This is a genomic window from Colwellia sp. NW0002-52-1 (genome assembly GCF_057550865.1).
This window is the reverse complement of record NZ_BAAJLU010000007.1, coordinates 115,343-208,133: the sequence shown is the minus strand read 5'-3', so window position 1 is coordinate 208,133 and position 92,791 is coordinate 115,343. Positions and strand designations below refer to the sequence as shown.

Here is a 92,791-nt window from a genome sequence, read left to right as displayed (position 1 = left end):
CGTGTTAGCGCCGATGGTAGTGTGGGAGTTCCCATGTGAGAGTAGGACATTGCTAGGCTTCTTTTCAGAATACCCAGCTTATGCTGGGTTTTCGACCCTGTGGAGGGGTTCCCGAGTGGCCAAAGGGATCAGACTGTAAATCTGACGGCTCAGCCTTCGGTGGTTCGAATCCACCTCCCTCCACCATCATTCTTAAAACCCGTAACGAAAGTTACGGGTTTTTTCGTTTATATCTATTAATCGAAAATAATTGATATTAAATCTACTGCCTACAAGCACTTTCATTGCACTAAAGTCTCCTATAATGTATTCTCCACCGCTGTTTGACATTGGCTCAAACCATCAGCGAGAAGAGTACATTCTATGAGTTTTACCGATTTAGGTTTATCTGCACCAATACAAAAAGCTATTGCTGAGAAAGGCTATGATACACCGTCACCTATTCAAGCTCAGGCAATACCAGCAGTGCTTTCTGGTAAAGATGTTATGGCGGCAGCCCAAACGGGTACAGGTAAAACGGCTGGCTTTACTTTACCGATTCTTGAATTGCTATCTCGTGGAGATAAAGTTCGTGCAAACCAGGCTCGAACATTAATTATTACCCCAACGCGTGAGCTTGCAGCACAGATAGCTGAGAATGTAGAAATGTATGGTAAACACTTACCATTAAAATCAGCTGTAGTTTTTGGTGGCGTTAAGATCAACCCTCAGATGCAAAAGCTACGTGAAGGTGTCGATATATTAGTTGCCACGCCAGGTAGATTGCTAGATTTATATAATCAAAATGCTATACGCTTTAATCAACTTGAAATACTAGTACTCGATGAAGCTGACAGAATGTTAGATATGGGTTTTCTTCGAGATATTAAGAAAATCTTGTCATTGTTACCTAAAGTTCGTCAAACCTTGCTTTTCTCTGCGACATTCTCACCAGATATTCGTGAACTTGCTAAACGTATGGTTAATGACCCTGTAGAGATTTCAATTAGCCCAGAAACTACCACGGCCGAACGAGTTGAGCAATCGATCTACTCAGTTGATAAAAACAGAAAATCAGCGTTGTTAACACATTTAATTTTAGAAAATGACTGGCAACAAGTTATCGTGTTTATGAAAACTAAGCATGGCGCAAACAAACTCACTAAACAATTAGACGCTGCAGGTATTCCAGCTGCTGCTATTCATGGTAATAAAAGCCAAGGTGCAAGAACCAAAGCATTAGCACAATTTAAAGAAGGTAAGATCAGTGTGCTAGTTGCTACTGATATCGCCGCACGTGGTATTGATATTGACCAACTACCGCAAGTAGTTAACTATGAATTACCTAATGTTCCTGAAGATTATGTTCATAGAATTGGTAGAACGGGCCGAGCAGGCTCAAGTGGTCATGCTGTATCCTTAGTGTGTGCGGATGAAATAGATTTACTTAATGACGTTGAACACGTGATACAAGCGCATATTCCAAGAGAGATTGTTGCTGGTTTTGAACCCGTACATGCACTACCAGAGTCACGTAAATTAAGAGCATTAAAGCCTAAAAAGCCAAGAAAATTTAAATCTGAAAGCTTGGATCATAAAGATGGACAACGCTCAGGTGGAAATGCTCGAGGCAATAAACCTACTGGAAAAAATAGACGTCATATAGGAAATAGCTCTGCAAGTAACCCTTACGGTAATAGCGAGCAAAAAAGTGGCGGTAGAAGAAGAATAAATCCTAACCCAAGCAAGTAGAACTCTTTAATACCAATTGACTTAATGAATCGTTCAATTTTAAACCGCTTTAGAATGATCGATTGTTTATATCAATTGGTATAACTATGGCTAAATAAAATTTAGCCATAGCGCTAATCAATAATTATTTCTGAGCTAATAATTTATCTAAGTTGTTAGCAAAAGCTTGTCGATCACTTTGACTGATCGGCGGTGCACCACCTGTTTCAATACCACTAGAACGTAATGTATCCATAAAATCACGCATGTTAAGGCGTTGGCGAATATTACTTTCAGTGTATAGTTCACCTCTAGGATTTAAAGCTAAACAGCCTTTCTCAACCACTTCTGCTGCTAATGGAATATCAGCGGTTATCACTAAATCATTGGCTTGAGCGCGTTTTACAATTTCATCGTCAGCAATATCAAAACCCGCGGTAACCTGAACAAAGCTAATAACCTTTGATGGTGGGACTTTTAAGTAATGATTTGCTAATAAAGTCGTGGTTGTTTGTGTTCGTTCTGCAGCCCTAAATAGTATCTCTTTAATAACAACAGGACAGGCATCAGCATCAACCCATATTTTCATGGTTTACCTTTAAATTATAAATGATTTAACTAGTGGTAATGTAACGCTAAATGTCGTGTAATGTAAGTACTGCTAGCGTAATCAACCAAACTCAATTTACTTTATTAGGAATAGTCATGAACCAACCACAACGCGATATTACCTTAAGATTTTTAGCTGAACCGCAAGATGTTAACTTTGGTGGTAAAGTTCATGGTGGTGCGGTAATGAAATGGATAGATTTAGCTGCATACGCCTGTGCCGCAGGATGGAGTGGTCGATATTGTGTTACCGCGTACGCTGGTGGTATTCGATTCATAGCACCTATTCATGTTGGTAGTTTAGTTGAAGTAGAAGCTAAGGTAATTTACACCGGAAACTCTTCTATGCATATCGCATTAGAAGTTAATGCTTGCGATCCTAAATCATTAAATCGTCGCTTAACAACCCACTGTATTGTGATCATGGTTGCTGTAGATCAAAACGGTCAGTCTGAACAGATTCCTAAATGGATACCAAAAACAGATGAAGATAAAAAGCAGCATGAAAGTGCGAAAAAATTAATGGAAATGCGTAAACAAATCGGCGAAGAGATGCAAATTTTTGTAGAATAGCGCTATTCATAAAGTTGGGCAGGATTACTCGTGTTAGAAGCAGAAAAAATTAAACAAATATTGCAAATGGATGATGCACAGCGTGCAGCTTATTTCATCAATGAAACTGTCAGTCAAAATACTCTTTGGATATTAACCGATGAGCATGGCTGTGTAATGCTAAACACCGAAGATGAAGACTGCGTGCCTGTATGGCCGAACCAAGAGTTTGCAAAAGCTTGGGCAACTGATGAATGGCAAGCCTGTCAACCTGAAGCTATTTCTTTAAATAAATGGTTTAGTCGTTGGACGCATGGCTTAGCTGATGATGAGTTAGCAATAGTGGTATTTCCAAGCCAAGACGAGCAAGGTTTAGTTTTTTATCCCGATGAACTAGAACATGAACTTAAACAAAAGCAACAAGCGATTAAGAAGCGATAGATAGGCATGAGTTTTTCATCACTAGCATTAGATAAATCATTAACTGACGCTGTAAAAGCCTTAGGTTATGAGCAGCCAACTCCAATACAGCAACAAGCTATTCCCGCTATTTTAGCCAATAAAGATATTATGGCAGGTGCGCAAACGGGTACAGGTAAAACGGCTGCTTTTGCATTACCTATTCTTCAACGTTTGGGCGAAAATATTCCAGCTCAAAGGCCGATAAGAGCATTAGTGTTAACGCCAACACGTGAACTTGCTCAGCAAGTGTATAAAAGCTTTGTCAGTTATGCTGAAAATACTGATCTTAATATTGCTGTAGCTTATGGCGGAGTTAGTATTAAACCGCAAATTGAAGCAATAGAAAAAGGTGCAGACGTTTTAATCGCCACACCGGGTCGATTGTTAGACCATATTATTAATGGCAGTGTGTTATTAATTCACCTTGAAACCATCGTATTTGATGAAGCTGATCGCATGTTAGACATGGGCTTTAAAGATGAAATTGATCGAATTTTAAATCGCTTACCACCAAAGCGCCAAACATTGCTTTTTTCGGCCACCTTTGATGATGCAATTTTTAAACTCAGTAAAACATTGCTCAATGATCCAGAGCTCATTGAAGTTAGCGAACGTAATACTGCAGCAAGCCAAGTAGAGCAAATTGTTTATACCGTTGATAGTGATCGCAAACGTGAACTGACATCGTTTTTAATTGGTTCGAAAAATTGGCAGCAAGTGCTTATTTTTACTCGTACTAAGCAAGGCGCAGATGATCTAGCAAAAGAAATGTCGAAAGACGGTATTAAAACTCAATCTATACACGGTGATAAGTCTCAAGGCGCAAGAGACAAAGCATTAGCTGAATTTAAAGCGGGTAAAACGAGAGCATTAGTAGCAACTGATGTCGCTGCTCGTGGCATCGATATTCACGATTTACGTTACGTGATTAACTACGAGTTGCCTTATATCGCCGAAGACTACATTCATCGAATTGGGCGCACAGGACGTGCAGGTAATGACGGCTTAGCTATTTCTTTAATGAGTCCATCAGAAGAATGGTTGCTAGAAGCGGTAGAGAAAGTATTAGATTCGCGTTTAATGCAACAGTGGTTACCAGGTTATGAGCCCGATCTAACCAAGAAAGACTTACCAGCTCGTAAAAACACACTAGGGCAGCAAAAAAAGCATGGTCGACAAAAAGCTTTTGGTGACAAGAGTAAAGCCAAAGCAAATGCTAAACAGAACAAACAACGTCGTCGATAAGCTGGTTTGTTACGTTTGATATCAAAAAGCCGAATTGAATAACAATTCGGCTTTTTATTGTAATTTATAGTTAGATATAAAAACGACTGCATTAAACGCAGAAACACGTTACTCAACAAAGCTAACACAGTCGCTATAAGTTATGGAGTTAAGCTAGCCTAAGTTAATCGCCAAACTTGCGCTGATTTACTTTGTCTATTTCGAGTGCTGTCTTCGTAAGGTACGCCATCAATACTTTGTCTGATATCTTCATTAACGGTGGCCCATAAGTAATAGCTATGCTCAGTAATACCACCAACAATTTTAGAACAGTTTACTTGGCTGACTTTGTTGTGTAATTGCGAGGGTCTAGCCGTGCCGTTGTGACCAAGCCTATCAGTATTACCTTTAGTATAATCAGAAATATACATCGCTAAATCACCATTGTTATAATAAACCGTTACTTGCTTTGCTAGTCGGTGTAAGTTAACCATAGGGCGATCTTCTTCAAAAATGTTATCGTCTACATCAGGTGCACACATAAATATATGCTGAAATAATTGAGGGAAACGTTTTTGATTATTGAGTTTATCTAATGAAACTAGTGCATGTTGTAAAACATAATTCCCCATAGAATGACAAAGCAAATGTAATTGTTGTCCACATTCTTTTATGGAAGGATCTTTATGCGTAGGTCTAAGTGTCATCAGAAAATCGCGTAATTTAAGAAACCCTCGCGCGACTGCAATACTGGAATCTCTGGCATCGTTACGGTCAGACAAGTAGGCTTTGTTTTTCATCATTGCACCGTCCGAAGGCCAAGAAAATAAGAACACACAAGTGTCTTTTTGTTCTTCATTATTGAGCGAATGTCGGTTTAGCATTAACTCTAGAGCCAAAGCGGAAGCAACCGCTTCAAACCAATCAACATTAAAGCCATGAATGAAGATAACGAGATCTTGTTTCGTTTCCATTTGTTTTTTCAGTGCTTGAAAAACCTTAACTGAAGGCAGTTGAGTTGTTGTGGCATCGGCTAGATTTGTAGGTTCTTCAAAAGCCGTGATTAAATGTTTTTTACGAAGTTTTTTCTCGATATAGCCAGCTAAACTTTCACCATCGCCTGAGCGTTTATCAACGGTACTGTTAAGGTATTCCTTAACTTTATTAGCGCTTACTTCTACGCAAACTTGGCCAAAGCGTAAATTGTTAGCGCGATCAGAACTAAAGTCTTGTCCGTAGCTGTCAGGTGACCAACGTTCACCTATGTGGTTTCTGTTTGTGGCATAATACAAGGTTAAAGTGAGCATATAGTCATCCCGTTACTATGAACTTAACTACTATAATTGTAGCTAAGTTATGGTTGCTAACAAGTGAACGTTAAGCTATTTCGATTTAAGCTTGTGGATGATTCTTGAAAGTAGGTTTGCTCGGCCCATCTCTAAAGAAACCTCGTCATAATTACTGTTTAAAATTTTAATACGCATAGAATACGTACCGCCATGGCCCCAAGGCCACCAAATAACAGCAATAGCAGGAAAGTCTTCAGTAGCAGGCTTAGTAAAGATGAATTGATCTTTACTCAGTTGAGTTAACTCTCCTAACTCAGCCTTTAATGACGCTGGCGATTTTTTAATATTTTTTTTATGCCACTCCTCACTAAATATTCGGCGCAAAACCGTTAACATCCGCTCTTTTTTTTCCCATGAAAACTCTGTAAGTAACACAGATTGTTTTTCTTCCCAACGCCAGGTAAGTTCATCGCCTAATGGTGTGGTTATAGCGTTGAATATAGTGTCTTGTTGTTTTTTATTATATGACACAAAAATTCCTTGTTATTGAATGGATTAAGAAAATTGCATGAGAAATATTAACACGTTATTACTAACGTTTACGTCTTATCGACAATGTTATTGAAGTTAAACTTATCAATACACTTTTTACAAATACACGACTTTAGAGATAGCGCCTGTGGTACTTTTTGCAGTAATTCAGGTTTTACTTCACTTGTTGTGCACCAGCAGGGCGTTTCAGCATTAATTTCACAGAAATTATTTTGTTGGCACAAAGGACATTGATTGGTATCAATGGTAGGCATTAGTATTCGCTTAATATTGTAATTGTTCATCAGGAAAGTAGCACAATTTACCTCGCAGTAAAATATTTAGCTAGAATCTCAAGAGTAATACTCGGTAACTGTATAAATAAACAGGTTTAAGTGTTAGGCTGTTATAAAATTCATTCGACGTTACGCTAGAAAAGTTTACATTGTGAAATTATACATCGCAGAAAAACCAAGCTTAGGGCGAGCCATAGCAGCAGCTTTGCCTAAACCTCAAAAAAATAATCAAGGTTATATCACACTTGCTAACGGTGATGTGGTGAGCTGGTGTATTGGACATATTCTTGAGCAAGCTGATCCTGAAAACTATGACCCAGCGTTTAAAAAGTGGCAAATGGCCCATCTACCGATTATTCCAGAGCAATGGCAGTTAAAACCCAAAGCACAAACGCGTGCCCAACTTACCGTGTTGCGTAAACTCGTTAAACAAGCGGATGAAATTGTCCATGCAGGCGACCCTGACAGAGAAGGGCAGTTGCTAGTGGATGAAGTGATCGAATTTTTAAAAGTCCCGGCGAAGAAAAAGCAAAATATTCAACGTTTACTGATCAGCGATTTAAATTTGTCAGCAGTACAAAGATCGCTAAAAAACATGCAAAGCAATCAACTGTTTATGCCGTTATCTATTTCAGCGTTAGCGCGCTCTCGAGCAGACTGGTTGTACGGCATTAACCTCACTCGTGCTTATACTTTACAAGGGCAAAAGGCAGGCTTTAACAGTGTGTTGTCAGTAGGGCGAGTGCAAACCCCTATTTTAGGTTTAGTGGTTCGACGCCAACAAGAAATCGACAACTTTGTTGCGAAAGATTTTTATGAAGTACACGCGCATTTGCTTACTAATAAGCAAGAGGCATTTATTGCCAAGTGGCAGCCAAGCGAGGCATGCCAACCCCATATGGATGAAGAAGGGCGTGTACTTAATCGTGCGTTAGCGGAAAATGTTGTTGGTCGAATTGAAAATAAAACCGCTGAGGTCAGCAAGGTTGATGAGCAACAAAAAAAACAAGCGGCGCCTTTACCTTATAATTTATCGTCATTACAAATTGACGCAGCCAAAATATATGCTTTGAATGCCAAGCTAGTGCTAGATGTATGTCAGGCGCTCTATGAAAAGCATAAATTGATAACCTATCCTCGCTCAGATTGTCGGTATTTACCGAAAGAACATCATGCGCAAGCGAAAGGTATTATTGCCATGTTGGCCAGTGCCGATGAAAACTATGGTAAATTTGCTCAAGGTGCTAATAGCGCATTAAAAAGTAAAGCTTGGAACAGCGCTAAAGTTACCGCGCATCATGCCATTATCCCAACAGAAAAATCAGCCAATAACCTGAACTTAAACCCTTTTGAAAAGAAAATTTATTTTCTGATTGTGCGACAGTATTTAGCGCAGTTTTATCCGGTTTATCAATTCAACCAATGTCGGGTGGAGATTTTAATTGCTGGCGGAAAGTTTTTAGCCAATGCTAAAACACCTATCGCGCAAGGTTGGAAAGTATTATTTCAGCGCGCTAAAACTAAGCAGGCTGACGCCAACACAGAAAATTTGGCTCAAGATAATGACGATAAACTCAGCAATCAACTATTACCAAAATTAGTAGCGGGTGAAAAAATACATTGTACTCATGGTGAATTAATTAGCCGCATGACCCAAGCACCCAAACCCTTTACCGATGCTAGTTTATTAAGCGCCATGACCGGAATTGCTCGATTTGTTAGTGATAACGAAATAAAGAAATTGTTAAGAGATACCGATGGCTTAGGCACTGAAGCAACCCGAGCCGGTATTATTGACTTACTATTTAAGCGTGGTTATTTAGAACGCAAAGCTAAAAATATTCATGCAACTTTAGTGGGCACATCACTAATTAATGCTTTACCTATTGCTGCTACCATGCCAGATATGACCGCGCATTGGGAAGCAACGCTGACTAATATTAGTGAGAAAAAAAGTCGTTACGAACATTTAATTACTCCCTTAACATCGACAATCACCGAGATGATCCGCCAATCAGAGCAACAATCTTTTGCTCATCTACCAAAAGTAGCTTTTAAGCGAAAATCGAAAACAAAAAAGAAAACAGCTTGGAAAAAAGCAGCGACTAAGTAAAGTTATTTTTATGTTTAAAGCTAAGCTGAAGATAAGTGCATAGCAATCGGCAATCAGCAATCAATAAACAGCGATTTCATAAAGTCATAAAACACGTCAGTTTTACGGGTGGTTAAGCTGTTTTGTGGTCGCAAAAACCATACGGGTGCATCACTTTTGGCCATTACCTTAGGCATTACTTCAACTAATGTGCCATCAGCGAGTTCATCATTAATCGCTATTCGCGACTTAATCGCGATACCATGTCCGGCGATAGCGGCTTGTGTCATATTGTCTGAATTTGAAATAGTAAAACGGGTTTTTGCGTTAAAGTTTTGTATTTCGCCTTTTTCATCAAACAACTTTAATTGCCTTTGCCAGGGTAAACATACCCAGTTATGTTCGGCAAGTTCAGCTAAATTGGCTGGCATGCCATGTTTTTCGATATAACTTGGTGCAGCACACAGTACACGGCTGTTATTTACTAATTTTCGAGATAATAAACCTGAGTCATTTAATTGCCCAACTCTTATCGCCACATCTTGCGCATCATCAACAACATTAACAAAGTGGTCGTTAATAAGAAAATCGAGCTTTAGTTCAGGGTAAGTATCTTCAAATTGGGTGAGCTTAGGCATTACATATTTAGAAAATACCCAAGGCGGCATAGTAACTCTGAGTAAGCCACTTACCGATGAACTACGGGCACCAATACTGTGCTCTGCATCGTGTAAAGCCTCTATAATAGCGCCAACTCGCGTATAAAAAACTTCTCCAGCTGGAGATAAACGTATTCTACGACTATCTCTAAATACTAAAACAGTTGAAAGTTCTCGTTCAAGTTTACTTAATCTATGACTCACGGTGGCAGGCGATAATCGCTGTTCGCGCGCAGCAGCTAAAACGCCTTTATTTTCCACCACAGCAATAAAGGTTTCTAAATCGCTTAAGTTATACATCACAACACCAACATCTGTTTTCAATGTTTAATATTTTCGAATGATGCTTTCACTTTTGCAATGTTTATTTAAATAAGTAAAACACTATAATGAAGTATAGTTTTATTAACGAGGTTTTTATTATGAGTTTAAAAGCACAAATTGACGCATATAACGTTCAAAAAGAAGCTAATTTACCGGCTGACGTTTTAGCATTAATGAACACAACTAACGAAGAGCTTATTGCCCAACATGTTAGAGATAATGCCTTACAAGTAGGTCAAAAGGTTGCAAATTTTAGCCTAGCAAATCATTGTGGCGATACCGTAGCGTTAACTGATTTACTGGTAAAGGGACCAGTAATTATCAGCTTTTATCGTGGCGGTTGGTGTCCATATTGTAATTTAGAGCTAAAAGCACTGAATGACTATTTACCAAAATTTAAAGCACATAATGCGCAGTTAGTTGCCGTATCACCGCAGTTACCTGACGAGTCACTATCAACAGCACAAAAAAATGAGCTTGAGTTTGACGTACTTTCAGACGTGAGCAATATCGTGGCAAATCAATTTGGTTTGTTATTTACTTTAGATGAACGAATTCAAAGCTTATACACAGGTTTTGGTATCGACTTTGAAAGTTACTACGGCGATAAGAGTTTCAAACTACCTTTGCCTGCAACTTATGTTATTAATCAAGATGGTATTATTACTTACGCATTTATCAGCGAAGACTATACTTTACGTGCAGAGCCTGAAGCTGTACTCAATGCCCTGCAAACGGAAAAAAATTAATGTCAGTTTTACAATCACTTAAAAAAATTACATTCGTACTTTTAGTGGGTACGAGTCTTTTATCTGGAGTTGTTATGGCGAATGAAGCACCAAGCAAACCGAAAGTACTTATTTTTGATGTTAACGAAACCTTACTTGATCTCACGTCAATGCGAACGTCTATTGGCCAAGCTTTAGGTGGCCGTGAAGATTTACTACCACTTTGGTTTTCTACCATGTTGCATCATTCGCTAGTTTCTACTGTGATGAACGATTATCACGATTTTGGCCAAATTGGCGTGGCTTCATTATTAATGGTGGCACAAAACAATGGTATCGAAATAACTCCTGAGCAAGCAAAAACAGCTATTGTAACGCCATTGCTAACGTTACCACCGCATAGCGATGTAAAAGCAGGCTTAGCGCAACTTAAAGCGCAAGGTTACAAGTTGGTTAGCTTAACTAACTCTTCAAATAAAGGCGTTAAAGCACAGTTTGAAAATGCAGGGTTAACCTCTTACTTTGATGAGCGTTACAGTATTGAAGATATAAAAATTTATAAGCCTGACTTACGCGCTTACGAATGGGTACTTAAAAAACTTAATATTAAAGCGAATGAAGCTATGATGGTAGCCGCTCATGGTTGGGATGTTGCTGGCGCCAAAGAAGCAGGCCTACAAACCACCTTTATTGCTCGCCCGGGCAAAGCACTCTATCCGTTAGCGAAAAAGCCTGATCATGTGGTGAAAGACTTAGCCGAATTGGTTACTTTGCTTAAGTAAGCTCTATAGATGAACTAGCGTGCTAGCGGTTAATTACAATGTAATTAACCGCTTTATTATTTCAAACCTCCCATTTCCTTTCCTCGCATTACATATTTTTGCATTGTCATTAATGGCTTATATTAATATGAAACAGCATGACTAATTTTTTTTATGCCGTTTGATAAGTGAAAAATTAATGAATTTTAACTTTATATCAATGATTTATGATTATTTAGACCTAATACTCTAATTGCATCTCAACTATTATTAAAATAAATGCCGAGCTAACTTACTGTTAGTAATATAAAAGTTATATATTTTTTTACTTACCAAGTGGTCAGTGATTAAAAAACCTTCATTTTGTTGTAACAATAATTTAACATTAATAAGGCAAAATAAGGTCAGGTGATTTTGAATAATAATAATATTAGGAGATGTGTGGTGGCTATTTTTTTACCGAGAAAACTCAACAGCGTTAGGTCAGGCTTCGCTAGTTCGATAGTTTTTACTATTTTTACCGGGAGTGTATTAGCATCAACTTTGGTTAACGCAGAGGAAATATGGAGTGAAAACTTCGACGCTGCAGCCATTGATGGTAAAGGAGCAGTTTTCAACCAAATTGATTTAACGAATGTAACCAAATGGTCAATTGATGTAAGTTCAGCAGGACTTACCGCGACTTCAGATTGGTTTAAAGTTAATAATGGCAAGTTTGAAGGTAGAGATCTTGATGGCGCAGCGATGTGGTTGTCTGAAGCTATCGATATTAGTAACTTTTCTGATGTTAACTTATCGGTAAATGCCGCAGAAAATGGTAACCATGAAGGAACAGATTTTTTAGATGTTGCTTATGCTATCGACGGTGGTGCATTTGTTACTGTAGAGAATTGGCAAGGTAAGGGCAGTGCTTCAAATACCTTAATTGATGATTTTACCAGTGAAACAGTGACAGCAGCAATTGCCGCAGGCAATTCATTAGTTATTCGTATTAGCATGAAAAACAATGCCGGTTCTGAGTATATTTCTTTTGATAACGTAATGGTTTCGGGTAACAGCGGTAACGTTGAACCGCCAATTGACCCACCCATTGATCCACCTGTTGAGCCACCAGTTACAGATACTATTACAAACGCATGTTTTAATTGCCCTGATTTAAGTAAAGTGGCATCAGCAAGTGATTTTGATGACGCTATTTACTATGCCGATGTACACGCATTGCAAGCTAACCAAGCATCAGCAACAGATTTTCGCAATGCAATTAATGGTGCCATTACCATAAATCATAACGTACTGAGTTACTCAGAAGTTTGGACTGCACTAACGAAAACAGATGAAGATCCGCTGAACAGCGATAATGTTATTTTATTATATCGAGGTCTTTCATTAGCTAAATTCTCAAACGGTAGTGGTTCACAATCTTCTAATCCAGATAACTGGAATCGCGAGCATGTTTGGGCAAAAAGTCATGGCTTCCCAAGTTCAAGTGCTTCAGCGTATACCGATATTCATCATTTAAGACCTACCGATATTTCAGTTAATTCATCGCGTGGTAATTTAGATTTTGATTACAGCGACAATGCCTTATCAGAAGCACCACAAAATCGCGTTGATGGTAACTCATTTGAGCCACGTGATGTGGTAAAAGGTGATGTTGCCCGTATGACCTTTTATATGGATGTACGCTATGAAGGTGCTGATCCACAAACACCAGATTTAACCTTAGTTGATATGCTAACCAGCACAGGCCAGCCTCGTTTAGGTAAGTTATGTGCTTTACTTGCTTGGCATGTTGACGATCCGGTTGATAGCTACGAGCAAGAACGTAATAACCGTATTTATGAATTCCAAGGGAACCGTAACCCGTTTATTGATCACCCTGAATGGGTAACACAAGTATTTACTAATGCCTGTGATGGAACAACACCGGTAGATCCGATTGACCCTACGCCTGTAGACCCAGTAGACCCAGTTGACCCGGTTGATCCAGACCCTGTTGATCCGGTAGACCCTACACCACCATCAAGCAGCTCAGCTTTGTTTATTTCTGAGTATGTTGAAGGCAGTAGCTACAACAAAGCGGTTGAAATTTTTAACCCAACCGATACCAGTGTTTCATTAACCGGCTACCAATTAAAACTTTATGCTAACGGCAATACTGAACCAACAGTGACAACAGATCTATCGGGTGTAGTATTAGCGAATGACGTTGTCGTGCTTGGTTCAACACAAGTAACAGCAGACAGCGCCTTAAAACCTTTAATAGATATAGCGGTTAGCGCCGTTAACTTTAATGGCGATGACTATTTCGAACTAGTAAAAGATGGTGAACTCGTTGACTCTTTTGGCGTTAAAGGCGAAAGAACAAGTTGGGCGTCTAATACTACCTTGGTTAGAAAATCGTCGATTGCCAGCGGTGATAAAAATGTTAGCGATGCATTCGTTGTTGCCAATGAATGGGACAGCTATCCGTCAAACACTTTTAGCTTTTTAGGCTCACACAGCTTTGATGGCACAGTGGTTGATCCAGGTCCTGATCCAGAACCTGAAGAACCGTCGCTAATCGGTATGTGTGGCGACAGTGCTGAGCTTATCAGTGCAATTCAAGGTAAAGGCGATGCTTCTCCTATGGTAGAGCAAAACAAAGTTGTGGAAGGTGTTGTAACTTCAGTTGTTGATAGTTTATCTGGCTTTTTTGTTCAAGAAGAAGCGCAAGATAACGATGCAGACCCTGAAACTTCAGAAGCACTTTTTGTTTATTTAAATGGTCAAGGCGAAGCGCCAACTTTAGGTTCGCAAGTACGTGTTAAAGGTGACGTTAAAGAGTTTTATAATCGTACACAGTTAACGCTTAGCGAAAATGTTGTTGAGTGTGGAGTAGGCGATACTATCGCAGCAACGAATGTAATTATGCCGGTTGATAGTTTAAATACTTGGGAATCATTAGAAGGGATGAAAGTTACTTTTGAGCAAAAGTTACATGTAACCGATACCTTTAGTTTAGCAAGATATGGTCAACTGAGCTTATCAAAGGGTCGCTTACTGATCCCAACTAATATTTATCAACCTAACTCAAGTCAAGCGCTAGCATTAGCTGAGAGAAATACGCGAAATGTTATTGTGCTAGATGATCAAAACAATAGCCAAAACCCAGAGTTTATACCATTTCCAAGCTCGGGACTAAGCTACAATAATGGCGTTCGCTTAGGCGATGCGGTTGATAATATTACCGGTATTTTAGATTACAGTTTCAATGAATATCGTGTTCTACCAACGCAAGAGCCAACTTTCCTTGGCAATAACCAGCGTTTAGCATCTCCAACTATTGGTTCTACAAGTGAAGTTAAAGTCGCAAGCTTTAACGTGCTGAATTACTTTAATGGTGACGGCCAAGGTGGCGGATTTCCAACCGCACGTGGCGCTGACAACCTTGAAGAGTTTACACGCCAAAGTGACAAAATAGTTGCGGCTCTAGCTGAAATTGATGCTGATGTTGTTGGCTTAATGGAAATAGAAAACGATGGCTTTGATGAGTTATCTGCTATTGCCGACTTAACCGATAACCTCAATAGCGTTGTCGGTGCAAATACTTATCAATATATAAGTATTGATGCCACAGAGCTAGGTACTGATGCGATTACCGTTGGTTTACTTTACAAGCCTGGTACGGTAACTCTTGCTGGTAATGCAGTAACAACAAACGAAGCACCATTTGATTTTGGTAATCGTCAGCCTTTAGTACAATCGTTTACCTCTAACACTAGCGGTGAAGCATTTACTGTTGCTGTAAATCATTTTAAATCAAAAGGTAGTTGTGGCAGTGCTTCAGGCGCAAATGCTGATCAAAATGACGGACAAGCATGTTGGAATGAGCTACGTACTCAAGCGGCCAATAAACTTGTATCTTGGTTAGCTTCAAAGCCAACGCAATCAGATACCGATAATATGCTCATAATTGGAGACCTTAATGCGTATGGCATGGAAGACCCAATTCGCGCTATTACCGCTAGTGGCTATCATAACCTTATTGCTGAAAAGGTAGGCCTAAGTGCTTATTCTTATACTTTTGGTGGTGAAAGTGGTTACTTAGATCATGCCCTAGCCTCAAGCAGCTTAGCGGCTTTTGTTGATTCAGTTGACGAGTGGCATATTAACGCCGATGAACCTGTCGTTTTTGATTACAATATTGAAAATAAATCAGCAACTCAGTTAGTGTCGTATTACGGCAGTGACGCTTATCGTGCCTCAGATCATGACCCAGTTATTGTCTCACTAACCTTTAACACACCTGAAGTGTTAATTGGCGACTTTGACAACGATGCCGATATTGATATCGCTGATGTTAGAGCGTTTATCAGCATGCTAAGAGCGGGCGAAAACTTTGATTTAAGTTACGACTTTAATAACGACGGCCAAGTAAATACGCTTGATGCACGTACGCTTATGCAAAACTGTACTCGCAATCGCTGTGCGATGTAGTAACAGTTGAAATAACAATAATAAATTTAAAATAGGAATAAACATGAAAAAATTACTGATACTACTAAGCTTTTGGTGTGCTGCTATAACCGCCAACGCTTCACTTATTACCATCGATGTAGAAGACAAAAGCTATGGTATAAACGACACATTAACCGCGAATATTTATATCTCTGAACTAGAAGATGACTTCGGGTTTCAAACTTTTGTGACGGAATTTACCTTTGATTTTATTTTCGCAGAAGGTTTGCTAGATTTTGAACAAGTTACCTTTGGTGACAAACTTGATATAGATGCTTTTTTTCCTAGCGATAGAGTTGATAGCTACACCATGGGCCAACCATTTACCATCAGCGAAACAACTTATGCATTTGATATTGACACCGTACAATTTGGCTTAAGTAGCTTCTTACTTGCGTCAATTGACTTTACGGTTGTTGGCAGTGGTTTAGCGGAATTTTCATTAGCAAATGTCGATGTACTAGACTTAGGTTTTTCACATGATGATTTATCATCACGAGGAATATCATCACGAGGAACTAGTGCTCAATTAGGTAATCAAGTTGCCGTGCCAGAGCCAAGCACAGTAGCTATATTAGTATTAGCTTTATTAATGCTTATCAGCATGAAAAGAAAAGCAAAACACTAATTAAATAGCATAAATCATACCTACTAGCCGAAGCTAACTCTAAGCGTTCACTAGTAGGTATACCTTTCTAAAAACTTCAAACATTATTCCAGAAAAACAATACTTTAGTTATTTTCAAAAACTAGGTAAGCTAGCAGTATAAAATTCAACCTGTTAAGCACTTAACCGGTATTTAGAATAAGGAAATCAGCATGCTGTTTCGCGGTATTATTACAACCATTATTAGCTTCATATTTTTGGCTTTACCCGCTTTTTCACAAACGGCCAGTATTGGTCCGTCTGTAGAAGAGCTACTTGAAAAAAGAACGTTAGCGACTAAACAATTTAGCAGTAGCGCGGTGATACTAAGTCGCCGAGGCGATGTTATTGTTGATGATAAAGGTTTCGAAAAAAGCCACTTTTATAATGCCATTTATATTGCGGATGAAAGTGCGGTAAAAGACTATTCAAAAATGATTAGTCAATTTAATTCGCATTACCAAGAAAAACAAATCGACTTTGCTCGGGTTATTACCCCAGAAGGTAAAGTAATAGAAATGCAAGCAGACGCTATTACCTTAGTAACCAGTAATAATGGTGACTACTTTGACGAAGGTAAACAATATGAGTTTGCGCTTCCTCAACTGCGCGCTGGCAGTATTATTGAGTATCAAGCCACTACACAGCAAATAAAACCTTTTATTGAAAACGAATGGTTTTCAAGTATTAGCTTTCACTTTGTAAAATTTCTCCCTAGCATTAATTGGCTAAGAATCGATCCAGTATTAGAAACTAAAAACACTTTAACATTACCCAAAACTACTGAAATTTCTATTGTTAACCACAATATTGAAATAACACCCAAGTTGACAGAAACAGCAAAAACTAAAACTTATAGCTGGCAAACCAGCAACCAAACCGGTATTGAGTTGGAAATGGAAATGCCGAGTTTAGATGATATTTTACCGTCTATTCACCTTTCCACCATCAAAGAATGGCGTACCGTTAATCAGTGGTTTAATACCTTATATTTACCAACACAAAACGCTGATCAAGCCATTGTTGAGTTAGCTCAGTCTCTATTTAAAGATGGTATGAATGAGCGTGAAAAAATTAAAGCCGTTTTTGACTATATGCAGAAAAACGTGCGTTATATAGGTGCTCATGTAAATCGAGGTGGTTATAAGCCTCATTTAGCCAGTGAAGTGCTAAGCCAAGCCTACGGTGATTGTAAAGATCAAACCGTACTTATTATTGCCTTATTAAAACAAGCCGATATAGCGGCATATCCTGCATTAATTAACTCCTACCCAGGCGCAAAATTTAACGACGATTTACCGATGTTAAATTTTGACCATATGATCACCTACATTGAAACAAAAACTGCAAAATATTGGCTTGATACCAGTGGGCAAACGGGGACATTCCCAGGTATTAACCTTAATTTAGAAGATAAAAAAGCTTTAGTGGTAAATGAACAAGAGGGCAGAATATTAACACTACCGGCCACAACAAGTGCTGACAATATAGCCACCGTGAATATCGACTTTTCAGTTAATAAAGCGAAAATTAACGCGCGTGTATCGTTAGATTTAGCAGGCCATGTTGAAACCAACCTAAGAAGTTTTATGCAGTTTTCGCCAAACGCTTTATCAGCCGCAGAGCAAATACTGTCGCCATTATTGTTTAGCCGACGCATTAGCGATTTTGAAAACTCAGATCCCATTGATATTACAACGCCTTTTACCTTATCAGCCAACTTCAATGACATAGCAGAGCTAACCGCAGAAATTGATAACTTTAGATACAGTTATGATTACAGCGCACTTTTAAATGTTTTTACTACGCTGAGTAATCTTGCGCCCGTAGCGACGCGAAAATTCGATTTTGTTATCTTGCAACCTATAACGGTTGTTATTAACTCCTTTTACCCGCACCCGTGGTCAGGCTCAACATTAGGTTATAGCCAACCGGCGAAAAATGTAGAAAACGACTTTTTTGAAATAACCCACCAAGTGCAAGAAAAAAGTGACGGCATGTATATAAGCTCAACCTTTGTTTTGCCTAAGCAAGTTATTAAGGTTGGCGACTATGCGCGCTTTTATCAGCAGGTAAGTGAATTGCCAACACATTCACAAAGCTTATTTGTTTTTCTAAAACCGTCGAAATCAACACCTAAGGTTGATATTAATGACGCGACAACAACCAATAAAATAGCACTAGCAAAGCACTTGTTAGAGCAATCAGAATTTGCACAAGCACTTGAGGTTATTGGTGAGGTAGTTGCGTTAGACGAAACTAATGGTGAAGCACAGTACTTATTAGGCATATCATTGGGCTTTGCCGGTAACAATGAGCAATCTGAAAAAGCTTTTGAGCGTGCAGAACAACTTGGCTATCAGGATTAGGAGCACAGAGATGAAAATTATTTTACCTGTTTTAATGACTTCAATTCTTTTGCTTAGTGCCTGTGCAAGTACGAAAAAAGAACCTAGCAGAGCAACAGCTAATCAATCGTCATTAGATAATTCGTTAGCAGCAACAGCTGCCAAATACCCAAAAGACACCGTAGCGTTAACCCAATTAGCCTTGCAGAAATTACAAGAATATGAGGCCAATAAGAACTTATATACCTTAAACCAAGTTATTGCCTCTTATGATGAACTATATAAACGCCAGCCATATAATCACGATGTGTTATTAAACTATTATCGTTTGAATTTGATCAAAAGCTTTGGCACTAACAGTTATGATGTAGCCTATTGGCAGAGTTTTTTTCAACAACAGCCTTTTCTAAAAACGATTGATATTGCACCACCGGTATATATGAAGCTTCCGCTCGCGCCACGAGGAAGTTTAAGTATTGAAGAGCGCATTAAAATTTTACAAGAAACAGTGCACGATAATCCAAAATTTATTAACGGAAACATGGCGCTTGCTGCAACATACGTAGAACAAAACAACTTACAATTAGCCTTATTCGTGCTCGAAACTGCAGCCAAACATAATCCTGAAAGCAGCGATATTTTAGGCGCTTTAAATGAATACAGAGTCGATAAAATATTCGATAACCTTTGTCATAAAGATGCTAGTCAGCAATTAACTCAAGTATTTGAAGATTATAAACTATTAGTAAAACAGGCCCCAGAAAACGCTTATTATCATATGCAATTAAGTACGGTATTAAGGTTGATGGGCAAACTTCGCATGTCAAACTTTTCAGCTAAAAAGGCTGCCTCACTTGATGTTGACTTTAAAAGTGCTTTAGCGGAATCTGAGTTTTGGCTTGGCAACAATAAAGCGCTTACCGCCTATTTTTCTGATAAAGACATGCAAAGCCTAAGTACTGACGATTTATACCTCGCTATTTTGTCTAATGTGGTTAACTTTAACTGGCAAACTGCGGCGGACCTAATGCCTGAATATATTACGCGTAACGACAGAAGTTTTTATGGTGTGCTATATGGGGCGCATGCTTTTAAAATGTTAGGTAAACCCGATGTCGCAAAACAAATTACCGAGACAGGTTTAACAAATGTAAACCTTAAACCTTGGCATCAACAGATGTTAAATTATGCTAATCAACAAATTACCTCTGCTGAACTGATGGCCGCTAGTAAGAATAATTGTAACTTGTCAGAAGCTCATTTTATCGAGGGCTTAAGCGATATTAAAGCCGATAATATGACGAACTTTGAGAAAAATATGGTCGCAATTGTAGAGCTAAATATTTATCCATTTTATGAATATGCTGGCGCCAAGCAAATAATAAAGCGTATTAAGCGTAGCAAGCCTTAAACATGAAAAAGTAAAACGTTAATTCATGTGGTTAGCTCAAATGGCTAACTCAAGTGTTCAACGTAGGTAACATGCAAGGGCAGGTCATTAACTTACTAACGCGGCATCTAGCTTATGCTGCATTAGTAAATTAACTTAACATGTTGTGTTTATCGAACACAATGCAACATTTATGCAGTGATGGTATTTGGGCTAGTCATAAACACGTTAAAAGGTAATGGCGCTTCTAAGGCACTGTCATTAATGGCTAAATGGCTGAAGCCAGCCTTTGCAAAAAATGCGCTTAATTGGTCTTGAGTTAAGGCATCATCTGTTAAGTTCATCGCTTGATAATACGCTTTGTTTTCTTCAGTTTCACAATCTTGTGCATCAACAAACAAATTCATCGGCATACTTAATAATGAAATAGATTGCACTTTATTATAATGCTGAGCTATTTCGTTTAATAAAAATGTAGCAACTTTTTGCTGGCGAAATGCCGGTAGTACACTAATCGCTTCAATCAAAATATGATCTTTCGCTTTTGCGTCTACTTTGGCTTGAAATTTTTCGACTAAGTCAGCAGCAATATTCTGTTTTTTAAAGAACAAATTTAAAGGTACTTCCCAATCAGTCGCATCTTGTTGGCTAAGTAATTCATAACTTTCGTCAGCGCCACGGTGCTTGTTTAGGGTAATTATTTCAATCTCTGCTTTAGCAATAACTTGGTTGTCGTCATTTTTAACGTTAACTTCCTGTATTAACTGCCATTCAAAGCTAGTTTTAATTTCTGGTTTATTAAATTCTATTGTTAAATTCATTTTTCTTCAGTGCCTTGCGATGAATTTTCATCGTAATTAGCAACAGCCTTTATTTGTTAGCGCAGTAATTCGATTAAGAAATTTTGGTCACTACTGCAAATATTAATTCTATGGCGCGTTTATACCATTAGAAAGCCTGCCTGGCCAGATTTTGCGGCAATTACCGCATATTAATTGAGCTTTTTTAGGGAATACATAGTATTAATTTGCATAAAAATCTCAAAGTCTTCTAAGCTTAAAAGATGCATTTAAGAAGTGAGCGCGAAATGACAGATTTTTATGGTCTTAATCTAAAAAATTTACTCGAAAAAGCGCATGTAGGGGTTGTTGTTCATCGATGGGATACCTCAATTGTATATGCTAATCCAACAGCGTTGAAATTGTTAGGTGTAAGTTTTGAAGATATGAATAACAAAGCAACTGCCGATTTTCAATGGGACTTTTTAGATTATGCTGGTAATAAATTAGCTGAAGAAAACTTTCCCGTAAACAAGGTAAAGCGTACGAGAAAACCCGTTACCAATGAAATAATAGGCATAATAAACGCTAATAAATCACTTTGGGTTATGATAAATGCTTACCCAGAAGGTAATGAAGAAAGCGATACTCGTGCAATTATTGTTACCTTTAATGACATATCAGACTTTAAACAATTATATTTTTTCTCAGACATTGTTGAAAATACGCAAGATATTGTCATTGTGTGCGAAGCCGATAATATTCAATATCCAACAGGGCCTAAAATTGTTTACGTTAATAAAGCCTTTGAAACACTTACCGGCTATAAAAAAGAAGACGTAATCGGCGAAACACCTCGAATATTACAAGGCGATCTTACCGACCAAACTGCCATGGCGCGTATTAGTGAAGCGCTTAAAAATAAACAAGCTATTACAGAAACTCTTTTAAATTATACCGTTAATGGTAAGACTTATTGGGTTGAAATGAATATTATTCCGTTAAAAAATAAATTTGGAGAAGTAACGCATTTTGGCGCAATAGAGCGTGACGTTTCGGAGCGAAAGTTTCATTTAGAACAGCTACAGTTTAGAAATCAAGAACTAAAGTCTTTAAAAAACGAGCTTGAAAAATTAGTGCGAGAAAGAACAATTGAACTACAAAAAGCCAACGAAAAATTAGAAAAAATTGCATTTTTTGACCCTCTCACTAATATTCCTAATCGCCGTTTTTTTATCGATCAAGTACATCGACTGATTAAGTCTTGCAATAGAAGGAAAGTATCAATTGCTTTTGGCCTAATAGATATTGACGACTTTAAGTTGGTAAACGACACACATGGCCATGATGCAGGTGATTTAATCTTAGTAGAGCTAGCAAGCTATTTAGAAAGATTTTGTCGAGTAGATGAGGTTTTTTGTCGATACGGCGGAGAAGAGTTTGCCTTTGCGGTAGCGATTGAAAAAGAATCTGATCTCGACAGCTTAACAACACGTTTAATTGAAGGAATTCGCGGCTTAAAGCCAACACTTGGTGGTAACGACTTATCGATTACCGCCAGCGCTGGCTTTAAACTATGCCAACCTAGCGACTATCTCGACTTCGAAAAAGCGATGAAACAGGCCGACATCGCGCTTTATCATTCTAAACAAAGCGGAAAAAATAGAGTAACCATTGAAAGTGCCCAAGAAAATGACTGCTGCATTGAAAACAACTTGAACACAGTTGATAAGCTAACACCACATAAGGACGAGTAACGCTTGGGGATGTTATAATGCTTTAAAATGTTAATGAATATATAGGACTTATTATTACTCAATATTAGCTAAACCGCCTGCCCACAAGCAACTCCACTGCTCCACGCGAACTGAAAATTGTAGCCCCCAAGCCATCCTGTTACATCAATAGCTTCACCAATAAAAAATAAGCCTTTCGATTTTTTAGCTTCGAAAGTTTTTGATGACAATTCATCGGTGTCGACACCGCCTAAAGTAACTTCAGCGGTTCTATAGCCTTCGGTGCCATTGGGTTTTATTTGCCAGTTATGTAGATATTGGCTTAGATAAGTAATTTCGTCGTTACTAATTTGGTTGATGGCTTTATCGGTTATATCTTTTTGCTTTACTAATGCTTCAATAAAGCGCTTGGGTAATATGGTTGCGAGCATGTTTTTTAGGGATTTCTGGCCGCTAGTTTCTCGCCATTGTATGAGTAAATTTTCGATCGAAGTTTTTGGCAATAAATTTATAGTTACCGCTTGTCCTGAGCGCCAGAATGACGATATTTGCAGGATGGCGGGGCCAGATAAGCCACGATGGGTAAATAATATATTTTCTTTAAATGAGGTGCCGTTTTCGCTTGTCACTACAGTCGCTAAGCTAATGCCTGATAAACCATCAAACTTTTGTTTGTCGTGGTCGTGTAAAGTAAAGGGCACTAGAGCTGCCATTGTTGGTAAAACGTTTAAACCAAATTGCTCAGCAACTTTATAGCCTATTGGGCTGGCGCCTAATTTCGGCATAGTTAAGCCACCTGAGGCAATAACTAATGATTCACACTGGTAACTTTCACCTGAGGTAACTACCACATAACCGGTTTCATTTTTACTTACTGATATTACTTCGCTGCGCAGGGCAATATTAACTCCGGCCCATTCACATTCGGTCATCAAAATATCGACGATGTCTTGCGCGCTGTTATCACAAAATAATTGCCCTAAGGTTTTATGATGATAATTAAGGCCATGGCGATCAACGAGTTCAATAAAATCTTGCGCGCTATAGCGACTCAATGCTGATTTAGCAAAGTGAGGGTTTTGGCATAAGTAGTTTTCAGCGCTGGCATTTTCGTTGGTGAAATTACAACGCCCACCACCTGAAATGAGTATTTTTCGACCGGGCTTTTTACCCATATCCACAACGGTTACGCTTTTGCCACGATAGCCAGCAGTTGCAGCAGCCATTAAGCCTGCAGCGCCAGCGCCAATAATAATTACATCAGAAAATATCAACGAAATAACCTAGTTTATGCTTTTAATGTCAGCATTATACGTGAGATAACAAAGTAGGGCGATAAGTTAAAATAGTGAATAAAATGTTAACTATAAACTTGCATGAGTCGGCCGCTATGTCAGGAAATGTAGGGTTAAGTAAAGAAGTGCAAAGATACTGTGAATCGTTGAACTTACACATAAAATGCCGCTCTACGTAGTGCTATCTCAGCTGTTTAACAGGTGTAAGCACAAATAAGCTGGCAGTTATATCTGTACAGTCGTGACAATTAACTCTATTGGAAAAATATATGCGCTTTAACTCCAACCTACTTTCAACTATTTCGCCTGCAAAAATACTGTTACTTTCTTCCGCATTTGTACTGGCTGCTTGTGGCGGCGGCAGTGACAGCTCAAATATTGGTTATGTAAAATTTTATAACAGTTCAAAGAATGCACCAGATATTATTCTGACTTTAGATCAAGATCTGGATTCAGACGATGACGACGATGCGGATAACTTTGAAGTTACTTTTAATGGTGTCGCTTATACAGAAGCGCTAAGTGCTTTTGAAATAGACACTGGCAGCTACTTTTATGAAATGGGTTGGCAAGACGAAGACAGTAGCGACCGTGATGATCTTGAGTTAGTTGCAGAAGGGCAAGTTAATGTTACAACCGATACCATTGAACTTGTGGTATTAACTGACGATATTACGGCTGCTCAAGTACAAACCTACAGCATCGAAATGCTTGACGATGAAGAAGACGAAGATGATGATTTATTCAACTTACGGGTATTAAATTTACATCCTGATTCAGCTGGCGTAGATTTTTATATGTCTGAGTCTGACGAAACCTTTAATGAAGCAAAACTTGTTGGTCAATACAACTATAAGCAGTTATCGGATAATCAAAAATTTGATCAAGACGAATATATTTTCTACATCACTAAGTCTGGAACGCAAGAAGTGCTATTTACTTCAGACGATATAGATTACGCATTTCCTGCACAATACGTGATGATAGTTCGAGAAAATACCGGTTCAGGTACCTCGCCTTATGCTATGGATAGAATGTCTAACTCGTCAATTACCGAATATTTAGATACTGACTCTGAAGCGCAATTTCGAGCATACAATGCGATTAGAGAGCACGAATTAATCCCTAATTATACTGGTACGTTAGATATATATATTAATGGTGTTGATGATGAAGCAGAAATATCAGCACTTGAAATTGGAAACTACAGCGAAACTAAAGTTCAAGATAAAGGTGATTACAGTTTAGATTTATTAATTCCGGGTACTACTGAACGCCTTTTAAGTAATCATTTACTCAGTTTGGCTGAAAACACCAATAAAACTGTATTCTTTTACTTAGATGAAGAAGATGTGGATTTAGATGGCGACGGTAATGTTGATGAAAACAATGACGGTATTGTTGATGAGATTGAAATAACGATTAAATCTCTTGTGGTAGCAAACAGCACACGCGAAAGTATATACGATCATCAAATTACGATGATTGATTTAGTCGATAGCGACGATTTTAATTTTGTGAAATTTTATTTTGTGCGCAGTGATGAAACCATTGAAACCGCATTGTATAACCGCAGTGCTGTTTACGCCCAACCCGAATCTATCTTCTTACAAAATAATACTTATCAAGTGTTTGCCGTTGCAGAGGTTGATAGCAGTGAGGTTATTTTATCAAGCTTTCAATTGACACTTGATGAAGACTCCGATGAGCTATTTTTAATTGTAGAGGCTGATAACGACGCGCCAACTGGTTATAGCATTGAGATGATTAAGCAAACTGAAGGCGAGTAATTAATCTTGAGTGATTAAGGCTTTGAGCATAATTAATGCACAGAATAAAGCAGGGAGCCAATGGCTCCCTGCTTTGATAAACAACGGTTAACTACATTGTTTAAAGTCGTTTAAAGTTGTTTGATAATTGTTTCTGCATTACTAACTTCAAACTTCTGTGGCTGTTCAACATTTAATGTTGTTACAACGCCGCTTTCAATAATCAAAGCGTAACGTTGTGAGCGTAAACCACCAAAAGCGGCGGTATCCATTTCAAGGCCTAACGCTTTTGTGTAGCTACCATCGCCATCAGCAAGCATCATTAGGTTTTCAGCATTTTGCGCTTTACCCCAAGATGACATTACAAATGCGTCATTAACTGCCACACAAATAATTGCATCAACGCCTTTGGCTTTGAATTCGTCAGCTAAAACAACATAACCCGGTAAATGAGTTTCTGAACACGTAGGGGTAAATGCACCAGGTACGGCAAACATAACTACCTTTTTGTTCGCGAATAATTCAGCGGTTTTGTGGGTGAGCATTTCACCATTTTTTAATTCTTGTAATTGGCCTTCTGGCATAGCTGCATTTAATGCGATCATAATATTTCCATTATTGTTAAGTGAATAGAGCCCGTAACTTACGGTTTTAGGCTAATGTTTATGGTGTAATCAAAAGCTAAATACTGTTTAAGCTAGTGTAGAATAATGTATAGCACAGCGCACGAATTAGATGGAATTAATTAACCATACTTGCGTTAGCTAGCTTGCTTTAAGGTATCGGAAATACCTGATATATGGCTATTAACATCTTGAGTTATTTTCTCGGCAAGCTTTTGTGATTGATTCACTTCTTGGTCAACATTACTCATAGCGGTTTCAAACGTAATGAACTGTTCTCGCTGTAGGGTAATTTGTTCTAAAGTGTTTTGGGCAACCTCAGCCGAAACTTTCGCTTGGCCTGTAACCTCTATAGCCGTTTGTTGAAGTTCATCGGCAATGTTTTGTTGATTGGCTGATGCGGTTTCTATATCAATAATGGTGGTTTGAATTGAGTTGGTCGCGCTTTGTAATTGCTCAAGCTTCGCTGAAATTTGTTGTAATGACTCTTGTGTTTTACCTGCTAACTGTCTTACTTCATCTGCGACTACCGAAAAACCTCTACCGTGCTCTCCAGCTCTTGCTGCTTCAATAGCGGCATTTAATGCCAGTAAATTAGTTTGGTCGGCAATCGCGGCAATAACGTCAACAATCGAGGTTACACTGTTTACTGATTGAGAAAGTGAGGAAATAGCCGCTTTGCTTTCCTGTGCAGCCATATTGGTTGATTCACTGGCCTTTAATACTTGTCCAACACGGGCTTGGCTCGCTTCCATTGCTTGTTGAGTCGCTTGGGCATTACCAACAACTTGGCCAGATAAGTCGTTAACTGTTTCAGTAGCTTGCCCAAGTGCCGCCATTATTTCACGTGCGCCTTGCACATGGTCACTAGTGCTTGCAGACGATTGATAAATATTTTGTACTTGGCTTTCCATGGCTTTAAGTGCATTAGCGACTAAGTCAAGTTGGTGTGCTTTTTGTCTGTCGTCGTGAGCAAGCTTATTTACCATCTCATTAAAGCTTGACGATATTTCGCCGAGTTCTGTTTTAACAGAAATCCCTTTAATGTTATCTACTTTGCCTTGCTCAACTAAGGCGACAAAGCTATCGCGAAGCTTGCGCAAAGGGTTTAAAATAACCGTACGTTGTAAGACATAATTAGTCACAAGAAAAATAATTAAAAATGCCGTTAAGCCACAAACAATCCACATAAGTTGATTATTTAATGCTTGTTGTTTGCTAGTAATTGTTGATTCGCCAATAAGAATAATTTGTTCTAATGCTTCAACGTCTTCTGTTAGCTGTTGAAGGCCTTTTCGACTGCTTAGCTTAAGTGCTAAGGTATTATTAACCTCATTAAGATAGCGATTGTTGACTGAACGTAGCTCATGTATTGCATCGTTTGCTAAGTCTTCATTGTCTTCTTCATCAGCAAAAAAATCATCTTGATCCACGTCAGCATATATAGCTAAAGCAGGCATTTCTTCTAGCTTTGCTATTAAACTCTGTAGCTCAAGTGTAATAATTTTTATGTGCGCAGCGCTAGTAGTGCCAGCAAGAAATAACTTTTCTCGACTATGTATCAGCTCATTAATGCTTTTAGTAATTAATTGAGTGTTTGTTAAGTAATTGAGGCGCTGTTTAATACTCAGTTTATCACTAACTTGTGCATATTCAGCCAAAGAATAAGAAAGCGAAAGCATGTCTTGTTCTGAGTTTCTTAGTAGAGCAAGAGGGTCTCCACTGAGTTTTCCTAAGGCGCGATATTTTGTGCTTATATCATTATCTAGTTTAGCCGTTTGTTGCTCAATTTTAGCCTTTAAACGAGGAAAGTTAAGTTGTGTACTTTGCTGTCTAATGTATGTTAATTGCTGTTGTGCTTGAGTTAATAAAGTGGCATCGCCAGATCGTAAATATTGTGCAATGGTACGGTAGAAGCTAACGGTGGTTGCGGATTTTAGCGTTTGATAGTTAGCAAGTTCTGCGCGGCTAGATGATAGCGAACTACCAACATGGAACATGGTTGTTAAAAAAACGACGGCAAATAAGCTGACCGCAATAACGGAAATTTTTGAAAAACTTGAAACCCGCACTAACATTCAACCTTGTAAATAACGTTTTTAAAACATGCTAAATTTTTACTTTTTTATATGACAGTTACGTTACGGTTAAGTGACACGAATGTGACAAATTTAAGGTGATGAAGCTAATAGACGACTGATACGTTATTTAGTAGAACTAAGCTACAGTACGTCTGCAAGATGTCGAGCGGCTCAAGGAGTATAAATAAAGTGAGAATATGCTCCAAATGCAAGGAGCATTTTTAGCCAATCTATTTTTAGTTATTCTTAGGAATAGCTAAGTTAACATAAACATCGAAACGGTTTTTCTTCATGTTAATGCTAGTAGACGGTGTTTTACCTGCAAGCGGTGGCGCATAACTTGGGCGTTTAACCACTACGCGATATTTTGCGAGGGCAATCGCTGGCGCGAGTAAATTGTCGGCATCAAGATCTTCACCCACTAATGACTGAAACACACGCATTTCTTTTTTTACGGCCGCCGATTTTTCTCGGTGTGGATACATAGGATCGAGATAAATTACATCGGGTGGTTCGGCTAAGGTCATGTTTTCAATCGATGAAGAGTTAATTAAGCTCATGCGATTGGTAATGTCGTTTATTTCTGTACTTAATTTTGCTCGCTCTAAACCGTCTTCGAGCAAGGCGGCTACAATGGGCATACGCTCCATCATGGTAACGTTGCAACCTAAGGTGGCTAATACAAATGCATCTCGACCTAAACCTGCGGTAGCATCAAGTACATTTGGCGTAAAGCCATGTTTTAAGCCTACGGCTTTGGCAATGTCTTGACCGCGTCCACCACCAAATTTACGACGATGCGCGGTAGCACCATCGACAAAATCAACGCAAATAGCGCCCAATTTTGGTTCATCAAGCTTGCTAAGTTCTAGGCGTTGTAAATTAACTTGTAAGGCAAATAATAGCTCTGGGTGATTTTTTATGGCGGCGATATCGCCGATATAATCTAACTGCCATTTTTTGGCAATTTTTTTGGCTTTATCAACGTCAACTGCATCAACATAGGCAACAGCAATTTTATTCAACATCAGCAACTTCTTCTAAATGAATATGATTATCACCTGTGGCATAAGCAACCAAACGGCTGATTTGCCCTAACGATAAGTCACACTGTTGCTGCCAAGTATTAAAGCTTGCTTGAATGGCATTTAAGCTTGATTTTGTTTGAATACCGCCAGTAATTATATCGTGTGCTCGAAAATAGGCTTCAATGTCTCGGCTAAGCAAAAATGTATCTTTGCCTAAAGCTCTTAAAGCATAAGGGCCTGTGTTGCCACCAAGGCGTTGACCATGCTTTTTCAAATAAGCCCATAAACCGATAATATTGTCGCTTGGCCATTTGGCAATGAACTCAGCAAAGCTATGTCCTTGTTGCTGCTCTTCAAAAATCATTTGTGCGTTGGCTTTAATGGTTTTTACTTTATTAAAGTTTCGAATAATTTTGGGATCTGCGGCTTTTCGCTCCATCATTTCTTCTGGCATCATCAACACTTTTTCGATATTGAAATTAAAGAAGCTTTCTTCAAAGTTTAGCCATTTGTTTTCAACAACGCGCCAAACAAAGCCTGACTGAAAAACCTTTTTACTGAACTCAGATAAAAAGCGATCGTCAGGAATTGCTGTTAATAAGTGGTCTTGTTTACCAGCGCCCAGCAATATATTGAGCTTGGCTGCGCCACCTTTGCGGGCTGCGGCGCGTTGATAAATTTCGTCAATTGTTTCTAATGCCATGGAATTTAACCTGTGATGCCGCTATGACGTAATAATGCGTCAATGTTAGGCTCGCGACCACGAAAGGCTTTAAATAATTCGCTTGGCTCTTTTGAACCGCCCATTTCTAACACATTGGTTAAAAAGTCGTGCCCAACTTTTTGGTTGAAAATGCCTTCTTCTTCAAAACGAGAAAATGCATCTGCCGATAATACTTCAGCCCATTTATAGCTGTAGTAGCCTGCTGCATAACCACCACCAAAAATGTGGCCAAAGCTATGCTGAAAGCGGTTAAAATCAGGTGCTTTGATAATTGCGTAATCTTCACGCACTTGATTTAACACCTGCTGAATTTCATCACCTTTTTCTGGTGAGTATTGCGCATGCATTTTAAAGTCGAACAAGCTGAATTCAAGTTGACGGATCATTTGCATGGCAGATTGAAAGTTTTTCGCTGCTAACATTTTGTCGAGCATATCTTGAGGTAAAGGCTCATTGGTTTGGTAATGACCAGAAATAAAGGCTAATGCCTCTGGTTGCCAACACCAGTTTTCTAAAAATTGACTCGGTAATTCAACAGCATCCCATGGCACACCGTTGATGCCTGAAACTCCTGCGGCATTAATTTGCGTTAACATATGATGGATGCCATGGCCAAATTCGTGGAATAAGGTGACGACTTCATCATGTGTAAAGAGAGCGGGCTTATCGCCAACGGGGCCATTGAAGTTACAGGTAAGGTAGGCAACGGGGTATTGAATATCGCCGTTAGCTAATTCACGACGGCCAACGCAATCATCCATCCAAGCACCGCCACGCTTTTTCGAGCGAGCATATAAATCGAAATAGAAACTACCACGCAGCTGTTGTTTGTTGTCTAAAACATCAAAAAACTTAACGTCTTTGTGCCAAGTATCCACGTCTTTTCGTTCGCTAATTTGTAAGCCAAACAAGCGATGCACAACTTCAAATAAGCCGGCTACCACTTTGCTTTCTGGAAAATATGGGCGCAGTTCTTCGTCAGAAATAGCGTAGCGATCTTGTTTCAATTTCTCGCTGTAATAAGGTAAATCCCAAGCTTGTAAATTACTTTGACCAAAAGTTTTTTCTGCAAAGGCTGTAACTTCTGCAAAATCTTGTTCGCCTTGATATTTTGATTTAACCGCTAAATCTTCTAAAAATCCTAATACTTCGTTAGTGTTTTGCGCCATTTTTGTGGCTAACGATTTATCGGCAAAGCTGTCAAAGCCTAACAAAGTAGAAAGCTCGTGACGTAATGCGAGTAATTCTGCCATAATTGGGCTGTTGTCAAATTCGCCGCCGTTTGGCCCTATTTCTGAAGCGCGTGTTACAAAGGCGCGATACATTTTTTCGCGTAATGCTTGATTGTCACAGTAAGTCATTACCGGTAAGTAACTTGGAATGTCTAGAGTAAATAACCACCCTGACTTTTCTTGTGATTCGGCTAAGGCTTTTGCGGCTTCTTTTGCGCTCTCGGGTAAACCAGTAAGCTCTTTCTCGTCAGTAATATTAACGCTAAAGGCTTGTGTAGCATCAAGAATATTATTTCCAAAGGTTGAGCTAAGTTCAGATAAACGGGTTGAAATTTCACCGTAGCGCTTTTTGTCTTGTTCATTTAACGCAATACCTGAAAGTTTAAAATCGCGTAAAGCGTTGTTAATTACTTTTTGCTGAGCCGTGTTCAGCTCTTTAAACGCTGCACTTTCACTTAATTGCTGATAAGCTGAAAATAAGCCAGCATGTTGCCCAACAAAAGTGCCGTATTCAGATAAAAGTGGCAAGCATGACTCGTAAGCCTCGCGATGCTCATCGCTGCTTACCACTGAGTTCATGTGCGAAATAGGTGACCATAATTTACCTAAAACGTCGTCAACTTCATCAATAGGTGCAACCAAGTTATCCCAGGTAAACTCCGTATTATTAGCCAATATTTCGCCAATAATATTTTTACAATTGGCAATAGACTCTTCAACCGCAGGCTTAATATGTTCAGGTTTGATTTTAGAAAATTGCGGTAACGGTGTGGTTTGTAATAATGGGTTGGTCATAATGGGCACTATTTGTTGTTAGACATTGCTAGTAAAGATAAGGGCAGAATAGATTAATTCAAGGCTTTAGTTGTTGAGTAGTATAAATATGTGCCCCTATGAAATAGTGAAGAGCAACATGCTATTATTACTTGTAATGTAAGTAAATTTTTGTGAAACAGTGCCATACTTAATTTTTATGTAAGTACCATTTATTATTTCATTTTTTATTATCGAGAATTGAGTTTTTGAAAATATGTTAAAAATCAATCAGTTTTTATTTTTGATAGCAGTTTTAATTGTTGTTTTCTTTTGTGGTTTCTCTGATTCAGCCACGGCAAAAATGAATAACGTAATGCTTGAGAGAGTTACGGTAGAAGATGGCTTGTCACAGGCAAGCGCGCAAGCGATAGCACAAGATAAACAAGGGTATATTTGGTTTGGCACAGAAAATGGTATTAACATTTATGATGGCTATAAAGTCAGCACCTTAATGGGCCCTGACAATGATTTTAATAAATTTAGTGTTAACAATATTTATGTGGCAAGCGATGGCTTAGTTTGGATTTCTTTATCGGGTAAAGGCTTATATAGCTATAACCCTTTAACAGAAGAATATCAGTTAATTTTTAGTATTGGCTTTAATAAAAATGATTTAGAAATTTGGCGTATTATTGAGGATAAAAAAAACCACAGTTTATGGTTTTTAACCGAGAATACCGCTATTAATTACGATGCAAAATCTGGCGTAGTTATAAAGAAACTCGATTTTACACTGTATCTATCTGGTGCTGATATGCTATACGGTTTAGCAATTTTAAATGAACGATTAATGTTTTTTAGCCGAGCAGGGACTTTCGTATATAACGTCGAAGCAGAACAGATTATTCAATTACCTCCGGTTTTGCATAGCCCAACGGCGGGCAGTAACTTTAATGAATTAGAGTCTTCAAAATCCTATAGTGCTGTTTTTTTAAACGGTCATTATTACTTGGGCTCAAACGATGGTGTTTTTAGTTTTTCTGAGCAAGATTTAACCGCATTTCTGCAGGCTAAAAGTGAATACCTACCCTACAAAATAGCGATTGAAAATACCTCTGTTTGGCAATTGTTAGCCACAGAAAATATTATTTATGTGGCAACAACTCAAGGGGTTTATCGCATTGATACTGCTACACATAAGAATGAATTTTTATTTAAGTTTAGTGAACATTTCAAGGCAGTTGCAGACCCGAGTGTTATTAGTTTATTGGTGGATAGTAATGGCTTGTTATGGATGGGCTCTAATAGTTCTGGTGCGTATCGTTGGGATCCTAAGTCTGAAATAGTAACCACTTATAACTATGATTATTCTAATCTAAATAGTTTATCTCATGGCAATGTTACTTCTATAGTCAGCACACAAAAAAATAGATTGTGGGTAGGAACCAATAATGGTCTTAATCTTATTAATTTAGTCACCGACAATATTCAACGTTATCTGTTGAATAACAACAATAAAACAACATTTACGCAAAGTAACATTTATGACATTGAAAAAGATTACCTTGGGCGACTTTGGCTATCAACGGCTTCTGGTATTGTTATTTTCGATGTTGATAAAAAAAGCATAATAACGCCCAATTTTCCTGAAGAAACACATAAAGTATTAACGAATGCTAACGACTGGTTAAGCATCGAAAGTATTGATAACTATATTTGGTTAACTTCTAAACAAGGTGTTCAAAAAATTCATGCGCTTACAGGTGAAGTAAGTAATCTTGATAATTTACCTGATTATTTTGATAACAATTATGTTTGGCATATCATGCCTTCATTTTCTGATGACCCTAATAATGTGCTTATTTCAGGTACAGATACGTTATGGGAATATAATCAATCAACTAAAAAGTTAACGCCAGTTTACCGTCCTCAAGGCGTATCAAGAGATGGTTTTAGTTATGTCGATAATTGGAGTCGTGATAGCAACGGCCTTATTTGGCTTTCATATTTGCAAGTTGGGTTAATAGCTATCGACCCTAGCACCTTTGAGGTTAAGCATTTCTTTGATGAACACAATAGCATTTTAGATGTAAACCTTTATGGCGTTCAAGTTGATAGTGAAGATAATGTTTGGGTGTCGAGCCACAGCGGAATATATCGAATACGCTCGACTGATCAGCATATACGTCGTTTTAATAAGTTTGATGGTTTAGCAAGTTCAGAGTTCAATGCTGGGGCTTTTTTGACATTAGCTGATGGGCGATTTGTTTATGGTGGTATTTCAGGTGTCAGTATTTTTGACCCGATAAAACTTAATAGTAAAAATAAAGACGATTTGAACGCTGTTAGTATTGTGAGCGTTGATGCATTATCGCGCACACTTAACACTTCAAGCCGACTTTTTAATGATGAAGAAATATACTTAAATTATGATGATTTTGGTATTCGCATAGATTTTAGTGACTTCACTTTTGGAAAAAATGAGAATCCCATATTTAAATATGGCTTTGTCGGTAGTGTTTCGTTTCCTGAAACCCAACAAAATTATGTTGTATTTCCTTATCTAGATGCAGGTCAGTACACTTTTCAGGTGCAAGTAAAATCAACAATAACAGGGCAATATTCAACCCCGGCGTTTCTTCGTATTCATGTTAATTATGCACCTTGGCTTTCGCCCGTTGCTTATACTTTTTATGCCGTTGTTATCATTGTTGTTATCTCAATCTGGATTAGATTTCGACAATTAAGGCGCAAAAAATTACATGTGATGGCCAATTATGATCACCTAACAAGTTTACCTAATAGAGCGTTATTGTTAATTCGACTAAGGCAAGCTATAGCCTCTTCGCGCAGAAGTCGAACGCCAATCGCGTTATTCTTTATAGACCTCGACCGCTTTAAGCAAGTTAATGATTCTTTAGGGCATGAATTTGGTGATTTGTTATTAAAAGAGGTCTCAACACTTTTTACCACGTCTTTGCGATCAGAAGATACGTTAGCTCGTATTGGTGGCGATGAGTTTGTCGTTCTCCTGGAGCGATTTAATAGCGTTAATGATCTTGCACACATAGCGCAGAAAATTATCGATATAGTGCAGAAACCTTTTACCTTACATAATAATCTAGTCAGTATCGGCGCAAGTATTGGTATTTCGCTATATCCAAATGATGCAGAAGACTCTGAGCAATTGTTTAGAAATGCTGATGTTGCTATGTATCACGCCAAGCAATTAGGTCGTAATAATTATCAATTCTTTACCGAGCAAATGAATAAAGAAGCAAAAGCACGACTAACAAACGAAGCTAATTTGAAAATAGGGTTAAACGAACAAGAATTTTTTAACGTATATCAGCCAATCATCAATACACAAGATAATAACATAGCCGTTGGCGCTGAACTTTTAATGCGATGGCGCCACAATAATGAAGTTATATCGCCAGTAGAGTTTATTGCCCTTGCAGAAGAGTTAGGTATGCTTATACCTATGACTGAACAAGCCATGGAAAGAGGTTTCATACAATTACAGCGTTGGCGTAAATACCGGCCGAATTTTTATCTTTCGGTTAATTTTTCTGTCAAACACTTTAATCATAGTAAGCTTGTTTCATCGATTCGGGCTTTATTAGATAAATTTAATTTGCCTGCCAGCGCATTGAAAATAGAAATTACCGAGAGTGCTTTTATTGTTGAGCCTGAACAAGCCATAGAAACGATGAAAGAGCTAGTGAACATGGGTGTGTTACTTTCACTTGACGATTTTGGTACCGGTTTTTCGTCTTTATCTTATTTGAAACGGTTACCGCTGAGTGTTATTAAAATAGATCAAAGCTTCGTTCATGGTATTGGTTTAGATCGCAAAGACGAAGCCATTATTGAGGCGACACTGGTTTTGGCAAAAAGTCTTGGTATTAAATGTGTGGCAGAAGGCGTTGAAACACAAGAACAGTTAAATTATTTAGTGAATAAGCAATGTTTCTACATTCAAGGCTATTTGTTTTCTAAACCGCTGATAGCGGAAGACTTTATCGAGCACTTAAAATAAAAGTGTGCATGAAATTTAAAACATCAGATTAAGGTCTGATATTACTTATAAGTATTGCTGTAATAAGTTATTGGTTTTCTGTATTTAGTATTCACCAGAACTTAAATTAGTATAACCGCAATCAATACATTGACGAAAATAAGGTAAAAATATGACTCAACATTTTGACTACATTTCAATTGGCGCTGGCAGTGGTGGTATTGCTTCGGCAAACAGAGCTGCTCGTTTAGGTAAAAAAGCTGCCGTTATCGAAGCAAAACACATTGGTGGCACTTGTGTGAATGTAGGTTGTGTACCGAAAAAGGCTATGTGGTATGCCGGTCAAATTGCTGATGCCTTACATTATGCTAATGACTACGGTTTTAAAGCACCGCTGCAAAGTTTTAACTGGGCTAAGCTAGTTGAAAACAGAGAAGCTTATATTGAACGCATACATGCTGCTTATGCGCGTGGATTTGCGAGTAATGATGTTACCGTAATTAATGGCTTTGCTAAATTTGTTGACAAAAATACCGTTGAAGTTGATGGCACTTTATATACGGCCGACCATATTACTATTGCCACAGGCGGGCGCCCAAGTAGACCAAGTATTGAAGGGGCAGAATATGGTATTGATTCAGACGGTTTCTTTGCATTAACCGAGCAACCTGAAAAAGTAGCAGTAGTTGGCGCTGGTTATATTGCGGTAGAGCTTGCGGGTGTTTTGCATGCCTTAGGTAGCGAATCACATTTATTAGTTCGTAAAGAAAAGCCACTTCGTGGCTTTGACGACATGCTAAGCGACACCTTAGTCGAGCAAATGGCTAAACATGGTCCTACATTACACACCATGAGTGTACCAACACGAGTTGAAAAACATAACGATGGTAAATTAACTATTCATTTAGAAAATGGCAAAAGTATTGGACCAGTAGACAGCCTAATTTGGGCCATTGGTCGTGAACCTGCAACCGACAATATTAATATCGAAGCAACGGGTATTACACTTGACGAGCGCGGCTTTATTCCGACAGACAAATTCCAAAACACTGATGTTGATGGCATTTATGCGGTAGGTGATAATACGGGTCGAGCACAATTAACGCCTGTAGCCGTAGCTGCGGGTCGTCGTTTGTGTGAACGTTTATTTAACAACAAACCGAACGAGCACTTAGATTATTCTAATATTGCTACTGTAGTTTTTAGTCACCCTGTTATTGGTACGGTTGGTTTGTCAGAAGCTGAAGCTATTGCTGAGCATGGTGAAGATCAGGTTAAAGTTTACAATTCTCAATTTACTGCGCTGTATCAAGCTATTACAGAAGACTATCGCGACCCAACACGCATGAAATTGGTCTGTGTCGGCAAAGAAGAAAAAATAGTGGGCATTCATAGTATTGGTTTTGGTAGCGATGAATTACTACAAGGTTTTGCTGTTGCAATGAAAATGGGCGCAACCAAAGCTGATTTTGATAACACAGTGGCTATTCACCCAACGTCTGCTGAAGAATTTGTCACTATGTAAGTTTAATTATCGACACTATTTGACGAGATAATTTTAAAAGATAAAACCTGTTAGAAAACCACCGGTTAACTTTTATTCGACATAAGAATAGAAGCTAAAGGTGGTTTTTTTATGCTCGTTACTTCTAAACTCTGTTTGGTGGTGCATTAAATAAAACCTTAAAGGTGGTTTTATCATCATCTGAAGTAACCGTTACTTCGCCACTATTTGCTTCTACCATCGCTTTAACAATGGCAAGGCCTAAGCCAACACCTTCACTGTGGCGTTGTCTGGATTTATCAGGACGATAAAATCGGTCAAATAAATAAGGCAAATGTTCTGCCGGTATTTTATCGCCTGGATTACTGATCGAAATAGCGACTTGCCCTTGCACTGTTATTTCAGTTTTGACTACTATCGACAACCCCTTTGCAGTATATCGAATGGCGTTTGATAACAAGTTAGAGAGTAATTGGCGAAAATGTAGTTTGTCACAATAAAAACTTACATCATCACCTTGGCGAACAAAGGTAATGTTTGCTTCTTCGGCGAGGGCATCAAAGTATTCAAATAAAGCTTTAATTTCTGTTTGGCTATTTAATATTTGTTGTTTTGGCTTAATTAAGCCATTTTGAGTTTTAGCTAACCAAAGCATATCTCGCACCATGTTTGTTAACCTATCAAGTTCTTCTAAATTCGAAAATAGCAGTTCTTGATATTCTTCTGACGCTCTAGGCTTTGACAACCCAACTTGAGTTTGTGTAATTATATTGGTTAAGGGGGTTCTTAATTCATGGGCAATATCGGTAGAGAAATTAGACAAGCGTAAAAACTCACTTTGCAGTCTATCTAACATTAAGTTAAATGATTGCACCATGTTTAATAGCTCAATAGGGACGTTTGTTTCGTCTAACCTGATTTCAAAATTGTTTGTTTGAATATCTCGCATTTTTTTGCTCAGACCGCGCAACGGGTTTAATCCTTGGTGAACAGCAAACCAGCCAGCTAGTAGCACTAAAACAGCAGCGCCAATCATAATCGCCCCTAAACTTTGCCTAAATTGAGTTAAAAAACGAGTATGAAAACTCATATCAATAGCAATAGTTGCTTTGTATGTTGCTTTAGGCGTTTGGTAAGTCGTTGCTAATACACGGTATGAGAATTTTCCAACATTTTGATGTGTTATATTTTCAATATCAAAATCACCTTCAATAGCAGGTGCAGTGGTAAAGTGTTGAAAATTTAATGTTGCGTTAGCATAGATAAAATTACCTTTTTGGTCGCTAACTTGATAATAAACGCCATGATGACCTGAAACCGCTTGCGATAACTCTTCTATAAGCGTTTCGTTACTGTCGGTATTTTTAGACAAAGCTTCATTGATTGAAGAAGATATAACTTTGAGTTCATTAATATCCTGCTGAATAAAATGATGTCTTATCGAGGTATCTATTAGTATGCCGAGAAAGGTTAAACTAAATATTGTGCTAACAGCGACAAATAAAACCACTCTAAAAGTCAGAGATAGAGGTCTTTTGTTAACTTTCATTAACTTGAACCTCCAACTTATAACCCATGCCTCTTACTGTGTGTATGAGTTTAATGTTGAAACCTTCGTCAACTTTTCCACGTAATCTGCGAATGGCAACATCAATAACATTAGTATCACTGTCAAAGTTCATATCCCAAACTTGAGATGCAATTAAAGATCGCGGTAAAACTTCACCTTCGCGACGAACCATTAATTCGAGCAGGCTAAATTCTTTATTACTTAATAATATATTTTTACCGGCTCGCTTTACTTTATGCTTTAAAATATCGACTTCTAAATCGGCAATTTGTAGCGTGTTTTCAATTTTCGGTGTTCCGCCACGGCGAATAAGTGTTCTTACACGGGCTAATACTTCTGAAAATGCAAAGGGCTTAATAAGGTAGTCATCGGCACCAAGTTCGAGGCCTTTTACTCTGTCATCAACGCTATCGCGAGCCGATAAAAATAACACAGGTGTTTGATTACTTGCTTCTCTAAGCGATTGTAAAATCCGCGAACCTGAAACGTCAGGCAGCATTACGTCTAATATTATGACGTCAAATACTTCAGTCATCGCCAAATGATGACCGTCTAAACCATTACGCACTAATGACACCTGAAACCCAGCTTCCGTTAAGCCTTGTTTCAAATAGTCACCTGTTTTTTGCTCATCTTCTACAACCAGTAATCGCATGAAGTTTTCCTAAATCATAAATATTTATACATTATGGCGTAACTGTGTAAACAGCAACATGACATTAAGATTACAACTTTGTCATGTTTGAGTCATGTTATTGACAGGTATCATCTTTATACTGCACTTATATTGTGAATAAGAGGAGTCCGTTAATGGGCGACATTAATAAAATACAGTCATCTTTCATGCCTCGCCGCAGATTTGTTCAAGGACTTGTCGCGGGGGGAGTGCTAGCGGCGTTTCCAAGTATTATTCATGCAGCTTCATCGTTATTTACAGATACAATCACCGGAAATGCACCAGAGCTTAGCGGTAAAGTTATTGAGTTGGTTATCGACGAATCTCCAGTTAACTTTACTGGTGTTGTTCGTATGGCAACGACCATTAATGGCTCAATACCTGCTCCTACTTTACGATTGCGAGAAGGAGATGATGTTACCATTAAAGTAACAAATAAATTATCAGTGCCTAGTTCTATTCATTGGCACGGTATAATTTTGCCATATCAAATGGATGGTGTACCCGGCATTAGTTTTAAAGGCATTATGCCTGGCGAAACTTTTGTTTATAAGTTTAAACTACAGCAAAGTGGTACATATTGGTATCACTCCCACAGTGGTTTTCAAGAAATGACTGGCATGTACGGCGCTCTTATTATTGAGCCAAGAGAAACCGACATTATTAGTTCAGATAACGAACATGTTATTCAATTATCTGATTGGACAGATGATGATCCAATGGCATTGTTCCGAAAATTAAAAGTACAGAGTGATGTATTTAATTTCAGCCAACCTACGGTACCTGAATTTTTTGCTGATGTGTCAAATAGTGGTGTCGCCAATGCCTTGCAGCGTAGAAAAATGTGGCATGAAATGCGAATGAACCCAACAGATCTCGCCGATTTGTCAGCATCAACTATGACCTTTCTAATGAATGGCAGCACGCCCATGGCTAACTGGAGAGGCTTATTTAAAACGGGCGAAAAACTCAGGCTAAGATTTATCAACGGTTCGAGTAATAGTTTTTTTGATGTAAGAATACCGGAATTAAAATTAACGGTCGTACAGGCCGACGGACAAAATGTAGAACCCGTAACCGTTGACGAATTTCGCTTTGGGCCCGGTGAAACATACGATGTAATTGTTGAACCTAAAAACGATGCTTATACTATTTTTGCTCAAAGTATGGACAGATCTGGTTATGCAAAAGGCACTTTGTCGGTAGCCGAAGGTATTGATGCACCAACACCAACCTTAGATCCTGTTGAATGGTTAACGATGACTGACATGATGGGGAATATGGGTAATATTGGGCATGGCAACGATAAAGGCGCTATGACAGGTATGGACCATGGTGCTATGGCTAACATGAAGCAGTCAGGCATGGACCAAGGTTCAATGAAAATGGACCATAGTCAACATGGCGCAATGGCAATGGACCATAGTAAGCATAATATGTCTGATAACCCGCTTAGCGTTGCGAGTTCGAAAGTTCGTCATGCCAAAACAGAATATGGTGCATCAGTTGACATGCGTGTTGACATGCCCAGAACAAATTTAGACGACCCAGGCATTGGCTTGCGTAAAAATGGTCGCCGTGTACTCACATTGGCTGATCTACATTCTTTGGATGGAATTGCTAATCATCAAGAGCCAGAAGCGGAAATTGAACTGCATTTAACCGGTAATATGGAACGCTACAGTTGGTCTTTTGACGGCCTAGAGTTTGGTAAAAGTACACCAGTACATATGCAGCACAATAAACGTATTCGGGTGATTTTACAAAACGATACCATGATGACGCATCCTATGCATTTACATGGTATGTGGAGTGATTTAGAGAATGATCAGGGTGATGTTCAAGTCCGTCGTCATACTATCCCAGTGCAACCGGCACAGCGGATCAGCTTTTTAACCACACCACATGATGTGGGGCGTTGGGCATGGCATTGTCATTTATTATTCCACATGGATGCAGGTATGTTTAGAGAGGTGGTTGTATCATGAAAAATTTAACATTGTTAACCACATCGTTAACCACATTGATGTCCACCGTGTTGCTTTGCTTACCCTTAATAAGTACACCATTATTTGCCCAAAATGACATGTCAGGTATGGCTGGCGCAGATGGTGAAAAACCACAGCCACAAAGCGGAGACGCGCCAAAGGATGCCAGAGATCCACATGCATATTCGGCAGGTACAACGTTAACTGAAGGCCCTTATACCTTAGGTGAAGAGCATAGGTTAACGCTGGCCGATGAACATAGCTTTTATACCCTCTTAGGCAACAGGCTTGAATATAATGAGCAAGCTAATGCTGGCGTATTCGATTTTCAAGCTTGGTATGGCACCACATTTGATCGATTAGTGATTAAAACAGAAGGTGATATTTCAGAGGGTAATTTGGAAGAAAATCAAACCGATATATTATGGGGACATGCCCTGACTGGATATTGGGATACGCAATTAGGTATTCGCGTTGACTACTATAAAGAAGGCAAAAACCGTCAATGGCTAGCATTTGGTGTGCAAGGCCTAGCACCTTACTGGTTTGAAATTGATATGACCGCTTACTTAGGCGAGGGCGGCAATACAGCATTAACCTTTGAAGCAGAATACGAATTACTACTGACACAAAAATTGATTGTACAACCGCGTGCTGAACTGACCCTGTATGGTAAAAGTGATGTTGAAAATGGTTTAGGCAGTGGTTTATCAAGTAGTGCTATTGGTTTTCGAGTGCGTTATGAATTCACCCGTCAATTTGCACCTTATATCGGTGTTGAATGGACAAACAAGTTTGGCACTACAGCAGACTATGCAGAACAAAACAGGCAAAGTAGCAGCGAAACAGAATTTGTTGCTGGCGTAAAATTTTGGTTTTAATTTTTTAATAAATAGAGGTAGTAATGAAATTATTTAATAAAGTAGCGGCATTTTTAAGCCTAGCATTAGCATTTACAGCATCGGCACATGTGTCAATGACACAGTCATCACCTGAGAATGAGGCTATGTTGATGCAAAGCCCTGAAGAACTTGTGTTGACCTTTAGTGGTGAAGGTAGATTAGCTAAAGTTTTACTTACAGATTCAGGTAATAAAGAAGTAGATTTTAACTTTAAGCCAAGTGCACAGGCGAGTAAGCAGTTTAATTACAAATTACCGACCTTAAGCGAGGGACAATACACGGTTAAGTGGATGGTCTTAGGTGGTGATGGCCATAAAATGACCGGCACTTTTACCTTTATGATTGGTGAACATGGTATGCATCAAGATATGAAAAAAGCAATGCCAGCTTCGCACAGCCATAATCACTAGGACGCTAATCAATGGAAATAAGTTACTGGTCAGTGTTATTACTGCTATTAAAATTAGTCATTTATGTTGCTAGCGCAGCGTTGGCCGGTAACTTAGTTTTACGTTTACTAGTTCGAAACAATCAAGCTAGCGCCGAGAACCTTGCGGCTTTTAATGTCTATCTAAAACGTGGGGCTTTGGTTTGTTTAAGCTTAGCGTTAATTGCTTCTATATTACAGGTGCCAATTGAGGCAGGGGCAATGGCTGAATCAGGTTTCTCTGGCATGACTGATGCCTTTATGTTGGAAATAGTTTGGCAGTCAGTTATTGGCGAGCAAGCCTTGGTAAGAATACCTGCTTTTTTACTCGCTATCGTTGCGCTGATTACTTGGGGTAAATATAGCCCCTTATTTAATGCGCTCAATATTTTGGTAACAGTTGGAGTGCTGATAGTCATTACCTATAGCTTTACTTTTACTGGTCACAGTGCTGAAAAAAATTTCTGGATAAAAGCTTTATTAGTACTTCATGTTTTGGCCATTACTTATTGGGTAGGTTCATTATTACCACTTTATAAAAGTTGCCAGTTACTAGCACCGACTGAAGTGAAGCGTTTAATGCATCAATTTGGTCAGCTTGCGATTATTATTATCGTACTACTTTTAGCATCAGGCATTACCCTGATTTTACAATACTTAGATACAGTGGCAGATTTGTTCAGCTCGAGTTATGGGCAATTAATCTTACTTAAATTATTATTGGTTAGTGCAATGCTTATATTGGGGGCGTGGCATAAGTTATCGCTGGTACCTCAGATCACCGAAGCACATCATGTACTCATATTAAAGCGCTCTATTTCAATTGAAATGTTTATCGCACTTACCGTATTAATCATTACAAGTATATTTACTACGCTAGTTGGGCCACCTATGTAGAAAATAAGCTCATAAAGCACATAACCGAAGTCACTTTATGCTACTTAACACGTATGTCTAAAGTGGCTTTTTTATTTGCTGAGTTACATGCCTTACATTTAGTTATTAACGCTCATTGGCGTTACTCACATTCATGAGTAACGGCTGTTTAGTTTTTATTCATCTTGGATTCATTATCAAATAAAAACGATATTTTTATTAAAAATAAATTCATCGAATTCAGCTAGCCCTTGCCAAATATAGCTTATGTTTTTTTGTTATTTCTAGGTGTCATAAAAGGGTAAAAATAGTTTAATAATTGTCTGGTAATGGCGCGGTTTTCTGGTAATCTCTTAGCTCGCTTATTTCTATTGTTCGTTAATTGAACAAGTAAATCTAAGCTTGGACATTTATTTATCCACATAATATAAAAATAATAAAAAATATGTGAAAAGGATTTCTGACTTACCTTTTTCCTTATATAACAATTAATTAAAATATACTTGCCGTAAAGTTCGCCAGATCTTTAGGGGGTTTTCCTGTGCTTTTCAACATACTTATCCACAATTTCGGTTATTTTTGTGACTAAATATAATGAATAGCTAGAGAGAATTTGCCGATTATGGCATGCTTACTCCATCTTTCTTCTAGTTATAAAATTATCATGCCAACTTCTGACCAATCACCGCTTATTTTAGTCGATGGTTCATCTTATTTATTTCGCGCATATCACGTGCCATATTTGCAAGCATTATCAACTTCTGAAGGTCAACCTACAGGCGCTATTACTGGCGTCTTGAATATGATCAGAAGTTTGAAAAAAGATTACCCTAATGGCAATATTATTGCGATATTTGACGCTAAGGGTAAAACATTTCGCAATGACATGTATCCAGATTACAAAGCTAATCGCCCGCCAATGCCAGACGACCTTCGTACACAAATTGCGCCAATTCATGACATTATTACCGCTATGGGTTTGCCACTATTAGTCGTCGATGGCGTTGAAGCAGACGATGTTATTGGCACTTTATCTCATCAAGCAACAGCCCTAGGTATTGAAACGGTAATTTCTACCGGTGATAAAGATATGGCGCAGTTAGTCAATCCCCATGTGCGTTTAATCAATACCATGACTAATGTTGAAATGGATGAAGCAGGCGTAATTGAAAAGTTTGGCGTGCGCCCAGATCAAATAATTGACTACCTTGCCTTAATGGGAGACAAAGTAGACAACATTCCAGGCGTTGAAAAATGTGGCCCTAAAACGGCGGTAAAATGGTTAACGGCTCACCCAAGTTTGCAAGAAGTTATGGATCATGCTGATGAAGTTAAAGGCAAAGTCGGCGAAAACTTACGCACAGCGTTAGAATTTTTACCGTTATCTTATGAACTTGCCACCATTAAGCTTGATGTAGTACTAGAGCAAAACGTTGCTGAACTTAAGCCAAAAACACCAGACACAGAAACATTAAGAACATTATATAAAAAGTACGAACTTAAACGCTTATTAGCCGACTTAGATGCAGGTGATAGCCAAGTTGCTGCGCAAAGTACTCAACAAAGCGCTGAAGTTGCAGAAATTCCAGCAGCCGTTGATAGCGAATACGAGATTATTCTAGACCAAGCTAGTTTTACACTTTGGCTTGAAAAGCTAAACAAAGCTGAGCTTTTTGCTTTTGATACTGAAACCACTAGCGTTGATTACATGAAAGCAGAGTTAGTGGGTCTATCTTTCTGTATAGAAGTAGGTAAGGCTGCTTACGTACCCTTAACGCATGATTATATTGATGCACCTGAGCAGTTATCATTAACGTGGGTGCTTGAGCAGCTTAAGCCATTATTAGAAAGTGATACTGTCTTTAAAGTCGGGCAAAACTTAAAATATGATGCCAATGTATTATCGCATTACAATATTGAAATGCAGGGTATTAAATTTGACACCATGCTTGAGTCTTATTGTTTTAATAGTGTAGCAACGCGTCACAACATGGATGCACTAGCAGAGAAGTATTTAGACTATAAAACAGTACATTTTGAAGAAATAGCAGGCAAAGGCGCTAAGCAACTTACCTTTAATCAAATTGATATTGAAAAGGCTGGGCATTATGCCGCTGAAGATGCCGATATCACTATGCGTTTGCACGAAGCTATTTATCCACAATTAGCCAAGATAACTTCACAGCTATCAGTATTTACTGATATTGAAATGCCGCTATTGCCGGTGCTTGCTCGCATGGAGCAGCATGGTGTGTTAATAGATTGCGATATGCTCGCAGATCAAAGCCAGTCGATAGGTGCACGTTTAGCCGAGCTAGAAATCGAAGCACATAATTTAGCAGGCAAAAGCTTTAACTTAAGTTCTCCTAAGCAATTACAGGTTATTCTATTTGACGAGCTTAAAATTCCGGTTATTAAGAAAACACCTAAAGGTGCGCCTTCGACGGCAGAAGAAGTGCTGCAAGAATTAGCCTTAGATTACCCATTACCAAAAGTAATTTTAGAGAACCGTGGCTTGAGTAAATTAAAGTCTACGTATACGGATAAGCTACCGCTATTGGTTAGCACTAAAACTAATCGAGTGCATACCTCTTACCATCAGGCCGTTACAGCTACGGGTAGACTTTCTTCTACTGATCCAAACTTGCAAAATATTCCTATTCGTAGTGAAGAAGGACGAAAAATTCGCTTAGCCTTTATTGCGCCACCTGAGCATAAAATTGTTGCTATCGATTACTCGCAAATTGAATTACGCATTATGGCGCATTTATCTGACGACCCAGGCTTAGTAAAAGCCTTTTCTGAAGGTAAAGATGTACATAAAGCAACAGCAGCAGAAATTTTTGCTGTACCGCTAGACGAAGTTACCAGCGATCAACGTCGCAGCGCTAAAGCAGTTAACTTTGGTTTAATTTATGGCATGTCAGCCTTTGGCTTAGCAAAACAGTTAAACGTACCTCGCCATACCGCGCAAGCTTATATGGATAAGTACTTTGAACGTTACCCTAATGTATCTCAATACATGGAAGATACCCGTCAAAAAGCGACAGAAACGGGTTATGTTGAAACCTTATTTGGTCGCCGACTTTATTTACCCGATATTAATGCTAAAAATGGTATGCGCAAAAAAGCGGCTGAGCGTGCTGCTATAAATGCGCCAATGCAAGGTACAGCCGCCGATATTATTAAAAAGGCTATGCTAGATGTTGATGCTTGGATTCAAGAGCAAAACGACCCTAGAATTAAAATGACCATGCAAGTGCACGATGAATTAATTTTTGAAATTCATCAGGATATTGTTGAAGCAACCACGGCTACATTGGTAGAGGTAATGAATAATGCTATCACCATGAGTGTACCGCTAATTGCTGAAGCTGGTATTGGTGATAACTGGGAGCAGGCACATTAATGCCAGTATTAATGTGCCTTATTGTTATAATGTTTATGCTATGGTGAAATTATTTCACTAGCCAAACGTTCTTATTAAATAACACTTAATGATCCCTTCAACGAGTGTTACTTTATAGGCCTCTACGCAGAGGCCTTTTTTTTAGTTTTATTCCTTCATTTTATTTATCCTGAACTCTGGATAATCAGTGCTTGATACTCAAGTGAGTCAAAAGCTTAGGTAGTAAAGTCAATGCTTAGCTGGGTGAACATCACGAATAGACACCATCAATGCTTCATTCTATGCCACTTCCAAAGTAAAAACGTTTATCAATAGCGCACTATTTATCGACTTTTGAACACAGATAATGGATTAAAAGGTAATTAAATAACTAAAAATGTAAAAAAATTACAAATGAGCTTTACATGCTTAGAGTTGTTACTCTATAATTGCCTTGTTTCCAAATTTAACACTTGTTGTGAAAGTTTGAATTTAAGCTTCCCCATATAGCTTTTGAGTCGATAACTTAGTTGTCGACTCTTTTTTTTGCTTGAAATATGAGTAAGTAAATTATGATCCGAGAATATACTTAGCACAGATAAAATTTAAAATTGTAATATAATTACACAAAAACTTAAATGGGTGCTGGTAAGTAACGAAAGACTGAGGAAAGTTTACTTTATTTGTTTTTGTATGAAAGCATGGTTAAGCACAAGTTAAGGTGCTCGACTAGCGCAGAACAAAGATCAAAATCTGTACTAGAAATCTCTTTATCATGTTGAAAAACTTGTGCGGTAATTACACCTATCGGTGTTTGAGCCACTTTAATTGGGCAAATTATTACTGAGCCTTTAACCATAAACTCGGCAATTTCACCGGTAATGAATTGATACCATTTAGCTTCTTGGCGATCTTTTACTAAAATGGCTTGGCCATTATCCATAGCGTAGCTAAAAACATTATTAGTTCGTACAAGAGAAAACTTGGTATTAATATCAGATTGTTTACCGGTTATATCGTATGTAAAACGTGATTTTATCGCCTTTTTATCATCAACAACTAAAAATAAACTGCAATGTTCAAATGCAAATATTGTTGACATAGCTTGCAAGGTTAATTGTATAAACTCTGTTAAGTCGGTCGAAGATTTAAGCAAGGTATTGAGCTTACTATAAGTACTAAGCAAATTAATTTCTTTCTCAGGATTAGGCTTTAAAACTTGGTACTTATTACCTTGGAAGTCACCTTCTTTTGGCAAAGGTTTAATATGCTTGGTTAAAGCAGAAGCACCGTAAGATGCTAGTAGTTTGTTAGCCCTTTCACGTAAATGCTCAATTTTCAGTACTAACTGTCGAACATTTAAGCCAGTTAACTTCGCTACATCTGTTAACAGTTGCTGAAACTCTTCTGCGCTACAGCTTGGATTTGCAATTGTGTTACTGAGCTTATCCGCAAAATAAATTATTTGAATTTCAATCGTTCGACTTTTAGGTTTATCTAAAGCTTTTAATAATAAATCGCTTAAGCCCCATGTTTTAACAAGTTCAGTACTAAGCTGTGAAAAGTCGCAGCCAATTTCATTAATGCATTTTTGACGAAAGCTTTCTGTGGCCATATCATTATGCGAGATCAATTCTTCGGCAGACTCTCCACCTACAATCCAAAAGGCAGTTTCGCCTATTCGATAGAGCATTGCTGCTAAATAGAGTTCTTCCTGAGTATCTTCTGCATATTGTGGTGCCATCATTTTGGCTAATAGCCCAGCATAAAAGGAGCTTGCCATTGATTGTGTTAATTGATGGTAAATTTTAGGGTTAAGTTCTTTATTTGATAACAGTCCTTCAACTAATTTAGAGGTAAGGCAAATGTTTTTTACTGACCTAATCCCCAATATCACTGCAGCACGAGAAACAGTATTCACCTTATTAACACTAAAATGTTGCACACTATTAGCAACTTTAAGCAGACAAGAAGAAAGCGCTTGATCGTGCAAAATTGCCTGGCTTAATTTAGGTAAAGACGATTTATCATCATTATTAAATTTGTCCAGCATTTTAGCTGTCGAGGTGATAGCAGGCAGTTCACTTTTAGCAATGATATCAACCCAATGCTCAATAGAAGTCTGCGGTAGGTCTTTCATCTATTTGCTCCGAGTTTTGTTAAGCTCAATTTAGGCTTTTTGATCGAGCGTAACATATTTTCTAATAAAGTAACTGAATATCGATTAAACAGTGGTTTCTAGCGCGCCATCAGTCGCTTACCTATTAGTGCAAAAATATAGGATTTATCGGTAAACTGCGTTACTAAATTTTACAATATTTTTAGCAAAATATAACAAACAAGCTATTGTGCTTGTTGTCTATTTAGTTAGTATTGAGATAACTCAATATAATAGTTGTACCTAAAGGTGAATATTTTGAATAAATGGATGCTACCCTTGTTATGTCTGTGTTTAACGGCATGTGAAAACACTAAACAAGCAGCGACTAAAGAGACAGCAATAACAGTGCCTGGCATAACCTTTGTTGAGCGTGTAGACAGTAAAGCTGGAAAAACGGTCATTCCTTATCAGAAATATGTATTAGATAACGGTTTAACACTGATACTTCATCAAGATAACTCTGACCCACTCGTTCACGTTGATATGACTTACCATGTTGGCTCGGCTCGCGAAGATATTGGCAAGTCTGGCTTTGCACATTTTTTTGAGCATATGATGTTTCAAGGCTCAGAAAATGTTGCAGACGACGAGCATTTTAAAATAGTGACTGAAGCTGGCGGCACCATGAACGGTACAACCAACAGTGACCGAACAAATTATTTTCAAACAGTACCCGCTAACCAACTTGAAAAAATGTTATGGCTTGAAGCTGACCGCATGGGTTTTTTAGTTGATGCAGTCACCCAAGAAAAATTTGAAATACAGCGTGAAACCGTCAAAAACGAACGCGGTCAAAATTACGAAAATCGTCCTTATGGATTATTACGCGAACGTGTAGCGGAAGCTATGTATCCTGTTGGTCATCCATATTCATGGCAAACTATTGGTTATATCGACGATCTAAATCGTGTAAATGTTAATGATTTAAAAGCCTTTTTCTTACGTTGGTATGGCCCTAACAACGCGACTTTAACTTTAGGTGGCGATTTAAATGTGGCTGAAACCTTAGCTATGGTGAACAAATACTTTGGTAGCATTCCTCGTGGTCCTGAAGTTAACATGCCTGAAAAACCGCAATTTACTATAGATGCAGATCGTTATATTTCTATGGAAGATAATGTGCACTTGCCATTAGTGTATATGTCTTACCCAACGGTAAGTGTTAGGCATAAAGATGAAGCGGCATTAGATTTGTTGTCGAGCATTTTAGGTGGTGGAAAAACGTCATTATTGTATAAAAATTTAGTGAAAAATCAGCTAGCGGTGCAAGCCTCAGTAAGTCACCCATGTGCTGAACTCGCTTGTACTTTTAACTTGCTAGCCTTACCTCACCCGGCTTCTGGTAAAACCTTAGCAGATATGGAAAAAGTGATTCGTGATACGTTACTCGAATTTGAAGCACGTGGTGTAGAAGATGACGATTTAATTAAAGCTAAAGCTGAAATGGAAGCAGGTTTTGTGTTTGGTTTGCAAAGTGTTGCCGGTAAAGTAAGTCAGTTAGCGGCGAATGAAACTTTCAAAGGCAACCCAAATTATATTGAACAAGACATCGCGCGCTATGCCAACGTAACTAAAGCAGATGTTATGCGTGTTTACAAAAAATACCTTAAAAATAAACATGGCGTGATCATGAGTATAGTACCAAAAGGGCAGTTGGCATTTGTTGCCGCTCCTGATAATTTCGTTGCACCTAAACGAGTGCTTCCAACACTTGAAAGCGCTACCGCCCAAAATTTACAAGTCCGTAAAGCAAAAGATGACTTTGATCGCAGTGTAACTCCAATTGCTGGCGCGAATAAAGCCGTTGAAGTTCCTAAAATGTGGCGAGAAACTTTTGCTAACGGCATTAAAATACTCGCAACGCAAAGTACTGAAACACCAACAACGTCAATGTTGATAAAAATTCCTGCAGGTCATTACTTTGAGCAGAAAGAAAAGGCAGGCACAGCATCATTGTTAGCGGCGATGTTAAATGAATCTACTACGCAGCGAAGCGCAGAAGACATGAGTAAAGCGCTGCAAAAACTCGGTGCCTCGGTTAACATTTCAGCAGGCACGCAATATTTATCGATCAATATAAACGCCTTAACTAAACACATAGATGCCACACTTGCGTTAGTGTATGAAAAGCTTACCCAACCTGCGTTCTTGCCAAATGAATTTGATCGTAATAAAAACAACGCTATTCAAGGCGCAATTAATGGCAAAAAAGATGCAGGCTATTTAGCGGCAAATGCTTATCGCCAATTACTACATGCAGACAATATTGCTGCGACGTCTAGTAATGGTTCAGAGGCGTCATTATCGAATATTGCACTGGCCGATGTTAAAGCACTTTATCAACAGCAAGTTAAAGCTAAAGGCAGTGAAATAATACTGGTATCAGATTTAGAGAAAACAGCGGTATTAAAGTCTTTAAGTGTATTTAATACTTTAACAGGTGAAGCAAAACCTTTGTTATTAGACTTACCTGAATCTAATGCTAAACGTGGAGTTATTTATTTAGTTAATAAAGATAACGCAGCACAATCGGTAATTCGCATAGGTAAGCGCTCACTTACGCAAGACATCACAGGCGAGTACTATCGTGCTTATTTAATGAATTTCCCGCTAGGTGGTGCTTTCAATAGCCGTATTAACTTAAATTTACGAGAAGATAAGGGCTATACCTACGGTGCAAGTTCGTATTTCTATGGTAATAAATTTTCCGGCACATTTACCGCCAGTGCAGAAGTACGTGCAGACGTTACCGATAAATCGATTGTTGAGTTTGTTAAAGAAATTAAACGTTACGCAGAACAAGGTATAAGTGATGAAGAGCTAGTCTTTATGCGCAATGCCATTAATCAAAAAGATGCATTAAAGTATGAAACTCCGGGTCGTAAGTTAAGCTTTTTAGCACAAATTTTAGAGCACGACTTAAGTGCTGGCTTTGTTAAAGAGCGCAATAATATAGTCGCCAATATTAGCAAGGCAGAGATTAATTCCTTAGCGAAAAAACACTTAAACTTAAGTGAGATGTTAATGGTAGTGGTTGGTGATGCTAACACCCTGAAACCTCAACTAGAAGCGTTAGGTTACCAAGTGATTAATTACGAAATTTAGCTTAGCTATGCATAGCTAAAAAAATATGCATAGCCAAAAAGTTAAAATAAATTAAAAGCATATAACAAAGGCTGTCGTTTGGTGGCCTTTCCTATATGAAGAAAATGAAAAGCTTTACCTATAACGTCATCTGCAGTTTCACGGCTAACCGAACCTAATTTATAACGGTAACGAGATTGAACAACATGAACGTTTAGGTATATCTTTCGGTTTTAATACTTTGAACCATAACAATCTTTAAATGGTTGATTTTTATCGTTTTTAATGGTTAGCGACAAGCGTTTAGGTTATGGCAGCCTAGGTTTTTATCGACGTTTTAGTTTTTACTTGGTTAAGTAATAAAGCGGCGAAAATAATCCCAGCGCCAATACTTAACCTGGGTATGTCAGCCTCTGTATTCCATATCAGCACGTTAACAACAATGCCTGCTGGAATAAGTAAGTTATTCATTGCTGCTAATGTTCCGACATTGACAAGCGTTGCGCCTTTATTCCAGCCAAAATAGCCTAAACCTGAAGCAACGATACCTAAGTATATTAGCACCCCCCACTGAGTTGGTGTGCTGGGTAATTTATCGCTATTGCCAAATAACACATAACAAACAGAAGCCACAATGAATGCACCAATAAAAAACCAGCCGAATACGGTTTTGTGGTCGAGCTTACTGTCGATCATTAAGTGCTTGTATGTTACTTGCCCTGTAGCAAAGCACATGTTGGCGGCTTGCACGAGTAACAAACCCACCAAGAAGTTGCTGTTAATGCTTTCGTAGCGAATAGCTAACGCACCACATACCGCAATAATAGCGATAAGAAAAAACCGAGGATTAAAATGCTGTTTAAGGGCATCATTAAGCAGGGTAATATAAATAGGGGTCATCACGGTAAATAATAAGACTTCGGGCACGGATAAATATAAAAAGGAGTGATAGTAAAAACTATACATTACGCCAAGTTGTATCGCGCCAATAAGCATCAGTTTTAAAGCTAAGGCCTTGGGTGTTTTTTTTAATTTTAAAAACGGTAAAAAAACTAAAGTCGCCAGCGCAATACGCATTAAAACGCTAAACCAGGCATCAACTTGGCCTGCTAAATAAACGCCAATTAAACTGAATGAAAATGCCCACAACAGGGTCACTGCAAGTAAATAGCCCATAAATATCATCGTTAAATCATTAATGGCGACAGTTTATCTCTTATGGAAAATAAAATCTCTTTGTTGGGCTTTAACTAGCATAACTATAGTGGCAACTTTATTGTTAATTAGTATATGAATTCATTTATTGATTTATCATTTAATTATCGTATTCTGAATGAATATTTTTACTTATTTGGTGAAGTTGTTTTGAAAAAAATGGCAGAAGGTCTTTTATTGTTGGGTGTAATTTTTAGTTTGTCAGGCTGTATTGCAGCGACAGTTATTTCTACCGCGGTTGATGTGACTACGACCGTAGTGGGTGGCGCTGTTGATGTTGTGGATACGGTTACGCCAGATATTATTGATGACGAAGAGTAACCAATTAGCGAGCCTAGCAATAAGCAAACTGAATTTGCCTACTGCTGGTTAAATCAAAAGCGCTAGCGTTGTCAGTTTTTACACCGACAACGCTGACTAATAACGCAAATATTTGATATAACGTTATTGTTTATGGCTTACTTTGATATTTCGCAGGGGTAGTTTTATTCGGTAGTGTTGCTTTTAAAAACTCACGAATATCTTGATTCGAAGCTTCTAAATCTTGGTAGCGCAAATACATCATGTGGCCACTTTTATAACCTTTAAAAGACAGTCTGTCTTTCATTTTTCCGCTTGGATCAAGCTGCGATAAGGTATATTTAGCATCGAAATAATTAGTCGCACCATCGTAGTAACCTGATTGGATCATAACGTTTAAATACGGATTTTGCGCCATGGCTAAACGCAGGTTTTTACCTGTGTTGTTGTTACTTCTATCCCATGGGTGAACGTTGCCAAACATATTATATTTAACATCAGTTTTATAATTAAGCTCTTCACGTAAGTAGTAGTTTATAGCCGGTGTAAAGCTGTGTAACCAAGAGGTAAGCTCTGCGTTATAGTCTGGTCTGCTACCGGTAACTTTTTCATCGATGCCTAAATAGCGTGAGTCTAAACGGCCCACGGTTTGTTCGCGCTCACGCAGTATTTCTTTCCAAAAGTAAGAGGCTTCAATATCTAAATTATTGCGTAATACTTCTTGTAACGACAAGCCAGAATATCGGGCTACTTGTTTAGCTATGCGTAGTTTTTCATCGGCGGCAATAAAGCCACCTTTAGCAAGGGCTGGTAGATATTGCTCGACAGTGAACTTTTCAATTTCAGGTAATATTTCTAATAAGTCTTTATTTTGTAAGTCACTGGCTAACGCTTTGTGATACCAAGCTGTTGCTGCAAAGTAAGGTAAGCGATTTGCTGATTTTACTGGTCCTTCACGTTTTATACCTATATCGGTAGGAGAGACTAAAATAACGCCGTTTAAATACATCCACTGGCGAGATTGTAGCTCTAACGCTAAACCCGAAACACGGGTGGTTCCGTAGCTTTCACCAATAAGGTATTTAGGTGATTGCCAACGATTATTGCGAGTTACAAAGGTATTTACCCAATCAGCTAAGTATTTAACGTCGGCATTTACCCCAAAGAACATTTCTTTTTGTTCTGCCTTTGACGGCATTTTGCCTTCTTTATTAGGTAAAACTCGTGAATAACCGGTATTAACTGGGTTAACAAAAACGATATCCGCGGTATCTAAAATTGAAAACTCATTAGTTTTTACACCGTAAGGCTGTAATGGAAAACCTTCACTATCAACATTTAACACCTTAGGGCCTGTGTAAGCTACATGCATCCACACAGAAGCTGAACCCGGGCCGCCATTAAAAGATATAAGTAAAGGGCGCGCCGCTCTATTTTTTACTTTCGAACGTTGGTAATAGGTATAAAAAAGGCTCGCAATTGGGTTACCTTCTTCGTCCCAAACTGGCTGTGTACCAGTAGTTGCGGTGTAATCAAACGATTTACCTTTAACTTTTGTGCTATGGCTAGTGGTTTTGCTTTCATCAATAGCAATTTTGCGTTCAAACTCTGCATTTGCTAGCGGCGATAGCAACATGAGTAAAGCCGATAAGGTTATAAAATGTCGATATGTCATCACAATGTTCCCTAGGTTAAATTTACTTTATCTTGAGACTACGACAGCAAAATTAAAAAATCATATTTAAAAGTTAGAACGAGTAATTATAGCGATTAATAACCGTATACCTGTTTAGCAGCGCACAAGCTTCGTTTTATAAAGCGAAGCTTAAATCGCACAACGGCTAAGATAAACAATAATTAAATGTTCGCCCGTTATCGCAACATTATCTGCCGCTAAGTCGGTTATTTTTACTAAATGTTGGCTAGGCACAACCGTAACTTCTTGCGTGCTTTTTGTCGTGAAGGTTGCGTCGTTAAATAAACTGTAGATAAAGCATAAGTCGCTTTTTTCTAGAGTGTGGTTGGTAGTATTTTTATGACAGCTAACCTTACTATGAAACGCTGAAGTTCGGGCAATAACGTTAAAGTCGGTTATTTCATTAGTATGTAGGTTACCAACGGTTTTATTACCGCCGTCAAAGGTGGCAACATCAAGTAAGTTTTTTAAGCGATCAATTTTGTTATCGTTGTGCTGCAGGTTAATGCCATCACCTTCAATTAAAATTAAGTTGCGCGTGTAACCAGTAAAGTTAGAAAAAACACCATCTTCAACCACACTTGCCATACTTAAGCGCCAGTCGAAATTTTCTAAAGTTCCGCCTGGATTTATCGCCATTTCAACTGTTTCGCCTTTGCCGTTTTTCCAAGGTACGGTTTTAAATTGAGTAGGTTGAATAATTTCGATCATATGAGGCATCCCGAATAAAAAAACGAATATAAAAAGAATAAAGCAATGTACTGATCATAACGCGAAACAAGGTTGAATACTTACAACAAGCTATATTTTACCGATGAGTTTTTACAGAAAACATAACTTGTTACGTATTGTATAAGTTTATAACAATAATTTAATTGCCTAACAAAAGTTGCATTGATAGCATGCGCACTTTCTTAATTTGATTTTATTTCTCTAGAAGAATAAAAGGATATTATTATGTTTAAAAAATCACTTATTGCACTTTCTTTATTGGCATTACCTTTAACTGCCTCAGCTAACTGGTCGGCGGGCGGCGGTTATGCAAACTTATCTGATGAAGATCTTTCGTTAGGTGTTATCTATGGCTCAATTGCTTACGAATTTGCTCAAGAGGGCAGTAAATTTTCTTTTATGCCAGAATTGCGCTTAGGTACAGGTATTTCTGACGATAACATGGACGGATTTAAGCTTGAAGTAGAAAGGTTTACCGAACTTTCTGTTCGTGGACAGTATAACTTCGATAATGGCTTCTACGCCTATGCCATGCCTTCATATGCAAACTTAGATGTTAAAGCTAGCTATCGTGGTGCATCTTATAGTGATGACGAATGGGAACTAGGCTTTGGTGCTGGTGTTGGTAAGAAATTAAACGACAAAACCAGTGTTGAAGCTTCATTTGAAAATTACGACGGACTTGACGTATTTACTGTTGGTTTTAAATACTCATTTTAAGCGGCTAATTTAAGGGTTAACTTTTAAATTATTACGAATAGGGAAGCCAGTGAGCTTCCCTTTTTTGTTGAGAAAATAAAATCACACTTTTATTTAAAAGCTAGATCAAAAAAGCAGTGATAACCACTGCTTTTTAAACATTATCCTACAAGCGTTTAACCCGTAACAATATTACTTTAAAGATGACATATATTGCGATAATGCTGTGATTTCTTCATCAGTTAAATTAGCCGCAACACCTTGCATCATGCCGTTAAGGTCATTATTACGTGAACCGTTACGAAATTTTTCTAACTGAATTTTTAAGTATTCAGCATTTTGGCTTGCAAGGGCAGGGAAACCAGCACTTGGCATACCTTTACCATTAATACCATGACAAGCAACACATGCAGTAACTTCCATTTCAGCGTTGCCACCTAAATAAAGTTTTTTGCCTAAAGCATCTGCGTTACCCGTACCTGCTGTTATTTCTTGGCTAGCATAAAATGCAGCAACATCGGCCATGTCTTGTTCGCTAAGTGCCATTGCCATGCCACCCATTACAGGGTCAACACGACCAGACTTACCACCTGATGTCATACCTTGCTTAAATTCAACGAGTTGTTTTACTAAGTAACTAGCGCTCTGACCCGCTAATTTAGGGTACATAGGTACAAGGCTATTTCCGTCAGCACCATGACAAGCAGCACACATTGCTGATTTGTTTTTACCTGCTTCTGCATTACCTTCTGCCGCATTGGCGGTAGCAATTGCACTTAATCCTAATAAAATAGTAATGATAAATTTTTTCATTGGTTTACTCTCTACTTGTCGTAAACACGATCATGGGTTTACTGCTAAAATTTGTTAACGTATTGCTTCTGCATTCTACACGAATTTAATGATTGTGAAATAATGCGGAGAAAAAAATCAATCAAATCTTTGATAACGTCCAGTTAAAAAAAAAAAACCGCAATGAATGCGGTTTTTTTAATAACGTTATAACTGGCTTACTTCATTGAAGCCATGTACTTAGCAAGCTCATCCATATCACTTTCTGATAGTTTAGAAGCAACGCTTTGCATCATGGTGTTGTAATCGTTATTACGCTCACCTTTTTTGAAGCTCATTAATTGCGCTTTTAAGTATGTTTCATTCTGGCCAGCAATTGTAGGGAAACCAGCTTTATTCATACCTTTACCATTTACGCCGTGACAAGCAACACAAGCTGTAATTTTGCGTTTTACGTTACCACCAAAGTAAAGTTTTTTACCTATTTCAGAGCCGGCTAACTCAGCCGTTGCTACTTTTTGTGCAGCATAATAGCTAGCAATTTCTAGCATGTCTTGTTCGCTTAGCGCTGCAGCCATTGGGCCCATTACTGCGTTTTCACGTGTTCCAGCTTTAAATTCTTGTAACTGTTTTATTAAATAATCAGCGCTTTGACCTGCAAGTTTAGGGTACATAGCAACAGGGCTATTACCGTCTGCGCCATGACAAGCAGCACAAGTAGCAGACTTAGCTTTACCGGCAATAACTTCAGCCGTTATTGGCGCTGCAGGCATTACTCTACGTGAAACTACGTTGGCAACTGCTGCAGGGTCAGCAAAATAAGCGGCCATATCAGCTATGTCATCTTTGGTCATGTTGCCAGCAAATTGATTCATTGCGTAGTTATCACGACTTTTATTTTTAAAGTTCATTAACTGTTTAGCAATATACTCTGGGTGCTGATTAGCTAAATTTGGATAAATCAGTACTTCACTATGACCTTCAGTTCCGTGACAACCAATACATGACGCAATATTGCGAGAAGGGTCGCCAAGTTCATATAAACTTTTACCTGCAGCTGGGTCTGGTACATAAGCTACTGGTGCAGCACTACCTGTAGCGCTTGCATTATCAGCGCCTGAACCTTGGCTGGCACCGTCACGAGGTAAAGCTGAAAAATATGCAGCAACGTCAGCCATATCTTGCTCAGATAAAGGCGCTGCCATTGGGCTCATAAGTGGGTCTTTGCGATCGCCTGATTTAAAAGCCTTTAATTGTTTAACAATATAATCAGCATGTTGGCCTGCTAAGTTGGGGAATGTATCGCTTGCGCCAATCCCGTTAGAACCATGACACGCAGCACAAGTAGCTGCTTTAGTTTTGCCTGCATCTGCATCGCCCGATGCGGCTACAGCAAAATTAATACTTAGAAGTGTTAAAATTAAAGAAGTTAAAATATGTTTCATAACTAAACTCTCAACATGCTTTGGTGTTTTTTATTGAATGCAATCAATAAGCCGGAAAATCGGCAACATCATACACTATTAAAGCACCTTAGAGATATTTTTAGCTAATTTTTTTAGCAAAAACTGAATACAATTGCATCTTTAATGCGAAAAAACGATATAATGCCGTTTTTACTTACATAGTTGGATCTAAACTTGTCATCTACAGCCATTCATCTTAGCAAAGCGACCTTTACACTTAGCGCACCCGATATCCGTCGTTTACCCGCAGATAGTGGTATTGAAGTTGCATTTGCAGGTCGCTCTAACGCCGGTAAATCAAGTGCGTTAAATACATTAACTAATCAAAGAAGCTTAGCGCGTACCAGTAAAACACCAGGTCGTACTCAGCTAATCAATATTTTTGAAATTGCAGAAAACAAGCGTTTAGTCGATTTACCCGGCTACGGATTCGCTAAAGTGCCTATGGAAATGAAGAAAAAATGGCAAAAAGCTTTAGGTGAATATTTAGAAAAGCGTGAATGTTTAAAGGGATTGGTTATTTTAATGGATATACGCCATCCGTTAAAAGATCTTGATATGGACCTTATTCAATGGGCTGCAGACGGTGATTTACCGGTATTAGCTTTATTAACCAAAAGCGATAAGCTTTCTCAAGGTAAAGTAAGTGCACAAGTACTTGCCGTTAAAAAAGAACTCGCAAAGCTCAATGCTGACATTAAAGTGCAGGCGTTTTCATCATTAAAGCGCAGCGGTGCAGAGCAAGCTGATAAAGTGATTTGTGATTGGTTTCAAGATGAGAATATGCAAGAGCTGAACGAATTAACCGAAGGCCCTTATTCAGAAGAGTAATTAGCTAAAATCAAAGATATAAAAAAAACGCCTCGAAGATTCGGGGCGTTTTTTTTCAGGTGCTTTATTAAGCATCAAGTTTTCATTTTAAGCTTAAGGTTAAGATTACTGCTCAGGTAGTACCCAATCAGCTCTTGGAAAATGACAAGTGTACCCGTTAGGCATGCGCTGTAAATAATCTTGATGCTCAGCTTCGGCTTGCCAAAACTCACCAACAGGCTCAAGTTCTGTAACCACTTTACCGGGCCACAAGCCAGAGGCATTTACATCACTAATCGTTTTTTCAGCAACCATTTTTTGCTCCGCGCTAGTGTAATATATAGCCGAACGATACTCGCTACCTAGATCGTTTCCTTGTCGGTTAACTGTTGTAGGATCATGTATTTGAAAGAATAATTCTAAAATTTTACGATAACCGATCACCGTATTATCAAAATAAACTTCAATAGCTTCAGCATGGTTACCATGATTTCGATAAGTGGCATTTTCAACATCGCCACCCGTATAACCTGCACTGGTTTCTGTAATGCCTGGCAACCTACGAATTAAATCTTGCATACCCCAAAAACAACCACCCGCTAAAACCGCTCGTTCAATGGTCATATTTTATCCCTCTACCTGTTCTAAGTAAGCTTCGTAACCTTCAGTGACCATATTATCGCGATGAATAAATTTTAAAGAAGCTGAGTTTATACAATACCGCAACCCCCCTTTTTCAACAGGACCATCGGTAAAAACGTGCCCTAAATGACTATCGCCATGTGTAGAGCGAACTTCTGTACGCACCATGCCATGTGTAGCATCGGTAAGTTCATTTATATGAGTTTTTTCAATTGGTTTACTAAAACTTGGCCAACCACAGCCAGCGTCAAACTTATCAGCTGATGCAAATAAAGGTTCGCCTGAAACAATATCAACATAAATACCGGGTGCAGTATTTTCTAATAGTTCACCAGTCCAAGGACGTTCAGTTCCGCTTTCTTGCGTAACCCGATATTGCTCAGACGTAAGTGCAGCAATAGCATTATTTGATTTCGTATATTTTGGCATAAGAGATCCTAAGTAACTCGGTAACGATAAATGGTTTATGGCTCAGTAGCTTCAGAAATATTATCTTGATAAGCAACTTGAAACAATAGACCGATGAAACAGTAAATAGTGTGCAAACATTAATGTATTTAGTTTAAGCAGAGTACTTTGATAGCAAGAAAATCATCAAATTTTAGACATAAAAAAACCGATGTCAAAAGGTAACATCGGTATAGAAGCTTGGGGAAGCTAGAATTTAAAAATTAATACAACAGGTCTCAAAAGAGAACAAAGTAATTATAGAGTAACCACTCTATAAAAGTAAAGCCTTTACTCTAAAAATATTTTAATATTTTTTAAATTTGTTGGTTTTGGAGATGTCGTGCGTCATAAATAATGAGAAATGTGTGACTAGTCATATTGCTTGAGATTATCAGTCACCACTTGAGATTTTGTTATAGCTGATCGTAATAGTCACCACTTCTTTGTCTAAAGAAAACATTACAATATTCTAACTCTAGCTTGAGAGGTTCTTTCTTTAATATTTTTACATATGGATTTAATTCCAACGTAACAACAGTATTTTTTGATGAAACCAGATCATCATATAACTTCCGTTTAATCTCTGCGTTGTCTGAATATGGCATTCGGATAATGATGTCTTTTTTGCAATTAGGCGCATCAATGGGGAAATATCGTTTAGGAACCAAAACTTCAAATTGCCCGCCCTTGTTAAATCCATAGTCAGAATTAACATAATACTGTCCTGAAGTAAGTTCATATTTAATATGATAGTAATCAGAGTATTTGCCAAAATTGACCTTAATTTGAATTGCCATTACTGGAACCGTAAACAGCAACAAACTAGTCAGTATGATCTTGAATGTCATAAGCTACTCTTTATTTTTGCTAAAGTTGATGTCAGTCCATTGTCTGACAAGAATGAGGATAAATTTGAATAATCGTTTAAGTGGTCTGCGCAATATGCTGGCAGAATATGAAGCCCAAGCTCAGAAACAAGCTTAAACATATCAAAACACTGCTCTGGGCTTAAATATTTAAAGTGGATAGTCCAGTTATCTTGAAACCAAAGCTCGACACCTAATCTTGGGAAAACGATATTTGGTGAGTACACCTCATCAAATTGTTCTGACAAATATTCAGAAACATGCTGATCATCGATGTAGCTCGAAAATTGCAACTTTTGATATGCATTTCGACCTACATATTTGTATTTCAGCGGAACTTCTAATTTAGTTAGCTTAGAGAGAAATGATTTAATAGTTATATCCCATTCTCTTTTTTGAGTTTCAGTAGCATTCTCAATAACGCCAAAGGAGTCTGTCTCGTATAACCAGTGATCAAAAATAGTAATCGCAGCCCACGAAAAATCATTCGTTGTACAATGTTCATTGTATTTTAAAAGAAATGAAAATTTTTCAGACAATACTTTGTTGTCCGCCTTAGTTACATTTTTGAATTTTCTTTGATTCATAGGCTTGGCTTCAATAGCAATGCTATTTTCTTTGAAAAATTGTCTTCTGTTATGAAGCTTATTTCTTGCAGGTACTCTATGTCCTTATCTTTAGAGTAAGTCCACTCATAATGATTCGACCAAAGTTCTTTAGGCATGTTAAAAAGAAACAAAGCCTCAGTGTTGAATACATTAGTTGAATGAATAACTTTACTTCCGAAGTTACCAGTTCTTTTAGGTGTGGTTAACCAAGCACCATTTTGCTCATCTACGACCATACAATCCTCTTCACATTTAAGGAAGAACGCACCAAACTCACCAACAGGTATTCTGTTTTTGTAGCCTGTTAGATAGAGGGTTACTGTGTTTGATGGTTTGGCAAAAGAGATGCGTTTATACAATACCTCATCTAAAGCTACTTTTAGCTTTATCATCTTATCTCGCCCAACAATTGCGATATCATCTGGCTTGACTAGTAGTTCCGCAGAAGTAACCGTTCCCATTAAAACCACATCGGTATCTTTCTTTAGCTCTTCCCAGCTATAGGGATTCGATTTAGCCAATGAGGAAGTACTAATTATACTTGTAACAAGCATTAAGGTAACTGCGCCAATTATCTTATTCATAAATCATCAAACCTTGTATCAATTCCATTCTTAACATAAATGCACCAAACACAATTACTAACCTCGGAAGCGGCAAAATAAATATCTTTTACCCTGTATACAGTAAAGTCATGCAATTGATCTTTATGTTGCGGGTGAGGTGCTTTAAAAGAACTAATAGTTGTTGGCTGCCAGCTATGTTTCCAAATATCAATGCCGTTCACTTTTATTGCTTGGCCTTCAAAATTTATATCGTGAAATATCCAGTTTTCCATCACAATTCCTTTATCGCTGACATTGAAAACATTCGACTATTTTGTGTACTTCACTTCAGCAATATCACCTGTTGCTAAATCTATTTTACAAACACAACCTATGAAGTTATGAACAAAAATGGAATCAGATATCGGTTCGCTTGTTTCATAAAAGTTGGTATATGCATCAGCACTTTGATTGGTAGGGTTCTTTGCTAACCACTTTTCTTGCCCGTCCATATCTAAGCAAACTAAATTGGCTGCTGTTCCATGTTTGGGATATTCCATATAGTCATGAATTACTAAAATGAAATCTTCTATCACCTTTGCGTCAATTATTGGTTTACTAAGTCGAATTTTTCGCGCACCAATTCTTATAATATTTTCAGAGTAGGTGACCATTTTGTTTGGTGTTAACGTCATCTATAATCGCTCAATCAGCTCTATAAAAGAACCCTATCTCTATGGTTTTAGTGCTTCCTTAATTGAAGACTCCAATAAATCTTCATCTTCCGCAAGGTCTCTGTATTCAGCTAAAGGTAAATTCCCTTCGTTATATTGCTTTTCAAAGAATATTTTTAACCGCCACTCGTCAGGCGCTATTTTATTAAAATCAAAGTCAATTCCACCTACTTCAATAGTACGATAAACATCTATACCAATACCATGAGTTCGATACATCCAATTGGTGCCGGGAATTTGATTTGCACCTCTACATTTCTGCTTCAAGATATCTTCTGCTTTAGAAAGGTTGAACGACTTCATCAATAGCTCTTCGGCCCACTTCCTCTGTGCATACCAAAGTGGTATTAGTTGCTTAACTTTTTCAACATTATTCATCAGTTATTACTTCATCGTCATCAGTTGTATTCTTTAAAATATATGCTTCTAGTAGTGCCCCAAGATCATTCGGGTACTTGTAAAATTGGTCGTCTAAATCTTCTAGGTAGCTCTCAAACTTATCGTTAAAAGAAAATAGCTTTTGAGTTCTCTTATGCCAATCTTGATGAGGCCCGTCAGAGCCAAAGATCAAATTAGCCTTTCTTGCTATTTTAGCAATTTCAAATGCTCCAATTGCCACTAAAGCAGTAGGTGCATAGAAAGCTAGGTCACCTGAAGAGTTAAAGAAAAATTGATCAAAGCCCCCATTATTAACTTCAGCTTCTATCGCAAAGACAGTAGCGATAACTTTGTCTAACTCGCTCAACGCATCGAACCCATATAATCCCAGATTTTCTAATGCCTTATCGTTGGCAGCATAAATTAAATCACTCAAAGCTAATACTACCTATTATTTAATCCATCTCTCTAGTTCTTCTTTGTCGATATAACTAACATTTGAGTTGGGCACAACCTCAAGTGTTTTTGGAACAGCTCTATACTGTTGATAGGGGAAGTGCCAAATATTTATATTTGAATTTGGAAAAGTATCATAGTGTAGAGCAACCCAACCTAAGCACTCTGCCATTTTGGTTATAGCCAGTATTTTTCCTTTATGGATTTCTGCCTCTGGATTTAGATATAAATAATGAGATGCGTTTATTGCGCCTGTTAGCAAGTCAGCAACTTGAATCATGACTTCTGATTTAGAGTCACATTTTTGAACTTGTTTAATTTGACCAAGCCGCATTTTCAAATTGTGATTCGCAATTATTTCGACAACTTCAGCTCTTCTATTATATGCATCAGATTTATCGTCAATTTTCGCTTCTATTTCAGCATTTAAGATTTTAGCGCAATGAGTCATTAACATCCTATAAGATTTATAAAATGCGACTTCTTCATTTTTCTGCCAATTAAAATAATGTTTCTTCCAAGCAACTTTACAAATGAAGCTTGCTGGAGAGATATTGATTAATTTAACTAAGTCGATTAAAAAATTTACCATCCCATAACTTTTTTTAACTCTCGACCATTTCAACTCTCTTTCTCTAGGTAAATTATGTTTTTCAATTAATTGTGTGATTGAATCTTCAAATTCTTGAAGTTGTTTATGAGGAACCAGCAAGCAACCAATTGTAAAGCATTGCTCTGGCGGAGAGGTGCCACTTTCATCTGCAAAAAGAGAGTATTCCATCGTACTTCCTTGCTAAATGGGTAACGCTATATGAGTTAGCCTATCTTGAATTCCATAAGAAGACAATTGCTACTGGAAATTAACAGTATTAAGTAGGGTCAGGTACACTTTATTAATTATTAGGCAACCAAGAATAATCTCAACGCTCACAATAAGCTTATTCCAGCTTCTCAAACATCGAGTTATTTTGGTTAAAACCGTTCTTAATATATTAATGATATAACAAAAGCTAATGTCGGTTATTCGATAACTGTTGACCTAAAGAATGACCGATTGCTAGCGTTTTCAATACGTACAAAGCACAAGTTTACAAGTTCATGCATCTTAAATATTGGATAGCTGCATAATAAAAGTAGTCCAACGTTCGACATGATTTTCAATGGTTTCTATCCATTATCCAATGTCTTATTAGCTTGATTTTTACCAAGATACTCACGACAAAGGAATTATAATATTCCAGCATTGCCAAATCAGTGAAATGACTCAACAGTATTTTTAAGCACTCTGTTCAATGTTATTTGGCTGCATCCCTGTACAAAAACGATTAAAGTCGAGTTAAATAGGAAATGCAGCGGGTATATTTTAGTAGTAACCTCAATAATTAGTGGTCTTTTTTCCGAGCTGCGGATATCCAGTCAGTTATAGCAAAGAATAAGCCAGAGAGTACAAATGTGAAGTGAATACCTACCTTCCAAGCAAGTTGCTCACCAGTATATAAATTGCTTACTAAAAAGGCTTTAAGAAGCTCAACTGCAGAGATGGCTACAATGGCACCAATTAATTTTAGCTTGAGATCAGCAAATCCAACTCGTCCCATCCAAGCCGGCCGATCTTCGTGATCGCTAACCGAAATTTTCGAGACAAAATTTTCATAACCGCTGAAGATAATAATTAGCAGTAAACAAGCTACTAGTGAGGTGTCTACTAGCGTGAGAATAGAAATAATTGCATCATGTTCATTTGAGCTCCAAATCATCATAACAAGTGATGAAAGCTCTTTCATGAACTTCACAAGTAATGTAATTATCGCGACGATCAGGCCGAGAAAAAAAGGTGCTAGTAGCCAACGACTAGAAAAAATAAGTGCTTCTAAATTTTTTTCAAACCAATTCATAAAGTTTCATCAAATAAATAAAATTAAGTGTATTTTTTAATAATACTTCTTTAATTAACAAGGGTAAACAAAGTCGAAGCGTATAAAAAATTTAAAACGATACTGATTCAAAATAAGGCTTATAAAGACTTTATATAAAAATCAAAAGAACTATATTGTCTGCGAGAGCTAGAGATATGCTTACCGCTTTCGTCTATCGCATGTACTTCAAATGTATAATAAAAGCCCGATGCTAATTTTTCACTTAAACCATTCAACTTTAGTGATGTGGATGTTGTTTTTGCTCTATTAAGTAGGTCAGGTACAATTATTAATTTGGCAATTTGCTCTCTATAGCCTTAGCAAGAAACTCGTGCTTTTGAGGACCGCTCTGTGGCAAAGATATGACCGCAGTTTCACCATCAAAATTTGATAAGAAATCTGAAAATAACTCTCCTGTGCCATCCATGCCGGGTAACAATACAAGTTTCAAAATTAGGTTAGCCTTACTTTCTTAACTGAATAAGTTATCAAACCCAAAATTGCTCCACTAAATAACCCACCTAAATGTGCCGCATTGTCGATACCACCTGTTAATCCCATTAATAGACTTATCGCTACATAGGGACCAAACATCATCAGCATTCCACCTTTAGTTTCACCAGGAAACGCCTTGGTAAAGATTAGTGCTAATAAAGCACCGTATAATCCGAATATGGCACCTGAAGCACCTACACTTATGGTATTTTCATACCAAATGATACTTGCAATGCTGCCGCATACTCCTGAAACCAAGTACAAACAAGCTATTAACTTCCTACCTATCATTGGCTCTAAAAACAAAGCGGCCATGATTAGGCCATATAAATTCAATATTAAATGCATGATGCCAGCATGCAAGAACATGCTCGAAATTAGTCGCCACCAATCCCCATTTATAGTCTCTAGTCGTCTATTTGCTCCCCACTCAAGTAAATCGCCACCAGATGCCTGAATAAAGCCAACACCATTGAAAATCAAAATAATAAACACCAAAAGATTCAAATTTATGATAATCGGCATTGTAAAATAGTCCTTACCAGGAACCAGAAACTCCCCCATACCAGAAAATGGCATCTCAATATTCATTTTCCCTTTTTGCTGCTGTTCCAATTCAAATTTATCGAGAGCTGTTAGGTATGAAATTAAAATAAAAAGAAATAAACCAATAACTAAAGAAATGATTAAACCTTCAAGCTTACCTTCATTTCTAGAATCAAAATCACCGAAATAAGGCTCTAGGATAAAAGCTTTTTGTCCAGTCTTGGTGGGTTGGTTTTGAGCTATTGCCTGGAGAAAACCTGCAAGCTTTTCAGATTTAGGAATGACTTCAAATAGATTCAAACGTTGAAAGTTATGCCCTTTTAATTTTGCAATTGAGGCACTGACAAACTTGTTATACTCAGATTCTTTTTCTTGCTGACTTAGCCTATTACTGATCCGTTTATAATATTGAATTCCAAAAAAGTACTTTGTTTGAGCATCGATAGTTTGTTGAAAAGGGTAAGTGGCATACAGACGAAAATTCATATCAGTATTGCCTCTCCCGCTGGTACTTACATCAACATGAATACCCTCCATATCTTCAACTACATCAAAGGTATTTATTTGATAATACCTGGAGTGCTTTTCATTATTTGCATCTTCAATTACTTTTAAGGAAACTAGATCACTTGTCGAAGTGGTAAGCAAGCTCTGAGCACAAATGGTTGAGATAGCGATACTAAGCCAAACCAGCATTTGAAGAATAAAACGACCATTATCCTTTTTAAAATCCAATATTTGTAATTTAGGGCGTAATAGAAAGAAAATAGGAATCCAAGTGAAGACCATAGGAAACCAAATTTCCCAAACGTCCTCATCCAACTCAACAAGATCCCATTGAATAGATAAAAGCCAACGACTAGAAACTGTAACTACCAAAGTGCTGATAGCTACATAGAAAAATGCAGGTGTTATATGTCTAAATTTTTTAACCTGTGTATTCATTATTACGTTTTTGTCTGGCTTGTTGGATTTATATAAAAATCAAAAGAACTATATTGTCTGCGAGAGCTAGAGATATGTTTCCCGTTTTCACCTATAGCATGTACTTCAAATGTATAATAAAAGCCCGATGCTAATTTTTCACTTAAACCATTCAACTTTAGTGATGTGGATGTTGTTTTTGCTCTATTTGACCATTCAAAAAAGGTATCGCTAGTGGTGTAATCAGTAGGACCTTCTTTTCGATAAACTTGAATTAAATAGTGTGCTGCACCAGGGTAAGCTTCCCAACCAATTACCACCTCTTGGTCAATATTGAACTCACTTTTCGGGTTTAGCTTTATAACGGGTTTAACAAATGACAAACTCAAACCAGCGCCATCTTTGCCGTCACTTACTTTGAAAATATCACTTGAATGAATATTCCTTGGTGCATCAATTAAACCAGATAAAAATTTGTTTGCCGTTTGAAAGTCAATTTCATACCCATTTATTTGATATTCACCAGCAGGTACATTAACTTCATATCTCCCTGTATTATCGGTCGTTGCCCACTGACTCATTACCTCTCCATTCAAGCCTAGTCTAAGCTCAATACCTTTAACTGGCTCACCTTCAGCATAGATAGTACCAATAATCTTTCCTACCCCCGGCGAGAGGGTTTTATTTTTATCGCTAGGAAAATCACCTGAAAATATAGCAGAGGAGCCTAAGAAACCTAACCTTGGTTTAGAAACACTACTGACCTCAGTAGATATTTCTTCGTCCTCTGTGTATGGAGTTCGAGCGTTAATCGAATCAATAAAGAAAAACTGAAAATAAACAACTAATATGACAATAAAAGAGAGCGCAAAGCCTGCACCAAAAAACACGCCATTTATAAACTTTTTGAACACAACTATCTCGCTTATAATTTAATTCACATACTAACGTTGAGTAACAATTTCTTGGATTAATTTTTTAGCATACTCTATGGAATATCCATTTTCATACTCTAAATAATCAAGTAGTGATTTTGCACACTCATTTCCTTCGCAATATGCCTCTAATTTTGCTCCGTGCTTTAACAAAAAAGCGGCATTGTCATGTTTTTTCATCAACATAGAAAACATGATAGGTGTATATCTAGTGCTACAAATATGTGTAGTTGATACTTCTTTATCAATTAAATATGACAATAGCTCTTTGGATTTAGTAGAAGCTAAATGAACGACATTACAATCTACACTGGTCTTAGCTGCGAGTAAGTTTTTGTCTCGTTCAATCAATGTTTTTACAATATTCAACTTATCCCAAGAGATAGCATCAAACAGCTTTATTTTATCAGACTTATCTGACGCTAAAATATCAGGTGAAAAGTCTATAGCATTATCAACATTAGCCGATTGAATGGTTAAGTAGTCACCTACAATTGTGTAGTTTGGAATGAATAATGGGGAAGAAAACTCACTTCCATTTTCCAATGGTCTACCATCTAAAGAAAATGAGATCCCGCTGCAAGGATCTACTAGTACATTGTCATCATAATCTGCACTTATAGCACAACCACGAATAGGGCTTACAGCCAGTAGAACGATTACTGGGTATTGATTAATCAGCTCATTCTTTTGATATGCATCTTTGGTTGAGTGGTAAAGCATAGTGGCTTTTTCATTCCCACTCGTTTTGGCATAGCTTTGGATTGCACTATCAATATCTTGTGGTGTTATCTGAGTTTTGTTCTTTTTGATGAGCTGTAGTTGTTCTTTTGTTGGCTTTAATACCATTGTTGGCATTCCTTGCCACTCAAAAACGACATGTTTGCCTTCGGGTAGGTTGGCGATATTTACGCTGATTTCATCATCATCGGCAGCGTAACTGGAAAAGCCTAAAACTAAGAAAAGCAAAACTAAAATTTTCATAAATCCATTTAAATTTTATAGTGTAAACAACTTGTTGTAGGTTACTTTATATATGCTTGCTAAGCAATTTAACGTATAGTCATTATCACTTACTATTACATTTTCACTAATTAAAATGGACTTTATAAAGAAATTTAAAATAGGGTTTTTAATAGCAATTGCCATTATTGCTGGCACTTATCACTTATATAGTGATGATGAGTTGAATCCTGAGGCTAGTAAATGGATTGAATATTATTCAATACCAACGGATCTAAACGAAAATGCTTTTATTGGATTAATTGCTTTATCGCCTTCTAACGATATATCTACTTCTCAAGCTATAGACATATACGAAACTAAATTAGGTGAAATTAATAAGGGATCACTTGATTATTTTCAGCAACTAAAATACCCAGATATTGAAGGGTTACCTGAAGTATATGAAGATGATTTTTTTTGTGAGTTTCATAAAGGTAATTGCTTAGCTGAAACAGCCAAAGATAGAAAAGAACTTGAAAAAATTACGGAACAATTCGCGGCAGTGACTCTGCAATATCGCAAGTTATCAATGCTTACTAATTTTATGCCACTCAACTCAATAGCAACTGAGCCTAACTGGGATTCTCTTATTCCTATTCAAAGGTTAGCAGCAATAGAGGTTTATTTTCATATCTTAGATAACGACTTGGAGTTAGCAGCAAACCAATTGTCACAACTAATATCTTTAGATAGAAAGTTTCTCAGAACAGCTTCAGAGGCCCTGTTTCATGCGATACCTATTGTTAATTTTGAGTTTTATTATCAACCATTATTAATCGCTCTAAAGCAAAAAGGTTTCACTGATTGGGAAATTTTTAACAAAGCACTTAGCCCTCTTACAAATGATGATATATCAATGAATAGGATGTGGTTAATGATGTTTGCACAAGGAACAAGATCATTACAATTTAAGTACATTTCAGATAGAGTTGAAGATCTAGGTTATTCACTGCATAGCTTTCAGGCCAAGTTAAAGTATAAAGAAAATATGACGCTCAATAGCATGTTTGATTACTATAGCCTGCAATTGATGCCCGATAATGCGAAGAAAGAAAGCTTGGTTGCATGGATTAATGCTGCAAGTGATTTAGCAGATAAACATTCGGAAAAGCTCATAAAAGAGATGGATAATTTGATTTGGTTTACCATAAAAAATTATCGAAATATTGTCGGTGCCTATTTAGAAGTAACCGCTTCACCCAAGTTCTTAAACCTTTATGATGAAAAATTTAAGCTAGACCTTCGTTTACTCCTATTAAATATAATAACTCAAGAAAATAAAGACTTATTGACTGAAATTCTAAATCTTGAGAAGTATAAAAACCCCTATACTGGGGAACCGCCAACGTTAGTAGGCTCTGAGCTTTGTTATACGTTACAAGATGATGAAGTTTGTATATCAGCTTTTTAGATAAAGCTATTTAATCACTAAAAATCCGCTTGTTAAATGGTTATTGCGTTAAGAAAAAACTTCTCAACAAAGCGCCAGCTTTCTCTTTTGGTAATAAGTTAATTTCTTTGTTTAGCATAATGCCAACAGCGCATAGTTTTTCTGGCTCGTTTTTATAATCCGTTGGCGTGCTTAGTACATCACCATAAGAGGCATCAAAAGCGATCATTTTATTGATTACTTGGGTAATGAGTTCGTTTTGTTCTGTTGCATTAACTATATAATTATCTATTGATAGAGATTGAATAAGTGAGTTTAAGGCCAGGGTTTCTTTTTCATTAATTGTTGCTGGTACTAAAAGTTTAAAAGACACTCATTTAAAATAAAACCTAACTGCATTTCATCGGTATTTAAATATTTCGCCAGCTGTGGCTTTTAAAAAAACACTTTTAAGCATGTAGATGCTAAATTTATCAAAAAATAAACATAAAAAAACATCAATCACTACAATTGATGTTTTCTAATACCGAGAAGCTAAATTTATTTTAGACTATTTTTTAAATCGGCGAGATGCTAAACCCATAAGACCTAATGCAAAAATTGCAAGTGTAGAAGGTTCTGGTACAGCAGCCACCAAAGTAGTAGCACCTAATGGGTCGTTGAAATGGGTAAAAACTCTAGATGAGTCGGCAACTGAAAACTCTAATGATGCTTCGCCACCATTCTCAAAAAAGTACAACTCAACAGAATGACTGCCAACACCGAGTAATTTAGAACCTTCGAAACGAGTTTCTGGATGTTCGTTCGGATCATTAATAACAAGTTCACCATCTATAAATACAAATACACCATCATCATTAAAAGTTTGAAAGAAATAAGTGTCTGCTGTATTTGTGAAAAACTCGCCAGTAATGCGAGCGAAAAAGGTGTTATTAAGTGGATGAGAATTACCTAGATTTGCGCCGTTTGCTGAAGGCCATGGGCTGCTGCCAGGAATTGCTCCAGCGAATCCTGCAGGATCATCTGTAAAGTCAATAACTTCCGAAAGTGCAGACGAGCTAGCATTGTTAGTATTAGCGTAATTTATTAGTAGATTTACGTCTGCTGACCAATAGTCGTCATATTGTTCAACGAGTAACAAGCCTGCATTTGCCGCGTTACACATGGTTATAAATAAACCAGTAACAAGTATTTTGAATAATTTAAATCTCATGTTAATCCCTCTTTTAGTTTTAATCCGTGAATGTTAGTAGGTAATTGTAATTATTGTGTATTTAAACAATTGTTAAGCAAGCATAAAATAAGCCAAATGAAAAATATTCATTTTTTTCAGTCGGTTATGCTTTGAGGTAAGAGCAGTTAAAAGTGTTGTGTAAAATATCCTGACATACATAAGCTCTTAAATACTAAACCTTTTCATAGCGGATCATCGCGTTAAGAAAAAACTTCTCAACAAAGCGCCAGCTTTCTCTTTTGGTAATAAGTTAATTTCTTTGTTTAGCATAATGCCAACAGCACATAGTTTTTCTGGCTCGTTTTTATAATCAGTTGGCGTGCCTAGTACGTCGCCGTAGGAGGCATCAAAAGCGATCATTTTATTGATTACTTGGGTAATCAGTTCGTTTTGTTCCGTTGCATCAACTATATAATTATCGACTGATAGAGATTGAATAAGTGAGTTTAAAGCCAGGGTTTCTTTTTCATTAATTGTTGCTGGTACTATACGAGTAATATCATCAGCAATGCTAATATCGAATACCTCAGGATAAGTATAGAAGGCACATTTGGCGGGATATTTTTCTTGTAAAAACTCCATTTGAGCAATTTGTGCATCCATATATTCTATTACTGCATTATCGCCACCTAACTGCATATAGTGATTTATTCTTTCAACATAAAGGTAATTATTAATAGTGGTTTTAATGGTATTTAAAGGCGTGCCATCTTGAATAAACGCGACCATTTTTTCGCGTACTGCGGCATAACCTTCTTTATCGAATACATTCATGCTTTTATAGATTTCGTGTTTTTGTAACTCTTGATCAATTGTCGTTGGGTTTTGCCAGTCGGTAACGCCACTCATCGCATAGTCTTGCGAGTCGACAATTTTATCTATTACGCGAGCTTTAATTAATTCTTCTTCAGTTGGAGTCCACATGTCATCGGCACTGACCTTCGATACTTTTTGAACAAACCAAGGGGCAACATTGGCTTGTTCAAGTTGCGTAAGTAACTCGTTGTTTAATTCTTTTAGTTCGCTACCAGATACGCCACCAAACGAGGCGCTATGAAAGCCTAATTTAGCCCCTTCACCGAGTAGTTTTTCTTTTCCGGCTAGAAACACAATAGGGCAGGCTGATAAGCACTGAACTTTAGTAAAAGTGACCAAATTTTTATTTTTGACGATAGTTGCAAGCTTATTTGCCTCAACTAAACGGCCGCCAATACTGTTTAAATGAATAACTTGTACCTGCGGATTATCAGATAATACCTGTGATAATTGCGCTGCAGTACCAAACTCGAATCCGCCTTGCAGTTCTATTTCTGTGCCATTATTCATTAATCGAATGGTAATGGGGGGAAGTTCTGATTGGCCAACGGCAAGTTTACTGCTTGCTAGCATAAAAGGGATGCCAGTTTGATACATGTCGAAGCAGTAGCGAGTTACGCCAATAAACACCATTATTTTAGCTATCATTGCCCAACCCTGAGTGCCGCCTCTTGCAGGGTGTTTATCAGCCGAACGATATAGCCCAACGAGTTGCCAAATAGAGATGCCTGTTATAATTATGTAGAAAACGATAATCGCCAAGCCTCTTAATTCAGAAGAGGCATTACTATCCGCTAAAAGTTGAAACAGTGGTGGGGTTATATATAAAAGGATCAGGCCAATGGCAAATACATTTATCCAATAGCTATTTTCTAGTGATAATAAGCCGCGCCAATGCAAGGCAAACCAATTGCCTTTAGGGGTAACGTAGCTTTCACCTGTGTTATTAGTTGCTTCATTACTTTCAATATCAACTAATCGAGAGGCGATTTCTTTTTTAATCTTTTCAGCTATTTCAGGGTAGGCACTTTGGTCGAGTTGCTTATAGCTTTCTTGCAGTTCTTCGAGCGTGTATTCTTGATAATTTGGCACTGTATTCACGTATAATTCCTTTTATAATAATTTTTGTTAGTGATTAATGCGTTTTGGTAGTTTGAGAAAATAGCTGCAATGTTAATTACACGCCATCTTCAATCATCTTCTTAATAATATGCGCTTTAACAAAGTGATCTAATTGATGCGTTTGTATCCACCACGTTGCGGCTTCCATTAGTAATTCAGGCGTATTATTTTTATTGGCGAAAAAGGCATAAAATGAAAGCCCAACTTCATTGCCTTTACTGGCTATTTTTTTATCGCAGACCGTAATTATTTTTTCTCTTAATGCTTTTCTCATTTTTCACTTTACTTACAAAAGACTTATATTGTAATAATTAATATCACATAAACTTGAAGTTTTAGGCATTATTAACTTATTGGAATTCTATATCGCTCTTCAGTAGCGTAATGGTGCAGGCTAGCTAAGAAGGGGTAACCATTATTGCTAGTACTTATCTCAAATAGTCGTTAACATGGTTTTAAAATAAAAATATTCAAATCAATAATAAATAATTTGAAGTAAATTTATGTATAAACTTTTCAAGTGTTTTACATTCTTCACATTGCTTTTGCTAACTTTCTTCACGAAAGCCGCTGATGTTGAAAGATGGCATTGGCACGATAAAATATTTAAAAACTATTCTGTAGCCCAAGGCCAGCCACATGGCGCTATTAATACTATTTGCGAAGATAAACTCGGCTTTGTGTGGTTGGTAACTACGCATGGCTTAGTTCGCTTTGACGGTACAAACTTCGAAAATGTACCTACTACAGTTAACGATGAAAACTTCAGTATTAGCGGGATGGTGGCTGACCCTAACGGCATAATGTGGATGTCGACCAGTATAGGTTTAATGCGTTTTGACCCTTACACTAGAAATTTTAAATCGATAAAACTCTCTCCAAACCAGCTTCCGGCTGTAGGTAAAATCTCCATAGAAACAAAAGATAATACCTCGTTTATTTGGATAGCGTCTGAAATAGGTGTGTTTAAATTTAATACGACAAACCAAACCAGTAAATTGTATTTTGAAAGGCAATATTTGGCAGATCCAAACTTAAGAATATTCAGTATTTTAAACGCTAAAAACCATACCGTTTGGGTTGGCACTAGCCAAGGGCTTTATTATAAACAAGTAGATGAAGCTACATTCTCGCCGTTCGATTTAACCGCCTTTTTACCAAACAGTTTACGTATTGCAGCACTTTTACAAACAAGTGATGAAAGCATTTTTGTTGCTACTCCCCAGAATGGACTTTTAAAAATAGATTCAACATTAGTGGTAACTCAAGCGTTTGCTACTAAAGAGTGGTTATATGCACTTGCAGAGATATCACCAGGCGTTATTTGGTTAGGCAGTTTTGGAAGAGGGGTTGTTGAACTAGATTTAGCAAAAAATAGTAGCCAAAGAATGCGCCATAATAGATTAATTGATACCAGCTTAGCGAATGATGAAATTTGGCAAATATACCCCGCGAGAAATGGCTTAATATGGCTTGCTACTAATAAAGGCTTAAGTTCGTATAACCCGAAAAAACGCGCGCTTAAAACAATATACGGTGATGTAGGTCATGTTAATGGCTTATCAGATATGAATGTAAATTCAGTCGCAGAAGATAACACAGGTAACATTTGGCTTGGTCTTAGAGAAAAAGGTGTTGATGTTATTAATGCTCAAACGGGCCTTCTAGCGAATATTGGCGTTGATGCTGAAAACCCTAATAATGCTTTACCTGGCGGTGCGATTGAAACTTTGTCGGTACAAGCTTCAAATAACAATTTTATTGGCAGTAATTGGGGCATTTACCAATATTGGCAGTCAAAGTTACAAAAATTAGATACTGGCGAGCGAAACAGTCATATTTATACTGGCGTATTATATTTTAACGACAGTTATTTATGGGCTGGTGGTACAGATGGCCTGTGGCGCTTTAAGGTAGATAAAAATCAACTAACACAATCAAAAAAAATTAATACTTCGACGAATAAATTAACCGATCAGCGTATTTCTGTTATTGGTGAAGGGCGTAATAACGAAATATTAGTTGGCACTTGGCGGGGTATTAATTGGCTTGATGAAACAGGTAAAGTTATTTACCAACTGCCACAAGCGGAGCAACCAAACATAAGGTTTGATCATTTTATTTCGTCGTTTTTTTATGATCAACATGACCGATTATGGATTGGCACTGAAGGTGGTGGTATTTTTGTATCACAAGACAAACATCACCCTGTGAACTTTATACAAATAAATAAAAAACAAGGACTTTCAAGTAATGTTGTTCGTGCTATGCAACCGGATAAATATGGCCGAGTATGGGTTAGCAGTGTTGCAGGCATAGACGTAATTGATATTGATAACTTTGCGGTAACGCCTTTATCTGCTCATGATGGCAAACTGCTTGCGCCTTATTACGGTCAAGCGGCTATTGAAACTTCAGCATCTGAGATAGTCTTTGGTGGTAGTGGTGGAATAACAATTATCGAACCAAGCCTTTGGCAGCCAGACAATAGTTTTGCACCTTTAGTGATTACACATAGTGTTGTTGGGGGGCAAACTTACAGCGGCGCACTTTTAACACAAGATAATGCATCACCTTTAGTGGTACCAGCCGAAAACAACAAAATTACCATTGAATTCACCTCGCTTGATTTCATTAATAGCCAATTAATAAATTATCGCTACCGTTTACTTGGATTAAGTTCAAAGTGGATAATGACAGATGCAGAGCACAGAATAGCTGCTTATACCACGTTACCTCCTGGTAATTACCAACTTGAAATACAAAACACTAATCATCTGGGGCATTGGAACGAAAAGTCAAAAATCTTGCATTTTGAGGTGTTAGCTTTTTGGTATCAAACACTTATCGCTAAGGTCTTACTGGTTGCAGTTATATTAATTTTAATACGCTTGTTTATTCGTCTACGGACATCAAGTTTACATAAACGAAAAGTATTTCTTGAAGAGCAAGTGAAGCGACGTACTTTAGTACTTGAACAAACGACTAAAGCATTAGAAATAAAAACACAGGCGCTTGAGCAAGTCAGCGTAACAGATCCACTAACAGGCATTAATAATCGCCGCTTTTTAGATCGTAATATGCCTGCGGAAATAGCTTTAACGCATCGAAAATATCATAAATTACCGGCTGATAAACTCGCGATTGAAGGAGCTGATTTAATCTTTTTTCTAATTGATATTGATTACTTTAAAAAAGTTAATGATCAATATGGGCATCAAGCTGGCGATGCTGTACTGATTGAATTTACCCAGCGCTTGAAAAAAATAGCGCGTGAAAGTGATTACTTAATTCGTTGGGGCGGAGAGGAGTTTTTGTTTGTGGTAAGAGAAACATCACGAGACTTAGCGACAAAGCTAGCTGCGCGTATTTGTCAGAACATTAAACAAAAACCTTTTATTATTAACCAAAATATTGAAATTTCATTATCGTGCTCAGTAGGTTTTGTACCATTTCCTTTTTGTGGACATAATCCAGAAGAAGTTTCTTGGTTAGACTGCATTGATATTGCCGATAAAGCACTTTATACCGCAAAAAATGCTGGAAGAGATACATGGGTAGGTACAACCTTAAAACAGCCATTATCGGCAAAAAATACCGCTATTGATGTATTAAATTTACCGTTGAATATTATTGATTTAGAAAGTAATTTATCGAAATCAAAAGTTAATGATACGTGGGAGAAAATACATAAATCTAATGGTTAATGGCTAGGGAGAATAAGTTAATGTCAGCTTGGGATTAGATTATTTACCCAAGCATATTCACATTCCAATATATATCGAATTATCTTACACTCTAACTATCTGACATTACTTAAAATTTTACTATGGCTGCTGATCGCTTTATTCCTTATAGAAAACAAGATATTGTTGAAATGTGTGTGCGAGAGCTTGAGCTTGATGATTCATTATCATTTCGACAATTTTGTGACCTGCTGTCTAACTCATTGCATGTTGAATATCATCAAACCTTAGAGTCGTTAAAAAACGATTACGCGCCATTTGATCCTAATGCCGATACTAAACAGTTAGAGCCTTATACCACAGAGCAAAAAGCACAATGTCAGGCGAATTTTGCCAATAATTTTTCCCATGTGCTTAATGCGGCGAATTTTGAAAAAATTACCGAACAAGACCTACAAGACGCCTTAACAGAAGAGTCGCTATTTAAAGTGAGGCTAGAAGTTGAGTTTGACGATTTTGAGCAAGTGGTTTTCTACCGCCGAGGCGAGTCACAAGTGACTGAAACCATAACTTCATTATTTGGCTTACGAAAACAAACGCTTAACTTTACCAACTACGATCGCGTAGCAATATTTATTACCTTTAAAGACCAAGCGCATTTCGATACGAAGAAAAAAACCTTGATAGGTTTTGAGCCGGGATCAACCATAGTTAAGCTTTTTCAAAATGTGCCTAAAGCTGATTTAGAAATGCTATTTCCGAACAGTGAGGTGCGTATGCGACCCATTGATAAAGCCTTTATTGGTGCTTCAGCCGTGGTTGGCGGCGCTGTGGTGTTAGTTACTAAACTTGGCGCGTCAATTTTATTACTTGCTGCATTACTGGGGTTTTGGATAGGCTGGCGCGAAGAAGCGGTAGAAATGACACAACAGCACTTTATTTCTTTTGCGCTTGGGCTAGGGGTTTTTGCAGGCTTTATATTTAAAGAGTGGAGTAAATTTAAGAATAGAAAGATTAAATTTATGAAGGCGCTTTCAGACAACCTTTATTTTAAAAATCTAGATAATAACGCCGGTGTTTTTCACACCTTAATTGATGCAGCAGAAGAAGAAGACTTTAAAGAAGCAATACTCGCTTATAGTTTTTTATTGAAAAGCCAAACTGGCCTAACGTCTCAAGCTTTAGATGAGGCGATAGAATTATGGTTTAAAGATAAGTATCAATGTGAGCTAGATTTTGAAATTACTGATGCATTGAATAAACTCGAGCGTATGCAATTGGTGGTATTAAAAAATGGCGTTTATCATGGTATTGATTTAGTTCAGGCGAAAAAAACGTTAGATCACCATTGGGATAATATTTTTAACTACGCGTAACGCATGCCATGAGTTATCGAATAATTAGGCAGCTAAACGCTTTTTATCAATTAATTTATAGTGGTTTATTTTTTGTAGATGAGGTTTAAGTAGCTGAGTATTGCGCTAACATTAATGCGCGTAATCGAGATAAACCTTTACCTTTATTAACTGTTTTCCATGCAAGAAATAAATCAGTGCTTAGGTGGGGTTTCTCTGTTGTTAATGCCACTAATTCACCATTTACTAAATATGGCAGCACACGATCTTTTGGTAAAAATCCTACGCCTATACCCGCAACAATAGCTTCAATTTTATGCGCTACGCTGGCCACATAAAAATGGCGGCTTTGGTCAATAATATTTAATGACATGGGCACGGTATTTTTTGATGAGTCGTGTACGATGACAGTGCGATAGTCAGCAATATCATTGTAGGTTATAGCTCGTGTAATATGGCTTAATTCATGACCTTTAGCGGCAACTAAAACATTACTGTGCTCGTATATTTTTATCGCACTAATACCTGCTTGAGTCGGTACAGGGCTTGGAGCTCCAATAAGCAGGTCGACTTTGTTTTCAACTAATGCTTCCCATGAGCCATTCATTACATGTTCGCATAGATCAATTTCTACATTAGGGTGCTCTTGAAGAAATAACTGTAGGCATTGCATTATAGGCTCTATTGCCATAATGGAGTCAAAAGCGACTTTAATGCTGGGTTCCCAACCATGTGCAAGTGTTTGTGTTTGCTCGGTAATTTTACTCACTGCTTCGAGAACCTTTCTACCTTCTAATAGTAAATGTTGGCCTGTGGGTGTTAGCACTGAGCGCCTTCCTTGTCGAACGAATAAGGTTACTGAGAGTTGCTCTTCAAGTTTTTGAACTATGTAAGATAACGCTGAAGGTACTTTGTTTAATTGCTCGGCTGCCGAAGCAAAGCTGCCCCTGTTATCAATAGCGTCGAGTACCATTAAGGCTTCTAGAGTTAACAGTGGTCCCTTCATATTTATAGCCTTTATTAATTGTTCAAAATTTTTGAATGAATTAAACGGATTTTAGGGGTTATTCAATCTTATTACAACGCTTAGAATACGCACAACTTAAACAAATAAAGAGATTTACAAGCCAATGAACAGTTCAATTATTAAGAAAGTATTACAAACTAACCTCAGTAATTCTACCCTACCTTTACGCCTTATTGCTGGGATTATTTTTGCGGCACATGGTTCACAGAAGTTGTTTGCATGGTTTGGTGGTTACGGTCTCGATGGCACCGGGCAATGGATGGATTCAATAGGATTAGGACCAGGCTACTTAATGGCATTATTGGTTGGCAGTACGGAGTTTTTTGGCGGTATACTTTTGATCTTAGGACTGTTAACTCGACCTACGAGTGCGGTTTTGGCGATAACTATGGTGGTTGCTATTATTAAAGTGCACTTAGCAAATGGTTTATTTATGTCGAACAATGGCTATGAGTTCGCTTTGGCTTTATTGGCGATGACGTTAGCATTAGCAATTTCAGGCGCTGGCAAGTACTCAGCAGATCAGTTTATTAGTAATCGATTCAAATAACTCAGTTTTCGGTATTTAATGAGGAGTCCGTTGGGTAAGTTATCAACGGGCTATTGCCGTATTAAAGGTGTAGAAAATGATTAAACATTATCCATTTCAACAGTTAGGTAAAGCTAAGCATGGTTGGTTAGATACACATCATCATTTTAGTTTTGCACAGTATTATAACCCTAGAAGAATGGGGTTTGGTTGTTTACGTGTGATTAATGATGACCGGATCGCAGCACATAGTGGTTTTCCTGAACATCCGCACAAAAATATGGAAATTATTACCTTTGTACGTTCTGGGGCTATTTCTCATGAAGATAGTAGAGGCAACAAGGGCGTTACGGGGGCGGGTGAAGTACAAGTAATGAGTGCAGGTAAAGGTATTTGGCACTCAGAGTTTAATCAGGGCTCTCAAGCGGCCAGTATGTTTCAGATTTGGATCGAACCTAACAGCCATAATGTTGCGCCACGTTGGGACAGTATGGCATTTCCAAAAAGTGCATCGAATAGCCATTTGCCTTTAGTTGTTTCGGGCTATGTGGAAGATCGACAACAAGCATTATTTATTCAACAAGATGCACGTATATTTGCTGGAAAATTAGTCAAAGGCAGCGAGCTAATTCATCAGATAACACATCAAGCTTATGTTATTGCATCGCAAGGTGAGTTTACTTTAGGTAATGATCAACAAATAGTTGAAATGGCAAAAGGTGATGGCGCGGAAGTAACACAACAAAAATTTGTAACTATAAAAGCTCAGCAAGACTGTGAGATTATTATTATTGATGTGGCTTAAATTTTAAGAATGGCTACACTTTGAAAATATAACGGGTATAAAACGAAATAAAGCATCCATATTTTAGATAGATTTAACGTAAGCTATACTAATACATTAATTTAACGTATTAAAAAACATACCATCGATATGATAGTATTTGTGGGTGTAACTTAACGTTCATTAACATGGAATTATTTTTTGACTTTACTTTTTATTTATTTAGCCGTAGCTATTGGCGTGTCATTTCTGTGCTCAGTGCTAGAAGCCGTATTATTATCAATAACGCCTAGCTTTGTTGAGCAATTGCAAACTAAGAAACCCAAACATGGTGCAGTTTTAGCAAAAGTAAAAACCCGATTAGAAGAATCTCTCGCCAGTATTTTAATTCTTAACACCTTTGCACACACCATGGGTGCCGCTGGTGTTGGTGCTCAGGCTATTGGAATATTTGGTGAGAAATGGGAAACTTTAATTGCTGTAATGCTGACCTTAGTTATTTTATATTTTTCAGAAATTATTCCTAAAACCTTAGGTGCCACTTTCTGGCGCAATTTAGCTGTGCCTTCTGCTTATGTCATTACATGGTTGATTAGAATTGTATATCCCTTGGTTTGGTTGTCGACTCGCCTTACACGTTCGTTTAAAAAAGGTAAAGAAAACGAAATTACACGCGAAGAAATTATTGCTTTAGCGTCACTAGGTTATAAAGACGGTAGTTTGTTTTCTCAAGAGAATGAATACTTATCAAATATGCTAAATTTGCGAGAGTTGCGCACAGGCGATGTATTTACGCCTCGCACGGTTGTACACATGTTACATCAAGATATTACAGTAACAGACGCACTTGATCATGAAAAAACAGGACAGTTTACTCGGATACCTGTTTACGCTGATACCATTGACGATATCACTGGTAAAGTTATTAAAGGCGACTTGTTTGACGCTGAACGCAACGGCTTTGGTGATGAACCCATCAGTAATTTTTCCTTACCACTCACCGCGGTATCAGAAAAGTTACCGGTTCAACAATTACTAGATATGTTTATTAAAAATCGCGTACATATTTATTCTGTTGAAGACGAATATGGTCAAACCTCGGGCATTGTTACCTTAGAAGATGCCATTGAAACCTTGCTAGGAAGAGAGATTGTTGACGAAAGCGATGCCGTTACCGACATGCAAGCACTCGCGCGTGATAAATATCGTGAAAGACTAAGAGAACTAAAACAAAACAATAATGAATAAACAGTTCCATTAATCAATTAAATGTAGCCTGCAACATATCTGATAAAAACCGAATTAGTTAATTACTCAACTTGGTTTAAGTTAGTAGTTTATAGTTATTTAAATTTATTTTACTCACCAAGTGAACCAAACTCATAACGAGTACGTATAGCTCTTTATAATGTAAGGAGTAGTAAAGATGCGTTTTAAAATTTATATATTTGGTTTGCTTTTTTTATTAACTGGCTGTACTACTCAGTATGATAATAAAGATATTACCGGTCAAACTTTCCCCTCTGTGGTTGGCACCACACTAGCGCAAAAGACAGTGTCTATTCCTGGCGACTTTAATGATGAATTAACCTTGTTATTAATTGGTTATGTACAAAACTCTCAATTTGATATCGACCGCTGGTTAATTGCCTTAGATGTTACAAATACCAAGGTTAAGGTTTATGAAGTGCCAACGATTCAAGGCTTATTCCCTGAAATGTTTAGTACAGTTATCGATAATGGCATGCGAGCAGGAATACCAAAACCATTATGGCAAGGTGTGGTAACGATTTATGACGATGGTGAAAAAATTCAAGCTTTTACAGGTAATGAAAATGCCGCAAACACGCGTGTAGTATTATTAAATAATAAAGGTGAAATATTATACTTTTATGATCAAGGCTTCGCTGTAGATGCCCTGAACGAATTAAGACTGGCGCTAGTGACTCAACAGTAAACCAATAAATAAATGATAAGATAAAACCGCTGCATGACGTTTATATTAAGTATCATGCAGCGGTTTTTTAATTCGATTATCGCATTAAAGAATAAAGTTAACGTAAAGCACTTATTACTATTTATAGGTAAAGGTAACTTTATCCATTTTTGCGATTAAGCCTTGTTGAGAAGGGGTAAAGGTTACTCGTTCAGTTTTGGCAATAGCATTACTGAGAATAATCTCCACATCTCCTTCCATTACGGTTTGACCATCTTTAAAAGATGCATGGCTAGATTTAGTTGATAGGTTTCCGTTGTTAAAGGCAATTCTGACATCACCTGTATATGTACGAAGTTTACTATCGGCTGATATTATTTGTGATTTAGCGGTTATTTCCATTTCATTAGCTGTTGAAATATTTGAAAAAGCACCGGATAAAATAAAGGTTGATAGCACTAATTTTTTAAATAATTTCATCTTGATTCCCCTACCTAGATTCATTAAATACTGCTAAAGCTCAATAACACCATACTAAATTTTTAATGCATTGGTATAGTTAATTTTCAACATTCATAATAACTTCACAATAGCTATTTCAGTGATTGGCTTGTAATGCTTATTTTAAAAGCGTTATAGATATTTGGGCGTGTTAAATTGTTTTTTTTACCTCAGAAAAATTTTAAAAATTGAAAGCTGAATTAACCAAAGTATATGTGCTTAGCTCGATTGCGCAGTAAAACCAATTCTAAATCCGCCCCAGTGCTTGCCATTAACATAAATTGGCGCAGAAACGTCATGCATTACCTCACCTGTGTCACGCTTGTATGTTTGTAGCAAAAATTTATTTGTGTGTGAGCCACAGCGGCTACCTGTACTGTCGTCAAATATGCGTTTTGTGCGATTATTCATAGTGTCGGTGGTAATATCACCGGTTAACGGCTTTGAGAAGCACTGATTGTGGGTTGGAAAATATCCGTTTATATCTACGGCTCCAGCGTAAACTATATCGGTGTTGTTTTGTAAAATAGACTCTTGAATTGCAGGTAAGTATTTGTCGGTAAAATCATCAAAACTGCTATGGTATTTCTGCGGAGTAGTGTTGGCAATTTTTTGATAAGTAAAGTTAAAAAGATCTTGTTGATTGATGATATTCGCCTGTATTTTCTCGGCAAACATTTCGCCTACTTGCTGTGCTGCGGTTTGTGCTATTTGACAAGTTTTTTCAATATTAGAGCCTGTTTTAAACTCTGAAAGCTCAATAAATATTGACTCTGTACTTTGGCAAAGCTCAGCTGCTTTATCTGAAACAATATGAGTTTCTTGGCTTTTTTCGACTAAAAAATTATGTAGGTTTGTAATGGCTAAAGAAATTTCATTACTGGTAGTATTGTGCTCCTGAAGCGCGGCGCTTATATGGTTACTCGCATCAGTCGACTCTTTCATTTGTTGGTTAACATCGCTCAATGAAGTAGCTAAAGGGCCCATGCTATTGACTATACGATGACTTTGCTCAACTACATGTGCCATTACATGGGTTGTTTGAGAAGTTTCTTCATTAATTTGAGTTAACATAGAGCCAATTTTTTCTGTTGCTTCAGCCGTTTTTGAAGCTAACGCTCTTACTTCATCAGCAACAACGGCAAAACCACGACCTTGTTCACCTGCTCTTGCTGCTTCTATTGCAGCATTTAATGCCAGTAAATTAGTTTGCCCTGAAATAGCATCTATTACATTTGTGATATTTTGAATTTCAGTGGCATTTTGAGACAGTGATTTAATTTTTTCGGCGGCATTATTCACGTCAGCATTTAATTGGTTTATAACTTCTACATTGTCATTAAGCTGCTCAGAGCTAGCCGAAGCTTCGGACATTGCTTGGCTTGATTGCTTCGATGCGATGATCGAATTTTCGTTCATTACTTTAATACTTATCGACATTTGATGTGCAGAACTTGCAAGGCGTTCAACATCTTTACTCGATAATTCAATAGCGTTACTGAGTTGATCAAGAAAATAGCTAACTTCGGCCGAGTTAATGGCAAGTTTACTGGCTTTGTTATCAATATTTTTACCTGCTAGGCGTGTTTTATTGGTTTGTTGACTAAGGATGCTCTGTAATGTGTCGTTAGCTGAAAGATCTAATTGTAAACTTGATATGAGGGTGTTTTGTTGCGCTTGGAGTGTCTTTTTTACACAAAAATTTATACTGAACAGGAGAATAAAAAAACTCACTATTGATATAGCCGCTATTAACAAACTTATGTTTTCGATAACCTCAGTTAATACGAACATGAGTAACGCAATTATAAAGGCGTTTATAAGTGCTAATGACGTGGCTAGGTGTCGAGCTGTAAACATATTATTCACCGCATATTTTTTTATATATACCTTATTATAGTCTTAAGATAATAATTGCCATTAGTACAAGCAATTATACTTTAGTCTGGGGGAGGCTTTATGCGGGAATAAGAATAATTGGTGCTAGCTAATGTTCAAACTTTCCTTGTTTTAGGTAATGAAGAACTTGCTCGATTACTGCGTCATTACGCATCATAAAAACATGGGTAGTCGGCATTTCAATATGATCATTCATGCCTTCGACCTTAGTACTCTCAACTGAAACTTTACCATCATCAGTATCTGGGATAAGCGATGAGAGAATTAAATTTATACTTTGTGTGCCGGCGATTATGCCAACATCAAAATTAGCTTTACCTAACTGATTAGGTACACTCAATGCGCCTGTACCCAATTGCATGCCAGCATCGCCATTGACTAGATGAAACCCTGGTATATTGCTAAGTTTATCAACAATCTCAGTGCCTTTATTGGGCGGGCCTAACATCACGACTTTATTCAAATTTGTAACCGTATGATTACTCAAAAACTGTCGCACTAGAATGCCACCCATTGAGTGCGTAACAAAGCTTACAGGCATACCTTCGCACTGTAGTAATGCGTCTGAAATGGTTTTTTCTGCCAGTTGCTCAATAGAATAAGAACGTGAAGGATAATCAATATTCAACACTTTATATCCTTGAGCGGTTAAGCGTTCTGCCATTTTATCCATGGAATGTGCTGAGCGAGCTAAACCATGCAATAAAATTACACATTCATTCTCTAAGCTGTTTTTATCGTTCACGGGGTGTTCCAATTTCATTGCCATAAGTATGCTAATTCAGCAGGATTAAGGCTAAAATATAAATAACAATTTTACAAAACCAACATTAAAATGCCATGTTGGTTTTGTTTAGGAAACTAAAGCGCTAATTCAATTGAAATAGGGCAGTGGTCACTTAAGGTTTGGCTAAGTTCGCGGGTATATTTTTGTTCAAATACTAGCTGATCAAATGAATTCTCCACGTAACGGGCTTTGGCTTTTGGATCAAAAATTATATGGTCGATATAGTCTTTATAATAACCGCCCCAACATTTCGATTCAGCCGCAATTGTAGGTGCCCAAAGGGTTTCTGCACCTTCGTCATTAATGGTTTGCCATAAGCCTTGTATTTCACTGTAGTTTAATGAAATGTCTTTAACAAAACGACGATTAAAGTCGCCTAATAAGATAAAAGGTACACCTTCTTTAGCGCGTGCATCTACCCATGCTTCTAAAGGAATAGCTTGTTTGGCAAGCTCTGCACAGGCAGTTTTAGCATAAACTTCTTTTTCATTGCTATTGGGCATGCTTGCAATGCTTGTTTGGTCTAGCGCTTTATCAAAACAGCCTGATTTCATGTGCACTGCTAATAACCGCACACTTTTACCATCTTTAGTTAAGGTAACGTCCATACCTCGACGAGCTAATCCTTGATCAAGCTCTTTATATTCAACCGCTGTGGCTTTATAGCCGCTGCTTTTTCTTACCGCAACACCTACACGTTGTACCCAGTCTTTAGTGGTAAAGAAATAGTCGTATTCATCACCAAACACTTTTGCCGCCCATTTTGCACTTTCAACTTCTTGCAGGGCAATAACATCAGCATCTAATTCACGCGCATAGCGGGCTAGTTTCTGATAGTCAGTGTCTTTGCGCTGATTATATTCATGCGAGCCTAACCAAGCGATATTCCATGAGGCTACTTTTAAAGTTTCAGCAAAGCTATTAATGCTTACTAATGAGAGTACTAGCGCAAATAGGCTAAATAATTTTGTCATGTCATTATTCTAAACGTTACATTGGGCAGCTATAGTAACCGCAGCGCAGTTAAATTCAAATTAACCTATTAAAAAAATTGTAATATTATTTTTCGCTGCAAATTGTTGTCGATAATCTATTTTTATCCAGCTTGAAATTAATTAATTTATTTTAACCCCATTTATGCAAGTTAATCGTTTTACTCATAAGTTAGATATTGGCCACTGACTTAGCGTGTGTTCACACATCTTTAATTTATACCACTTTAAAATTATCAAATATTGGGGTAAAACGATGAAAAATATAATAACGATAACAGCGCTTGCGGGTGCAACAACCTTTGGTTTATTTGCTTTTATGGCATACTTGGTCAATAACGATCAAGTATTACCACCTGAAGCACAACCTAGCTTAATTGTTGAGGTGGCTCAATTGCCTGAGGAACGTCCGGCTGAAATGAAGCCGGTATTTAAAAATAATCCTCCGCCAGCACCTAAACCTATGCCAAAAACTTTTGAGCCCGTAATAGAAACAAGTGTAATAGGAGATTATAAGTATGATAATCAGGGGATTAAAGTAGCAAGCTCTAATACTAGCTTGCTAATAAATAATAATAAGCGCGATAGTGATGCTCGACCTATTGTACGCATTAATCCAAAATATCCTCCTGTTGCGGCAAGAGAAGGTATTGAGGGTTGGGTAAAGTTGCGATTCGATATTGACGCCTTAGGCGGTGTTACTAATATTGAAGTTATTGACGCAGAACCAAAGCGTGTGTTTAATCAAGCCGCTAAACAAGCGTTAAGAAAATGGAAGTATCGAGCAAAGTCAGAAGCTGGAGAAACCACTATTCAGCAAGGCTTAACAGTACAGTTAGCGTTTAATATGGAACAACAAAGTTAGGATCATAATTTGCAGTTACCTTCGATGATAAAAGGTTGGTACAACCCAAAAACTAGCCCTGAAAAGTTGCTGGCAAGTTATTTGGCAACCGGCAAAAACAAGTATTTGTCTTTGCTGGTTGCACAATTTCATCTGTCGTTGTATCACTATGTGTTGAGCCAATCTAATCGAGAATTGGCTGAAGACATTGTACAAACGACTTGGCTAAAAGTTATGCAAACACAAGGACATAACAAACCTCAAACCAATGTAAAAAGTTGGTTATTTACCATTGCAAGAAATAGTCTAATTGATGAGTTTCGTCGTCAAAAAAAATGGCAGATTCAATTGTTAGATGAAAATAAAGTGCTAACAGCAAACCTTGAAAAATCTATTCAAACTGCTGATAGATTAACGCAATTTAATGCTGCACTCGAACAATTGCCTTTTTTACAAAAGGAGGCTTTTATCTTTCAGCAAGAGGGCTTTTCAGTGTTAGAAATATCAATGTTAACCGACGATAGCTTTGAAACTATTAAAAGCCGTTTACGTTATGCACGCAATAATTTACACCATTTAATAGGAAGTCAGTCATGAGTGCCGATAGCTTCGATAAAGAGCTTTCTGGGCTTTATCAACAAAGAAAAGATCAAATTAAAGCCCCGGAACTCGTGGGAGATACAACTAAAAAAATGCATGTAAAGCGCTCCCCTTGGCACATGTTAGCTTTGCTTTTAACTGGTGGGGCAGCGTCTTTTGGTATTATGGCGATAGTCACTCATTTTGCAGCACCACCTGCGCACAATAGTGCTAAGCATTACCAACCACACTCTGTTCGAATAATTGAATTAGGCGAGGTTAATCCTCAAGCTGAAGCATTATTACCCGTTTCTTCTAAGTTACCGCCTCAACCAGAGAGTTTGCCACCCAAAAATATAGAAAATAACCTTGTTAAGCAAGAACAAGTTGTGTTGTTAAAAGCAGAATTACCCGCTCAAAAAGTGCTTAACCCGTTGGTTAAATTACCCAAGATTAATGCAAAATTAGTTGCGATTTACCCGATACATAAAGTGATGCCTGAATACCCTAAATCAGCACTTCATGAACAAAAGTCTGGCACGGTAAAATTGCAATATATTATTTCAGATGAGGGCAAAGCAGTTGATATTACAAATTTAAATAAGCAAGTTGATCGCGTGCTAGTTCGTTCAGCAAAAAAAGCATTAACACAGTGGCGCTACGCTAAAGAAAATAGCAGTAGCCAAATACTTGAGGTTGAATTTGAATTTAATCTTGAACAATAGCCATTATAGTTATTTTAAGTAAATCAGCGGTATAGGGGGATAAGTCTAGATGGAAATAATAAATAGATGGTAATCGTAGCACCCACAAACGTTTTATTTTTTAGGTATTCAAATGTTACTATTTTTTAAAACGATAACCACCTTTTCGTAGCAAATGTATTGTCCAAATAAGCCCCGTTAAGGTCAGCCACAAGGTGATAAAAGCGAACAACATAATTTGAACCGTGTTGAAGTTGCCCGCGCTGCCATAATCCATAAAATGTAGCATGAAGAAAAAATCTGCAAAGCGCTTGTCGCTATTACTGTGTCCAATAACACGGCCTGAGCCTTGTTCAATGTAGACACTGGTGGCTAATTTGTCATTAAAATTAACTTGCCAGCTGGGGTTTTTGTGCTTAATAAAATCAGCGATAGGTGGGGTGATTAACGTAGCTGAAGTTATATCACCTGGGCCATTATAACTTGCTTGAGCAATCGCATTAGCTAATGACTCATCCACTAAAGTTAACTTGCCTGTGACGGCGTTCACGATATGGTAATTATTGCTAAAGTGGCGATATAAACCTTGTTGTTGAGTTAACAAGTAATAAGGTTTTGAGAGAATGCTGGTTTGATTAAGCTCAATAGTGTTTGGATAAGATTTTAGTAAATGTTCAACCGGTATTAAATTTACGTTTAAGCTAACTGTTGGCGCTATAGCTTGGCGATAAGTATTACCTTGGGCTTTTTGATGATCGATTACATTGAATACTAAACCGCTAACTACCCAAATAATCACTTGTAAGCCAACGAGTAAAGAGGCCCATTTATGAAGCTTTCTTATCCAGATAATCATGACTTATCTCCAACAGAAGGGCTACTGCCAGGTCTTTTTATATTGGATTTACCTGAGGTTTTTTTGGCCTTTAGTTTTGGCTTTATGGCTTTAAAGTAAGTTAATACTAAGCCACTAAACACGGCAAAAATCGCAAGTATGGCGATAAAAAATAACAACCAATTACTGGCATCTGCTTCGTCACCGTAATCCATAATATGTAGGCGAAACATCCAATCAAAAATATACCAAAATCGATGTCGTTTACTGACCACTTTGCCGTTATTAGCTGAAATGAATAATGTAGGCGCAGAGAAGTGATCAAAGTTGACCTGCCAAACCGGTAGGTGCCGCGCCGCTAAGCCAAATACTGGATTTTCTGAAATGAGTTTGGCATTAAGTACATCTTCCTTACCCGCGTAAAGGTATTTTGCTACTTCAATTGCAGTACTTTTATTTAACGGTGATAGCTTTTCACCGTTACTTGCATCAATAATAAATTGCTGTTTTGCTATCTTGAAGCGATACACTTCTCGGTCAACCAACAAGCCAACACTTAAATCTTTAGCATCGGGGTATTTTCTAAATAGCTTAGCGGTAGCGTATGTTAAGTTTTCTGGCTTTATGGCTTTTTGATGCGTAACTACCAAGCTATCGCCATGGATATAGTCAATATCAAAAAACACCATATATGCTCCTGTAACGGACCATATAACAAACTGAACACCAATAAATAGCATCAACCATTTATGAGTCTTATGACTCAAATTAAATAACTTAAATGGTCTTTTTTTTATAGATTTAGTTTTGGATTTATTTG

At 37.7% G+C, this 92,791-nt stretch carries 79 protein-coding genes and 1 tRNA gene; 35 read left to right on the top strand and 45 right to left on the bottom strand.

What is annotated here, in order from left to right; translation table 11 throughout:
* The first annotated feature begins 101 nt into the window (after nucleotides 1–101).
* A tRNA-Tyr gene (locus tag AC27H3_RS09570) sits at nucleotides 102–186 on the top strand.
* A gap of 177 nt (nucleotides 187–363) precedes the next feature.
* Nucleotides 364–1,731, top strand: a complete 1,368-nt coding sequence (locus AC27H3_RS09565) for a DEAD/DEAH box helicase (RefSeq protein WP_085302900.1) — start codon at nucleotides 364–366, stop codon at nucleotides 1,729–1,731.
* Between the two features lie 124 nt (nucleotides 1,732–1,855).
* On the opposite strand, the gene AC27H3_RS09560 is transcribed toward AC27H3_RS09565, so the two are convergent.
* The gene (locus AC27H3_RS09560; protein WP_487105693.1) at nucleotides 1,856–2,299 is read right to left on the bottom strand and encodes a YaiI/YqxD family protein; all 444 of its coding nucleotides are present in this window, start codon (nucleotides 2,297–2,299) and stop codon (nucleotides 1,856–1,858) included.
* Nucleotides 2,300–2,415: 116 nt separating this feature from the next.
* On the opposite strand from AC27H3_RS09560, the gene AC27H3_RS09555 reads away from it, so the two are divergent.
* From AC27H3_RS09555 to AC27H3_RS09545, 3 genes are all read left to right on the top strand, one after another.
* Nucleotides 2,416–2,892, top strand: a complete 477-nt coding sequence (locus tag AC27H3_RS09555; protein WP_085302902.1) for an acyl-CoA thioesterase — start codon at nucleotides 2,416–2,418, stop codon at nucleotides 2,890–2,892.
* A gap of 66 nt (nucleotides 2,893–2,958) precedes the next feature.
* Nucleotides 2,959–3,312 carry a DUF2750 domain-containing protein gene (locus AC27H3_RS09550; protein ID WP_487105701.1) on the top strand — a complete coding sequence of 118 codons (354 nt, stop codon included), beginning with the start codon at nucleotides 2,959–2,961 and terminating at the stop codon, nucleotides 3,310–3,312.
* Between the two features lie 6 nt (nucleotides 3,313–3,318).
* On the top strand, nucleotides 3,319–4,578 hold the full coding sequence (locus tag AC27H3_RS09545) for a DEAD/DEAH box helicase (protein ID WP_487105691.1): 1,260 nt from the start codon (nucleotides 3,319–3,321) through the stop codon (nucleotides 4,576–4,578).
* A gap of 158 nt (nucleotides 4,579–4,736) precedes the next feature.
* Here AC27H3_RS09545 and AC27H3_RS09540 read toward each other — a convergent pair whose 3' ends face one another.
* The 3 genes from AC27H3_RS09540 to AC27H3_RS09530 form a co-directional block, all read right to left on the bottom strand.
* The gene (locus AC27H3_RS09540) at nucleotides 4,737–5,864 is read right to left on the bottom strand and encodes an alpha/beta hydrolase (protein ID WP_487105689.1); all 1,128 of its coding nucleotides are present in this window, start codon (nucleotides 5,862–5,864) and stop codon (nucleotides 4,737–4,739) included.
* 75 nt (nucleotides 5,865–5,939) lie between these two features.
* The gene (locus tag AC27H3_RS09535) at nucleotides 5,940–6,377 is read right to left on the bottom strand and encodes a hypothetical protein (protein ID WP_487105687.1); all 438 of its coding nucleotides are present in this window, start codon (nucleotides 6,375–6,377) and stop codon (nucleotides 5,940–5,942) included.
* A 68-nt stretch (nucleotides 6,378–6,445) separates the two neighbouring features.
* Nucleotides 6,446–6,652, bottom strand: coding sequence for a cysteine-rich CWC family protein (locus AC27H3_RS09530; RefSeq protein ID WP_158088469.1), 207 nt, complete (start codon nucleotides 6,650–6,652; stop codon nucleotides 6,446–6,448).
* 172 nt (nucleotides 6,653–6,824) lie between these two features.
* Here AC27H3_RS09530 and AC27H3_RS09525 point away from each other — a divergent pair, with 172 nt between their 5' ends.
* Complete coding sequence (locus AC27H3_RS09525) at nucleotides 6,825–8,786, top strand: DNA topoisomerase III (RefSeq protein ID WP_487105685.1); 1,962 nt, start codon at nucleotides 6,825–6,827, stop codon at nucleotides 8,784–8,786.
* A gap of 53 nt (nucleotides 8,787–8,839) precedes the next feature.
* Here AC27H3_RS09525 and AC27H3_RS09520 read toward each other — a convergent pair whose 3' ends face one another.
* On the bottom strand, nucleotides 8,840–9,724 hold the full coding sequence (locus tag AC27H3_RS09520; protein ID WP_487105683.1) for a LysR family transcriptional regulator: 885 nt from the start codon (nucleotides 9,722–9,724) through the stop codon (nucleotides 8,840–8,842).
* A 122-nt stretch (nucleotides 9,725–9,846) separates the two neighbouring features.
* Between AC27H3_RS09520 and AC27H3_RS09515 the strand changes: the two genes are divergently transcribed.
* The 6 genes from AC27H3_RS09515 (at nucleotide 9,847) to AC27H3_RS09490 (ending at nucleotide 20,142) form a co-directional block, all read left to right on the top strand.
* Entirely contained in the window at nucleotides 9,847–10,497 is a 651-nt protein-coding gene (locus AC27H3_RS09515) for a peroxiredoxin-like family protein (RefSeq protein ID WP_487105681.1), read from the top strand.
* The gene (locus tag AC27H3_RS09510) at nucleotides 10,497–11,258 is read left to right on the top strand and encodes a haloacid dehalogenase type II (protein WP_487105679.1); all 762 of its coding nucleotides are present in this window, start codon (nucleotides 10,497–10,499) and stop codon (nucleotides 11,256–11,258) included. The genes AC27H3_RS09515 and AC27H3_RS09510 overlap by 1 nt, the downstream gene beginning before the upstream one ends.
* A 423-nt stretch (nucleotides 11,259–11,681) precedes the next feature.
* Nucleotides 11,682–15,716, top strand: coding sequence for an ExeM/NucH family extracellular endonuclease (locus tag AC27H3_RS09505; protein WP_487105677.1), 4,035 nt, complete (start codon nucleotides 11,682–11,684; stop codon nucleotides 15,714–15,716).
* Nucleotides 15,717–15,759: 43 nt separating this feature from the next.
* Nucleotides 15,760–16,365 (top strand): PEP-CTERM sorting domain-containing protein, encoded by a 606-nt coding sequence (locus AC27H3_RS09500; RefSeq protein WP_487105675.1) that lies wholly within the window; start codon nucleotides 15,760–15,762, stop codon nucleotides 16,363–16,365.
* Nucleotides 16,366–16,556: 191 nt separating this feature from the next.
* Nucleotides 16,557–18,752 carry a DUF3857 domain-containing protein gene (locus AC27H3_RS09495; protein ID WP_487105673.1) on the top strand — a complete coding sequence of 732 codons (2,196 nt, stop codon included), beginning with the start codon at nucleotides 16,557–16,559 and terminating at the stop codon, nucleotides 18,750–18,752.
* 10 nt (nucleotides 18,753–18,762) lie between these two features.
* Nucleotides 18,763–20,142, top strand: a complete 1,380-nt coding sequence (locus tag AC27H3_RS09490) for a tetratricopeptide repeat protein (protein WP_487105671.1) — start codon at nucleotides 18,763–18,765, stop codon at nucleotides 20,140–20,142.
* Between the two features lie 170 nt (nucleotides 20,143–20,312).
* Here the strand turns inward: AC27H3_RS09490 and AC27H3_RS09485 are convergent, their stop codons facing one another.
* A complete protein-coding gene (locus AC27H3_RS09485) occupies nucleotides 20,313–20,942 on the bottom strand; it encodes a hypothetical protein (RefSeq protein WP_487105669.1) in 630 nt (209 codons plus the stop codon).
* Nucleotides 20,943–21,208: 266 nt separating this feature from the next.
* Here AC27H3_RS09485 and AC27H3_RS09480 point away from each other — a divergent pair, with 266 nt between their 5' ends.
* On the top strand, nucleotides 21,209–22,657 hold the full coding sequence (locus AC27H3_RS09480; RefSeq protein ID WP_487105667.1) for a sensor domain-containing diguanylate cyclase: 1,449 nt from the start codon (nucleotides 21,209–21,211) through the stop codon (nucleotides 22,655–22,657).
* Nucleotides 22,658–22,725: 68 nt separating this feature from the next.
* Here the strand turns inward: AC27H3_RS09480 and AC27H3_RS09475 are convergent, their stop codons facing one another.
* On the bottom strand, nucleotides 22,726–23,910 hold the full coding sequence (locus tag AC27H3_RS09475) for a BaiN/RdsA family NAD(P)/FAD-dependent oxidoreductase (protein WP_487105665.1): 1,185 nt from the start codon (nucleotides 23,908–23,910) through the stop codon (nucleotides 22,726–22,728).
* A gap of 290 nt (nucleotides 23,911–24,200) precedes the next feature.
* Between AC27H3_RS09475 and AC27H3_RS09470 the strand changes: the two genes are divergently transcribed.
* Nucleotides 24,201–25,721 (top strand): hypothetical protein, encoded by a 1,521-nt coding sequence (locus AC27H3_RS09470; protein WP_487105663.1) that lies wholly within the window; start codon nucleotides 24,201–24,203, stop codon nucleotides 25,719–25,721.
* Between the two features lie 110 nt (nucleotides 25,722–25,831).
* On the opposite strand, the gene AC27H3_RS09465 is transcribed toward AC27H3_RS09470, so the two are convergent.
* The 5 genes from AC27H3_RS09465 to prlC form a co-directional block, all read right to left on the bottom strand.
* Entirely contained in the window at nucleotides 25,832–26,305 is a 474-nt protein-coding gene (locus AC27H3_RS09465; protein WP_487105661.1) for a redoxin family protein, read from the bottom strand.
* A 155-nt stretch (nucleotides 26,306–26,460) separates the two neighbouring features.
* Nucleotides 26,461–28,395 carry a methyl-accepting chemotaxis protein gene (locus AC27H3_RS09460; RefSeq protein WP_487105659.1) on the bottom strand — a complete coding sequence of 645 codons (1,935 nt, stop codon included), beginning with the start codon at nucleotides 28,393–28,395 and terminating at the stop codon, nucleotides 26,461–26,463.
* Nucleotides 28,396–28,640: 245 nt separating this feature from the next.
* Nucleotides 28,641–29,432 (bottom strand): class I SAM-dependent methyltransferase, encoded by a 792-nt coding sequence (locus AC27H3_RS09455; protein WP_487105657.1) that lies wholly within the window; start codon nucleotides 29,430–29,432, stop codon nucleotides 28,641–28,643.
* A complete protein-coding gene (locus AC27H3_RS09450) occupies nucleotides 29,422–30,135 on the bottom strand; it encodes a DNA-3-methyladenine glycosylase I (RefSeq protein ID WP_487105655.1) in 714 nt (237 codons plus the stop codon). Before AC27H3_RS09450 ends, AC27H3_RS09455 begins: the two co-directional genes overlap by 11 nt.
* 5 nt (nucleotides 30,136–30,140) lie before the next feature.
* A complete protein-coding gene (prlC, locus tag AC27H3_RS09445) occupies nucleotides 30,141–32,183 on the bottom strand; it encodes an oligopeptidase A (protein WP_487105653.1) in 2,043 nt (680 codons plus the stop codon).
* A 262-nt stretch (nucleotides 32,184–32,445) separates the two neighbouring features.
* On the opposite strand from prlC, the gene AC27H3_RS09440 reads away from it, so the two are divergent.
* On the top strand, nucleotides 32,446–36,186 hold the full coding sequence (locus AC27H3_RS09440; RefSeq protein ID WP_487105651.1) for an EAL domain-containing protein: 3,741 nt from the start codon (nucleotides 32,446–32,448) through the stop codon (nucleotides 36,184–36,186).
* Between the two features lie 151 nt (nucleotides 36,187–36,337).
* The gene (gorA, locus tag AC27H3_RS09435) at nucleotides 36,338–37,690 is read left to right on the top strand and encodes a glutathione-disulfide reductase (protein WP_487105649.1); all 1,353 of its coding nucleotides are present in this window, start codon (nucleotides 36,338–36,340) and stop codon (nucleotides 37,688–37,690) included.
* 124 nt (nucleotides 37,691–37,814) lie between these two features.
* Here the strand turns inward: gorA and AC27H3_RS09430 are convergent, their stop codons facing one another.
* Both AC27H3_RS09430 and AC27H3_RS09425 read right to left on the bottom strand, forming a co-directional pair.
* Nucleotides 37,815–39,218: a heavy metal sensor histidine kinase gene (locus AC27H3_RS09430; RefSeq protein WP_487105647.1), complete on the bottom strand. Its 1,404-nt coding sequence runs from the start codon at nucleotides 39,216–39,218 to the stop codon at nucleotides 37,815–37,817.
* Nucleotides 39,208–39,894: a heavy metal response regulator transcription factor gene (locus tag AC27H3_RS09425; protein WP_487105645.1), complete on the bottom strand. Its 687-nt coding sequence runs from the start codon at nucleotides 39,892–39,894 to the stop codon at nucleotides 39,208–39,210. The genes AC27H3_RS09430 and AC27H3_RS09425 overlap by 11 nt, the downstream gene beginning before the upstream one ends.
* Before the next feature lie 155 nt (nucleotides 39,895–40,049).
* Between AC27H3_RS09425 and AC27H3_RS09420 the strand changes: the two genes are divergently transcribed.
* The 5 genes from AC27H3_RS09420 to polA all read left to right on the top strand — a co-directional run bounded on the left by AC27H3_RS09420 (nucleotide 40,050) and on the right by polA (nucleotide 47,517).
* A complete protein-coding gene (locus AC27H3_RS09420; protein ID WP_487105643.1) occupies nucleotides 40,050–41,903 on the top strand; it encodes a copper resistance system multicopper oxidase in 1,854 nt (617 codons plus the stop codon).
* On the top strand, nucleotides 41,900–42,784 hold the full coding sequence (locus tag AC27H3_RS09415) for a copper resistance protein B (RefSeq protein WP_487105641.1): 885 nt from the start codon (nucleotides 41,900–41,902) through the stop codon (nucleotides 42,782–42,784). The genes AC27H3_RS09420 and AC27H3_RS09415 overlap by 4 nt, the downstream gene beginning before the upstream one ends.
* Nucleotides 42,785–42,807: 23 nt before the next feature.
* Entirely contained in the window at nucleotides 42,808–43,215 is a 408-nt protein-coding gene (locus tag AC27H3_RS09410) for a copper resistance CopC family protein (protein ID WP_487105639.1), read from the top strand.
* An 11-nt stretch (nucleotides 43,216–43,226) separates the two neighbouring features.
* On the top strand, nucleotides 43,227–44,129 hold the full coding sequence (locus tag AC27H3_RS09405) for a copper resistance D family protein (protein WP_487105637.1): 903 nt from the start codon (nucleotides 43,227–43,229) through the stop codon (nucleotides 44,127–44,129).
* A 643-nt stretch (nucleotides 44,130–44,772) separates the two neighbouring features.
* Nucleotides 44,773–47,517 carry a DNA polymerase I gene (gene polA / locus AC27H3_RS09400; protein WP_487105635.1) on the top strand — a complete coding sequence of 915 codons (2,745 nt, stop codon included), beginning with the start codon at nucleotides 44,773–44,775 and terminating at the stop codon, nucleotides 47,515–47,517.
* A 658-nt stretch (nucleotides 47,518–48,175) separates the two neighbouring features.
* Here polA and AC27H3_RS09395 read toward each other — a convergent pair.
* Nucleotides 48,176–49,636 carry an HDOD domain-containing protein gene (locus AC27H3_RS09395; RefSeq protein WP_487105634.1) on the bottom strand — a complete coding sequence of 487 codons (1,461 nt, stop codon included), beginning with the start codon at nucleotides 49,634–49,636 and terminating at the stop codon, nucleotides 48,176–48,178.
* Nucleotides 49,637–49,924: 288 nt separating this feature from the next.
* Here AC27H3_RS09395 and AC27H3_RS09390 point away from each other — a divergent pair, with 288 nt between their 5' ends.
* Complete coding sequence (locus tag AC27H3_RS09390; RefSeq protein ID WP_487105699.1) at nucleotides 49,925–52,762, top strand: M16 family metallopeptidase; 2,838 nt, start codon at nucleotides 49,925–49,927, stop codon at nucleotides 52,760–52,762.
* Nucleotides 52,763–53,059: 297 nt separating this feature from the next.
* On the opposite strand, the gene AC27H3_RS09385 is transcribed toward AC27H3_RS09390, so the two are convergent.
* Nucleotides 53,060–53,917: a carboxylate/amino acid/amine transporter gene (locus AC27H3_RS09385; protein WP_487105632.1), complete on the bottom strand. Its 858-nt coding sequence runs from the start codon at nucleotides 53,915–53,917 to the stop codon at nucleotides 53,060–53,062.
* Between the two features lie 114 nt (nucleotides 53,918–54,031).
* Here AC27H3_RS09385 and AC27H3_RS09380 point away from each other — a divergent pair, with 114 nt between their 5' ends.
* Nucleotides 54,032–54,277, top strand: coding sequence for an NF038104 family lipoprotein (locus tag AC27H3_RS09380; RefSeq protein WP_487105630.1), 246 nt, complete (start codon nucleotides 54,032–54,034; stop codon nucleotides 54,275–54,277).
* A 130-nt stretch (nucleotides 54,278–54,407) separates the two neighbouring features.
* Here the strand turns inward: AC27H3_RS09380 and AC27H3_RS09375 are convergent, their stop codons facing one another.
* Both AC27H3_RS09375 and AC27H3_RS09370 read right to left on the bottom strand, forming a co-directional pair.
* On the bottom strand, nucleotides 54,408–55,931 hold the full coding sequence (locus tag AC27H3_RS09375; protein WP_487105628.1) for a S10 family peptidase: 1,524 nt from the start codon (nucleotides 55,929–55,931) through the stop codon (nucleotides 54,408–54,410).
* A 150-nt stretch (nucleotides 55,932–56,081) separates the two neighbouring features.
* A complete protein-coding gene (locus AC27H3_RS09370) occupies nucleotides 56,082–56,663 on the bottom strand; it encodes a HutD/Ves family protein (protein ID WP_487105626.1) in 582 nt (193 codons plus the stop codon).
* A 246-nt stretch (nucleotides 56,664–56,909) separates the two neighbouring features.
* Here AC27H3_RS09370 and AC27H3_RS09365 point away from each other — a divergent pair, with 246 nt between their 5' ends.
* Complete coding sequence (locus AC27H3_RS09365; protein WP_487105624.1) at nucleotides 56,910–57,404, top strand: outer membrane beta-barrel protein; 495 nt, start codon at nucleotides 56,910–56,912, stop codon at nucleotides 57,402–57,404.
* 171 nt (nucleotides 57,405–57,575) lie between these two features.
* Here the strand turns inward: AC27H3_RS09365 and AC27H3_RS09360 are convergent, their stop codons facing one another.
* Both AC27H3_RS09360 and AC27H3_RS09355 read right to left on the bottom strand, forming a co-directional pair.
* The gene (locus AC27H3_RS09360; protein WP_085303037.1) at nucleotides 57,576–58,196 is read right to left on the bottom strand and encodes a c-type cytochrome; all 621 of its coding nucleotides are present in this window, start codon (nucleotides 58,194–58,196) and stop codon (nucleotides 57,576–57,578) included.
* Between the two features lie 197 nt (nucleotides 58,197–58,393).
* Nucleotides 58,394–59,620 carry a c-type cytochrome gene (locus AC27H3_RS09355; RefSeq protein ID WP_487105622.1) on the bottom strand — a complete coding sequence of 409 codons (1,227 nt, stop codon included), beginning with the start codon at nucleotides 59,618–59,620 and terminating at the stop codon, nucleotides 58,394–58,396.
* Nucleotides 59,621–59,815: 195 nt separating this feature from the next.
* Here AC27H3_RS09355 and yihA point away from each other — a divergent pair, with 195 nt between their 5' ends.
* Entirely contained in the window at nucleotides 59,816–60,472 is a 657-nt protein-coding gene (yihA, locus tag AC27H3_RS09350; protein WP_487105620.1) for a ribosome biogenesis GTP-binding protein YihA/YsxC, read from the top strand.
* 105 nt (nucleotides 60,473–60,577) lie between these two features.
* Here yihA and msrA read toward each other — a convergent pair whose 3' ends face one another.
* The 14 genes from msrA to AC27H3_RS09280 all read right to left on the bottom strand — a co-directional run bounded on the left by msrA (nucleotide 60,578) and on the right by AC27H3_RS09280 (nucleotide 70,930).
* On the bottom strand, nucleotides 60,578–61,075 hold the full coding sequence (gene msrA / locus AC27H3_RS09345; RefSeq protein ID WP_487105618.1) for a peptide-methionine (S)-S-oxide reductase MsrA: 498 nt from the start codon (nucleotides 61,073–61,075) through the stop codon (nucleotides 60,578–60,580).
* A gap of 3 nt (nucleotides 61,076–61,078) precedes the next feature.
* Nucleotides 61,079–61,522 (bottom strand): peptide-methionine (R)-S-oxide reductase MsrB, encoded by a 444-nt coding sequence (gene msrB / locus AC27H3_RS09340; RefSeq protein ID WP_487105616.1) that lies wholly within the window; start codon nucleotides 61,520–61,522, stop codon nucleotides 61,079–61,081.
* 434 nt (nucleotides 61,523–61,956) lie between these two features.
* Nucleotides 61,957–62,340 carry a hypothetical protein gene (locus tag AC27H3_RS09335; RefSeq protein WP_487105614.1) on the bottom strand — a complete coding sequence of 128 codons (384 nt, stop codon included), beginning with the start codon at nucleotides 62,338–62,340 and terminating at the stop codon, nucleotides 61,957–61,959.
* A 47-nt stretch (nucleotides 62,341–62,387) separates the two neighbouring features.
* Entirely contained in the window at nucleotides 62,388–62,996 is a 609-nt protein-coding gene (locus tag AC27H3_RS09330; RefSeq protein ID WP_487105612.1) for a hypothetical protein, read from the bottom strand.
* Entirely contained in the window at nucleotides 62,993–63,601 is a 609-nt protein-coding gene (locus AC27H3_RS09325; protein WP_487105610.1) for a hypothetical protein, read from the bottom strand. Before AC27H3_RS09325 ends, AC27H3_RS09330 begins: the two co-directional genes overlap by 4 nt.
* The gene (locus AC27H3_RS09320) at nucleotides 63,598–63,855 is read right to left on the bottom strand and encodes a hypothetical protein (protein ID WP_487105608.1); all 258 of its coding nucleotides are present in this window, start codon (nucleotides 63,853–63,855) and stop codon (nucleotides 63,598–63,600) included. Before AC27H3_RS09320 ends, AC27H3_RS09325 begins: the two co-directional genes overlap by 4 nt.
* Before the next feature lie 36 nt (nucleotides 63,856–63,891).
* The gene (locus tag AC27H3_RS09315; RefSeq protein WP_487105607.1) at nucleotides 63,892–64,257 is read right to left on the bottom strand and encodes a DUF7957 family protein; all 366 of its coding nucleotides are present in this window, start codon (nucleotides 64,255–64,257) and stop codon (nucleotides 63,892–63,894) included.
* A 39-nt stretch (nucleotides 64,258–64,296) separates the two neighbouring features.
* Nucleotides 64,297–64,674 carry a DUF6896 domain-containing protein gene (locus AC27H3_RS09310; protein WP_487105605.1) on the bottom strand — a complete coding sequence of 126 codons (378 nt, stop codon included), beginning with the start codon at nucleotides 64,672–64,674 and terminating at the stop codon, nucleotides 64,297–64,299.
* Nucleotides 64,667–65,110, bottom strand: a complete 444-nt coding sequence (locus AC27H3_RS09305; RefSeq protein WP_487105603.1) for a DMP19 family protein — start codon at nucleotides 65,108–65,110, stop codon at nucleotides 64,667–64,669. Before AC27H3_RS09305 ends, AC27H3_RS09310 begins: the two co-directional genes overlap by 8 nt.
* Nucleotides 65,111–65,125: 15 nt before the next feature.
* Nucleotides 65,126–65,911, bottom strand: a complete 786-nt coding sequence (locus AC27H3_RS09300; RefSeq protein ID WP_487105601.1) for a DUF3800 domain-containing protein — start codon at nucleotides 65,909–65,911, stop codon at nucleotides 65,126–65,128.
* A gap of 601 nt (nucleotides 65,912–66,512) precedes the next feature.
* Nucleotides 66,513–67,025: a TIGR00645 family protein gene (locus AC27H3_RS09295; protein WP_487105599.1), complete on the bottom strand. Its 513-nt coding sequence runs from the start codon at nucleotides 67,023–67,025 to the stop codon at nucleotides 66,513–66,515.
* Nucleotides 67,026–67,499: 474 nt separating this feature from the next.
* Nucleotides 67,500–69,032 (bottom strand): rhomboid family intramembrane serine protease, encoded by a 1,533-nt coding sequence (locus AC27H3_RS09290; RefSeq protein WP_487105597.1) that lies wholly within the window; start codon nucleotides 69,030–69,032, stop codon nucleotides 67,500–67,502.
* 2 nt (nucleotides 69,033–69,034) lie between these two features.
* Nucleotides 69,035–69,925, bottom strand: coding sequence for a hypothetical protein (locus tag AC27H3_RS09285; protein WP_487105595.1), 891 nt, complete (start codon nucleotides 69,923–69,925; stop codon nucleotides 69,035–69,037).
* A gap of 30 nt (nucleotides 69,926–69,955) precedes the next feature.
* Complete coding sequence (locus tag AC27H3_RS09280; protein WP_487105594.1) at nucleotides 69,956–70,930, bottom strand: ankyrin repeat domain-containing protein; 975 nt, start codon at nucleotides 70,928–70,930, stop codon at nucleotides 69,956–69,958.
* Between the two features lie 115 nt (nucleotides 70,931–71,045).
* Here AC27H3_RS09280 and AC27H3_RS09275 point away from each other — a divergent pair, with 115 nt between their 5' ends.
* A complete protein-coding gene (locus AC27H3_RS09275; RefSeq protein WP_487105592.1) occupies nucleotides 71,046–72,362 on the top strand; it encodes a hypothetical protein in 1,317 nt (438 codons plus the stop codon).
* Between the two features lie 40 nt (nucleotides 72,363–72,402).
* Here the strand turns inward: AC27H3_RS09275 and AC27H3_RS09270 are convergent, their stop codons facing one another.
* The 4 genes from AC27H3_RS09270 to AC27H3_RS09255 form a co-directional block, all read right to left on the bottom strand.
* Entirely contained in the window at nucleotides 72,403–72,714 is a 312-nt protein-coding gene (locus tag AC27H3_RS09270; protein ID WP_487105590.1) for a hypothetical protein, read from the bottom strand.
* A gap of 177 nt (nucleotides 72,715–72,891) precedes the next feature.
* On the bottom strand, nucleotides 72,892–73,554 hold the full coding sequence (locus tag AC27H3_RS09265; RefSeq protein WP_487105588.1) for a PEP-CTERM sorting domain-containing protein: 663 nt from the start codon (nucleotides 73,552–73,554) through the stop codon (nucleotides 72,892–72,894).
* A gap of 213 nt (nucleotides 73,555–73,767) precedes the next feature.
* Complete coding sequence (locus AC27H3_RS09260; RefSeq protein WP_487105586.1) at nucleotides 73,768–75,492, bottom strand: COG3904 family protein; 1,725 nt, start codon at nucleotides 75,490–75,492, stop codon at nucleotides 73,768–73,770.
* Nucleotides 75,493–75,568: 76 nt separating this feature from the next.
* The gene (locus tag AC27H3_RS09255) at nucleotides 75,569–75,787 is read right to left on the bottom strand and encodes a DUF6500 family protein (protein WP_487105584.1); all 219 of its coding nucleotides are present in this window, start codon (nucleotides 75,785–75,787) and stop codon (nucleotides 75,569–75,571) included.
* A gap of 229 nt (nucleotides 75,788–76,016) precedes the next feature.
* Here AC27H3_RS09255 and AC27H3_RS09250 point away from each other — a divergent pair, with 229 nt between their 5' ends.
* Nucleotides 76,017–79,220 carry a ligand-binding sensor domain-containing protein gene (locus tag AC27H3_RS09250; RefSeq protein ID WP_487105582.1) on the top strand — a complete coding sequence of 1,068 codons (3,204 nt, stop codon included), beginning with the start codon at nucleotides 76,017–76,019 and terminating at the stop codon, nucleotides 79,218–79,220.
* Between the two features lie 122 nt (nucleotides 79,221–79,342).
* On the top strand, nucleotides 79,343–80,575 hold the full coding sequence (locus tag AC27H3_RS09245; RefSeq protein ID WP_487105580.1) for a TMEM143 family protein: 1,233 nt from the start codon (nucleotides 79,343–79,345) through the stop codon (nucleotides 80,573–80,575).
* Between the two features lie 85 nt (nucleotides 80,576–80,660).
* On the opposite strand, the gene AC27H3_RS09240 is transcribed toward AC27H3_RS09245, so the two are convergent.
* Nucleotides 80,661–81,560, bottom strand: coding sequence for a LysR substrate-binding domain-containing protein (locus AC27H3_RS09240; RefSeq protein WP_487105578.1), 900 nt, complete (start codon nucleotides 81,558–81,560; stop codon nucleotides 80,661–80,663).
* Nucleotides 81,561–81,684: 124 nt separating this feature from the next.
* On the opposite strand from AC27H3_RS09240, the gene AC27H3_RS09235 reads away from it, so the two are divergent.
* The 4 genes from AC27H3_RS09235 to AC27H3_RS09220 all read left to right on the top strand — a co-directional run bounded on the left by AC27H3_RS09235 (nucleotide 81,685) and on the right by AC27H3_RS09220 (nucleotide 84,851).
* Entirely contained in the window at nucleotides 81,685–82,131 is a 447-nt protein-coding gene (locus AC27H3_RS09235; protein ID WP_487105576.1) for a DoxX family protein, read from the top strand.
* Between the two features lie 76 nt (nucleotides 82,132–82,207).
* Nucleotides 82,208–82,915, top strand: a complete 708-nt coding sequence (locus tag AC27H3_RS09230) for a pirin family protein (protein ID WP_487105574.1) — start codon at nucleotides 82,208–82,210, stop codon at nucleotides 82,913–82,915.
* A gap of 180 nt (nucleotides 82,916–83,095) precedes the next feature.
* The gene (locus tag AC27H3_RS09225) at nucleotides 83,096–84,142 is read left to right on the top strand and encodes a CNNM domain-containing protein (protein WP_487105573.1); all 1,047 of its coding nucleotides are present in this window, start codon (nucleotides 83,096–83,098) and stop codon (nucleotides 84,140–84,142) included.
* A gap of 178 nt (nucleotides 84,143–84,320) precedes the next feature.
* Entirely contained in the window at nucleotides 84,321–84,851 is a 531-nt protein-coding gene (locus tag AC27H3_RS09220) for a hypothetical protein (protein ID WP_487105572.1), read from the top strand.
* 117 nt (nucleotides 84,852–84,968) lie between these two features.
* Here the strand turns inward: AC27H3_RS09220 and AC27H3_RS09215 are convergent, their stop codons facing one another.
* The 4 genes from AC27H3_RS09215 to AC27H3_RS09200 form a co-directional block, all read right to left on the bottom strand.
* Entirely contained in the window at nucleotides 84,969–85,310 is a 342-nt protein-coding gene (locus AC27H3_RS09215) for a hypothetical protein (RefSeq protein ID WP_487105571.1), read from the bottom strand.
* Between the two features lie 240 nt (nucleotides 85,311–85,550).
* The gene (locus AC27H3_RS09210) at nucleotides 85,551–87,191 is read right to left on the bottom strand and encodes a methyl-accepting chemotaxis protein (protein ID WP_487105570.1); all 1,641 of its coding nucleotides are present in this window, start codon (nucleotides 87,189–87,191) and stop codon (nucleotides 85,551–85,553) included.
* 127 nt (nucleotides 87,192–87,318) lie between these two features.
* Nucleotides 87,319–87,975 carry an esterase/lipase family protein gene (locus AC27H3_RS09205; protein ID WP_487105569.1) on the bottom strand — a complete coding sequence of 219 codons (657 nt, stop codon included), beginning with the start codon at nucleotides 87,973–87,975 and terminating at the stop codon, nucleotides 87,319–87,321.
* A gap of 116 nt (nucleotides 87,976–88,091) precedes the next feature.
* Nucleotides 88,092–88,991 carry an endonuclease/exonuclease/phosphatase family protein gene (locus AC27H3_RS09200; protein WP_487105567.1) on the bottom strand — a complete coding sequence of 300 codons (900 nt, stop codon included), beginning with the start codon at nucleotides 88,989–88,991 and terminating at the stop codon, nucleotides 88,092–88,094.
* A 274-nt stretch (nucleotides 88,992–89,265) separates the two neighbouring features.
* On the opposite strand from AC27H3_RS09200, the gene AC27H3_RS09195 reads away from it, so the two are divergent.
* From AC27H3_RS09195 to AC27H3_RS09185, 3 genes are read left to right on the top strand one after another with little or no spacing between them, the layout of a single operon-like run.
* Nucleotides 89,266–89,874, top strand: a complete 609-nt coding sequence (locus AC27H3_RS09195) for a TonB family protein (RefSeq protein WP_487105565.1) — start codon at nucleotides 89,266–89,268, stop codon at nucleotides 89,872–89,874.
* A 9-nt stretch (nucleotides 89,875–89,883) separates the two neighbouring features.
* The gene (locus AC27H3_RS09190) at nucleotides 89,884–90,450 is read left to right on the top strand and encodes a sigma-70 family RNA polymerase sigma factor (protein WP_487105563.1); all 567 of its coding nucleotides are present in this window, start codon (nucleotides 89,884–89,886) and stop codon (nucleotides 90,448–90,450) included.
* The gene (locus AC27H3_RS09185) at nucleotides 90,447–91,157 is read left to right on the top strand and encodes an energy transducer TonB (protein WP_487105561.1); all 711 of its coding nucleotides are present in this window, start codon (nucleotides 90,447–90,449) and stop codon (nucleotides 91,155–91,157) included. Before AC27H3_RS09190 ends, AC27H3_RS09185 begins: the two co-directional genes overlap by 4 nt.
* Before the next feature lie 118 nt (nucleotides 91,158–91,275).
* On the opposite strand, the gene AC27H3_RS09180 is transcribed toward AC27H3_RS09185, so the two are convergent.
* The gene (locus tag AC27H3_RS09180) at nucleotides 91,276–91,992 is read right to left on the bottom strand and encodes a PepSY domain-containing protein (RefSeq protein WP_487105559.1); all 717 of its coding nucleotides are present in this window, start codon (nucleotides 91,990–91,992) and stop codon (nucleotides 91,276–91,278) included.
* Complete coding sequence (locus AC27H3_RS09175) at nucleotides 91,989–92,738, bottom strand: PepSY domain-containing protein (RefSeq protein ID WP_487105557.1); 750 nt, start codon at nucleotides 92,736–92,738, stop codon at nucleotides 91,989–91,991. Before AC27H3_RS09175 ends, AC27H3_RS09180 begins: the two co-directional genes overlap by 4 nt.
* Nucleotides 92,739–92,791 lie beyond the last annotated feature (53 nt).

Coding starts and splice junctions, on each gene's coding strand:
- AC27H3_RS09565 (WP_085302900.1), top strand. CDS start 364: ATGAGTTTTACCGATTTAGGTTTATCTGCACCAATACAAAAAGCTATT.
- AC27H3_RS09560 (WP_487105693.1), bottom strand. CDS start 2,299: ATGAAAATATGGGTTGATGCTGATGCCTGTCCTGTTGTTATTAAAGAG.
- AC27H3_RS09555 (WP_085302902.1), top strand. CDS start 2,416: ATGAACCAACCACAACGCGATATTACCTTAAGATTTTTAGCTGAACCG.
- AC27H3_RS09550 (WP_487105701.1), top strand. CDS start 2,959: ATGGATGATGCACAGCGTGCAGCTTATTTCATCAATGAAACTGTCAGT.
- AC27H3_RS09545 (WP_487105691.1), top strand. CDS start 3,319: ATGAGTTTTTCATCACTAGCATTAGATAAATCATTAACTGACGCTGTA.
- AC27H3_RS09540 (WP_487105689.1), bottom strand. CDS start 5,864: ATGCTCACTTTAACCTTGTATTATGCCACAAACAGAAACCACATAGGT.
- AC27H3_RS09530 (WP_158088469.1), bottom strand. CDS start 6,652: ATGCCTACCATTGATACCAATCAATGTCCTTTGTGCCAACAAAATAAT.
- AC27H3_RS09520 (WP_487105683.1), bottom strand. CDS start 9,724: ATGTATAACTTAAGCGATTTAGAAACCTTTATTGCTGTGGTGGAAAAT.
- AC27H3_RS09515 (WP_487105681.1), top strand. CDS start 9,847: ATGAGTTTAAAAGCACAAATTGACGCATATAACGTTCAAAAAGAAGCT.
- AC27H3_RS09510 (WP_487105679.1), top strand. CDS start 10,497: ATGTCAGTTTTACAATCACTTAAAAAAATTACATTCGTACTTTTAGTG.
- AC27H3_RS09500 (WP_487105675.1), top strand. CDS start 15,760: ATGAAAAAATTACTGATACTACTAAGCTTTTGGTGTGCTGCTATAACC.
- AC27H3_RS09495 (WP_487105673.1), top strand. CDS start 16,557: ATGCTGTTTCGCGGTATTATTACAACCATTATTAGCTTCATATTTTTG.
- AC27H3_RS09490 (WP_487105671.1), top strand. CDS start 18,763: ATGAAAATTATTTTACCTGTTTTAATGACTTCAATTCTTTTGCTTAGT.
- AC27H3_RS09485 (WP_487105669.1), bottom strand. CDS start 20,942: ATGAATTTAACAATAGAATTTAATAAACCAGAAATTAAAACTAGCTTT.
- AC27H3_RS09480 (WP_487105667.1), top strand. CDS start 21,209: ATGACAGATTTTTATGGTCTTAATCTAAAAAATTTACTCGAAAAAGCG.
- AC27H3_RS09470 (WP_487105663.1), top strand. CDS start 24,201: ATGCGCTTTAACTCCAACCTACTTTCAACTATTTCGCCTGCAAAAATA.
- AC27H3_RS09465 (WP_487105661.1), bottom strand. CDS start 26,305: ATGATCGCATTAAATGCAGCTATGCCAGAAGGCCAATTACAAGAATTA.
- AC27H3_RS09455 (WP_487105657.1), bottom strand. CDS start 29,432: ATGTTGAATAAAATTGCTGTTGCCTATGTTGATGCAGTTGACGTTGAT.
- AC27H3_RS09450 (WP_487105655.1), bottom strand. CDS start 30,135: ATGGCATTAGAAACAATTGACGAAATTTATCAACGCGCCGCAGCCCGC.
- prlC (WP_487105653.1), bottom strand. CDS start 32,183: ATGACCAACCCATTATTACAAACCACACCGTTACCGCAATTTTCTAAA.
- gorA (WP_487105649.1), top strand. CDS start 36,338: ATGACTCAACATTTTGACTACATTTCAATTGGCGCTGGCAGTGGTGGT.
- AC27H3_RS09430 (WP_487105647.1), bottom strand. CDS start 39,218: ATGAAAGTTAACAAAAGACCTCTATCTCTGACTTTTAGAGTGGTTTTA.
- AC27H3_RS09425 (WP_487105645.1), bottom strand. CDS start 39,894: ATGCGATTACTGGTTGTAGAAGATGAGCAAAAAACAGGTGACTATTTG.
- AC27H3_RS09420 (WP_487105643.1), top strand. CDS start 40,050: ATGGGCGACATTAATAAAATACAGTCATCTTTCATGCCTCGCCGCAGA.
- AC27H3_RS09415 (WP_487105641.1), top strand. CDS start 41,900: ATGAAAAATTTAACATTGTTAACCACATCGTTAACCACATTGATGTCC.
- AC27H3_RS09410 (WP_487105639.1), top strand. CDS start 42,808: ATGAAATTATTTAATAAAGTAGCGGCATTTTTAAGCCTAGCATTAGCA.
- AC27H3_RS09405 (WP_487105637.1), top strand. CDS start 43,227: ATGGAAATAAGTTACTGGTCAGTGTTATTACTGCTATTAAAATTAGTC.
- polA (WP_487105635.1), top strand. CDS start 44,773: ATGCCAACTTCTGACCAATCACCGCTTATTTTAGTCGATGGTTCATCT.
- AC27H3_RS09395 (WP_487105634.1), bottom strand. CDS start 49,636: ATGAAAGACCTACCGCAGACTTCTATTGAGCATTGGGTTGATATCATT.
- AC27H3_RS09390 (WP_487105699.1), top strand. CDS start 49,925: ATGCTACCCTTGTTATGTCTGTGTTTAACGGCATGTGAAAACACTAAA.
- AC27H3_RS09385 (WP_487105632.1), bottom strand. CDS start 53,917: ATGGGCTATTTACTTGCAGTGACCCTGTTGTGGGCATTTTCATTCAGT.
- AC27H3_RS09380 (WP_487105630.1), top strand. CDS start 54,032: ATGAATTCATTTATTGATTTATCATTTAATTATCGTATTCTGAATGAA.
- AC27H3_RS09375 (WP_487105628.1), bottom strand. CDS start 55,931: ATGACATATCGACATTTTATAACCTTATCGGCTTTACTCATGTTGCTA.
- AC27H3_RS09370 (WP_487105626.1), bottom strand. CDS start 56,663: ATGATCGAAATTATTCAACCTACTCAATTTAAAACCGTACCTTGGAAA.
- AC27H3_RS09365 (WP_487105624.1), top strand. CDS start 56,910: ATGTTTAAAAAATCACTTATTGCACTTTCTTTATTGGCATTACCTTTA.
- AC27H3_RS09360 (WP_085303037.1), bottom strand. CDS start 58,196: ATGAAAAAATTTATCATTACTATTTTATTAGGATTAAGTGCAATTGCT.
- AC27H3_RS09355 (WP_487105622.1), bottom strand. CDS start 59,620: ATGAAACATATTTTAACTTCTTTAATTTTAACACTTCTAAGTATTAAT.
- msrA (WP_487105618.1), bottom strand. CDS start 61,075: ATGACCATTGAACGAGCGGTTTTAGCGGGTGGTTGTTTTTGGGGTATG.
- msrB (WP_487105616.1), bottom strand. CDS start 61,522: ATGCCAAAATATACGAAATCAAATAATGCTATTGCTGCACTTACGTCT.
- AC27H3_RS09335 (WP_487105614.1), bottom strand. CDS start 62,340: ATGGCAATTCAAATTAAGGTCAATTTTGGCAAATACTCTGATTACTAT.
- AC27H3_RS09330 (WP_487105612.1), bottom strand. CDS start 62,996: ATGAATCAAAGAAAATTCAAAAATGTAACTAAGGCGGACAACAAAGTA.
- AC27H3_RS09325 (WP_487105610.1), bottom strand. CDS start 63,601: ATGAATAAGATAATTGGCGCAGTTACCTTAATGCTTGTTACAAGTATA.
- AC27H3_RS09320 (WP_487105608.1), bottom strand. CDS start 63,855: ATGGAAAACTGGATATTTCACGATATAAATTTTGAAGGCCAAGCAATA.
- AC27H3_RS09315 (WP_487105607.1), bottom strand. CDS start 64,257: ATGACGTTAACACCAAACAAAATGGTCACCTACTCTGAAAATATTATA.
- AC27H3_RS09310 (WP_487105605.1), bottom strand. CDS start 64,674: ATGAATAATGTTGAAAAAGTTAAGCAACTAATACCACTTTGGTATGCA.
- AC27H3_RS09300 (WP_487105601.1), bottom strand. CDS start 65,911: ATGGAATACTCTCTTTTTGCAGATGAAAGTGGCACCTCTCCGCCAGAG.
- AC27H3_RS09295 (WP_487105599.1), bottom strand. CDS start 67,025: ATGAATTGGTTTGAAAAAAATTTAGAAGCACTTATTTTTTCTAGTCGT.
- AC27H3_RS09290 (WP_487105597.1), bottom strand. CDS start 69,032: ATGAATACACAGGTTAAAAAATTTAGACATATAACACCTGCATTTTTC.
- AC27H3_RS09280 (WP_487105594.1), bottom strand. CDS start 70,930: ATGAAAATTTTAGTTTTGCTTTTCTTAGTTTTAGGCTTTTCCAGTTAC.
- AC27H3_RS09275 (WP_487105592.1), top strand. CDS start 71,046: ATGGACTTTATAAAGAAATTTAAAATAGGGTTTTTAATAGCAATTGCC.
- AC27H3_RS09265 (WP_487105588.1), bottom strand. CDS start 73,554: ATGAGATTTAAATTATTCAAAATACTTGTTACTGGTTTATTTATAACC.
- AC27H3_RS09255 (WP_487105584.1), bottom strand. CDS start 75,787: ATGAGAAAAGCATTAAGAGAAAAAATAATTACGGTCTGCGATAAAAAA.
- AC27H3_RS09250 (WP_487105582.1), top strand. CDS start 76,017: ATGTATAAACTTTTCAAGTGTTTTACATTCTTCACATTGCTTTTGCTA.
- AC27H3_RS09245 (WP_487105580.1), top strand. CDS start 79,343: ATGGCTGCTGATCGCTTTATTCCTTATAGAAAACAAGATATTGTTGAA.
- AC27H3_RS09240 (WP_487105578.1), bottom strand. CDS start 81,560: ATGAAGGGACCACTGTTAACTCTAGAAGCCTTAATGGTACTCGACGCT.
- AC27H3_RS09235 (WP_487105576.1), top strand. CDS start 81,685: ATGAACAGTTCAATTATTAAGAAAGTATTACAAACTAACCTCAGTAAT.
- AC27H3_RS09230 (WP_487105574.1), top strand. CDS start 82,208: ATGATTAAACATTATCCATTTCAACAGTTAGGTAAAGCTAAGCATGGT.
- AC27H3_RS09220 (WP_487105572.1), top strand. CDS start 84,321: ATGCGTTTTAAAATTTATATATTTGGTTTGCTTTTTTTATTAACTGGC.
- AC27H3_RS09215 (WP_487105571.1), bottom strand. CDS start 85,310: ATGAAATTATTTAAAAAATTAGTGCTATCAACCTTTATTTTATCCGGT.
- AC27H3_RS09210 (WP_487105570.1), bottom strand. CDS start 87,191: ATGTTTACAGCTCGACACCTAGCCACGTCATTAGCACTTATAAACGCC.
- AC27H3_RS09200 (WP_487105567.1), bottom strand. CDS start 88,991: ATGACAAAATTATTTAGCCTATTTGCGCTAGTACTCTCATTAGTAAGC.
- AC27H3_RS09195 (WP_487105565.1), top strand. CDS start 89,266: ATGAAAAATATAATAACGATAACAGCGCTTGCGGGTGCAACAACCTTT.
- AC27H3_RS09185 (WP_487105561.1), top strand. CDS start 90,447: ATGAGTGCCGATAGCTTCGATAAAGAGCTTTCTGGGCTTTATCAACAA.
- AC27H3_RS09180 (WP_487105559.1), bottom strand. CDS start 91,992: ATGATTATCTGGATAAGAAAGCTTCATAAATGGGCCTCTTTACTCGTT.